This is a genomic window from Sporosarcina sp. Y1009 (assembly GCF_057669865.1).
In genome coordinates, this window is sequence record NZ_JBYHFO010000010.1 from 1 (window position 1) to 115,343 (window position 115,343).

General features: G+C 38.7%; 107 protein-coding genes, 10 tRNA genes, 1 other RNA gene and 1 pseudogene (1 of these 119 running past the window's edge). 89 read left to right on the forward strand and 30 right to left on the reverse strand.

Annotated elements, in window-relative coordinates:
- Nucleotides 1–64 precede the first annotated feature (64 nt).
- From AC25Y1_RS12700 to AC25Y1_RS12745, 10 genes and pseudogenes are all read left to right on the forward strand, one after another.
- Nucleotides 65–149: transfer RNA gene (locus tag AC25Y1_RS12700), tRNA-Tyr, on the forward strand.
- A gap of 75 nt (nucleotides 150–224) precedes the next feature.
- Nucleotides 225–295, forward strand: a tRNA-Trp gene (locus AC25Y1_RS12705).
- A gap of 28 nt (nucleotides 296–323) precedes the next feature.
- Nucleotides 324–399 (forward strand) — tRNA-His (locus AC25Y1_RS12710).
- 23 nt (nucleotides 400–422) lie between these two features.
- A tRNA-His gene (locus AC25Y1_RS12715) sits at nucleotides 423–495 on the forward strand.
- Nucleotides 496–507: 12 nt separating this feature from the next.
- Nucleotides 508–598: transfer RNA gene (locus AC25Y1_RS12720), tRNA-OTHER, on the forward strand.
- Between the two features lie 8 nt (nucleotides 599–606).
- A tRNA-Gln gene (locus tag AC25Y1_RS12725) sits at nucleotides 607–678 on the forward strand.
- Nucleotides 679–686: 8 nt separating this feature from the next.
- Nucleotides 687–761, forward strand: a tRNA-Gly gene (locus AC25Y1_RS12730).
- A gap of 10 nt (nucleotides 762–771) precedes the next feature.
- Nucleotides 772–845: transfer RNA gene (locus AC25Y1_RS12735), tRNA-Cys, on the forward strand.
- A gap of 41 nt (nucleotides 846–886) precedes the next feature.
- Nucleotides 887–967, forward strand: a tRNA-Leu gene (locus AC25Y1_RS12740).
- Nucleotides 968–1,039: 72 nt separating this feature from the next.
- Nucleotides 1,040–1,538 (forward strand): annotated as a pseudogene (locus AC25Y1_RS12745) (SRPBCC family protein).
- A gap of 193 nt (nucleotides 1,539–1,731) precedes the next feature.
- On the opposite strand, the gene AC25Y1_RS12750 reads toward AC25Y1_RS12745, so the two are convergent.
- Both AC25Y1_RS12750 and AC25Y1_RS12755 read right to left on the reverse strand, forming a co-directional pair.
- Nucleotides 1,732–2,247, reverse strand: a complete 516-nt coding sequence (locus AC25Y1_RS12750) for a hypothetical protein (protein WP_488148375.1) — start codon at nucleotides 2,245–2,247, stop codon at nucleotides 1,732–1,734.
- 22 nt (nucleotides 2,248–2,269) lie between these two features.
- The gene (locus AC25Y1_RS12755; protein WP_488148376.1) at nucleotides 2,270–2,965 is read right to left on the reverse strand and encodes a B3/B4 domain-containing protein; all 696 of its coding nucleotides are present in this window, start codon (nucleotides 2,963–2,965) and stop codon (nucleotides 2,270–2,272) included.
- 56 nt (nucleotides 2,966–3,021) lie between these two features.
- Here AC25Y1_RS12755 and queG point away from each other — a divergent pair, with 56 nt between their 5' ends.
- Together queG and trmL are read left to right on the forward strand one after the other, a co-directional pair.
- Complete coding sequence (queG, locus tag AC25Y1_RS12760; protein ID WP_488148377.1) at nucleotides 3,022–4,170, forward strand: tRNA epoxyqueuosine(34) reductase QueG; 1,149 nt, start codon at nucleotides 3,022–3,024, stop codon at nucleotides 4,168–4,170.
- A 12-nt stretch (nucleotides 4,171–4,182) separates the two neighbouring features.
- Nucleotides 4,183–4,656 (forward strand): tRNA (uridine(34)/cytosine(34)/5-carboxymethylaminomethyluridine(34)-2'-O)-methyltransferase TrmL, encoded by a 474-nt coding sequence (trmL, locus tag AC25Y1_RS12765; RefSeq protein ID WP_488148378.1) that lies wholly within the window; start codon nucleotides 4,183–4,185, stop codon nucleotides 4,654–4,656.
- Nucleotides 4,657–4,691: 35 nt separating this feature from the next.
- On the opposite strand, the gene AC25Y1_RS12770 is transcribed toward trmL, so the two are convergent.
- Nucleotides 4,692–4,844 carry a hypothetical protein gene (locus AC25Y1_RS12770; RefSeq protein WP_488148379.1) on the reverse strand — a complete coding sequence of 51 codons (153 nt, stop codon included), beginning with the start codon at nucleotides 4,842–4,844 and terminating at the stop codon, nucleotides 4,692–4,694.
- A 122-nt stretch (nucleotides 4,845–4,966) separates the two neighbouring features.
- Entirely contained in the window at nucleotides 4,967–6,268 is a 1,302-nt protein-coding gene (locus AC25Y1_RS12775; protein WP_488148380.1) for an NCS2 family permease, read from the reverse strand.
- Nucleotides 6,269–6,462: 194 nt separating this feature from the next.
- On the opposite strand from AC25Y1_RS12775, the gene AC25Y1_RS12780 reads away from it, so the two are divergent.
- Nucleotides 6,463–7,242: an aldo/keto reductase gene (locus AC25Y1_RS12780; RefSeq protein WP_488148480.1), complete on the forward strand. Its 780-nt coding sequence runs from the start codon at nucleotides 6,463–6,465 to the stop codon at nucleotides 7,240–7,242.
- A 40-nt stretch (nucleotides 7,243–7,282) separates the two neighbouring features.
- Here AC25Y1_RS12780 and AC25Y1_RS12785 read toward each other — a convergent pair whose 3' ends face one another.
- From AC25Y1_RS12785 to AC25Y1_RS12810, 6 genes are all read right to left on the reverse strand, one after another.
- Nucleotides 7,283–8,116: an RluA family pseudouridine synthase gene (locus AC25Y1_RS12785; protein WP_488148381.1), complete on the reverse strand. Its 834-nt coding sequence runs from the start codon at nucleotides 8,114–8,116 to the stop codon at nucleotides 7,283–7,285.
- A gap of 23 nt (nucleotides 8,117–8,139) precedes the next feature.
- Nucleotides 8,140–8,619: a thioredoxin family protein gene (locus AC25Y1_RS12790; RefSeq protein WP_488148382.1), complete on the reverse strand. Its 480-nt coding sequence runs from the start codon at nucleotides 8,617–8,619 to the stop codon at nucleotides 8,140–8,142.
- Nucleotide 8,620: 1 nt separating this feature from the next.
- A complete protein-coding gene (locus AC25Y1_RS12795) occupies nucleotides 8,621–9,046 on the reverse strand; it encodes a disulfide oxidoreductase (protein ID WP_488148383.1) in 426 nt (141 codons plus the stop codon).
- Between the two features lie 214 nt (nucleotides 9,047–9,260).
- Complete coding sequence (gene rsgA, locus AC25Y1_RS12800) at nucleotides 9,261–10,334, reverse strand: ribosome small subunit-dependent GTPase A (protein WP_488148384.1); 1,074 nt, start codon at nucleotides 10,332–10,334, stop codon at nucleotides 9,261–9,263.
- 206 nt (nucleotides 10,335–10,540) lie between these two features.
- Nucleotides 10,541–11,416, reverse strand: a complete 876-nt coding sequence (locus AC25Y1_RS12805; RefSeq protein WP_488148385.1) for a cation diffusion facilitator family transporter — start codon at nucleotides 11,414–11,416, stop codon at nucleotides 10,541–10,543.
- A 56-nt stretch (nucleotides 11,417–11,472) separates the two neighbouring features.
- Nucleotides 11,473–12,795 (reverse strand): hemolysin family protein, encoded by a 1,323-nt coding sequence (locus AC25Y1_RS12810; protein ID WP_488148386.1) that lies wholly within the window; start codon nucleotides 12,793–12,795, stop codon nucleotides 11,473–11,475.
- A gap of 534 nt (nucleotides 12,796–13,329) precedes the next feature.
- Between AC25Y1_RS12810 and AC25Y1_RS12815 the strand changes: the two genes are divergently transcribed.
- From AC25Y1_RS12815 to AC25Y1_RS12830, 4 genes are all read left to right on the forward strand, one after another.
- Entirely contained in the window at nucleotides 13,330–15,069 is a 1,740-nt protein-coding gene (locus tag AC25Y1_RS12815) for an ABC transporter ATP-binding protein (RefSeq protein WP_488148387.1), read from the forward strand.
- A 1-nt stretch (nucleotide 15,070) separates the two neighbouring features.
- Complete coding sequence (locus AC25Y1_RS12820) at nucleotides 15,071–16,822, forward strand: ABC transporter ATP-binding protein (protein WP_488148388.1); 1,752 nt, start codon at nucleotides 15,071–15,073, stop codon at nucleotides 16,820–16,822.
- A gap of 121 nt (nucleotides 16,823–16,943) precedes the next feature.
- A complete protein-coding gene (locus AC25Y1_RS12825; protein ID WP_488148389.1) occupies nucleotides 16,944–18,203 on the forward strand; it encodes an MFS transporter in 1,260 nt (419 codons plus the stop codon).
- Between the two features lie 42 nt (nucleotides 18,204–18,245).
- Nucleotides 18,246–18,473, forward strand: a complete 228-nt coding sequence (locus AC25Y1_RS12830; protein WP_488148390.1) for a FeoB-associated Cys-rich membrane protein — start codon at nucleotides 18,246–18,248, stop codon at nucleotides 18,471–18,473.
- A gap of 42 nt (nucleotides 18,474–18,515) precedes the next feature.
- On the opposite strand, the gene AC25Y1_RS12835 is transcribed toward AC25Y1_RS12830, so the two are convergent.
- Nucleotides 18,516–18,719, reverse strand: coding sequence for a YheE family protein (locus AC25Y1_RS12835; RefSeq protein ID WP_488148391.1), 204 nt, complete (start codon nucleotides 18,717–18,719; stop codon nucleotides 18,516–18,518).
- A 41-nt stretch (nucleotides 18,720–18,760) separates the two neighbouring features.
- Between AC25Y1_RS12835 and AC25Y1_RS12840 the strand changes: the two genes are divergently transcribed.
- The 5 genes from AC25Y1_RS12840 to AC25Y1_RS12860 all read left to right on the forward strand — a co-directional run bounded on the left by AC25Y1_RS12840 (nucleotide 18,761) and on the right by AC25Y1_RS12860 (nucleotide 23,264).
- Entirely contained in the window at nucleotides 18,761–19,180 is a 420-nt protein-coding gene (locus tag AC25Y1_RS12840) for a ferritin-like domain-containing protein (RefSeq protein ID WP_488148392.1), read from the forward strand.
- A 74-nt stretch (nucleotides 19,181–19,254) separates the two neighbouring features.
- Nucleotides 19,255–20,403, forward strand: coding sequence for a DUF445 domain-containing protein (locus AC25Y1_RS12845; protein WP_488148393.1), 1,149 nt, complete (start codon nucleotides 19,255–19,257; stop codon nucleotides 20,401–20,403).
- A gap of 12 nt (nucleotides 20,404–20,415) precedes the next feature.
- A complete protein-coding gene (locus AC25Y1_RS12850) occupies nucleotides 20,416–20,763 on the forward strand; it encodes a YlbF/YmcA family competence regulator (RefSeq protein ID WP_488148394.1) in 348 nt (115 codons plus the stop codon).
- A gap of 138 nt (nucleotides 20,764–20,901) precedes the next feature.
- Entirely contained in the window at nucleotides 20,902–22,410 is a 1,509-nt protein-coding gene (locus tag AC25Y1_RS12855; RefSeq protein ID WP_488148395.1) for a coproporphyrinogen III oxidase, read from the forward strand.
- A 71-nt stretch (nucleotides 22,411–22,481) separates the two neighbouring features.
- Nucleotides 22,482–23,264 (forward strand): enoyl-CoA hydratase, encoded by a 783-nt coding sequence (locus AC25Y1_RS12860; RefSeq protein ID WP_488148481.1) that lies wholly within the window; start codon nucleotides 22,482–22,484, stop codon nucleotides 23,262–23,264.
- A gap of 74 nt (nucleotides 23,265–23,338) precedes the next feature.
- On the opposite strand, the gene mgsA is transcribed toward AC25Y1_RS12860, so the two are convergent.
- Nucleotides 23,339–23,752, reverse strand: coding sequence for a methylglyoxal synthase (gene mgsA, locus AC25Y1_RS12865; RefSeq protein WP_488148396.1), 414 nt, complete (start codon nucleotides 23,750–23,752; stop codon nucleotides 23,339–23,341).
- Nucleotides 23,753–23,760: 8 nt separating this feature from the next.
- The gene (locus tag AC25Y1_RS12870; protein ID WP_488148397.1) at nucleotides 23,761–23,946 is read right to left on the reverse strand and encodes a YhzD family protein; all 186 of its coding nucleotides are present in this window, start codon (nucleotides 23,944–23,946) and stop codon (nucleotides 23,761–23,763) included.
- Nucleotides 23,947–24,265: 319 nt separating this feature from the next.
- Here AC25Y1_RS12870 and AC25Y1_RS12875 point away from each other — a divergent pair, with 319 nt between their 5' ends.
- From AC25Y1_RS12875 to yhaM, 5 genes are all read left to right on the forward strand, one after another.
- Complete coding sequence (locus tag AC25Y1_RS12875) at nucleotides 24,266–25,165, forward strand: ABC transporter ATP-binding protein (protein ID WP_488148398.1); 900 nt, start codon at nucleotides 24,266–24,268, stop codon at nucleotides 25,163–25,165.
- On the forward strand, nucleotides 25,158–26,414 hold the full coding sequence (locus tag AC25Y1_RS12880) for an ABC transporter permease (RefSeq protein ID WP_488148399.1): 1,257 nt from the start codon (nucleotides 25,158–25,160) through the stop codon (nucleotides 26,412–26,414). Before AC25Y1_RS12875 ends, AC25Y1_RS12880 begins: the two co-directional genes overlap by 8 nt.
- Before the next feature lie 88 nt (nucleotides 26,415–26,502).
- On the forward strand, nucleotides 26,503–27,720 hold the full coding sequence (locus tag AC25Y1_RS12885; protein WP_488148400.1) for a metallophosphoesterase family protein: 1,218 nt from the start codon (nucleotides 26,503–26,505) through the stop codon (nucleotides 27,718–27,720).
- Nucleotides 27,721–27,729: 9 nt separating this feature from the next.
- Nucleotides 27,730–30,627 carry an ATP-binding protein gene (locus tag AC25Y1_RS12890; RefSeq protein WP_488148401.1) on the forward strand — a complete coding sequence of 966 codons (2,898 nt, stop codon included), beginning with the start codon at nucleotides 27,730–27,732 and terminating at the stop codon, nucleotides 30,625–30,627.
- Nucleotides 30,611–31,549 (forward strand): 3'-5' exoribonuclease YhaM, encoded by a 939-nt coding sequence (gene yhaM, locus AC25Y1_RS12895; protein WP_488148402.1) that lies wholly within the window; start codon nucleotides 30,611–30,613, stop codon nucleotides 31,547–31,549. The genes AC25Y1_RS12890 and yhaM overlap by 17 nt, the downstream gene beginning before the upstream one ends.
- Before the next feature lie 60 nt (nucleotides 31,550–31,609).
- Here yhaM and AC25Y1_RS12900 read toward each other — a convergent pair whose 3' ends face one another.
- Complete coding sequence (locus AC25Y1_RS12900; RefSeq protein WP_488148403.1) at nucleotides 31,610–32,473, reverse strand: peptidylprolyl isomerase; 864 nt, start codon at nucleotides 32,471–32,473, stop codon at nucleotides 31,610–31,612.
- Nucleotides 32,474–32,615: 142 nt separating this feature from the next.
- Between AC25Y1_RS12900 and AC25Y1_RS12905 the strand changes: the two genes are divergently transcribed.
- Nucleotides 32,616–32,717 carry a YjcZ family sporulation protein gene (locus AC25Y1_RS12905; protein WP_488148404.1) on the forward strand — a complete coding sequence of 34 codons (102 nt, stop codon included), beginning with the start codon at nucleotides 32,616–32,618 and terminating at the stop codon, nucleotides 32,715–32,717.
- Between the two features lie 56 nt (nucleotides 32,718–32,773).
- On the opposite strand, the gene AC25Y1_RS12910 is transcribed toward AC25Y1_RS12905, so the two are convergent.
- The 5 genes from AC25Y1_RS12910 to AC25Y1_RS12930 form a co-directional block, all read right to left on the reverse strand.
- Complete coding sequence (locus AC25Y1_RS12910; protein WP_488148405.1) at nucleotides 32,774–32,959, reverse strand: hypothetical protein; 186 nt, start codon at nucleotides 32,957–32,959, stop codon at nucleotides 32,774–32,776.
- Nucleotides 32,960–33,044: 85 nt separating this feature from the next.
- Nucleotides 33,045–33,629, reverse strand: a complete 585-nt coding sequence (locus AC25Y1_RS12915) for an HTH-type transcriptional regulator Hpr (protein ID WP_488148406.1) — start codon at nucleotides 33,627–33,629, stop codon at nucleotides 33,045–33,047.
- Nucleotides 33,630–33,744: 115 nt separating this feature from the next.
- Nucleotides 33,745–34,107: a YtxH domain-containing protein gene (locus AC25Y1_RS12920; protein WP_488148407.1), complete on the reverse strand. Its 363-nt coding sequence runs from the start codon at nucleotides 34,105–34,107 to the stop codon at nucleotides 33,745–33,747.
- A 122-nt stretch (nucleotides 34,108–34,229) separates the two neighbouring features.
- Nucleotides 34,230–34,754 carry a tryptophan transporter gene (locus tag AC25Y1_RS12925; RefSeq protein WP_488148408.1) on the reverse strand — a complete coding sequence of 175 codons (525 nt, stop codon included), beginning with the start codon at nucleotides 34,752–34,754 and terminating at the stop codon, nucleotides 34,230–34,232.
- 98 nt (nucleotides 34,755–34,852) lie between these two features.
- Nucleotides 34,853–35,278, reverse strand: coding sequence for an HIT family protein (locus AC25Y1_RS12930; protein WP_488148409.1), 426 nt, complete (start codon nucleotides 35,276–35,278; stop codon nucleotides 34,853–34,855).
- A 149-nt stretch (nucleotides 35,279–35,427) separates the two neighbouring features.
- Between AC25Y1_RS12930 and AC25Y1_RS12935 the strand changes: the two genes are divergently transcribed.
- From AC25Y1_RS12935 to AC25Y1_RS13015, 17 genes are all read left to right on the forward strand, one after another.
- A complete protein-coding gene (locus AC25Y1_RS12935; protein ID WP_488148410.1) occupies nucleotides 35,428–36,177 on the forward strand; it encodes an ABC transporter ATP-binding protein in 750 nt (249 codons plus the stop codon).
- Nucleotides 36,161–37,354: an ABC transporter permease gene (locus AC25Y1_RS12940; protein ID WP_488148411.1), complete on the forward strand. Its 1,194-nt coding sequence runs from the start codon at nucleotides 36,161–36,163 to the stop codon at nucleotides 37,352–37,354. Before AC25Y1_RS12935 ends, AC25Y1_RS12940 begins: the two co-directional genes overlap by 17 nt.
- 146 nt (nucleotides 37,355–37,500) lie before the next feature.
- Nucleotides 37,501–37,737 (forward strand): IDEAL domain-containing protein, encoded by a 237-nt coding sequence (locus tag AC25Y1_RS12945; RefSeq protein ID WP_488148412.1) that lies wholly within the window; start codon nucleotides 37,501–37,503, stop codon nucleotides 37,735–37,737.
- Between the two features lie 138 nt (nucleotides 37,738–37,875).
- Nucleotides 37,876–39,858, forward strand: a complete 1,983-nt coding sequence (uvrB, locus tag AC25Y1_RS12950) for an excinuclease ABC subunit UvrB (RefSeq protein ID WP_488148413.1) — start codon at nucleotides 37,876–37,878, stop codon at nucleotides 39,856–39,858.
- Between the two features lie 6 nt (nucleotides 39,859–39,864).
- A complete protein-coding gene (uvrA, locus tag AC25Y1_RS12955) occupies nucleotides 39,865–42,738 on the forward strand; it encodes an excinuclease ABC subunit UvrA (protein WP_488148414.1) in 2,874 nt (957 codons plus the stop codon).
- A gap of 67 nt (nucleotides 42,739–42,805) precedes the next feature.
- On the forward strand, nucleotides 42,806–43,990 hold the full coding sequence (locus AC25Y1_RS12960; RefSeq protein WP_488148415.1) for a DUF4097 family beta strand repeat-containing protein: 1,185 nt from the start codon (nucleotides 42,806–42,808) through the stop codon (nucleotides 43,988–43,990).
- 149 nt (nucleotides 43,991–44,139) lie between these two features.
- Nucleotides 44,140–45,090, forward strand: a complete 951-nt coding sequence (gene hprK, locus AC25Y1_RS12965) for an HPr(Ser) kinase/phosphatase (protein WP_488148416.1) — start codon at nucleotides 44,140–44,142, stop codon at nucleotides 45,088–45,090.
- A 3-nt stretch (nucleotides 45,091–45,093) separates the two neighbouring features.
- Entirely contained in the window at nucleotides 45,094–45,900 is an 807-nt protein-coding gene (lgt, locus tag AC25Y1_RS12970; RefSeq protein ID WP_488148417.1) for a prolipoprotein diacylglyceryl transferase, read from the forward strand.
- 23 nt (nucleotides 45,901–45,923) lie between these two features.
- Complete coding sequence (ppaX, locus tag AC25Y1_RS12975) at nucleotides 45,924–46,577, forward strand: pyrophosphatase PpaX (protein ID WP_488148418.1); 654 nt, start codon at nucleotides 45,924–45,926, stop codon at nucleotides 46,575–46,577.
- Nucleotides 46,574–47,098 carry an acyltransferase gene (locus AC25Y1_RS12980; RefSeq protein WP_488148419.1) on the forward strand — a complete coding sequence of 175 codons (525 nt, stop codon included), beginning with the start codon at nucleotides 46,574–46,576 and terminating at the stop codon, nucleotides 47,096–47,098. The genes ppaX and AC25Y1_RS12980 overlap by 4 nt, the downstream gene beginning before the upstream one ends.
- Before the next feature lie 85 nt (nucleotides 47,099–47,183).
- A complete protein-coding gene (locus AC25Y1_RS12985) occupies nucleotides 47,184–48,704 on the forward strand; it encodes a tetratricopeptide repeat protein (protein ID WP_488148420.1) in 1,521 nt (506 codons plus the stop codon).
- A 77-nt stretch (nucleotides 48,705–48,781) separates the two neighbouring features.
- Complete coding sequence (trxB, locus tag AC25Y1_RS12990) at nucleotides 48,782–49,732, forward strand: thioredoxin-disulfide reductase (protein WP_488148421.1); 951 nt, start codon at nucleotides 48,782–48,784, stop codon at nucleotides 49,730–49,732.
- Nucleotides 49,733–50,003: 271 nt separating this feature from the next.
- The gene (locus AC25Y1_RS12995) at nucleotides 50,004–50,477 is read left to right on the forward strand and encodes an NUDIX hydrolase (protein ID WP_488148422.1); all 474 of its coding nucleotides are present in this window, start codon (nucleotides 50,004–50,006) and stop codon (nucleotides 50,475–50,477) included.
- Between the two features lie 7 nt (nucleotides 50,478–50,484).
- Nucleotides 50,485–51,387, forward strand: coding sequence for an RNase adapter RapZ (gene rapZ / locus AC25Y1_RS13000; RefSeq protein ID WP_488148423.1), 903 nt, complete (start codon nucleotides 50,485–50,487; stop codon nucleotides 51,385–51,387).
- Between the two features lie 4 nt (nucleotides 51,388–51,391).
- Entirely contained in the window at nucleotides 51,392–52,369 is a 978-nt protein-coding gene (locus AC25Y1_RS13005; RefSeq protein ID WP_488148424.1) for a gluconeogenesis factor YvcK family protein, read from the forward strand.
- A gap of 31 nt (nucleotides 52,370–52,400) precedes the next feature.
- Nucleotides 52,401–53,348 (forward strand): DNA-binding protein WhiA, encoded by a 948-nt coding sequence (gene whiA, locus AC25Y1_RS13010; RefSeq protein ID WP_488148425.1) that lies wholly within the window; start codon nucleotides 52,401–52,403, stop codon nucleotides 53,346–53,348.
- A 28-nt stretch (nucleotides 53,349–53,376) separates the two neighbouring features.
- Nucleotides 53,377–53,631, forward strand: a complete 255-nt coding sequence (locus AC25Y1_RS13015) for an HPr family phosphocarrier protein (protein ID WP_488148426.1) — start codon at nucleotides 53,377–53,379, stop codon at nucleotides 53,629–53,631.
- A 292-nt stretch (nucleotides 53,632–53,923) separates the two neighbouring features.
- Here AC25Y1_RS13015 and clpP read toward each other — a convergent pair whose 3' ends face one another.
- Nucleotides 53,924–54,523, reverse strand: coding sequence for an ATP-dependent Clp endopeptidase proteolytic subunit ClpP (gene clpP, locus AC25Y1_RS13020; protein ID WP_488148482.1), 600 nt, complete (start codon nucleotides 54,521–54,523; stop codon nucleotides 53,924–53,926).
- Between the two features lie 149 nt (nucleotides 54,524–54,672).
- On the opposite strand from clpP, the gene AC25Y1_RS13025 reads away from it, so the two are divergent.
- The 8 genes from AC25Y1_RS13025 (at nucleotide 54,673) to AC25Y1_RS13060 (ending at nucleotide 63,132) form a co-directional block, all read left to right on the forward strand.
- Nucleotides 54,673–54,744: transfer RNA gene (locus tag AC25Y1_RS13025), tRNA-Arg, on the forward strand.
- 371 nt (nucleotides 54,745–55,115) lie between these two features.
- A complete protein-coding gene (locus AC25Y1_RS13030) occupies nucleotides 55,116–56,051 on the forward strand; it encodes an ABC transporter permease (protein ID WP_488148427.1) in 936 nt (311 codons plus the stop codon).
- The gene (locus AC25Y1_RS13035; protein ID WP_488148483.1) at nucleotides 56,051–56,989 is read left to right on the forward strand and encodes an ABC transporter permease; all 939 of its coding nucleotides are present in this window, start codon (nucleotides 56,051–56,053) and stop codon (nucleotides 56,987–56,989) included. The genes AC25Y1_RS13030 and AC25Y1_RS13035 overlap by 1 nt, the downstream gene beginning before the upstream one ends.
- Entirely contained in the window at nucleotides 56,990–58,027 is a 1,038-nt protein-coding gene (locus AC25Y1_RS13040; protein WP_488148428.1) for an ABC transporter ATP-binding protein, read from the forward strand.
- A 61-nt stretch (nucleotides 58,028–58,088) separates the two neighbouring features.
- Nucleotides 58,089–59,756, forward strand: coding sequence for a peptide ABC transporter substrate-binding protein (locus AC25Y1_RS13045; RefSeq protein WP_488148429.1), 1,668 nt, complete (start codon nucleotides 58,089–58,091; stop codon nucleotides 59,754–59,756).
- 76 nt (nucleotides 59,757–59,832) lie between these two features.
- The gene (locus AC25Y1_RS13050) at nucleotides 59,833–60,756 is read left to right on the forward strand and encodes a C40 family peptidase (protein WP_488148430.1); all 924 of its coding nucleotides are present in this window, start codon (nucleotides 59,833–59,835) and stop codon (nucleotides 60,754–60,756) included.
- Nucleotides 60,753–61,766, forward strand: coding sequence for an ABC transporter ATP-binding protein (locus AC25Y1_RS13055; protein WP_488148431.1), 1,014 nt, complete (start codon nucleotides 60,753–60,755; stop codon nucleotides 61,764–61,766). Before AC25Y1_RS13050 ends, AC25Y1_RS13055 begins: the two co-directional genes overlap by 4 nt.
- A gap of 436 nt (nucleotides 61,767–62,202) precedes the next feature.
- Entirely contained in the window at nucleotides 62,203–63,132 is a 930-nt protein-coding gene (locus tag AC25Y1_RS13060; protein ID WP_488148432.1) for an N-acetylmuramoyl-L-alanine amidase, read from the forward strand.
- Nucleotides 63,133–63,259: 127 nt separating this feature from the next.
- Here the strand turns inward: AC25Y1_RS13060 and AC25Y1_RS13065 are convergent, their stop codons facing one another.
- The 3 genes from AC25Y1_RS13065 to AC25Y1_RS13075 form a co-directional block, all read right to left on the reverse strand.
- Entirely contained in the window at nucleotides 63,260–63,835 is a 576-nt protein-coding gene (locus AC25Y1_RS13065) for a BclA C-terminal domain-containing protein (RefSeq protein WP_488148433.1), read from the reverse strand.
- A gap of 313 nt (nucleotides 63,836–64,148) precedes the next feature.
- The gene (locus AC25Y1_RS13070) at nucleotides 64,149–64,823 is read right to left on the reverse strand and encodes an exosporium glycoprotein BclB-related protein (RefSeq protein WP_488148434.1); all 675 of its coding nucleotides are present in this window, start codon (nucleotides 64,821–64,823) and stop codon (nucleotides 64,149–64,151) included.
- Nucleotides 64,824–65,027: 204 nt separating this feature from the next.
- Entirely contained in the window at nucleotides 65,028–65,981 is a 954-nt protein-coding gene (locus AC25Y1_RS13075) for a hypothetical protein (RefSeq protein WP_488148435.1), read from the reverse strand.
- Nucleotides 65,982–66,228: 247 nt separating this feature from the next.
- On the opposite strand from AC25Y1_RS13075, the gene AC25Y1_RS13080 reads away from it, so the two are divergent.
- The 20 genes from AC25Y1_RS13080 (at nucleotide 66,229) to hepT (ending at nucleotide 83,400) form a co-directional block, all read left to right on the forward strand.
- On the forward strand, nucleotides 66,229–66,912 hold the full coding sequence (locus AC25Y1_RS13080) for a BMQ_0737 family morphogenetic spore coat protein (protein WP_488148436.1): 684 nt from the start codon (nucleotides 66,229–66,231) through the stop codon (nucleotides 66,910–66,912).
- Between the two features lie 93 nt (nucleotides 66,913–67,005).
- Entirely contained in the window at nucleotides 67,006–67,578 is a 573-nt protein-coding gene (locus tag AC25Y1_RS13085; protein ID WP_488148437.1) for a hypothetical protein, read from the forward strand.
- Nucleotides 67,571–67,870, forward strand: coding sequence for a hypothetical protein (locus tag AC25Y1_RS13090; protein WP_488148438.1), 300 nt, complete (start codon nucleotides 67,571–67,573; stop codon nucleotides 67,868–67,870). The genes AC25Y1_RS13085 and AC25Y1_RS13090 overlap by 8 nt, the downstream gene beginning before the upstream one ends.
- A gap of 37 nt (nucleotides 67,871–67,907) precedes the next feature.
- Nucleotides 67,908–68,750 (forward strand): hypothetical protein, encoded by an 843-nt coding sequence (locus AC25Y1_RS13095; protein WP_488148439.1) that lies wholly within the window; start codon nucleotides 67,908–67,910, stop codon nucleotides 68,748–68,750.
- A 226-nt stretch (nucleotides 68,751–68,976) separates the two neighbouring features.
- Nucleotides 68,977–69,552: a LemA family protein gene (locus AC25Y1_RS13100; RefSeq protein WP_488148440.1), complete on the forward strand. Its 576-nt coding sequence runs from the start codon at nucleotides 68,977–68,979 to the stop codon at nucleotides 69,550–69,552.
- Entirely contained in the window at nucleotides 69,552–70,337 is a 786-nt protein-coding gene (locus AC25Y1_RS13105) for a TPM domain-containing protein (RefSeq protein ID WP_488148441.1), read from the forward strand. The genes AC25Y1_RS13100 and AC25Y1_RS13105 overlap by 1 nt, the downstream gene beginning before the upstream one ends.
- 92 nt (nucleotides 70,338–70,429) lie before the next feature.
- A complete protein-coding gene (locus tag AC25Y1_RS13110) occupies nucleotides 70,430–70,657 on the forward strand; it encodes a glutaredoxin family protein (protein WP_488148442.1) in 228 nt (75 codons plus the stop codon).
- 151 nt (nucleotides 70,658–70,808) lie between these two features.
- Nucleotides 70,809–71,840 carry a sugar-binding transcriptional regulator gene (locus AC25Y1_RS13115; protein ID WP_488148443.1) on the forward strand — a complete coding sequence of 344 codons (1,032 nt, stop codon included), beginning with the start codon at nucleotides 70,809–70,811 and terminating at the stop codon, nucleotides 71,838–71,840.
- A gap of 45 nt (nucleotides 71,841–71,885) precedes the next feature.
- Nucleotides 71,886–72,893 (forward strand): type I glyceraldehyde-3-phosphate dehydrogenase, encoded by a 1,008-nt coding sequence (gene gap, locus AC25Y1_RS13120; RefSeq protein WP_488148444.1) that lies wholly within the window; start codon nucleotides 71,886–71,888, stop codon nucleotides 72,891–72,893.
- A gap of 101 nt (nucleotides 72,894–72,994) precedes the next feature.
- The gene (locus AC25Y1_RS13125; protein ID WP_488148445.1) at nucleotides 72,995–74,179 is read left to right on the forward strand and encodes a phosphoglycerate kinase; all 1,185 of its coding nucleotides are present in this window, start codon (nucleotides 72,995–72,997) and stop codon (nucleotides 74,177–74,179) included.
- A 14-nt stretch (nucleotides 74,180–74,193) separates the two neighbouring features.
- A complete protein-coding gene (tpiA, locus tag AC25Y1_RS13130) occupies nucleotides 74,194–74,955 on the forward strand; it encodes a triose-phosphate isomerase (RefSeq protein ID WP_488148446.1) in 762 nt (253 codons plus the stop codon).
- The gene (gene gpmI / locus AC25Y1_RS13135; RefSeq protein WP_488148447.1) at nucleotides 74,948–76,471 is read left to right on the forward strand and encodes a 2,3-bisphosphoglycerate-independent phosphoglycerate mutase; all 1,524 of its coding nucleotides are present in this window, start codon (nucleotides 74,948–74,950) and stop codon (nucleotides 76,469–76,471) included. The genes tpiA and gpmI overlap by 8 nt, the downstream gene beginning before the upstream one ends.
- A 14-nt stretch (nucleotides 76,472–76,485) precedes the next feature.
- The gene (gene eno, locus AC25Y1_RS13140; protein WP_488148448.1) at nucleotides 76,486–77,781 is read left to right on the forward strand and encodes a phosphopyruvate hydratase; all 1,296 of its coding nucleotides are present in this window, start codon (nucleotides 76,486–76,488) and stop codon (nucleotides 77,779–77,781) included.
- 141 nt (nucleotides 77,782–77,922) lie between these two features.
- Nucleotides 77,923–78,150 carry a preprotein translocase subunit SecG gene (gene secG / locus AC25Y1_RS13145; protein ID WP_488148449.1) on the forward strand — a complete coding sequence of 76 codons (228 nt, stop codon included), beginning with the start codon at nucleotides 77,923–77,925 and terminating at the stop codon, nucleotides 78,148–78,150.
- Nucleotides 78,151–78,284: 134 nt separating this feature from the next.
- On the forward strand, nucleotides 78,285–79,031 hold the full coding sequence (locus AC25Y1_RS13150) for an alpha/beta hydrolase (protein ID WP_488148450.1): 747 nt from the start codon (nucleotides 78,285–78,287) through the stop codon (nucleotides 79,029–79,031).
- A 40-nt stretch (nucleotides 79,032–79,071) separates the two neighbouring features.
- On the forward strand, nucleotides 79,072–81,399 hold the full coding sequence (gene rnr, locus AC25Y1_RS13155; RefSeq protein ID WP_488148451.1) for a ribonuclease R: 2,328 nt from the start codon (nucleotides 79,072–79,074) through the stop codon (nucleotides 81,397–81,399).
- A 49-nt stretch (nucleotides 81,400–81,448) separates the two neighbouring features.
- Nucleotides 81,449–81,916, forward strand: coding sequence for an SsrA-binding protein SmpB (smpB, locus tag AC25Y1_RS13160; protein WP_488148452.1), 468 nt, complete (start codon nucleotides 81,449–81,451; stop codon nucleotides 81,914–81,916).
- A gap of 78 nt (nucleotides 81,917–81,994) precedes the next feature.
- Nucleotides 81,995–82,353, forward strand: a transfer-messenger RNA (tmRNA) gene (ssrA, locus tag AC25Y1_RS13165).
- 236 nt (nucleotides 82,354–82,589) lie between these two features.
- Nucleotides 82,590–83,000, forward strand: coding sequence for a type VII toxin-antitoxin system MntA family adenylyltransferase antitoxin (mntA, locus tag AC25Y1_RS13170; RefSeq protein WP_488148453.1), 411 nt, complete (start codon nucleotides 82,590–82,592; stop codon nucleotides 82,998–83,000).
- Complete coding sequence (gene hepT / locus AC25Y1_RS13175) at nucleotides 82,960–83,400, forward strand: type VII toxin-antitoxin system HepT family RNase toxin (RefSeq protein ID WP_488148454.1); 441 nt, start codon at nucleotides 82,960–82,962, stop codon at nucleotides 83,398–83,400. The genes mntA and hepT overlap by 41 nt, the downstream gene beginning before the upstream one ends.
- Nucleotides 83,401–84,022: 622 nt before the next feature.
- Here hepT and AC25Y1_RS13180 read toward each other — a convergent pair.
- Nucleotides 84,023–84,748, reverse strand: coding sequence for a DUF421 domain-containing protein (locus AC25Y1_RS13180; RefSeq protein WP_488148455.1), 726 nt, complete (start codon nucleotides 84,746–84,748; stop codon nucleotides 84,023–84,025).
- 275 nt (nucleotides 84,749–85,023) lie between these two features.
- Nucleotides 85,024–85,398 carry a hypothetical protein gene (locus AC25Y1_RS13185; RefSeq protein WP_488148456.1) on the reverse strand — a complete coding sequence of 125 codons (375 nt, stop codon included), beginning with the start codon at nucleotides 85,396–85,398 and terminating at the stop codon, nucleotides 85,024–85,026.
- Between the two features lie 542 nt (nucleotides 85,399–85,940).
- On the opposite strand from AC25Y1_RS13185, the gene AC25Y1_RS13190 reads away from it, so the two are divergent.
- From AC25Y1_RS13190 to AC25Y1_RS13250, 13 genes are all read left to right on the forward strand, one after another.
- Nucleotides 85,941–87,950 carry a bifunctional metallophosphatase/5'-nucleotidase gene (locus tag AC25Y1_RS13190; RefSeq protein WP_488148457.1) on the forward strand — a complete coding sequence of 670 codons (2,010 nt, stop codon included), beginning with the start codon at nucleotides 85,941–85,943 and terminating at the stop codon, nucleotides 87,948–87,950.
- Nucleotides 87,951–88,023: 73 nt separating this feature from the next.
- Nucleotides 88,024–92,895: an endonuclease gene (locus AC25Y1_RS13195; RefSeq protein ID WP_488148458.1), complete on the forward strand. Its 4,872-nt coding sequence runs from the start codon at nucleotides 88,024–88,026 to the stop codon at nucleotides 92,893–92,895.
- A gap of 434 nt (nucleotides 92,896–93,329) precedes the next feature.
- The gene (locus AC25Y1_RS13200) at nucleotides 93,330–95,915 is read left to right on the forward strand and encodes a LuxR C-terminal-related transcriptional regulator (RefSeq protein ID WP_488148459.1); all 2,586 of its coding nucleotides are present in this window, start codon (nucleotides 93,330–93,332) and stop codon (nucleotides 95,913–95,915) included.
- 279 nt (nucleotides 95,916–96,194) lie between these two features.
- Nucleotides 96,195–96,848, forward strand: a complete 654-nt coding sequence (locus AC25Y1_RS13205; protein WP_488148460.1) for a sugar transferase — start codon at nucleotides 96,195–96,197, stop codon at nucleotides 96,846–96,848.
- A 50-nt stretch (nucleotides 96,849–96,898) separates the two neighbouring features.
- Nucleotides 96,899–98,245 (forward strand): tyrosine-protein kinase domain-containing protein, encoded by a 1,347-nt coding sequence (locus tag AC25Y1_RS13210; RefSeq protein WP_488148484.1) that lies wholly within the window; start codon nucleotides 96,899–96,901, stop codon nucleotides 98,243–98,245.
- A 21-nt stretch (nucleotides 98,246–98,266) separates the two neighbouring features.
- Nucleotides 98,267–98,872, forward strand: a complete 606-nt coding sequence (locus tag AC25Y1_RS13215) for a CpsB/CapC family capsule biosynthesis tyrosine phosphatase (RefSeq protein ID WP_488148461.1) — start codon at nucleotides 98,267–98,269, stop codon at nucleotides 98,870–98,872.
- Nucleotides 98,873–98,913: 41 nt separating this feature from the next.
- Nucleotides 98,914–100,257 (forward strand): lipopolysaccharide biosynthesis protein, encoded by a 1,344-nt coding sequence (locus tag AC25Y1_RS13220; protein ID WP_488148462.1) that lies wholly within the window; start codon nucleotides 98,914–98,916, stop codon nucleotides 100,255–100,257.
- The gene (locus AC25Y1_RS13225) at nucleotides 100,250–101,449 is read left to right on the forward strand and encodes an O-antigen ligase family protein (protein ID WP_488148463.1); all 1,200 of its coding nucleotides are present in this window, start codon (nucleotides 100,250–100,252) and stop codon (nucleotides 101,447–101,449) included. The genes AC25Y1_RS13220 and AC25Y1_RS13225 overlap by 8 nt, the downstream gene beginning before the upstream one ends.
- A complete protein-coding gene (locus AC25Y1_RS13230; RefSeq protein ID WP_488148464.1) occupies nucleotides 101,446–102,579 on the forward strand; it encodes a glycosyltransferase family 4 protein in 1,134 nt (377 codons plus the stop codon). Before AC25Y1_RS13225 ends, AC25Y1_RS13230 begins: the two co-directional genes overlap by 4 nt.
- Before the next feature lie 4 nt (nucleotides 102,580–102,583).
- Complete coding sequence (locus AC25Y1_RS13235) at nucleotides 102,584–103,513, forward strand: NAD-dependent epimerase/dehydratase family protein (RefSeq protein ID WP_488148465.1); 930 nt, start codon at nucleotides 102,584–102,586, stop codon at nucleotides 103,511–103,513.
- Between the two features lie 13 nt (nucleotides 103,514–103,526).
- On the forward strand, nucleotides 103,527–105,209 hold the full coding sequence (locus tag AC25Y1_RS13240; RefSeq protein WP_488148466.1) for a GNAT family N-acetyltransferase: 1,683 nt from the start codon (nucleotides 103,527–103,529) through the stop codon (nucleotides 105,207–105,209).
- Between the two features lie 209 nt (nucleotides 105,210–105,418).
- Nucleotides 105,419–106,000, forward strand: coding sequence for a hypothetical protein (locus AC25Y1_RS13245; RefSeq protein WP_488148467.1), 582 nt, complete (start codon nucleotides 105,419–105,421; stop codon nucleotides 105,998–106,000).
- The gene (locus AC25Y1_RS13250; RefSeq protein ID WP_488148468.1) at nucleotides 105,997–107,028 is read left to right on the forward strand and encodes a polysaccharide deacetylase family protein; all 1,032 of its coding nucleotides are present in this window, start codon (nucleotides 105,997–105,999) and stop codon (nucleotides 107,026–107,028) included. The genes AC25Y1_RS13245 and AC25Y1_RS13250 overlap by 4 nt, the downstream gene beginning before the upstream one ends.
- Nucleotides 107,029–107,050: 22 nt before the next feature.
- Here the strand turns inward: AC25Y1_RS13250 and AC25Y1_RS13255 are convergent, their stop codons facing one another.
- Nucleotides 107,051–107,626, reverse strand: coding sequence for a transporter (locus tag AC25Y1_RS13255; protein ID WP_488148469.1), 576 nt, complete (start codon nucleotides 107,624–107,626; stop codon nucleotides 107,051–107,053).
- Nucleotides 107,627–107,903: 277 nt separating this feature from the next.
- Between AC25Y1_RS13255 and AC25Y1_RS13260 the strand changes: the two genes are divergently transcribed.
- Nucleotides 107,904–108,425 carry an RNA polymerase sigma factor gene (locus tag AC25Y1_RS13260; RefSeq protein ID WP_488148470.1) on the forward strand — a complete coding sequence of 174 codons (522 nt, stop codon included), beginning with the start codon at nucleotides 107,904–107,906 and terminating at the stop codon, nucleotides 108,423–108,425.
- On the forward strand, nucleotides 108,418–109,752 hold the full coding sequence (locus AC25Y1_RS13265) for a DUF4179 domain-containing protein (protein WP_488148471.1): 1,335 nt from the start codon (nucleotides 108,418–108,420) through the stop codon (nucleotides 109,750–109,752). The genes AC25Y1_RS13260 and AC25Y1_RS13265 overlap by 8 nt, the downstream gene beginning before the upstream one ends.
- 50 nt (nucleotides 109,753–109,802) lie before the next feature.
- Here the strand turns inward: AC25Y1_RS13265 and AC25Y1_RS13270 are convergent, their stop codons facing one another.
- The 4 genes from AC25Y1_RS13270 to AC25Y1_RS13285 are packed head-to-tail and all read right to left on the reverse strand — an operon-like array spanning nucleotide 109,803 to nucleotide 113,705.
- Nucleotides 109,803–110,342: a hypothetical protein gene (locus AC25Y1_RS13270; RefSeq protein WP_488148472.1), complete on the reverse strand. Its 540-nt coding sequence runs from the start codon at nucleotides 110,340–110,342 to the stop codon at nucleotides 109,803–109,805.
- Entirely contained in the window at nucleotides 110,339–112,837 is a 2,499-nt protein-coding gene (locus AC25Y1_RS13275) for an ABC transporter permease subunit (RefSeq protein WP_488148473.1), read from the reverse strand. Before AC25Y1_RS13275 ends, AC25Y1_RS13270 begins: the two co-directional genes overlap by 4 nt.
- Nucleotides 112,834–113,577 (reverse strand): ATP-binding cassette domain-containing protein, encoded by a 744-nt coding sequence (locus AC25Y1_RS13280; protein WP_488148474.1) that lies wholly within the window; start codon nucleotides 113,575–113,577, stop codon nucleotides 112,834–112,836. Before AC25Y1_RS13280 ends, AC25Y1_RS13275 begins: the two co-directional genes overlap by 4 nt.
- A complete protein-coding gene (locus AC25Y1_RS13285; protein ID WP_488148475.1) occupies nucleotides 113,571–113,705 on the reverse strand; it encodes a hypothetical protein in 135 nt (44 codons plus the stop codon). Before AC25Y1_RS13285 ends, AC25Y1_RS13280 begins: the two co-directional genes overlap by 7 nt.
- 334 nt (nucleotides 113,706–114,039) lie before the next feature.
- On the opposite strand from AC25Y1_RS13285, the gene hutU reads away from it, so the two are divergent.
- Nucleotides 114,040–115,343, forward strand: the 5' portion of a protein-coding gene (gene hutU / locus AC25Y1_RS13290; protein ID WP_488148476.1) for a urocanate hydratase. It continues 373 nt past the right edge of the window; 1,304 of the gene's 1,677 nt are visible here — the first part of the coding sequence; its start codon is at nucleotides 114,040–114,042; its stop codon lies off the right edge, out of view.

The window sequence follows — 115,343 nt, forward strand, 5'->3', positions numbered from 1 at the left end:
ATCCTTGTGTCGGCGGTTCGATTCCGTCCTGAGCCACCATTCTTAAAATTAGTTTATTCATAGTGGTGGGGTAGCGAAGTGGCTAAACGCGGCGGACTGTAAATCCGCTCCCTCAGGGTTCGGCAGTTCGAATCTGCCCCCCACCACCAATGTTTTTTTAACACGAACTTTGTGTTAAAAATAACTTACAAACCATGCGAAGCATGGGCGAAAATCTTTATCTTAGGGGTATAGTTCAATGGTAGAATAAAGGTCTCCAACACCTTCGATGTGGGTTCGAATCCTACTACCCCTGTTATCTTTAAAACAATTCTATTATAATGGCGGCTGTGGCGAAGTGGTTAACGCATCGGATTGTGATTCCGACATTCGGGGGTTCAATTCCCCTTAGCCGCCCCATTTTTTAAAAAAATACTATTATGGCGGCTGTGGCGAAGTGGTTAACGCATCGGATTGTGATTCCGACATTCGGGGGTTCAATTCCCCTTAGCCGCCCTTTTATTTTTGGGGTATAGCCAAGCGGTAAGGCATCGGACTTTGACTCCGTCACTCGTTGGTNATTCCGACATTCGGGGGTTCAATTCCCCTTAGCCGCCCTTTTATTTTTGGGGTATAGCCAAGCGGTAAGGCATCGGACTTTGACTCCGTCACTCGTTGGTTCGAATCCAGCTACCCCAGTTAGATTTGCGGAAGTAGTTCAGCGGTAGAATACGACCTTGCCAAGGTCGGGGTCGCGGGTTCGAATCCCGTCTTCCGCTCCAACTTTACAATGGCGGCATAGCCAAGCGGTAAGGCACGGGTCTGCAACACCCTTACCACCGGTTCGATTCCGGTTGCCGCCTCCAATTTGTTTTTTATTCGACATCATAATATATAATTATTCTTCGCCCGAGTGGTGGAATGGCAGACACGTCGCACTCAAAATGCGATGCCGCGAGGCGTGCCGGTTCAAGTCCGGCCTCGGGTATTAAGAAAAAAAGACACAACTTCGGTTGTGTCTTTTTTGTTTATACAAAGTTATAAGTTGGGGGGGATAACGTTGCAATTAATTGAGCATACGGAATATATTAATGCACCTATTGAACGTTGCTTTGATCTTGCACGAGATGTAGTCATCCATACTCAAACTACAGTGAACACAAAAGAAACGGCTGTTGATGGAGTTACAATAGGTCTATTGATAACGGGGATACTGTGACGTGGGAGGCTGTCCATTTTGGAATCAGACAACGGCTGACTGCGAAAGTGACTGCAATGAACAGACCTTATATGTTTGAAGATATTATGGTCCGTGGCGCATTTCATTCCTTTCGACATGTTCATGAATTTACTGAAAAAGGTAACGGTACCTTGATGACTGATGCTTTCTATATAAGTCACCTTTTGGCCTTATTGGTATTATTGCGGATAGATTATTTTTAGAAAGATATATGAGGAAGTTTATCATAAGTCGTGCGAGGGCTCTGAAGGGAATTGCAGAAAACGAAATGCCTTTTGAAACCGATAAGCCGTCATTTTATAAACAAAACCGCTCCTAACCACCGAAGCGGAAGGAGCGATTTTCACAGTTGAGGGACCAGGTGACTCGACTAAGGATTGTCCATTGCAATTGCCTTGGTTGGTCATTGGAGATGGGTCACAAAGTAAATGGGGACTGGTAATGGGTTTGTCTTCATTTAAATTGGTGTCCCTGAACTGTGCCTTGGAAGGGAGTCTCACCATTCCAAGGGGTTAGAAGTATTTAGTATCCTCAAATTCTAGAATTATAGAATAGTTTTTAGCATTAATCAAATTCGATAATCTATGCGCATCCTTTTCAGCTTGCAAGGCCTTTATCCGGTATTCTTCAGGATTGAAAAGGGCGATGCGGTATACCGTTATACTTTCAGAATAGCCGTATTGGATTTCTTCTTTTTCAGCAGCAGATAATTCTTTGTAAAAGCGGGCTTTGGCACGTAATTGAGTAGCAAGTTCAATTGCTTCGACAATCGGTAATTTTTGTCCTTCAAATTCAATTTCATTGTCGATATTTGCACGATACATGAGACGGTCAAGGACACGGTTATCTAAACGTACCTCGTCTAGTTCAGACTCAACTGCTTCAAGTGTTCGTTGCTTTTTTTCTGGAGAGCTACCTTTTTCTACTGTTGTAAAGGCGGCACGTCTCATTTCTTCTTCGAGTTCGTGAACTCGCTTCGTTAATATGCTTTTTAGCTTAACAGCTTCAGCAAGTGAAATTTTGGTCATTGGTGATTCCCCCAGTCTTTTTCTATGCTTTTATTTCTATTGAAGATTGATTTTCGTGTAGAACATTCGTATGAACATCGCCGCCACTAATTTCTGTAAACATTTTACCTGCTGCAGTTGTTAATTCGAGCGCTTCGGTTGAATCCATTGATGGACGTAGAAAGAATACGTGAAGAGCATTAGTCGTTTCTTTTGTCACAGCAGTTCGAGCAGAATCGACATAAGGGCTACCAAAAGATCCCTCATTGTCTGACAAGACTAAAATGTTTTCTAGAGAATTAAATCGACCATTGAGTCCATCATATCCGCTGTCTTTATCCCCGACGCTCAGTGTAACGTTACCCATAATCTTGTCTGCGTCGTATATGCCAACTGGAATTTCATATTGCAATGAAAAGAAATTATTTAAATCAACCGCAGAGTGAACTGGACTTAAATAGTTCTGCTTTGCGATTCTACGCATCAGTGCCTCCGTTGAATGACGATGGCGAGTTGGATTGGCGCCGAATGATTTCCAAACTTCTCGCCATTCTTTAATTCCTGGGAAATCGGTTACTGGTTTTTCATCGAGGTCGAAGAAAAGGTATTCTTGAAATAATTGTAAGCGCCCTTTTATCATTTGAGGAGATTCTGAGACGGTAATTTTGGTATAATGGTTAAGGCCTACTTTAAAAGTGGGTAGGATTTCTAAAAGTGCAGGATCTAAATTTAACTTCAATGTCATCACCCTTTGTATAATATAATTTAATTTTACCATAGAGGAGGTGTTTTCATATGAATACACTCGAATTACAACAAGAAGTAATGAACTATGCTAAGTCAATCGGTATCGATAAAATTGGTTTTACAACAGCAGCTCCATTCCGCGAATTAAAAAATCGTTTAGTTCGTCAACAGGAGCTAGGTTATCAATCGGGTTTTGAGGAAAAAGATTTGAACAAACGAACAGAACCTGCACTTCTTTTAGATCAAGCAGAGAGCATTATTTCTATTGCGATTGCCTATCCGTCGCGGATGGAGAATTCGCCAAGAGGAAAAAAAGGTGAGAGACGCGGTATTTTTTGTCGTGCTTCCTGGGGGACTGACTACCATAGTGTCCTACGTGAGAGATTGAAGCTGCTAGAAGAGTTTATCCTGAGTAATGTCCCGACAGCTAAGCTGCGGTCGATGGTAGATACTGGCGAACTTGCTGATCGTGCTGTGGCTGAACGAGCAGGAATTGGTTGGTCTGCAAAAAATTGTTCAATTATAACGCCGGAGTTTGGTTCTTATGTTTATCTCGGGGAAATGATTACGAATATCCCATTTGCACCAGATCAGCCAATGGAGGATGAGTGCGGGGATTGTACGCTCTGTTTAGATGCTTGTCCGACAGGGGCACTAATCCAAGGTGGGCAACTCGATGCACAGCGTTGTATTGCTTTTCTTACGCAAACGAAAACACCAATTCCGGAAGAGTTCCGGGCTAAGATCGGTAATCGTGTCTATGGATGCGACACATGCCAAACTGTTTGTCCAAAGAACCGAAAAAAGCATAATTTACATCAACGAGCGTTTCACCCAGATCCGGAACTAGCGAAGCCATTATTACAACCAATCCTCCGCTTATCGAATCGTCAATTTAAAGAGCGGTTTGGACACGTATCTGGATCATGGCGCGGTAAAAATCCAATTCAACGAAATGCTGTCATTGCACTTGCTCACTTCAAAGAAGAAGCAGCAGTGCCTGAGCTAATAGAAATGTTGCAAAATGACCAACGACCGATGATGCGTGGAACGATTGCATGGGCATTAGGCGAAATTGGAACAGAGAATTCTTATGACGGTTTACGAGAAGCGCTAAAAAACGAAGAAGATCCCTCCGTACAAAAAGAATTACAAAAGGCCATTGATAAAAATATGAGTGAAAATCCACAAATTTAAGGAAGTGCTAAAATGGCAATACATGTTGCATTATTTGAACCAGCTATCCCAGCGAATACGGGAAATATAGCAAGAACTTGTGCGGGAACCGGAGCTAAGCTTCATTTAATCAAACCACTTGGATTTTCTACAGATGACAAAATGTTGAAAAGAGCGGGGCTAGACTATTGGAGTCATGTTGATATATCCTACCACGAAGGTATTTACGAGTTATTCGAAAAGTATCCAAAGGCACAATTTTACTTCATTACGAAGTTTGGTAAAACACCCTATACATCCTTCGATTTTTCGGAAACATCTGCGGATATATTCTTTGTTTTTGGTAAAGAGACCACAGGATTACCTGATGAAATCATTAAAGATAATGAAGAAAACTGTCTACGCATTCCGATGAATGATCATATTCGTGCACTAAACCTATCGAATACAGCGGCAATCTTAGTTTATGAAGCATTAAGACAACAATCTTTTCCAAATTTACAATAAAAAATGGGACCGCCTATAAGGCGAGTCCCATTTTTTTATGTTGGCTGGTGACCTTTTTTGGATTTTTCTTTTGTACCAGGCTTGTCTTCATATCCACCTGTAAGAATTGCAGTTAAAAATGCAACACACACACCCAAAACAAGAATTAGATTCATTTGTTCGCCTAACCATGTAAAAAAAGTATCCATTGAATGTACCTCCTGTTAAGTCAGTTTATTCTATTATAAGTATACCCTAAACTTGCCCAAAATGAAATGATTGGTGAAGCCTATTGTGACAAAGTGAGCAATTATTTAGTGCAAACCAAATTCTAATGCGGTAAAAACAATAATTGATAGGTGAACAATACTGCGAAAATATAAAGTAAAATGGGTATTTCTCTCCATTTACCTTTCACAATTTTCAATAGCGGATAGGAAATGAACCCTAGCGCAATTCCAGTTGCAATGCTCGATGTGAGCGGCATCGTTAGAATTATTAAAAATGCAGGGAATGCTTCGTCGAAAGAATCCCAGTCAATCTCTTTAACCACACTTATCATTAAACTACCAACAATAATTAATGCTGGCGCGGTAATTGCAGATACGCCGGATAAAGTACTCACCAATGGTCCGAAAAAGGCAGCGACCATAAATAAAATCCCAACAGTTAACGTCGTTAAGCCTGTACGACCACCTACCGCTACACCTGATGAGGATTCGACGTAAGCAGATGTAGGACTAGTTCCGAACATTGCTCCTACCGAAGTTGCAACAGAGTCAGCAAGCAAGGCATGACGTGCACGTGGTAATGTATTTCCTCTCATAAGTCCTGCTTGTTTGGCAACGCCAATCATTGTTCCTGTCGTATCAAATAGGGTTACGATTAAAAAAGCAAAAACGACACCATAAAGTCCGTGTGAAATAACATCGTTGACAGCCATAAGTGGATTCCAAACAAGAATGCCTTCTGGCAATGATGGTAGTTCCCATAGACCTTGTGTAAACTTAAGTTGCCCCGTAAATACGGCTAAAATCCCTGTTAATATCATTCCTATAAAAATTGAACCATAAATATTTAATGTCATCAGAACGACAGTCACCAAAAGACCAAACAGGGCTAGCAATACGGGTGGAGACGTAAGATCGCCCAATTGTACGAGATTTGTTTCGTGGCTGACAACAATATTTGAAAGTTTTAAGCCAATAAATGCAATGAATAATCCGATTCCTGCTGTAATTCCATGTTTCAAGTTTTCAGGAATGGACTTAATGAGTTTTTCGCGAAAAGGTGTTAAAGATAATATAACGAATAATAGCCCAGCGATAAAGACGGCAGAGAAAGCGGTCATATAATCTAGACTACCATTTGAAGCGAGTACGACTGAAGTGAAATAAGCATTCAAGCCCATCCCAGGTGCAATCGCAATTGGATAATTCGCAAATAAAGCCATCCAAAGTGTTCCAACAGCAGCGGAAATGATCGTAGCAAGAAATACTTGCTCAAATGGTACGCCTGCATCTGCAAGTATTATTGGGTTAACAATTATTATATAAGCCATCGTTAGAAAAGTTGTCATACCGGCTAAAATTTCGGTCTTTGCAGTAGTTTGTTGATTTTTCAAATCAAACATAATCATTCTCCTCTCTAAATACGAACAATCTGAAGCACGTAATCAATAGTATTCGTTTATGGACCGTTTTTCAAGTGAAAATGTAAAATGTAGTTAAAAAAACTTCTTATTTGTATAATAGAGAGGTAAGAAAAAGGGAGGGATAGCATTTGAGTGTCTATAAAGAAACTAAAATACTTGAAAATGGAATTGCAATGCCGCGACTTGGTCTAGGGGTCTACAAAATGAAAAATCCTGAAGAGACAGTTCAAGCAATTACGCACGCCTTGAAGTCTGGCTATCGAGCAGTGGATACAGCAGCTGTTTACGAAAATGAAGTAGAAACAGGAGAAGCTATTCGTAATTCAGGTATTCCTAGAGAGGAATTATTCATTACCTCTAAAGTTTGGAATACAGATCAAGGATATGATGAAACGTTGCGAGCGTTTGAAGCTTCTTTAGAAAGGCTGCAACTCGATTATTTGGACTTGTATTTAACACATTGGCCAGTGAAAGATAGCTATGTGGAAACGTACAAAGCAATTGAACGTTTATACGACGAGAAGTTAATCCGTTCAACAGGCGTATCCAATCACCATATCCATCATTTGGAAAAAGTGTTTGCTAAGGCGAATATTCGTCCAATGGTCAATCAAATCGAAGTTCATCCGAGATTAACACAAGTACCTTTAAGACAATTTTGTAAGGAAAATAATATTGCTGTTACATCCTGGTCGCCACTGGCAAGAGGCGGAGAATTATTATCCAATGAAGCGCTAGAAAGAATAGGGAGTAACTATGGGAAAACGACTGCACAAGTTATAATTAGATGGCATTTACAAAGCGATCTAATCGTCATTCCAAAATCGGTTACACCACATCGAATCGAGGAAAATATCGATATTGCAGATTTTGAATTATCCAAAGAAGAGATGGAAATAATTGATTTACTAAACTTAAATGAGCGTGTCGGATCAAATCCAGATAAATTTTAAAAGAAAAAAATGCCTAGGAGAATTGCTCTCCAGGCATTTTTTATTCAATGATTATTTGTTCTTTCGTAAATGGGTGTATAAACGATAATCCGCTTGCTGTAAGGCGGAACTCGCCATCGCGTGTTTGACTACCTCCGTATAGGCTATCACCAACTACTGGATGTCCAAGATGTGCCAGATGGACACGGATTTGGTGTGTGCGACCAGTTTCAAGTTCAGCTTCTACGATGGTTGAATCTTCTTTCCGTTCGATGACATGGAAATGGGTAATTGCCGATTGTCCTGATAGTGAAACAATGCGTTTTGCTGGGTGATGACGATCTCTTCCAATTGGAAGTTTGATTGTTCCTTTTGGCCTTTTAAGTTGACCATCTACTTCTGCTTGATATTTTCGAACGATTTCATTGCGCTCAATCATACGATCAAAAAGAGCTTTTGCAATCGGATGCTTTGCGATGAGTAATACACCAGAGGTACCTTTATCGAGTCGATGAATATGTTCCGCATAATTTCCGCCTTGTTTTGTAACATAATCCATAACAAAGTTCATCAAAGTACCAGTTTCTCCTGAGTCATCTGGGTGAACAGTCACGCCAGCAGGTTTATGAACACCAATGATATGTTCATCCTCAAAAAGAATTTGTAGTTTTTGTTCTTCTGGTAGATATGTTGAACGTGCATCAGGAACTGTTAAAGTTATTTCTGTTCCTAATGGCATTGGAGTTCGCCATTCGATTGGTTCACCATCAGTTCCAGTTACACTTTTAGCCATTCGCATTAGGTGTACAGTCTTTTTGCCGGCCTGCCATTGCTCACGCAGTAGATGTTCAACTGTCAATCGATCTTCTGTCGTAGTAAATTTAAACGAACTCATAAAACTTCATCCTTCCAACGTACTTACTCTGATTCGAATTCTTTGAAAAATGCACGGATATTCTCTTCAGGCTGTGCACCGACCATTCGGCCTATCTCTTCACCGTTTTCATAATGGACAAGTGCTGGCCAAGATTGGATATCATATTTCGTTCCTGTTCCCGCCTGATTGCCATATTCGAGCATATTGTATTGAAGTACATTTACATCGAGCTCATTTGCGATGGGCATCATGATTGGAGTCATTTGCATACAGTACTGACATTCTGGATGGAAATAATAAGCAGTGACAGATTCACCAGCTTCAATTTTTTCGAAAAGTGTTTCTGGAAGTACGATGTTATTGTAATTTTCATTACCGATTAAGTCAATCGTCGACTTTGCAAGCTTGTCAGTATCATACGGGTTATCTTTTAATTTCTCTTTGTTGGATTGGTTTGTGAGCACAACAATGAGGATGAACATAGCGACAATCACGCCACCAATTATTAATAACTTCTTCACTTTATTTCGTCTCCTTTTGCCATTTCAACATGAAAAGGCTTGTGATTAAGATCAGTAAAAATGCAATGAGTGCAAGAAATGGAATCGTTATGAAACCCAAGTAATTAACATATTGGCCAGTACATGTTATATCTCCGCATGCAGGTGCGCTATCACTAAGGAATTTTAGTTTCTGAAGTCCGTAATGATAGAGTGAAATTCCACCACCAATGAAAGAAAAGACTGCGGTTGTCAAAGCAATTTTTGCGTTTTTTTGTATAAGGCCAATGACTGCAATAAGAATAATGGGGTACATCAATATTCGTTGGTACCAGCATAGTGTACATGGTTGAAATCCTCGTACTTGAGAGTAGTATAATGATCCCAAAGTGGCGACTAAAGATACGATTGAAATAAAGACGAGACCATTTTCTAGCCGTTTTTGCATTTTAACAACTCCTACTAAATATAATTACTGCTTTGATTATAAGGCGAAAGGTGAGGCAAGTAAATCTTCTTGATTATGTTCTGCTGATTATTGAAGGGTTGTGATGAAGTTGTGTCAATAAATCGTAGTTATCTAGCTAGTTATCTATCAACCTAAAAAAGATTGTAAAAAAAGAAAAGGCGAGACACATGATTGTGATTCGCCTTTTAGTGTTTCATTTGTGGTTCTTTGATGGGTGTTTTCGCATGCTTTTTGTGACTTTTTTCCATTTTTTTCGTTCAGCTGTTTGGGCAGAGCGATCCATTTTTCTATCGAGATAGGCTAATTCTCTTTTTAGTTTTAAATAGCTTTGGTAGCGATCCTCAGCTAAACTTCCAGTTGTGAGGGCATTTTGAATCGCACAACCGGGTTCGTTATTATGTTGACAGTCATTGAATCTACATTTGCTCACCAATTCATTAATGTCTTGAAATCCTGAATCGAGGCTTTCTTGATGATCCCATAATTGAAACTCTCTCATTCCAGGTGTATCTATGAGGATACCGCCGGTTGGAATTGTGACCAGTTCTCGATGTGTTGTTGTATGGCGACCTTTGTCATCATCCGCCCGAATGTCTTGCACGGCCATCAATTCACGTCCACATATCGCATTAATGAGCGATGACTTTCCAACACCTGAAGAGCCCAAGAGTGCCGCCGTTTTATTGTTCTTTAGCAAATCGGTAAGTGCATCGGTGCCTTCACCTGTCAAATTGCTGACTGTGAAAACCTCCGTACCAGGCGCAATTATTTGTGCTTCTTCAAGATAAATAGCAGGATCTTCAGCGACATCTTTTTTTGTTAAGACGACGACGGGGGTTGCCCCGGAATCATATGCAGCAACTAAGTATCGCTCGAGTCTTCTTGCGTTGAAATCATGGTTCATCGACATGACAAGAAAGACAATGTCGACATTTACCGCGATAATTTGTTCGGTGATCGTTGTACCGGCTGTTTTTCTCGAAAAAAGGGATGTTCTTGGTAAAATCGTATGGATAATTCCACGTTCTTCCCCAGGCATTTTCTCTACAGCAACCCAATCACCAATCGCAGGATAATCCCGCCGTTCTGTCGCTGCATGTTGCATTGCCCCGGAACAAACGGATAACCATTCACCTTCAGTGGTGATAACACGATACATTTTTTTATGTTCAAGTGTGATACGTCCTGGAATATATTTTTCGTTATTTACTTTTGCAAAATTTACTTCATGGGTACTACTCCAACCATAATCCGTTAACTTATTCAATGATAATTCCTCCTGTTTTTTGCGAATAAAAACCGTGACATCCTGATTGGACACCACGGTACATTCGCGTAGAACAGAAAAATATGCTTAGGAAATAAACATTCCAGGCGAAGGTATGGGTCCAATCAGATGTTTAACAATAGGCATGAATGTATTCATACGACTTCACCTCTTTCCTGTAGATTGTTGTCAATATTAACAGACGATTAAAAATTTGTCAAATCAGGTTCAATATGAACGAGAATAACTGATAGGGGTTTATATGCGCCAATTTTTTGTTCGATTTCTTCAGTAATCCTGTGACTTTCAATGACATTTAATGATGGATTCACGGTAACGGTGAGATCGACAAACATTAAATTCCCATGCATTCGTCCTTTAAATTCCTTCAGTTCGATAACCCCATCGACGCGACGAGCTAATTCAGAAAGTATTTCTACATCTTCTTCATCAAAACCATCTGTCAGTGTGTGGACACTTGGATAAAATATTTTCCATGCTGTCCAAATGACTAAAATACCGATGATAAAAGCGGTAATTGAATCAATAATTGGAAACCCAATGACAGCACCCAAAATACCAATTGCAGTTCCCACACTGACAAGTGCATCTGAGCGATTATCGTATGCAGCAGCACGAACTGCTTCACTGCCGATTCGTTTGGAAAGTTTTAAGTTATACCTGTATACCAAATACATAACAAACGCACTTGAAATTGCAACAATTGCTGTCAGCATTGAAGGCGTTGTATTGACGGGATTTATAATGTTTTTCCCAGCGTTTAATAGAATTTGAAAACCTACAAAAGCCATTATGAAAGCTGCTACAAGTGAAGCAACTGTTTCTGCACGCATATGGCCGTATTGGTGGTCCGCATCAGGTGGCTTTTGTGCAATCTTTAAACCAACCAAAATGGCAATGGATGCGATGATGTCAGTTGTATTATTCAGACCATCCGCTTTTAATGCTTCTGAGGATCCGAAATACCCAATCACTAGTTTAATGGCGCTTAGTAAAATATATGTCCATATACTAAGCCATGCGCCTTTTTCGCCTTCTTTTAAATTGGCGTAGATTTCCATATTAAAACCGCCTTCCGAATGAAAGAGCGACTCTCATGTGGAGAGTCGCTCTGCTATCAGGATCCTGTTGAAAACTCTATGTCGTCTCCTGCTGCTTCTTCTTCGTGTTTCATTACTTCTAAATAAATTATGTGATGTCCATCCACTTCTTTAACCATAAATTCATAACCTTGTTCAATTATCTTTTCGCCTTTCATCGCTTCAAAGCGTTCAGTCATAAACCAGCCGCCAATTGTATCAATGTCTTCCTCTTCAATTGCAATGTTAAGGATGCCATTTACTTCTTCAAGAAGCAATTTTGCGTCAAATATATAATGGTTTTCACCGACGATTTGAACTTCGGGTATTTCATCTGTATCAAATTCGTCACGAATGTCTCCAACAATTTCTTCTAAAATATCTTCAATTGTGACGAGACCTGATGTGCCGCCATATTCATCCATAAGAACTGCCATATGAATGCGTTCTCTTTGAATTTTGAGGAGCAAATCGCCAATTGGAATATTTTCAATGACACTAATAATTGGCTGCATATGATTGATGACCGGCTCGTTACCTACTGTAGGGTCTTTAATATAGGCGGTTAATAAATTTTTCATATTTATAAGGCCAATAATATGGTCTTTATCCCCATCTGTTACTGGATAACGCGTGAATTGCTCTATGCTAGACATCTGGAATACTTGACTCAAAGTCAATTCTTTATCAACAGTCATCATTTCTGTTCGTGGTGCCATAATTTCTTTCGCAATACGATCATCAAATTCGAAAATCTTATTCACATATTTATATTCAGCTTGGTTAATCTCGCCGCTTTTTAAACTATCGGATAAAATCAATCGTAACTCATCTTCTGTATGAGCCACATCTGAATCTGAAATTGACTTAAATCCTAATACCTTAAGAATAGCACGAGCGGAACCGTTCATCCCTTTGATAACTGGATACATAATACGATAAAATAGTATTAACGGTTTCGCGAATAAAAGTGTGACTTCTTCTGCTTTTTGTATGGCAATCGTTTTCGGAGCTAGTTCGCCTACAACAACATGCAAAAATGTTACAAATGTAAAGGCAATGATGAAAGAAAGGATGCTTGAAACACTAGCAGAAGTATCGAAATAAACGAAAACTGGTTGCAACATTAACTTTACGGTTGGTTCTCCAAGCATACCAAGGCCGAGTGCAGTTATCGTTATTCCTAATTGACATGCGGATAAATACTCATCCAAATTGCTGACGACTCTTTTAGCACTCATAGCTTTTGGGTGACCCTCGGCAACGAGTTGGTTAATACGTGTAGTTCTAATCTTTACAATTGCAAATTCACTCGCAACAAAAAATGCGGTGAGCGCGATCAAGACAGCAAATGCTGTCAATCGTATGGGAATTTCCAAATAATTACTTTGTCCTGTACCCAGATGAGGGTTAGAACAAAGTGTACACCTCCTAATAATCTAAAATAATTTAGTTAAGTCTATGATAAATTAATTCTAGACATAATACAATTGATTATGCTTAAATCCAAGAAAGAGAGTAGCTTTGATATCATTTCCTGAATATTTTAGTTTGATAGTATATTTTATTTTCGAAAAGTATTGACATATTTGAATTGGAAGTGTTAATCTTGGTTTATTCGAGAACTTTCGAAAACCGAAATAGAAAGGGAGGTACGGACAATGAATAACTTCAATGATTTGACAAAACTAAGCTTAATAAAAATACCGTGCCTAACCGATTTCTGTTAATTTTCATGATTAATTGAGCGGAACGGCATATATGCCGTTCCTTTTTGATGAGCACACGCTTACTCTAGGAGGCGTGTGCTCTTTTTAGTTATCAAAAATTAGAAAATTCAATAATAGGAATTAGTTAGGTGTTTGAGAGAACTCAGGAAGTAGGTTGGTTTAATTATGTTTTCAGTATTATTTAAATTGAAATGGTTTTTTAAAGAAAATCGTAAGAGGTATACCATTGCACTTATTTTATTGTTGGTTACGAACGTACTTGTTATTCTTCCACCTTGGCTTATCGGTGAAGCAATCGATGCCATTTATCTGCAAACGATGACTGTTAAATTGTTAGCCGCATTTATCGGTGCGATGCTTTTAATCATGATTGTTAATTACTATTTTAGCTACATCTGGCAATATCAGCTGTTTGGTGGGGCTTATGTGATTGAACGACAACTTCGTGGAAATTTAATGGGCCATTTCTTGAAAATGACACCGACATTTTATGAGAAAAATAAAACAGGTGACTTAATGGCGAGATCAACGAACGACCTTCGTGCGATTTCAGAAACAGCAGGCTTCGGAATTATGACACTTGTCGATTCGACGGCTTATTTATTTACATTGGTATTGACAATGGGCTTTCTCGTGTCATGGCAGTTGACGTTAGCTGCTATTCTTCCCTTGCCGATATTGGCATTTATCATGCAATATCTTGGAAAGAAAATTCATGAAAGATATATTGTTGCACAAAAGTCTTTTGGTGAATTGAATGATAATGTACTTGAAGCAGTAGCGGGCGTTCGAGTGGTCCGTGCATTTGTTCAAGAACGATCAAGCGAAAAGAATTTTGCAGAGATGACGGAAGATGTCTATAAAAAGAATATGCATGTTGAGAAAATAGACGCTTTGTTTATGCCGATTTCCAAAATATTAACCGGCCTTACTTATATGATTGGGCTAGGATACGGGGCTTATTTGGTTTCAGAAGGTGTTATTACACTTGGGAAACTTGTTACGTTTAATGTTTATTTATCAATGATCGTTTGGCCGATGTTCGCAATTGGCGAATTAATAAACGTCATGCAACGCGGGAATGCTTCCCTCGACCGGGTGACCGAGACGCTTGATTACGAAGAAGATGTCAAGGATCCAGAAGTTCCGGCAATGGTTTCTAATCCGGAAGATATTGGTTTCCGAGATGTTGTCTTTACGTATCCAACATCCGGGACCGTGAACTTGGATAATATTCAGCTTCAATTAGAAAGAGGAAATACGCTCGGAATTGTTGGAAAGACTGGAAGTGGAAAAACAACATTCGTTAAGCAGTTGCTCAGAGAATATCCTGCTGGTTCCGGGGAGATTGCTTTTTCAGGCGTGAATTTACAAGCGCTGACTAAAAATCAAGTGAGGGATTGGATTGGGTATGTACCCCAAGATCACGTACTTTTTTCAAGGTCTGTTCGGGAAAACATCTTGTTTGGACGGCCAGATGCAACAGAAGAGGAGATTTCTGAAACGATACGTCTATCCTATTTTGAAAAGGATTTAGAAATGCTTCCCGATGGTTTGGACACACTCGTTGGGGAAAAGGGAATTGCTTTATCGGGTGGGCAGAAACAACGAATTTCAATTGCCCGTGCGCTCGTGAAGAATCCGGAAATATTAATATTAGATGATTCGCTTTCTGCTGTGGATGCCAAGACAGAAGCAAAAATCATTGAAAATATTCAAGCGGAACGTAAAGGAAAGACAACGATTATTACAACACATCGTTTGTCAGCAATCCAACATGCGAATTGGATTATCGTGCTTGAAGATGGACGTATTGTAGAAGAAGGCACGCATGAAGCATTATTAGAACACAATGGCTGGTACAAAGAACAATTCGACCGCCAACAAATCGGGGAGGTTGAGTAATATGGGTACTGGTAAACGATTACTGTATTACGCACTTGACTATAAAAAGTTGCTCATCGCGGGAATTGTTCTCCTTGGATTTGCGGTTGCTGCAGATTTAATGGGACCGATGATTGCGAAAGAAATTATTGATGAACATATAGCTAGCGCTGTAGACGGGGGCATTGATTTTACTCCGATAGCCAAATTATTAGCAGTCTTTTTTGGCCTTGCAGTTGTCACAGCGATATTGAGGTATTTCCAATATTTACTATTACAAAATGCGGCAAATCGTATCATCCAGAAAATACGCAATGACTTATATGAGCATATTCAAACATTACCGATTCGCTATTTTGATAACTTGCCTGCTGGGAAAGTTGTTGCACGAATCACGAATGATACAGAAGCCATTCGTAATTTATATGTCACGGTACTTTCGCAATTTGCAATAAGCGGCATGTATATTACCGGAATCTTTGTGGCGTTATTTTATTTAGATCCAAAGATGGGTGCCATTACCTTGTTCGTCTTGCCAATACTTTATATTTGGATGAAGGCTTACAGGAAGTTTGCATCGAAAGTAAACCATATCATTCGTAGCAAAGTAAGTGATATGAACGCGATGATCAATGAATCCATAAACGGGATGACGATTATTCAAGCATTTCGTCGTGAAAAACAAATGGGTGAGGAATTTGGAGAACTTAATGATGAACATTTCCGTTACCAAAATAAATTACTGAAAGTAGAAGCCGCAACGTCGTACAATTTAGTTGATGTGCTGCGCTCGCTAACATTTGTGATTTTCATTTGGTATTTCGGAGGTGCCTCATTATCTGGTGAAACTGTCATTACAGTTGGGTTGCTCTATGCCTTTGTAGATTATATAACAAGGCTTTTTAATCCGGTTACGGGTATCGTCAATCAATTTGCACAGCTAGAACATTCACTAGTTGCAGCTGAACGAGTGTTTCGCTTACTTGATCGTGAAGGAGAGCCAGTGAGTGATCATAAGGTTGCCAGATATCGTGGAAATGTTCGTTTTGAAAAAGTGTGGTTTGCTTATAATGAAGAAGAATATGTGTTGAAAGATATTTCATTCGAAGCAAAACAGGGAGAGACCGTTGCGTTAGTGGGTCATACTGGATCGGGAAAAAGCTCCATTATGAACTTACTGTTTCGTTTTTATGATGTTTCAAAAGGGACCATTACAATTGATGGGATGAACATTGGTGAGATGCCGCGGCAAACGGTTCGTGATTATATGGGGATTGTTTTACAAGATCCTTATCTATTCAGCGGTACTGTGGAATCGAATATATCACTTGGAGATTCGCGGATTACGCGTGAGAAGGTCCAGCAATCATTGGACGCGGTTGGCGGCGACCGACTCTTGAGGCATTTACCGAATGGGATTGATGAAGAAGTGGTCGAGAAGGGTAGTACACTTTCTTCGGGACAACGCCAGCTCATTTCATTTGCACGGGCGCTTGCCTTTGACCCTGCGATACTGATCTTGGATGAAGCGACTTCAAATATCGACACTGAAACGGAAGAGATTATTCAACATGCGATGGATGTTCTGAAAAAAGGAAGAACAACATTCATCATTGCGCATAGACTTTCTACAATTAAAAATGCAGACCGGATTTTAGTACTTGATCACGGGGAGATAGTTGAAAGTGGCACACATGATGAACTACTAATTTTAGGCGGCCAGTATGCACAAATGTATAAATTGCAGGCGGGGACAACGAATAGAGTTGTGTAAATCACAGGAACGAGGATCAATCATATGATTGATCCTTTTTTTTCTCAAATCTCGTTGCTATACTATTCTGGAAAGCGTATATTTAGAGTATCGAAGTATCATGCGCGAAAGTAGGAATATTATGTGGAAGTGGTTTACGGATTGGAAGAATAAAGTTTCTGGATTTAATAGAAACGTGAAATTATTCATGCTTGCGAATGTGCTCATTTCAATCGGAATGGGTGTTTTTATGGTTATGTATAATTTGTATATAAAAGAGCTTGGCATGCCGGAAACGATAAACGGTAAAGTTATATCGATGACGGCGCTGGCGTCTGCGATCATGCTGATTCCAGCAGGACTTTTAAGCGATAAATTTGGGCGGAAGTGGATGATTATTGGCGGGACGGTATTTGGTGCGATGACGTTGTTCTACCGTAGCATTACAGTTTTGGAAACGCCGATTGTTTATGCAGCCTTTTTAACAGGTATTTTTATGGCGTTCGTTCAAGTTTCTGGTGTTCCGTTTCTTGCGGAAAACACAAAACCGAAAGAGCGTGTCCATATGTTTAGTTTGCATTTCGCTTTAATGACGGTTGCAAACGTCATCGGAAGTTTATTTGGCGGTGTTTTATCAGATGTTCTTCAGATTACCTTATCTCTAGGGGCAGTGGAGTCAATCCGTTGGGCTTTACTAATCGGTGCAATTACTTTCACGATTGGACTTATCCCGCTGTTCAAATTGCAAAATAGGAATCCAGTGCCTATTGTCGTAAAGGAAGTCGTTGAGGAACATAAACCTAAAATCGACGATAGTTTAAAAAGAAACCTCATTCTTATTTTTCACTTCTCATTTGCAAGTCTGCTTATCGGACTCGGATCGGGATTAGTGATTCCATATTTGAACTTGTACTTCTCAAATCGTTTCGATGCATCCAATTCATTTATAGGTTTGGTTTTATCATTGGGCTCTGGAATGACTGCTGTTGCGATGCTTATCGGACCTGTGTTAGTGAAGAGGGTCGGGAAAGTGAAAGCATTAATTTTATTTCAAGTATTGTCGATTCCATTTTTACTATTAACAGCATATACGACATCACTCCTACTCGCTTCTATCGGGTTCTTAGTGCGTCAGGCACTGATGAATGCCGGGAATCCAATTCAAAGCGCAGTGGCGATGGAAATCGTATCGGACAAATATAAAGGACTTGCGAACTCTATCAATCAAACAGTCTTTCAGCTCGGTTGGGCAACCATGGGACCAATCGCTGCAGGACTTGTCATTTCATTCGGCTCTTATTGGGGCTATGCATATGCATTTACCATAACGGGTGTTTTGTACGTGATCTCGTCAACGTATTATTACTTTATTTTTGGGAGAAGAAAATTATCTGAGGAATGAATCAATTCAAATATCTGGTATTTAATAAAAGGGGTGCCGGGAATGAATACATTTATAATGCTACCTGTAATTATTGGCGTAGGGATTTTACTTTTAGTCACCTTTGCAATTTACAAAGCCATTCGGAATCGGAAAGAATTGGGGAATATGTATACGCCGTATGACGATATGGTACGAGGAACAACAGATGTGAATAGCAGTAAGTATCCGGCAAAGGATACGAAACACGCAATACCTTTTGAAGAAAGTCAAAAAGTAGAACGTGAATGAGAAAGGGCCAAAATAACTTTTGGTCCCTTTTTATTCATCCCTTTAATCATACACATGAAAAATCATTAATTCATGAATCATTTTCTTAATATCTTCTTCATCAGGCGGCGTTTCACCGAGCCATTTAATAGAACCATCCGGTAAATATTCACCGGTATACCTGACACTCTTAAAGAAAAAAGCGAATGTCCAACCTGGGAGTTGCGCGTTTTCAAACATTGGTTTATAGCTGAAATGTTGTAGCAATGTACTACCCCTCTCATAAGACAGCGCCGTTTCGCATAAAATTGAAAAAAGACATGCGAAAGGATGCTGACGTGTTTACTGATAAATTAAAGCAGGCCATCGAAGACGAATTTAAAGACTACCACTTTTATAAATCGATGTATAAACTGACAGATGATCCACTATGGAAAGATTTCATCAAGCATGCGTATGAAGATGAAAAAAGTCATTATGAAATGTTTCAACAACTCTATTATATGCTTACGGGAAGGTTTGTACAAAACCCGAAGAAAAGATTACCTTGTTATAATTTAAAAGAGTGTGCAAAACAAGCGCTTCTTGATGAATTAGAGTCTGTGGAAACGTATAAAGTAATGTTGTTGACGATTCCTATTCAACAAGCGTATAATCCCTTATTTATCGCCATGAACGATGAAATGGAGCATGCGATTCGATTTTCAACCATGTATAATGCATTATAACAATGCGACAAATTTTTCCGATCGCGCGACTTCTGTTATAATCAGAGCGTAACGAAACGGAAAAAGGTGAAGCGATGGATTTTATATGGACATTATTATTTATGGCATTTATCGGCGCGCTAATCGGTGGCCTTACAAACCATTTAGCCATTAAAATGCTCTTTAGACCCCACAAGGCACTGTACATTGGCTCTTGGCGACTGCCATTTACGCCAGGACTTATTCCGAAAAGACGGGATGAATTGGCGAAACAATTTGGTAAAACCGTCACGAACTATTTACTGACACCAGAAACATTTAAAAAGAAATTATTAACACCAGACATGGAAGAGAAGGCAGAGAACTTTCTTCAACAAAAATTAGAGGAACATGTTCTACATTCAGATAAAACATTGAATGATTGGCTAGAAGTTGCTGGAGCTACTGCTGTTTCAGAAAAGATTGAAGGAAAAGTTATTGAATTAGTAGACAATCAACTTCTGGTAGTTCGCACAAAACTGACAACAGGTACGGTCGAAGAGCTACTTCCAGAAAAATGGCGGTTAGAAGCGGTAGAACGGATTCCGCAAATAACGACCTATATTTTGCAACAGTCGGAGCAATATTTTGAGTCCGATGAAGGAAGAGCAATGTTTCGTAAGCTAATCGATGATTTTCTTGCATCGAAAGGGACATTCGGTAGTATGGTCAATATGCTTTTCGGAGAATCCGAATCGCTTGTTGCAAAAGTTCAGCGTGAGGCATTGAAATTTATTGGTGCCCCTGGGACATATAATCTAGTGAATACGATTATATTAAATGAATGGGATAAATTACAAAAACGCCCAGCGAATGAACTGCTTGCTGATTTTGATTGGGATGGACTCTTCGGTTCGGTCAAAGGTTATGTGAAAAAAGAATTGGCCATCGAATCCCGATTAGACAAGACATTACAAGATTATTGGCCAGATGGAGCAAATTGGACAGCTAGTCATATTACACCAACGATTATTCAATTCGCTTTTGGGCAAGTCGATCAACAATTAGAAACATCGCTTCGCAAATTAAAAATAGATGATATGGTTAAAGAGCAAGTCGATTCATTTCCTGTGGAAGTGCTGGAAGATCTTGTACTAGGCATTTCAAGACGTGAATTCAAAATGATCACAGTTCTTGGTGCGGTGCTAGGCGGCGCCATTGGAATTGTACAAGGTTTAATCGTATTTGCGACGAATCTTACTTAGGAGGAATTATAAATGACTGTAAATATTTATGATGATTTAAACAAACTGGAAGCAACCTTTAGAAAAACAACTGAGTTTTCAGAAGTTCAACAAGCGGTAGAGGTAGTTAAAGCAGATGAAGACGCGCTAGCTTTGTTCAAAAACTTCCGTAAAATCCAACTCGACCTGCAAGAAAAACAAATGGCCGGGGAAGAAGTAGAAGCCGATGAGCTTGAGTACGCGCAGAAAACAGCACAGCTCGCACAATCAAACGAAAAAATTATGGCAATGCTTGAAGCGGAAATGAAGTTAAGCGGGTTAATCGAAGAAGTTAACCGAGTGCTTATGAAACCCGTTCAAGAAGTATACGAATCAATCTAATGTAAAATCGTCAAGTCAGTTTTTATTTTTAATACTGACTTGACGGTTTTTATTTTTGTCTTTTTGCCTAAAGAATACGTGCATTCCTACATACAGGGCGATACAATTAGAACATGAAATAGAAAGTTGGGAAATAATATGCAAAAAATTAAAGTTGAAAATACATTTGCAACAGACTGGATTCGTATGTTCGCGCATCTTGCAAATCTCTTCTTTGAACAATGCGAAATTGTTACTGAGGATGCAGAAAATGCGAGTAAGGTGGATTTCGTCTTTACGGAACTTGAAGGAAATCGACTGTCCGGAACAGCGAAATTGACTTACGAAGGAAAAGAATATGTAGCAACGTATTCAGAGATTGAACTAGATGGCGATAAAAAAGACAAATCTCGTCAATTAAAGCGAATTTATTCACAAGTGTTTTTGGAAGTTCTTGAAGAGGCAACTGGAATGAAACAGTCTTGGGGAATCTTAACAGGCATCAGACCGATGAAGTTATATCACAAGTATCGTCGTGAAGGACTTAATTCTGAAGAAGCCATTGAGAAAATCATGAAAAACTACCGAGTTTCTCGTGAAAAAGGAGAATTGTTGGCGAAAATCGCAGCCATTCAACTTCGTTCAGTTCCCGATCTATATGATTTAAAAGATGAAGTCAGTATTTATATTGGAATTCCTTTTTGTCCAACAAAATGTGCTTATTGTACATTTCCGGCCTATGCAATTCGTCGAAAAAGTGGTCGCGTGGAATCATTTTTGGATGGCTTACACGAAGAAATTCGTGAAATGGGAAAATGGCTAACAGAAAAAGATATGAAGATCACAACAATCTATTTTGGCGGCGGAACACCAACATCTATCGAAGCAGAAGAGATGGATGAGCTGTACAAGACGATGTACGAATCTTTTCCGAATATGGAAACGGTGAGAGAAGTTACAGTGGAAGCAGGTCGTCCAGATACCATCACTCCGGCTAAAATAGAGGTGTTGAAAAAATGGGGAATTGATCGGATAAGTGTTAATCCACAGTCTTATACAGATGAAACGCTAAAGGCGATTGGTCGCCACCATACCGTTCAAGAAACAGTAGATAAGTTTTGGTTATCACGAAATATGGGCATGAAAAATATTAATATGGACCTCATTATTGGCTTGCCAAATGAAGGAATGGAAGAATTTGAACACTCACTTGCAGAAACGGAAAAAATGCAACCCGAGTCATTAACAATCCATACACTATCCTTCAAACGAGCATCTGAAATGTCGCAAAATCGAAATAAGTATAAAGTGGCGGACCGGAAAACTGTCGAGCGTATGATGAAGCGCGGGGAAGAATGGAACGAAAAAAATGGCTATGACCCATATTATTTATATCGTCAAAAAAATATTCTTGGGAACTTAGAAAACGTAGGTTACGCAAAACCCGGGGAAGAAAGTATTTATAATATCGTCATCATGGAAGAAGTACAAACAATTATAGGTGTTGGATGTGGGGCATCAAGTAAGTTTATCGACCGTGATACCGGGCGCATTAAACAGTTTTATAACCCGAAAGATCCGGCGGCGTATATATTGACGTACGAAGAATCAATCGAGAAAAAATTAGCGTTTCTTGAAGGGATTTTTCCCGAAACTGTCATAAAATAAAGGACTTTCAATGAAAGCGTCGAATATGTATAAATGAATGACTATTCATTTCATTGGGAGAGGTGGCAATTATTTTGTATACAACAGTAGAATTAAAAACGGAGGGGCGTCTTGCTCGACTAACTCTGAATAGACCAGCGTCGATGAACGCTATGGACGGGGTCATGATGAAAGAGCTTGCCGATGTGTTTGAATCGTTGAAAAGTGACGAGACGGTGCAAGTATTGTTAATTAATGGTGCTGGACGTGCATTTTCTGCAGGCGGGGACATCAAAGCGATGCTCGATCCGGAAAATCCAATGGAAATTAGCGATATCATGGGGGATATTTCACGTTTAGCTCAAAATCTTTACACATTGCCTCAAATCTCTATCGCAGTTGTCCACGGTGCAGCAGCTGGACTGGGGTTAAGTGTCGTCCTTGGCTGTGATTATATAATTGCAGAAGAAGAAGCCAAAATTGCGATGAATTTTATCGGCATTGGGTTAGTGCCAGACGGGGCGGGTCATTTCTTCTTGAAAGAGCGAGTCGGTGTTCCGAAAGCGAAGAACCTTATTTGGTCGGGGCAAGTGTTGAATGGCCAAGTAGCCCACAGTCAAGGTCTAATTGACGAGGTAGTTGACGAAGGGAAGGCCGCCGAGCACGGGGAAGCGATGGCGAATAAGTTACTTGCTTCACCAATTGCCGCAATGATTGCGACTAAGAAAATTTTACATGAACAAAAAACAAAAGAACTTGAACGCATTTTGGAAATGGAAAGCGAAGCGCAACAAGCGATGCGAAATACGGAAGATCACTTAGAAGGTATTCAGGCGTTCGTGGAAAAACGGAAACCGGTCTTTAAGGGGAAGTAATTACCACTTTACATTTAAACAAAAAATACCAAGCACTAACTTAATCACAAATTAAGTAGTAGCTTGGTATTTTTCTATTTGTATTTATCTACAGTTTCACGCCATGAAAAATAACCTTTTTCAACAGCACGGATTAATAATTCAGCGGTAGCAATATTTGTCGCTAATGGGATGCTGTAAACATCACAAAGACGTAGCAAAGCGCTGACATCAGGCTCATGAGGTTGAGCAGTCAGTGGGTCGCGGAAAAAGATAATTAAATCCATTTCTCCGGTAGCAATCATCGCACCGATTTGCTGGTCGCCACCTAGTGGGCCAGACATAAGTCTATTAATGGATAAATTCGTTTCAGCCATTATTCTTTTTCCAGTGGTTCCGGTAGCGTATAATTCATATTTCGTAAAAATCGGTTCATAAGCAATTGTGAAATTTACCATTTCATCTTTCTTTTCATCATGAGCAATTAAAGCGATTTTCAATTTATGCACCTCTTTTTTTATGAGTGGAACAATAGTAATTTTCCTGAAGGTGAAGCCAAACGATGTGTTGCCTCGAGTAAATCCTTACCTTCGAGAATAATCTGTCCTTTTTCTGTTGCTTCCTCATCATTAGCCGCTTCTAACGACTCGTCCATAATGACTTTCCCTTTAGCTTCATATGCAGTCAATTTATAAGTTTTCATGGAATCCCCCCATATCTCTATTATTTAGTATACTACGAAAGTTTGAAAAATGAAATTTACAAAGAAGGCTTTACATATAGTGGGAAAGTAAAGTAACCTTTATGTAAAGAGTGCTTCACCAAAGATTTATTCGATTGTCTGATTGAAGATGTATTCACACCGAAGGAGGAGAAAGTATAATACCACTGGCTTTTGGGTATTTCATATAACACTCTTTGGAATAGCATCATTAATCGCGAACAGGGAAAAATGATAAATGAAACTTCTGTTTAATAGAAACGTATAAAAGAATAGACAGTTTGGTGAAAGGGGTTATTAAATGGCATTGCATTTGGAACAGGTAACAAAAAGATTTGGTGATTTTACTGCGGTTGATAATTTAACCTTATCAGTCGGAGACGGCACGATGTACGGATTTCTTGGCGCAAATGGTGCGGGGAAAACGACAACTTTCAGAATGATTTTAGGGTTATTGAACGCAAATGAAGGTCTAATTACGTGGAATAACAAACCGATTAATTACAAAACAAGCCCTGAAATTGGCTATTTACCAGAAGAGCGCGGCTTATATCCGAAAATGAAAGTGGAGGAGCAACTGATTTTTTTAGGACAATTACGCGGGATGAACAAATCAGATGCAAAATCGGCCCTGAAAACATGGCTTGAACGTATGGAAATTCCACATTATGCAAATAAAAAAGTTGAGGAACTTTCTAAAGGGAATCAGCAAAAAATCCAAGTGATTGCGTCTTTACTCCATAGTCCGAAGTTATTAATCTTAGACGAACCATTTTCAGGATTAGACCCAGTAAACGTTGAATTATTGAAAGCAGCAATCATCGAGTTTCGTAATAGCGGTGCAACGATTGTTTTCTCGAGTCACCGGATGGACCATGTTGAGGAATTATGTGAGCAACTAAGTATTATCCATCACGGCAAGCAAATCGTTAGCGGAACGCTTCGTGAAGTAAAGCAATCGTTTGGAAAACAAAATGTCCGCATTCATTCGGATAATGATTTGTCCCAATTAGATTTGGTTTCAGGTGTCACTTCGGTCAGTAGATCGGTTGAAGGTGCGCTTTATCAAGTGGAGTCAGAACATATTGCCAACAAACTGCTAACAGCTGCATTGGAGTCGGGTCCAATTCGCCATTTCGCAATTGAAGAGCCATCGCTTCAAGACATATTTATCGAAAAGGTGGGGAAAGTTCATGCGTGAATTTCTACTCATTTTTAAACAAGCTTTTATGACAAAAGCAAAGACCAAATCATTTATTATCACAACAGCATTGATGATTGCAGGGGTATTTTTATTTGCAAATATGACGTCAATCATCAATACGGTGTCTGATATGACTGGTGGCGGTGAAGATGAACTCTATGTTGTAGATGAAAGTGGGGAACTGGTTTCATCGCTAGTGGCTAATTTAGAGGCTTCTAATAGTGGGATTGTCGTTAAAACAACAACTGACTCAGAAAAAGTCCTCACTGAAAAAGTAACCAATGAAGAAATCGACTCGTTTCTTGTAATCGGATTGGATGAAGAGAAAACAATTCAAGCCAACTATACCTCAATGAGTGCACTCGATTTTGGTCGTTCTGCGATGATTACGGATGCATTGCAGTCGATTCAGGCTGAAATTAAAGCGGAGCAATTATCGCTTTCAACAGCGCAGCTTCAAACCTTATTTGCACCGATACAGTTCGAACAACATTCTGTTTCAAAAACAACAAAGTCTGAAGAAGAGTTAAGTGAGGCACGAGGACTTGTTTATATTCTTGTCTTTCTTATTTACTTCACGGTTATTTTTTATTCAAACATGATTGCAACTGAAGTTGCTACAGAGAAGTCCTCCCGTGTTATGGAAATTCTGATATCGAGTATTTCGCCAGTTAAGCATATGTTTGCCAAAGTCTTAGGAATTGGATCTCTCGGTCTTGTCCAAATGATTCTATTAGGAATTGGTGGATTCATAGCAGTGAAAACATCAGCTTCGAATATGGTAGATGGGGTATCCTCCTTCTTCGGATTTTCAAATCTAAGCATTTCAACAATCATTTTTGCAGTCGTCTTCTTTATACTTGGCTATTTCTTATATGCTACGGTTGCGGCACTTTTAGGATCACTTGTAAGCCGGACAGAAGACGTTGGGCAAGCGATTATGCCGATTATGATTCTAGTGATATTAGCATTCATGATTGCGATGCCGGGTCTTTCTAATCCTGAACTCGGTTTTCTGAAATATGCTTCTTATGTACCGTTTTTCGCACCGCTCGTTATGTTTTTGCGTGTAGGTATGTTGGATTTACCACTATGGGAACCATTATTGTCCATTGCAATTATGCTGATCACAATTTTCGTATTGGGCGTTTTGGGTGCTCGTGTATACCGCGGCGGCGTACTCATGTATGGACCTTCACGCTCATTTAAGGATATTCGAAAGGCGATTCAACTTGGAAAAGAATAATATGCAAAAAGACTTCGGCATTTTTCGCGAAGTCTTATTTTTTATGGTAAAATAAGAACAAGTATTCGATTACGTGGGAGGGGTTATTTTGTCAGCGATTCGTTTTATTCATGCGGCTGATTTACATCTTGATAGTCCGTTTAAAGGGATGACGGGCATGCAAGCGGATCAGTTAGGAAACTTGCGTAACAGTACATTTGCGGCATTCGAGAGACTGATTGAGCATACGTTAATTTCTAAGCCAGATTTCGTTCTGATTGTAGGAGATATTTATGACGGTGAAGATCGAAGCTTGCGGGCGCAAATGAAGTTTCAAACGGGAATGGAAAGGCTAGATAAAGCCAACATCCCAGTGGTCATTTCGTATGGGAATCATGATCATTTAGACGGAAGATGGACAAGATTTGAATTGCCTTCAAATGTTCATGTGTTTACTGAAAAAGTGGAAAGAACCAAACTGAATATTCGTGGTGAAACAGTGAATATTTATGGTTTTAGTTACGCTAAGCGTCATATTCGTGAATCGATGATTGCAAATTACCCTGTTGCTGAAAGGGAGGATGGCTATCACATTGGCATGCTTCACGGCAGTTTAGCAGGCGATGAGAACCATGCAGTCTATGCACCATTTACAGTAGAAGATTTAAGACAAAAACATTATGATTATTGGGCACTTGGCCATATTCATTTACGCCAACAATTACAAATGGATCCACCAATCATTTATCCTGGTAACCTTCAAGGGCGTCACAGAAATGAGCGTGGTGAGAAAGGTTTTTACGAGGTTGATCTTATAAATAATGAGCCGATCCTTCATTTTATTCCAACATCAGAAATTGTCTTCGAGCAAATTGACATCTCATGTGCAGGTATTCGTCATGCAAATGAGTGGATTAAAATTTGTAAGGAAGCAATTGATTCTTTTAAGGAAAAACATCGATCGGCAATTATTGAACTCACGATGACTGATGTAGACCACGAAACAGCAGCTATGTTCGATCAAACACCAATTGAGGAATGGCTCGGTGTACTTCGAGAAGTAGTTGATGAGCCTGAATCCTTTATATGGGTTCAATCCATCACATTCGAGAAAAAAATAACTACAGAGGCCAGAGGGGCATTAGAGCAGTCAGTATTTAGTATGATAAACGGATGGGACCATAAGGAATGGAAAGAAATATTAAATGATGTCTATCAGCACACACGTGGTGTGAAATATTTATCCGTTTTAAGTGAAATCGATATAAAAGAAATTAAAGAAAAAGCATTGTCCATAGTGGCGACAGAAAAGATAGAAAGTAAATGAGGTGCGCACATGAAGATTGAAAAACTACGAATTTATGGGTTTGGCAAACATGAAAATGTCGTCATAGATTTTGCTTCCAAACTAAATATCGTCTACGGGTTAAATGAGGCTGGGAAAACAACGATTCAACAGTTTATTCTTCATATTTTATTTGGTTTTCCACAAAGAAATAGTGCATTATTGCGTTATGAGCCGAAATCAGGCGGGAAATACGGAGGGCAAATCCAGTTAGTCGACCAGCTTTATGGACGCTGTACCATTGAACGCATTCGCGGGAAATCATCTGGTGATGTCACTGTGCATTTTGAGGATGGAACGACAGGTGGTGAAGAAGATTTAAAAGCATTGTTAAGACATTATAATCGGTCATCTTTTGAATCAATCTTTTCCTTCTCGCTACTCCAATTACAGGCCTTTGATAAAATGGATGAAGCAGAGCTTAGTCGTACGTTGCTGGCATCAGGGACCACAGGTGTTGATACTTTAATTCAACTTGAGAAACGAATGGAAACGGATATGGGAGAGTTATTTAAAAAATCCGGTCGAATTCCGAAAATGAACGTGAAAATGAAAGAGCTTCAGGAACTAGAATTATCACTAAAAGAAGAACAAGACAAAGTAGCAGAATATGCACCCGCTATCGCGAGAATCTATGAAATTGAGAATGAGCTTTTGCAATTACGCGTTCATGAAAATGATCATCGCAAACAACTAGAACAACTGTCGCTTCAACAACAGAGATTGCCACTGCAATTGAAACACAATACACTGCAAAAACAATTAAGTGATATGAACACAACAACTTTCCCCGCAGATGGTATTAGACGTTTTGAGTCGTTAACTAGTCAGTTAGTTGAAGCGAAAATCGCTAAACGTAGAGTTGAAGAAGAACTTTCAGTGTTAACGAAGCATATGCCCCAAGACCATCAAACCGATCGCCTTTCTAAACTCGATTATTTATTGGCAAAGGAATCGGAGTGGCACAACTGGCGATCCACCATGAATGGGCTTGATGAAGAGATACGCCGATTGGAAAGTTTGAAACACCGTTTACTTGATCGTATTGGGGTCAAAGGTGACGACGGCTATCAAATGGTCATCGAAGCAGATGTTTCTCTCCGCAAGGAAGAAGAAATGTACGAAATTTTAAATGAGTTAACGACATTGAATAATGAAATAGACTTTACTGATAAGCGTTATACACAAGAAAGTCGTGAAGCGAATCAGTCAGTTCAGCAACTTGAATCTCTAGAAGAGCCGTCGAATGAGGAACGGAAACAAGCCCAAGAGTGGCCAGCAATTAGGCAGAAATTAGCAGAGGCTAAAGCATATATTTCATTTAATAAACAAACTACGAAAGATCATAGTACTCAACTTTTGCCGATTGGTTTACTCGTTGCGATTTTATTGATCGGTTACGGTATTGTCCAACAACAATGGTTTTCCATTGTTTTAGGTGTGATCATTACTGGAGTTAGTCTGTTTTTTCATTTCAATAAAGATGCCAAAGACGACTCGAAGCTTAGCGAGATGGAGAAATTTGTATCTGATTATGACCATAAAGAACAAGAAATAAAAAACCTTTTAGACCGTGTGGCGTTTTTTACACATGAAAAGCAGCGTTTAGAAGAAGTAACCCGTGCACTTATACGCAAATCTGAAACAACAAAATCTAAGTTAGATGATTTACAGATTGGAAGAAGTCAAACAGAGGCGCATTTTAATAAGTTCATAGAGGTTTACGGTTTTGATGGGGTGCCATCACCCGCAATTATTCCAGAGTTATTTCGCATGATTCGAGAGTTGCAAGAAAATGCGCGTGAAATGAAAGATGCGTTTGTACTGAAAAATTCGATGCAAACGAAACTGGATCATCACATAGAGGACATTCAAAACACCTTACAACAAGATATATCTCCGGATAATTTATATGAAAGATTACGAAATGAATATCTCCAATTAAAAGAAGTGATTAAAACAAGGGAATCTTCAATGACAAGAATCGAACAAATCAAGCCATCTTTAATCGAAATGGAAGATCGAGTTGAAGCACTTGAACTAAATCTTAGTACGTTATTGAATGAAGCAGGAGTAGAAAGTGATGAAGATTTTTATGAGACATATGATCTTCACCAAAAAACAAACCAGTTAAAAGAACAAGTTGCAGCATTAGCGTTACAACTAACAGAAGACGGCCAGGATTCTATGGTAGAACTGACAACTGAAGCTGAAATCGCTGAGAACATTAATAGTCATCAGGTGAATTTATCGAACATCGATGATAGGATACATGCGCTTTTGAACGAAAAGGCTAAACTTGTCAACAAAACAGAGCAGCTGCTTACAGATGAAACCTATAGTCAGTTGCGACAACTTTTTGAAGTGAAAAAAGCAGAGCTTGCGGAACTTGCAAAAGATTGGTCTGCCCGAAAAGCAATTCAAGAGGGGATCAATCGAACGATGATGGAGTTAAAAGAAAAGAAATTACCTGAAGTTCTTCGCCATGCAGAGCAACTATTTAAGGAGTTAACGGATGGGAAATACAAAGCACTTATTGTGCCAGAAAGCGGTGCATTCGAAGTGCTATCGGAAAACGGGATAAGATACCCGATAATAGAACTTAGCCAGGCTACGAAAGAACAAGCTTATATTTCATTGCGACTTGCCCTTGCAGCGTCAATTTTGGACAGTGCGCCGTTTCCGATTATTATGGATGATCCATTTGTTCACTTTGACGAAGAGCGACTTTCGCGTATGATGAAATTAGTGGATGATACACAAGGTCATCAATTTATTTATTTTACATGTCATGAAAAAATGAAAAAGTATTGGGTAGATGGTACAATAGTAAACGTTTCCGAAATTGGAAACGAAAAGGGGGCGTTGTTCAGTGAAACAGTTACTTGATTATAAAGTAGGCGAGACCATTGATCTTTATTTGTTGATCAAGCAATCTACTAAAGGTGTTACCACTCAAGGAAGTCCATTTATGACCTTGATATTGCAGGATAAAAGTGGAGATCTGGAAGCGAAGTTATGGGATACAACAGATGAACATATGAAACTCTATCCAGCCACTGCGATTGTTAGAGTCGGTGCAGATATTCACGAATATCGCGGAAAAAATCAATTGCGCATAAAAAGCATTCGCCCAATCAAAGAAACAGAAAATATATCAATTTCTGATCTTGTTCCTTCGGCAGCAAAAAGTAAGGAAGTTTTATTAGAAGAGTTAATGGCGTTTTTCTTTGAAATGGAAAACCCGAAAATTCAGCGGATTACGCGCCACTTATTGAAAAAACATGAAGTTGAATTTCTAACATACCCAGCCGCAACTCGAAATCATCATGATTATGTATCTGGGCTAATTGATCATGTGGTGTCCATGTTGAATTTAGGGAAATCCTTAGCTGAATTATATCCTTCGTTAAATAAAGATTTACTGTATGCGGGAATCATTTTACACGATATTGGTAAGGTGATTGAATTATCTGGGCCAGTTGGAACGCAATATACAGTTATCGGAAATATGCTTGGACATATATCAATTATGGTCAATGAAATTTCTAAGGCAGCAGATGAACTAGAAATTACTGGTGAGGAAATCATGCTCTTACAGCATATGGTTCTGTCCCATCATGGAAAAGAAGAGTGGGGAAGTCCGAAACGTCCAATGCTTAAAGAAGCCGAAATTCTTCACTATATCGATAATATCGATGCAAAAATGAATATGTTAGATCGTGCACTTAGTAAAACTATGCCAGGAGAATTTTCTGAACGAATTTTCCCATTGGATAATCGTTCATTTTATAAACCAACCTTTGAATGAAAAATGCATACTAATACAAAAGGCTATCCGAATCGAATCGGATAGCCTTTTTTCATATAATTATTTATCTGTAACTGTCCAGTTTTCAAGTACAGATTCAAACATTTTATCTTTCAAATCAACGTCAACTTTTTCAACGAGATTTGCCAGTTCAGATTCGAATTTTTGTTTCATGATTCCATTCTCAATAGCTGGTTTTAGATCTTCGTATTCTTCAGCTAATTCAACATCACGTGTTTCTGTGACCTCGATGATATGATATCCGAAACTTGTTTTAATAGGTTCACTTAGTTCGTTTTCAGGAAGACTAAAAGCAGCATCTTCAAATTCCTGTACCATTTTTCCAGGTCCGAACCATCCTAAATCGCCGCCGCTTTCTTGTGCAACAGGTTCAATTGAATATTCCTTAGCAAGTTCAGCAAAGTCTTCGCCTTCTTCTAATTTTGCAATGACTTCTTTAGCTGTTTTTTCATCATCTACTAGAATATGGCGTGCATGTATTTCTTTTTTCATTTTTTCGTATTCAGCTTTAATCTGTTCTTCAGTTACTTCATCTAATGATTCAATCAGTTTTTCATTAAGTACTTTCAATTCAATTTGTTGCTCAAAAAAGTCTTCAGTCCAGTTTTGTTGTTTAAGAAACATTTCGTAGTTCTCGCCATATGATTCTTTTTGAACATTAATAGCATCTTGTAATTCTTTATCGGAAACATTGAATTCGTTTGAGATTGCTTTTTTAAGTAATAAGTTTTCAAAAGCCTGAGCTCCAACGGATCCCTTCATTTCGTTATATAGTTCTTCTTTTGTAACGTCCCCAGCCTTGGTTGTAGCAATCACTTCGTTATCAGTAGCATTAGTATCGCTACAAGCAGAAAGTGCGAGGATAGAAGCGGTTAAAGATAGCGCAAGTATTGTTTTTCTCATACGATATTCTCCCCTAAATTTAATGTGCAACAGTTGATACTATACCATAAATTCAGACTAAAAACAAAAATACTCTGTCGGTAATTTGCCTACGAAGCTCTAAACTGTGCGCATACGATAAAGAGAGAGAGGGGGTGCTTTCGTGAGCGGATATAAACAAGGTAGTGGGTATGGTTCTGGATTCGCATTGATCGTAGTGCTGTTTATTTTATTGATAATTGTCGGTGCTGCATACTTGTATTAAGAAAAAAGAAAAGTCCAAAATTCCCGATAGGGGATTTTGGACTTTTTCTGCATTCCTCATACTGCCAATAAAACTTCTACGAAAAAAGAGAGCATTAATATTGTCACAAGAATATTAACTGTCGTGAAAATTTTCGATTGTTTTTCTTCGGGGATTTCCCTTGTGGCACAAAGTATATACGTCATTCTATTTATTTGATATAAGTAAAATAATAAAAATAGAACTGTTATTACAAGGATCAAATGAATTTCCTCCCCTTTAATCATCTACACGTAATAATAGCAGAAATCGATCGGAAATGAAACAGAACCAATCTGATCGATAAGATTATTTTGTATTTTGAACGGCTGTCAATTCGCCGCTTTCATTATCAAATGTATTTTCGATGTTCGTAATACCACGTTCAAATATTTCCATAAAGTCATCACCGTAAATGTTTTTTACGACGGACATAACTTCTAAAAACTCCGGGAATTTCCCGTATAATTGCTTAATAGGTAAAGAACCATCAAGTATTCTATGTTCAGTATTATAGTAACTTTGATTCATTTCTAGAATAAGTTTCTCGCCTTCAGCTGTTACAGAAACATAGGTGTTTCGTCGATCATCTTCTTGTTTAAAGAAATTTAAATAGCCGCGTTCTTCAAGTTTTTTTGAAAAGTTGAAAGCTGTTGAGACATGCATCACACCGAATTTCGAGATATCTGAAATAGTCGCTTCTGTTAGATGGTAAGATAACCACAAAATATGATGTTCATTGATATTCAAGTCATAAGGTTTTATCCACTCTTGCCAATCTTTTTCTACTGCTTTCCATAGAGCCTTAGACAACTGAGCGATGCGTTGGCTAAAGATCAAAGCTTCTCTTGGTGAATATTTCTCTTCCAATAGTAAGACCCCCCCTACATTCATAAATCATCCTCTTTTATTATAGCAGGAAAGCAAACGATAAAGAAGTGAGAATTGCAAAAACTTTTGAAATGAAAAAGGTTATCCTTATTTTGGATAACCAGGTTTTCATTTTTATTTATTTTTGATGTGCAGCAATTGTTTGTTCCAAGCTTTCTATCGCTTCTTGAATTGCGGATAATTCTTGTTCGAGACGTTTTCGATTTGGTTCAGTCGATTGTTGCCAATTCTCGAATGATTGTTTAATCCCTAGGGCGGCGCCAGGAACAGTTTCTTTTGCTTCTTTTGATAGTTTAGTGATTGAATTTTTTAAATGATTTACTTTTTGTTTAATATCTCCAAATGAATCCTTCAAATCAGATGATGCAGTTTTTACAGAGGTTCGGATTTCACTCCCTGATTTCGGAGTCGAGTATAGTACTGTTATCGCTGCTGCGGCAGTGCCAGTTGCAAGGCCAAGGAAAAAAGTAGATGCTTTCAAAAGTAACGCTCCCCTTTCTTTAGAAATAGTATTCCTTTTACTAGTTTAATTAAACCACGCATTCCATAGATGAGCAAACAAAAAAAGCTTTTCGCAGGATAGCGAAAAGCTTTATATGCGTATTAGTTCGTAACAGTTTTATGAAAAGATGATCTTTCCAAGACTTTTGTCACGATTGGTTTAATTAAGAAAAAAGCAACTATGTTTAATACAAAAGCAGGAAGTACTACCGTTGCATATAAGAAAGCAAATGGTAGATCTACGCCTAATATAAAAATGGCTACTGATAAAAAGATAAATCCTGATAACAGTGTACCTAGACCAACGATTACAGTCGATGCAATTAAATTAGTGGAAATCTTTTTAAACGTAATGATAACCGCATAAAAAGCAAAGCCAGTAATTAGTTTATCGGCGATATTTGGTAAGAACCCTAATGGGAATGTCGAAAATAATCCCGACAGAACGCCTGTTGCAATCGTAAGAATGAAAACACTCTTCACATCACGGAATAATAAAATCCCTATAAACATCATTGTCAACATGAAATCAGGTTTCATACCACCATTAATACCTGGAATTACTAAATACAGTGCAGCACCTACGGCAACTAACATGGCCATAAGCACAAGATTTTTCGTATTCATTTTCTCATCTCTCCTCAGCTAAGCTCAATTTTTTTCCTATCGTATCCTCATGATCGATAGCGAAAAACTTACTTTATATCATATCTTAAAACGTTAGATTAAACAAGTTTACTTATGATGTGATCAGCAAGTTCTTGAATTTTTTCCGGTGTATATGTTGTATGTTTTGGTTCCCATGTCGATAGTTGAAAGCCGTCAGTCTCGTCATATCTTGGAATGAAGTGCATGTGGTAATGAAATACGCTTTGGCCAGCAGGTGCACCATTGTTTTGCAGTAAATTCAGGCCTGCAGGACGAAACTCTTCTTTTAAAGCATTTGCAATTTTAGGCGCTACTTTGAAAAAATTAGCTGCGTCTTCTTCTGAAAAACCGTAAATGTTTTCGATATGTTTTTTAGGTATTAATAGAACATGTCCTTTTGTAGTAGGCATAATATCCATGAATGCATAGACATGTTCATCTTCATAAATTTTGGCACTAGGAACAGCGCCTTCAATGATTTGACAAAAAATACAACCAGTCATTTCAACACTCCTCTCATTATTTCAACAATTGTAGCATATTTTTAGGGGGAGACTGCGGATTATACTTAAATTATATTTCCTGTTTATGCAAAGGACAAGGTAATTTGGGCGTAAATTTGTTAAACTGTAGAAAAGAATGGGGGATGAACATGTCAATCGTTGAATTAACAAGCGTAACGGGTGGATATTCACGGAAACCTGTTTTACATGATTTGTCATTTGAGATTGGAAAAAGTGAACTTGTTGGATTAATTGGCTTAAATGGTGCTGGTAAAAGTACAACGATTAAACATATTATTGGTTTGATGAATGCGCATAGCGGTGAAATTCGAATAAATGGTGTCACTTTTAGTGAAAATCCAGATATGTATAGGAAGTCGTTTTCCTATATTCCGGAAACACCCGTCCTATATGAAGAATTGACATTAAGGGAGCATTTGGAGTTAACAGCGATGGCCTATGGACTGGACAAGGATGTGTTTGAAGCTCGTTCTGCTGCGTTACTCCGAGAGTTCATGATGGAAAAGAGACTTCGCTGGTTTCCAACTCATTTCTCAAAAGGTATGCGACAAAAAGTTATGATTATGTGTGCGTTTCTCGTCAATCCATCCCTGTATATCATTGATGAACCGTTTGTGGGTCTTGATCCGATAGGGATTAAATCTTTACTTGAACAAATGACGGAACGAAAAAATGAAGGCGCTTCTGTGCTTATGTCAACGCATATCCTCTCGACTGCTGAAAAATACTGCGATAGAATCATTCTGTTACACGAAGGTAAGTTACGGGCGCAAGGAACGATGGATGAGCTCAGAGCGATATTCGGACGACCTGACGCATCGCTAGATGACTTATACATTGCGATGACAGAGGATAATGATTATGAAAAATTTGCGTGAATTATGGGGAACTCGGTTTATGCATTATATGACAGAGTTTCAAAGATATATGAAATATGTTTTTACAGGTCATCTAGCGCTTGTTCTTGTATTTGCAATTGGTGCAGGGGGTTATACGTATAGTGAGTGGCTAAAAGAAGTGTCACCGGAATTTCCAGCTGCACTACTGACAGCAATTGTCATTGGTGTCGTGTTGACTTATTCCGCACCAGTCACCTTATTAAAGCCGGCAGATGCTGTCTATTTGTTACCCTTAGAGACTCAACTTCAGTTGTATTTTAAACAATCTCTACGTTGGTCTGGATTTTCCCAACTGCCATTACTTTTTATATTGTACATTGTGTTGTTGCCACTTTTATCGGCTACAGAGACGGGTACAAAAGCATCGTTAATATGGCTAGTATTTTTCATCGTTGTACTAAAGTGGGCTTTTGTGGAGTCGGAGTTTTATTTCAGACATGCGAAAAGTGGAGAAGGGGTTTGGCTAGACAGAATCATACGCTTCATATTGGCAGCGGTTTTTATTTATGTCTGGCTAAGCGCTTATCCATATTTAATTATTTTGGTAGCTGTTCTTATTGGAATTTACGCAACATATTGGAGAAAACAAAAAGAGGCAAGACCATTTCCTTATGAGCACTTTATCGTGCTCGAACAAAATAGAATGATGCGTTTTTATAGATTTGCAAATTATTTTACCGATGTGCCACATTTAAAGGGATCTGTAAGTCGAAGACAATGGCTTGGATTTTTGATGTTGCCGTCAAGTTTCGAAAAAAGAAGTACTCAAAAGTATTTGCTTAAGCGGACCTTTATTCGAACGGATGATATTTTTTGGTTATGGGTAAGATTGACTGGAATTACGCTTGTCGGTGCAATCTTTATTCCGTTCCCTGTTGTTGTTTATATTTTTACGGGTGCGTTATCTTTCGCTTCTGCTATTCAACTAATTTATGCACTACGTGCAGGAGAAGAGTTCCGAATGGATATGTTATTCCCCGCCGGTGATCGCTCAGCTGCAATTCGAAGTATCGTTAGAAACGTTCAGTTACTTCAAGCAGTTTTGGTTATGTTTACTGCGTTTTTTACATTTGGTTTTCAATGGACACCTTTTATACTGGGGATTATTATTTTGGTCGTATCGGAAATTACACTTCAAACAACTAAAGAAAAATAAGAGAATCACTTCTTGGACGATTATTTCGCCAAGGAGTGTTTTTTTATATAGATAAAAATTATGTGGTATATAGAAAATTCGGAAAAACCTTGCAACTCACTCTATAAATTAGGTATAATAACAAAAAGGCAACAGGGGTGAGCGTATTGGAAAAAAGGTACTCATATACTGGATTTATGAAATCTGTCGGTAGAAATCCCTCTACGGCCCAGGCGGAAAAACTTTTGAGAGAAATTTATATGGATTTATTTCTGAAGCAGCTTCACCGCGAACAGATAAAAGAACGTATCATTCAGCATATCGATCAATCTTTGGATTCACGTGATGAAAAGGCATTTATGATTTACTCAACGGAATTATTGAAAATGAATAATTGCAACTAAAATGGAGGAACGCTACAAGAATTAAATTGTAGCGTTTTTTATTTTGCAAACTAGTTAAAACGTACGTTCCCTTTTCACTCGTATAAATTTAGGATATATGATAAAATAAGAATATTCTAGCTCAGGAGGGGTTCCTCGTTGGTTCAAAAATTTAATTTACAAGCACCCTATACACCGTCTGGCGATCAGCCAGCCGCTATCAAACAGCTTATTCAAGGATTAAAAGAGAATAAACGCCATCAGACACTTCTAGGGGCTACAGGAACGGGAAAAACTTTCACGGTGTCTAATGTATTAGCAGAGGTCAACAAACCTACGCTAGTTATGGCGCATAATAAAACTTTAGCAGGTCAATTATATAGTGAATTTAAAGAGTTCTTCCCAGACAATGCGGTAGAATACTTCGTTAGTTATTATGATTATTTTCAACCAGAAGCCTATGTGGCACATACAGATACTTATATAGAAAAAGATGCGAGTATCAATGATGAAATTGATAAACTCCGTCACTCAGCGACATCAGCATTATTTGAACGAAATGACGTGATTATCGTCTCTTCAGTCTCCTGTATATACGGACTCGGTTCACCAAAAGAGTACCGGGACATGGTTGTTTCAGTCCGTGTTGGGATGGAAATTGGGCGTGATGAATTACTAAGAAAGTTTGTTGCCATACAATACATCCGAAATGATATTAGTTTTACACGCGGTACGTTTCGTGTACGTGGTGATGTTGTAGAACTATTTCCAGCCTCGCGAGATGAGCGCTGCATTCGAATTGAATTTTTCGGAGATGAAATCGATCGCATTCGAGAAGTGGATGCCTTGACTGGTGAAATTATCGGTAATCGAGAACATGTAGCTATCTTCCCAGCCTCTCACTTCGTTACGAGTGAAGAGAAGATGGTAAAAGCCATTGATAATATTGAAGTTGAACTCGAAGAACGCTTAAAATACATGAAAAGTGAAGATATGTTACTTGAAGCACAGAGACTCGAACAAAGAACGTGCTATGACCTAGAAATGATGCGTGAAATGGGCTTCTGTTCAGGAATTGAAAACTATTCTAGGCATATGACATTGCGTCCGCCTGGTGCATCTCCCTATACACTTATCGATTATTTTCCAGATGACTTTTTATTAATCGTTGATGAAAGTCATGTTACCTTGCCCCAAGTTCGTGGCATGTTTAACGGTGACCAAGCCAGAAAGAAAGTATTAGTGGATCATGGTTTTCGTCTCCCTTCAGCACTGGACAATCGTCCATTAACATTTGATGAATTTGAAGGGCGCGCAAAAAATGCGATTTACGTATCAGCAACACCTGGACCTTATGAAATCGAACATACGCCTGAAATGGTCGAACAGATTATTCGACCAACAGGGTTATTAGATCCAACGATTGATGTTCGACCGATTGATGGACAAATAGATGATCTCATTCATGAGATCAACGAGAGAGTGAAAAAGAATGAACGCGTTCTGATTACGACATTAACGAAGAAAATGTCAGAAGATCTAACGGATTACTTAAAAGAAATCGGCATAAAAGTGCAGTATATTCATTCAGAAATAAAGACACTAGAACGAATAGAGATTATTCGGGAACTAAGAGTTGGAACCTATGATGTGCTCGTTGGGATTAATTTACTTAGAGAGGGTATAGATTTACCAGAAGTATCATTGGTGACTATATTAGATGCCGACAAAGAAGGTTTTCTTCGCTCAGAAAGGGCCCTCATTCAAACAATTGGGCGTGCAGCACGAAATTCGAATGGACATGTCATTATGTATGCGGATCGGATGACCGATTCTATGACAAAGGCAATTAGTGAGACAGAACGTCGCCGTGAAATACAGAAAGAACATAATGAAAAACATGGAATTACACCCACGACAATCAAGAAAAACATTCACAAAATTATCCGCGCAACTGATGTTGCAGAGGAAAGAGAAACTTATATAGAGAAAATTACTCAAGGTAAGAAATTGACGAAGACTGAGAAAGAATCGATTCTCAAGGTACTCGAGAAAGAAATGAAAGAGGCTGCAAAAGATCTTCAATTTGAACTTGCGGCAGAACTAAGAGATGCAATTTTAGAGCTAAAGGCAGAGAGGTAGATTGCAATGAGAAACAAAGAAATCGTCATACAAGGCGCAAGAGCTCATAATCTTAAGAATATAAGTATAAATATTCCGCGCGACAAGCTTGTTGTCATTACAGGCTTGTCAGGTTCGGGAAAGTCGTCACTTGCATTTGATACGATTTATGCAGAAGGACAACGGCGGTATGTAGAATCGCTCTCATCCTATGCACGACAATTTTTAGGGCAAATGGATAAGCCGGATGTAGATGTAATCGAAGGTTTGTCCCCAGCAATTTCGATTGACCAAAAAACGACGAGCCGAAACCCGCGCTCTACAGTTGGAACAGTAACGGAAATTTATGATTACCTACGTCTCCTGTTTGCGCGAGTTGGAAAACCAATCTGTCCAATACATGGAACAGAGATTTCATCTCAGACGATACAACAAATGGTTGATCGGATATTGATACTTCCAGAAAGAACTCGTATCCAAGTCTTGGCACCGATTGTCTCAGGAAAAAAAGGGACCCATGCCAAGTTGATAGACGAAATTAGACAAGAAGGTTATGTTCGCATTCGTGTAAATGGGGAAATAATCGACTTAGACGACAATATCGAGTTGAATAAAAATAAACGTCACTCTATTGAAGTAGTTATTGACCGTATTGTGATTAAGGATGATATTGTTTCACGATTGGGAGATTCTTTGGAATCAGCCCTCCGCCTTGCGAATGGAACAGTTCTAATCGATATTATTGACGGAGAAGAATTGTTGTTTAGCGAACACCATGCGTGCCCGCTTTGTGGGTTTTCCATTGGTGAACTTGAGCCAAGAATGTTTTCCTTCAACAGTCCATTTGGCGCTTGTGGTGAATGCGATGGGTTAGGAACTAAGCTGGAAGTAGATCCAAACCTCGTCGTCCCTGATTCTTCACTATCATTAAAGGATCATGCGATTGCGCCGTGGGAACCAACTAGTTCACAATATTATCCGGAGCTTTTAAAAACAGTTGCTAAACATTTCGAGATTTCAATGACAGTACCAGTAAGCGAGTTACCTGAAGAACAATTAGAAAAGATATTATTTGGTTCGAAAAATGAAAAAATCCGTTTCCGTTATACCAATGAATTTGGTGGAACACGGGATAGTGAAATCAATTTTGAAGGGGTATTAGCGAATGTTGCCCGCAGATATAAGGACACTTCATCAGAATATACGCGCGAACAGATGGAAAAGTATATGGCGCAGAGACCTTGTCCTTCTTGTAATGGCTACCGCTTAAAAGAAGAAACGCTTGCAGTAAAGATAAACGGTGTTCATATCGGAAAGGTAACCGAATTATCGATTGAAGATGCAGACCTTTTCTTCAAGCAATTACAGCTATCTGAAAAAGATAAACAAATTGCAGCACTAATATTACGTGAAATTGCAGAGCGATTAGGATTTCTCATCAATGTTGGGCTAGATTATTTAACGTTATCCAGGGCATCAGGAACACTATCAGGTGGAGAAGCGCAACGAATACGTCTGGCAACTCAGATTGGTTCACGGTTAACTGGCGTACTCTATATTTTAGATGAACCATCAATTGGCTTACATCAGCGCGATAACGACCGTCTAATTAATACATTAAAAAACATGAGGGATATTGGAAATACACTCATCGTCGTCGAACATGATGAAGATACAATGCTTGCTGCAGATCATTTAATTGATATGGGGCCAGGTGCTGGGGCAGAAGGTGGACTAGTTGTTTCAGCTGGTACTCCAAGTGAAGTGATGAATGATTCTGGGTCGCTAACTGGAGATTATTTAAGTGGGAAAAAGTTCATTCCTTTACCACTTGAGCGTAGACAACCTGATGGTCGTAAAATAATAATTAAAGGTGCAGCACAGAATAATTTAAAAAATGTTGATGTGGATATTCCATTAGGCCAATTTATAGCCGTTACTGGTGTATCAGGTTCAGGTAAAAGTACGCTTGTAAATGAAATACTATATAAAGTTTTAGCGCAAAAACTAAATCGTTCTCGACAACAACCTGGACAATACAAATCATTAGAAGGTATAGAGGAACTTGAGAAAGTCATTGAAATTGATCAATCTCCAATCGGTCGTACACCCAGATCCAACCCAGCAACTTATACAAGTATGTTTGACGATGTGCGAGACGTATATGCTTCTACTAATGAAGCCAAGGTTCGTGGTTATAAAAAAGGGAGATTTAGTTTTAACGTAAAAGGCGGACGCTGTGAAGCATGCCGTGGAGATGGAATCATAAAAATTGAAATGCACTTTTTGCCAGATGTGTATGTGCCTTGCGAAGTTTGTCATGGTAAACGGTATAATCGTGAAACATTAGAGGTTCTCTATAAGGGGAAAAACATTGCAGATGTCCTGGCAATGACAGTAGAAGATGCACTAGTCTTTTTTGAAAACATTCCCAAAATCAGCCGTAAATTGCAAACAATTGATGATGTCGGACTAGGCTATATTAAACTCGGTCAACCTGCAACCACTTTATCAGGTGGAGAAGCGCAACGTGTGAAGCTGGCCTCAGAATTGCATAAACGATCCAACGGTAAATCCTTTTACATTCTTGACGAGCCTACAACAGGACTTCACACACATGATATTGAAAAATTACTTGTAGTTTTACAGCGACTCGTGGAATCAGGGAATACAGTGCTTGTCATCGAACATAACTTAGATGTGATCAAGACAGTTGATCATATTATCGACTTAGGACCTGAAGGTGGCGATAAAGGTGGCCAGATTATTGGAACCGGAACGCCTGAAGAAATAGCGAAAGTGAAGAAATCTTACACTGGGCACTATTTAAAAACCATATTAGCGAGAGATCGAAAACGTATGAAAGAAGTATTGCAAGTGGCAGAATCATTTGGTAAGTGAAACTTTTTCACATTCAAACCGTATATATACTATTCACCAATAGAAATCCAAATTAGGAGGCAAAAGAATGCAAAGTAAAAGAAAACGGATTTTGACAATGTTGGAAAATGGTACGATTACCACGGACGAAGCGCTTACGCTTTTGGAAAAATTGAACGGTGAACAAACAACCGGGCAAGAAACAACTGAAACAAATGAAGCAACTCAATCTTCTACCGAACCTGCTGAGGAACCTTCGCAAAGTTCTAAACAAGAGAACGAGCAACCCGGTTCATCTGAGAAAAAAGGACAATCAGGACAATCAATGGATGAATTTTTAGAAGATCTCCGTAAAGATTTCACGAATGTTGGAGACCGCTTCATGCACTTTATGCAAACTGCGGTGCAAAAAGTGAAAGAGTTTGATCTGGACTCACCATTTGGTGAATCAGTTCTATTTTCTCATACAATTACAAAGCCGATGGATAAAATTGATGAATTGCTATTTGATATCGATAATGGGAAAATAACGATTCATTTAAGTGACGAAAAAGAAGCGCGTGCAGAATTCTCGGTAAAAGCATTTAACAGTGAGTCTGAAGCGAAAGCTAAGGAAGACTTTCTGGAAAAAGTGTTGGTCGTAACAGATGACAACAAATTAAGAATTTCAAGTAAGATGAAAATGACGAAAGTTAACTTAGAGTTATACCTGCCTCAAAAGACTTATGAAAAACTAGATGTCCGTCTTATGAACGGCTCATTCGAATTAAATGATGCGGAGATTACTAAAGCACATGTGAAAACTGCGAATGGAAAAATCGAGATTTCAGGGTTGAAATACGAGACTGCCGAATTTGAGACTGCGAATGGTGAAGTCAGACTTACTGGTGTAAGTGGTGAGAAACTTTCAGCGGAAACCTTAAACGGTCGTGTATATATTGATGGGGACCTTAAAGAAGTAGAGGCGCAATCGCTCAGTGGACATGTCGTCCTAACGACAACCAATGAGGAAGCCAAAAAAATTGAAGCCAAAACAATGAGTGGTTCAGTTGAAATTTACATTCCTAATAAACCATCACTATCTGGTGAAATTGCATCTAATATGGGTAGATTAGATTTACAACTCAATGATGTAGAACGCACCGCTGAGCAAGATTTACTCTTACAAAGATCTATTCGTTTCAAAAAGGATGTCGAAGGCGATAACGAACCGCTATACATTTTTGGAGAAGCAAAAACAGGTTCAGTACTGGTTTGCTATAACGCAAAATAAGTTAGCGAAAAGAGCAATTCCAAACGATGCAACGCATCAGTTGTGGATTTGCTCTTTTTTGTTTTCAAAAAACAACTTCGCTAGCAGCAACATCCCTTAAAATTATGTTAAAGTATGAATAGGTAGATAAAATGGAAGGTGTGGTCTAGTTGGGATACGTAACTGTTCGTGATGTTCAAGATAAATTAGGATTGGAAATTTGCGCAGGTGCTGAAGGTTTGGAACGCCAAATAGATAAAAGTGATATATCAAGACCAGGGCTTGAAATGGCAGGTTTTTTCAATTTTTATCCCGCTGATCGTGTTCAACTTCTTGGGAAAACAGAATTAGCTTTCTTTGCGAGATTAGAACCTGAAAAACGTGTGGAGCGAATGGGAAAACTTTGTTCATCAGTAACGCCTGCTGTTGTCGTTGCGCATGGGGTGGATGTTCCAGTGGAGTTAATAGATGCAGCAGAGGAAGCTCAAATTCCTGTCTTTAAGACGACCACGCCGACAACTCGCTTTTCTGGCATGCTTACAAACTATCTGGAAGGTCGACTGGCTCCGATGACGACATTGCATGGTGTGCTCGTGGATGTTTACGGGATTGGGGTGCTAATCACCGGAAAAAGTGGTGTTGGTAAAAGTGAAACAGCATTAGAACTCGTGAAACGAGGTCATCGCCTTGTCGCTGATGATCTAGTTGAAATTCGTGAAGTGGCACAAAACGTATTAATTGGAAATTCACCTCCACTAATCGAACATATGCTTGAAATTCGTGGTGTAGGCATTATTGATATTATGAACTTATTTGGCGCAAGTGCTGTCAAAAGTGATAAGAGAATATTGATCGTCATCAGCCTTGAGTTATGGGATCAAGATAAAATGTATGAAAGACTTGGACTGGATGAAGAAAAAATGAAAATCATGAACTCCGAATTAACAAAACTTACTGTTCCAGTACGCCCGGGTCGGAACATATCAGTGATTATTGAAGTTGCCGCAATGGATTATCGTATGAAAAGACTCGGGATTAATGCTGCACAAGACTTTGCAAATAAATTAAGTCATGCGATTAGCCAAAACCCGAGCGAAGACATGGCAGAGGGGGAAGATTGATATATGCTTCACTTACTTGCGATTAATCCAGTTGCCTTTGAAATAGGCTCTTTATCGGTACGGTGGTACGGTATTTTAATTGCGCTCGGAATCGTTTTAGCTTTTATCGTTGTTCAGCGTGAAATGGTGAAAAGGGGAATGCATCCCGACTTTTTGACAGATTTACTTGTTTGGGCAGTCCCGATTGCAATTATTAGTGCTCGTATATACTATGTTATTTTTTCATGGGATTTCTATAAGGACAACCCCGGAAAAATCATTCAAATATGGGAGGGTGGAATCGCCATCCACGGGGCATTGATTGGGGCCTTTATCACCACTTATATATTCACGAAAATGCGCGGAATTTCATTTTGGAAAACCGTTGATATTGCTGCACCTGGCCTTTTAATTGGGCAAATTATTGGTCGATGGGGAAACTTTATGAATCAGGAAGCCTACGGTGAACCTGTTTCAGAACACTTTCTAAATACAACAATTATTCCAGACTGGATTATGGATCAAATGACGATAAATGGTGTGACACATCATCCGACATTTTTATATGAATCCATGTGGAATCTCGTTGGGCTCATTATCTTATTGCTTCTTCGAAGAGTTGCATTACTTCGAGGCGAAATGTTTTTACTTTATTTAACCTGGTATTCTTTTGGCCGTTATTTCATAGAAGGCTTGCGAACTGATAGTTTGATGGGCGGAACATTACGGACCGCACAAGTTGTTTCGGTTTTAACAATTATTATTGCAGTCATATTTTTCGTCTTAAGACGTTATGTTCGGAAAGTAGACGAGAAATATCAAGATAACTAACTGAGTGAGGGATAAACGATTATATGACAAAAAAACTAACGACTTTATTATTTGATTTCGATGGCACATTGCTAGATACAAACGAGTTGATTTTCAAAACTTTTGAGCATGTTCTTGAAAAAAACTATCCTGGGAAATACGACAGGGCCCGAATACTTCCTTTTCTGGGGCCGACTTTACAAGAAACTTTTAATATAGTCGATCCAAAAAATGCAGAGATACTGATAGAAGAATATAGAGAATGGAATTTCACAAATCATGATCGTCTGTCAATCGAGTTTGACGGAGTTTCCCAAACGATGCGGAAATTGAAAAGTGAAGGCTATAAAATGGGGATTGTCTCCACTAAGAGAAACGATATGATTTATAAAGGATTGGAACTTCTAGATGTTGATGGTGTATTTGATGTTGTCATTGGTATGGACGATGTAGAAAATGCGAAGCCTGATCCAGAACCAATCTTGCTAGCGCTGAGTCGTTTGAATGCAGACAGAGACGAAGCGATGATGGTCGGCGATAACTATCACGATATTGTGGGTGGGCAAAATGCGGGGGTACGCACAGCGGCTGTTGCATGGTCCGCGAAGGGTCAAGACTTTCTCCAAAAGTATAATCCGGACTATATGCTTCAACATATTTCTGATTTACTGAAAATTGTTGAAGGAGAAGAAAATTGAGACGGACAGAAAGATATCCAACAAACGGCGATGCCAATTCACTTTGGCATATTTATAAAACTGTCTCTTTTTTCAAAGTGGCCAAGAATTTCATCATCATCCAGGTGGCCAGATATACACCGTTTATCGCCTTCAAAAACGTTTTATATCGTATGTTTTTAAGGATGAAAATTGGTGAAAAAACATCTTTTGCACTGATGGTAATGCCAGATGTGATGTTCCCCGAAAGAATTGAAGTCGGCGACAACTCAATCATTGGATACAATACGACAATTCTTGCACACGAATATTTGATTGATGAATATCGAATTGGTGATGTTATCATTGGGAAAAATGTATTGATTGGTGCAAATTCTACGATTCTTCCAGGTGTTAAAATTGGAGACGGTGCCGTCATATCAGCTGCTACACTTGTGAATCGTGATGTACCGCCTGGCGTCTTTGCGGGTGGTAATCCAGTGAAGATCATTTATACAAAAGAACAGATGGAACAACGTCAAACATCAAAGTATAATGTGTAGAACTTGCGTAGTATGGTATAATAGGGAGAATTAGGAGAAGGGGCGTTTAATACGTTCCTTCTTAAGTGTTTTCGGGGGAATTTGATTGAACAAAAAACAAACGACTGACAATAAAAAAATAATATCATTCATTCCAGATGGTAAGTTTTATTATGAAAAAGCACTTCGGTCTTTAAATAGAGATCGTTTCGACGAAGCGCAAAAATATTTGAAAAGGGCCACTGAACTCAGTCCAGATGATCCAGAAATTCTTATGCAATACGGAGTTCTCGTTATGGAAGAAGGCCGTTTTGATGAGGCGCATGAAATTTTAATGACTGCTTATTCACTGAATCCGGATGAAACTGAGCTTATTTTTTACTTGGCAGAAATCCATGCACATCTTGGGTTGTTGCGAGATGCTAAAATGTATGCGAAAAAATATTTAGCCAAAGACGCATTGGGACCTTTTGGAGATGAATCTAGAGAAATCATTGATTTCGTCGAACAAAAGGAAAAGTATATTGATGAGGAAGAAGAAGTCGACAAAGAAGTCTATTTTCTTCAAGAAAAAGCACGGCGGCTCATGGAGACAGGGGATTTTAAAGAAGCAATAGAATTATTGGAAACAATTATCACAGATTTTCCGGAATTTTGGGCTGCTTATAATAATCTTGCGCTTGCCTACTTTTACGTCGGCAAGACGAAAAAAGCAAATGCGCTACTTCATGATATCTTGAAAAAAAACAAAGGGAATTTGCACGCATTATGTAATTTAGCTGTTTTTTATTATTATGAAAAAAAAGAAGAAGATTTGGATTCTTTGCTTGAATTATTGATGAAAATCAAGCCGTACTTAATTGAACATCGCTATAAGCTGGGGGCAACTTTTGCACTTGTCGGAAAGCATGCCGAGGCATTTAATTTACTCAGAGGCATTCAAAAGAATGGTTTCGAAGGGGATGCTGGTTTCTTTTTCTGGTTGGCACATGCTGCTTATTTTACTGGGCGTGATGAGATTGCCAAGAAAGCTTATGCAAATCTTATTGAGATAGACCCATCCAAAGAAGGCTTTGAACCGTGGAAAGATATTACAGAAGAATTTATACCGAATTCAGTTGAACAGGATCGGAACTTTTTGCTTACTAAAATTCAAAATGAATATAGAAGTGAGCGTATGTTAGGCTTTTATTTACTTGGAAAATCTGCCCATAAACAAGAAATCATCTCCCATCCATCTTATATAATTGTCGATGAACTGAGTGCAATGGAACGACTATTCCTAGCAAGTGGGCTAAATTATGAATTTATGCCTGAAACATCATTCGACCACTCATTTATGCAAGCATTGGAAACAACAGATATATTATATGCAAAGTACCAACCATTGAATCGAGAAGCTACACATCTCTTTCAAATGTGGTTTTCGTTGTGTGAAAGTGCACTTAGTCGATCTTATAAATTTCCCAATCCCAAAGCACTTGCTTCGGCGGCGGATTATATGTTCCAATCCGCACGCTATGAAGGTGTTACAAAAAAAGGCTTGGCTGAAAAATATGGGATATCAACACCGACGTTGACGAAATATGTAAATGACCTCATTGAGTTTTTACCATATTTGAACTAGTGAGCAAGGAAGTTGAAGATGCAGTTGAAATCTTATACTATTTATATGTGGTAACAGTTGTATAGGAGGAATTTAAAATGTCTACTGAAAAAATATATGATGTGATTATTATTGGTGCGGGTCCAGCTGGATTAACTGCAGCAGTTTACACATCACGTGGTAATCTATCGACACTTATGCTCGAAAGAGGAGCACCGGGTGGACAAATGGCGTCAACAGAAGATATTGAAAACTATCCTGGATTTGATCATATACTAGGTCCAGATTTATCTACAAAAATGTTCGATCATGCACGTAAATTTGGTGCGGATTATGCCTATGGTGATGTGACAGATATCGTTGATGGTGAAGAATACAAAACGATTTATGTAGGACAGAAAGAATACAAAGCATTAACCATTATTATTTCTACAGGTGCGGAATACAAAAAAATGGGTATTCCTGGTGAAGAAGAGCTAACTGGACGTGGCGTTAGTTACTGCGCGGTTTGTGATGGTGCGTTCTTCCGTCAAAAAGAAATCATTGTCGTTGGCGGCGGAGACTCTGCAGTTGAAGAGGGTGCGTATCTAACAAGGTTCGCAGACAAAGTAACTGTCATTCACAGACGCGATGAACTTCGGGCTCAGAAGATTTTACAAGACCGCGCATTTGCCAATGAAAAAATGGAGTTTATCTGGAATACAACGTTGAAAGAAGTAAATGAAGAAGATGGAAAAATCGGTTCAGTTACATTACTTTCAACTATAGATGGCTCTGAAAAAGAATTTGAAACAGACGGCATGTTCGTTTACATCGGTATGGATCCGCTAACAGCTCCTTTTGAAAAATTAGGGATTCTTGATGAAAATGGATACGTTGAAACGAATGAGATTATGGAAACAAAAATTCCAGGAATTTACGCGGCTGGAGATGTTCGTGAAAAACTTTTACGCCAAATTGTAACAGCAACTGGTGATGGAAGTGTTGCTGCACAAGCTGCACAACAATATATCGAACAACTAAAAGATAAAAAAAGTGCAAACGTGTAATCGAATTAACAAATTCTTAATGTTACTGTAACAGTACTGAAACATCAAAAGGGTACACTAATAGTGTAATATCAATTGACCCCCCTTTTGATATATATATAAGTATGTTGGTTGCCTATCGGTTTTCCGGTAGGTGACTTTTTTTGTGTCGAAAATATGATCATTTAACGATGAAGCTTAGCTTTTGTAATAAATATGCATTTCTAATGCAGTTTCCATGCTCATAGATGTATAATAGGTATAACCGTATATGTAGAGTGGGGATGTAATGATGCAAAGAATTGCTAATTTATTGGTTGTAAAAGACAATCATGTATTATTATTAAAAAAGCCACGGCGTGGATGGTATGTGGCACCAGGTGGAAAAATGGATTCCGGTGAATCAGTTTATGAAGCCGCTGTGAGAGAATTTACTGAGGAAACAGGAACAACCCCAATAGCCACTCATTTAAAAGGCATCTATACGATGATGATTCAAGATGAAGTTACTGAAACGATTATGGATGAGTGGATGCTATATACATTTGTGGCGCATGATTTAGATGGTACCCCGTTTGAAACCACAGCAGAAGGGGAACTCGGTTGGTATCCCATTGAAAGCTTACACACGCTTCCTATGGCTGAAGGAGATCGAACGAATTTATTGTTTGCAGTTTCCGAAAAAGGAATGCAATACGGAACGTTCTACTATACAGAACAATTCAAGCTGTTAAACGAAGAGATTCAAAAGTCTTTGGAGGGGTGATGTTAGAATGATGGAAAGTGAAAATACGAAACATAAACATAATAATGACGTGGAACTTGTAATTATCACGGGAATGTCTGGTGCAGGGAAAACGGTTGCGATGCAAAGTTTTGAAGATCTTGGGTTTTATTGTATTGATAATTTACCACCTGAATTGCTTGTAACTTTTCTAGATTTAATGATGAAATCAGACAAGCCAATGAGGCGAATAGCAGCTGTTATGGATACGCGCGGCGGAGACCTCTTCGATTCTTTAATTGGTGCGCTTGATGAACTGTTGAAAACAGAAGGCGTGTCTTCTAGAATATTGTTTTTAGATGCGAATGATGAATCGCTAGTTAAGCGATATAAAGAAAGTAGACGTTCACATCCGCTTTCAGAGGGCGGTTTATTGCTGGAAGGTATTCGGAAAGAAAGACTTTTACTTTCTGAACTTAGAGGGCGCGCGCGTTCAATTTATAATACCTCGAACTTGAAGCCGCGTGAGTTGAGAGAGAAAATTATTGCTGAATTTTCTTCTAGAAACGACTCCGTATTCACCTTGAACTTTATCTCATTTGGATTTAAGCACGGAATGCCGATCGACGCTGATGTTGTTTTCGATATTCGTTTTCTGCCAAATCCATTTTATATTAAGGAATTAAAACCCAAAACAGGACTTGATCGCGAAGTGTCGGAATATGTGCTGAAATGGGGAGAAACTCAGATCCTCCTCGAAAAGCTGTCAGACTTGTTTAAATTTCTTATTCCCCAATATAAAAATGAAGGAAAGTCCCAAGTCATAATCGCTTTTGGTTGCACAGGCGGACAACACCGGTCTGTGACACTTGCTGAGTATTTCGGTAAACAATTCGATGAAGAATATAAGACATTCATCACACATCGGGATATTGAAAAGAGAAAGGGCTGACAGTATGCCTGACACGGTGGAGCGCAAAAAAGTTGTTATATTCGGGGGCGGAACTGGTCTTGCGACACTTGTTCGCGGATTGAAGAAGTACCCTGTTGATATAACAGCGGTTGTAACAGTTGCAGACGATGGCGGCAGTTCTGGTAGATTGCTTGATGAATATGATATCCCGCCACCAGGGGACGTACGAAATGTCATGGCCGCATTATCAGATGTCGAGCCACTTATCGAAAAAATGTTCCAATACCGATTTGCTAGTACAGAAGATCTAAAAGGGCATTCGTTAGGGAACTTAATGATCGCAGCAATGACGAATATTACTGGAGATTTTGCACGTGCCGTTGAACAGATGAGTAATATTTTGAACATACAGGGAAGAGTACTACCGGCTGCTAATCAGCGAATTACGCTTCATGCGGAACTCGAAGACGGTACAATTGTCACAGGCGAATCTAGAATTCCAGTATATGGACGTCGTATTCGCAAAGTCTATTTGTCCCCACAAGAAGTAAAACCTTTGCCTGAAACCATTCAAGCAATTATGGATGCCGATTTGGTCGTCTTTGGGCCTGGAAGTTTATACACAAGTATATTACCAACAATACTTGTTCAGGCAATTCGCGACGCTGTAATGGTATGTTCCGCTAAAAAAGTGTATATTTGCAACCTAACCACACAAGCTGGTGAAACGTTAGAGTACTCGGCATCAGAACATGTGAAAGCACTCTATGACCATGCCGGCGCCGAATTCATAGATACGGTATTATTAAACACGGCAGATTTCACTACGCTCTTCGCTGAGGGTGAATACAAAGGTCCGCCATGGCCCGTTGAGCATGATATAGAAGCATTGAAAGAACTGGTTCCAAATGTCGTGAAAAGAGAAATTGCGACGTTAATTGACGGTCAAATTCGCCACGAATCAAAAGCAGTTGCTTCATGGCTTATTCAATATATGGAGAGTACGACCAGCAACAATTGAGATATGATTAACTTGAGAAAGGAAGGGTGTCATGTCTTTCGCATCGAGAATGAAAAAAGAACTAACGCAAATTGAAGGAGACGACTGTTGTACGCGTGCTGAGATTGCAGCATTTATCCGCATGAACGGTGCAGTATCCTTTTCAAGCAAGTCTGTCAGCTTAGATGTTCAAACTGAAAATGCTGCAATTGCAAGACGCTTATATTCTAATTTAAGAAGTCTTTACCCCTATAAAATTGAATTGCTTGTTCGGAAAAAAATGCGGTTAAAGAAAAATAATGTGTACATTTGTCGAATCCGAGAAGGTGCAAAGCCACTCCTCAAAGATTTGCTGATTTTGAAGGGGACATTTGAATTCAAAAATGAAATATCCCAAGAATTAGTGGAGAAAAAATGCTGTAAACGCGCATATCTTCGTGGTGCATTTTTAGCAGGTGGCTCGGTAAATAATCCGAAAACGTCTTCGTACCATTTAGAGATATTTTCGATTTATAAAGAACATAGTGAAGCACTTGTTGACTTAATGAATGAATTTCACTTGAATGCAAAATCAATCGAACGTAAAAATGGCTATATTGCTTACTTAAAAGAAGCTGAAAAAATATCGGATTATCTTCGGATAGTGGGTGCTCACTCTGCGCTGATGGCATTTGAAGATATACGGATTCTGCGGGATATGCGTAATAGCGTCAATCGACTTGTTAATTGTGAAACGGCTAATATGAATAAAACAATTAGCGCAGCACAGCGACAGGTTGGAAATATCGAGTATATTCAAAAGACAATTGGTTTAAATCAACTCCCAGACAGGCTTCAAGAAATTGCACACCTTAGAGTTGAAAATCAAGATATCACTTTAAAAGAGCTTGGCGAACTCGTTACTGGTGCTACTGTAAGTAAATCTGGTGTTAATCACCGGTTAAGAAAAATAGAGGAAATCGCGGACAAACTTCGTAATGGAGAAATCGGCATTACGTAAAGTCACGTTATTAAAGGAGCAGACTAAGATGATGGAAAAAGTAGTAGTAGTAAAAATTAAGCCTGGTCTTCAAGCAAGACAAGCGGCATTATTTGTACAAGAAGCAAACCGTTATACTTCGGATATCTTTTTGAAAAAAGAAGATCGTCAAGTGAATGCGAAAAGCATTATGGGCATCATGAGTTTAGCGATTGCAAGAGGAACAAAAATTACCCTTATGGCAAAGGGTAGTGATGAAGAGAAAGCGCTTACGTCTCTTGCTGAACTTGTAGAAAATGAATAATGAAACGAAAACAACCGTCCATCGTGAATCACGAGAAACGGTTTTTGTTTTGGGGATTTGTGATTTCCTTTAGATGGATAACTTCTTGTGCGAGGCGTAATCATAGGAGAGGTCTTTATTTACTGAATTAAATAGCTAAAGCGTCACTTCGGTATAGGGGAAAGATCCCGACTTGCAAGCAAACTCATTTAAGTGCAAGCAAATTAATACGCCACAATATGTGTTCGAAAATCGTGCAATAAAAAAACTAGAGCATAAGAAATGCTCTAGTTATTTTTAGCTTGCTTAAATCTTATTTTGTTTTCTTCATATCGCTACGTGTAATAATATGATCAATTAGACCGTATTCTTTTGCACGTTCAGCTGTCATGAAGTTATCGCGTTCTGTGTCAGCACCAATTACTTCGATTGGCTGTCCTGTACGTTCAGCAAGGATTGTATTGAGTTTTTCACGAAGGAATAGAATCCGTTTCGCAGCAATCTCAATCTCAGTTGCTTGCCCTTGTGCACCACCCAGTGGTTGGTGAATCATAACTTCAGCATTTGGCAACGCATATCTTTTTCCTTTTGTACCTGCGGCAAGAAGGAATGCACCCATAGATGCGGACATACCAATACAAATTGTTTGGATATCCGGTTTTATGAACTGCATTGTATCGAAAATGGCCATACCTGCTGTAATGCTTCCGCCTGGACTATTAATGTAGATTGAAATGTCTTTATCAGGATCTTCTGCCTCAAGGAATAAAAGCTGAGCAACAAGCGAGTTGGCAACGTTATCGTCAATTGCACTTCCTAGCATGATAATGCGGTCTTTCAACAAACGGGAGTAGATATCATAAGCACGTTCCCCGCGGCTCGTTTGTTCAATAACTGTAGGTATTAACATAATAATTCCTCCTTAAATTCAACTGTACTTGTATCATAACATAGTATGGTCAATGAAGGTCAAATTTAACGCTCTACAAAAAGGTCTTGCTTTTCCATCTAATTACTAGTACAATTTATAATGTTGCAGTGAAATGCAGCAATGCTTGTTTTGTCCTCGTGGTGCAATGGATAGCACGTAAGCCTCCGAAGCTTAAAATGTGGGTTCGACTCCCGCCGAGGGCATAATATAATCATTCAAAGTACGCGTAAACGTTACCCTTTAACGTTTACGCGTACTTTTTTTACATTTATTTAATAGAATATTCAAAGTATACCACGCCTTTAGTTTCATTAGCCAATCTACGATCTCTCGAAATTGGTCATTCTCCTTTAAAAGCTGTACCACTCCCGTTTTTGCCATTTATCATCCACTAAAAATCTTATTATTTTAAAAAATGAATTGTGCAATTCAAATAAGTTTGATAGTCTTGTATAAACTACCAAAATGAGTTTATTTAATTTATTCTGAAACAAAAGAATATCAAAGTGTATATAGGAATGGAGTGTTTTTAATATCAGAAGTGTTCGGGTAGTTTGGTAAGGGGGAATGGTACATGGGGAAGTACATAGTTAAGCGGTTCCTTATGATGATTGCTACAATATTCATCATTTCAACATTAACATTTTTTTTAATGCATTCACTACCGGGCTCGCCGTTTGATGAAGAACGAACGTCAAATCCAACAATTCAAGCAAATCTTGAAAGTTTTTATAAGCTTGATCAACCGATTGGTGTGCAATACGTTCACTATTTAAAATCAATTGTTACATTCGATTTTGGACCATCGATTAAAAAACCGAATGAGACGGTGAACAGCCTTCTGGCCAGGGGTTTTCCCATTTCATTTGAACTCGGAATGATCACAATCCTAGTGGCTGTTATATCAGGAATTATATTAGGGACCTTGGCAGCACTCAAGCACAATGGACTTATTGATTATTTTGCGATGGCTTTCGCCGTTGTCGGGATATCTGTTCCGAACTTTGTACTTGCAACCTTACTTATTCAACAAGTGGCCGTAAACTGGGAACTGTTGCCGACAGCAACCTGGAGCAGTCCACTTCATATGATTTTACCAACATTAGCACTCGCAACTGGGCCGACTGCTATCATTGCAAGACTGACTCGAGCTAGCATGCTAGAGGTCCTTACACAAGATTATATTAAGATGGCCCGGGCAAAAGGCTTGTCGCCATTTCGAATTGTTGTACGACATGCGCTGAGAAATGCGCTTATGCCAGTAGTCACCATCATGGGGACGATGCTGGCGGGTATTTTAACTGGTACGTTTGTTATTGAACAAATTTTTGCGATACCGGGCATGGGAAAATATTTCGTCGAAAGTATAAATAACCGAGATTATCCAGTCATTATGGGATCGACAGTCTTTTATAGTGCGTTTCTTGTCTTCATGTTATTTCTTGTCGACATCGTCTACGGCTTCCTAGATCCACGCATTAAATTGCACAAAAAGGAAGGTGAAGTGTGATGGTAAGCAAAGATCAACGAGTAACTATTCCAGATGAATGGTTTAGACCAAAAAATAAAGATACAGATAAATCAGAAGAAGTTGTGAGACCATCCCTTTCCTATTGGAAAGATGCTTGGAGACGAATCCGGAAAAACAAATTGGCGATGGGTGGGTTAGTTTTTCTTGTCTTACTTACACTTTGTGCCATTTTCGGTCCAATATTTTCGCCACATTCCGTGACTCAGCTCGATTTACCGAACCAAAACCAAGCACCTTCAAGCACGCATTGGTTTGGAACGGATGAGATGGGAAGAGATGTATTTACCCGTACATGGTATGGGGCAAGAATTTCTCTATTTGTAGGTGTTATGGCTGCATTAATTGATTTTTTCATCGGCATTATTTATGGGGGTATAAGTGGCTATAAAGGCGGCAGGACAGATACGCTAATGATGCGTGTTATTGAAGTATTGTACGGCTTGCCTCATTTACTTGTTGTTATTCTTCTTATGGTTGTAATGGGTCCGAGTTTAACGACAATTATTATTGCACTAACGATTACAGGTTGGGTCGGGATGGCACGTATTGTAAGAGGACAAGTCCTACAAATTAAAAACTATGAATTTGTTACTGCATCAAAATCATTCGGTGCTAAGACGTCTCGCATTATTCGAAAGAATTTACTGCCGAATACTATGGGTCCGATTATTGTACAAATGACATTAACTGTTCCGAGTGCGATATTTGCTGAAGCTTTTCTAAGCTTTCTAGGTCTCGGGATTCAAGCACCTTTCGCAAGTTGGGGTGTCATGGCGAATGATGCACTGCCGGTCATAACGTCTGGTTATTGGTGGCGACTATTCTTCCCGGCGTTTTTCATTTCAATGACGATGTTTGCATTTAATGTGTTAGGTGACGGAATGCAAGACGCGCTGGATCCGAAATTAAGGGGGTGAATGATTTTGACAAAACAACAAGTACTACGTAAACAGAAAGCGGTTTCAACTGAGAAAGTGCTGAGTGTTGAAGATCTGCATGTATCATTCACAACATTCGGGGGGGAAGTGCAAGCGCTACGAGGTGTCTCTTTCGATTTGTATAAAGGGGAAACCCTAGCGATTGTAGGCGAATCGGGTTGTGGTAAAAGTGTAACTGCGAATACAATCATGGGGCTGATTCCCCAACCACCTGGGAAAATTAAAAATGGGAAAGTACTGTTTAAAGGAAAAAATTTAACGAAAATGAGCAAATCGCGACTAAGAAAAGTGCAAGGCGTCGATATTTCAATGATTTTCCAAGATCCGATGACGGCGCTGAATCCTACCTTACAAATAGGCGAGCAATTGACAGAGGGTCTTCGGACGCATCAAAAGGTCAGTAAAAAAGAAGCCTATACGAAAGCAATTGAAATGTTGGATCTTGTTGGCATCCCGAATCCAACTGAACGGATGAAACAGTATCCGCATCAATTTTCTGGTGGGATGCGTCAACGAATTGTGATCGCGATTGCCTTGATTTGCGAACCTGAGTTGCTAATTGCAGATGAGCCGACGACGGCACTTGATGTCACGATTCAAGCGCAAATCCTTGATTTGTTCGAGGAAGTGCAAAAAAAGATGGGCGTATCTATTATTCTCATTACCCATGATCTTGGTGTTGTAGCGAAAATTGCGGATCGTATCGCTGTCATGTATGCTGGCAAAATTATTGAGACTGGTGATAAACGCGAAATATTTTACACACCAGAACATCCTTATACGCAAGGCTTACTCAATTCAGTGCCTAGGCTTGATTTGTTAGAAGAAGAGCTTCAACCAATTGAAGGAACACCACCCGACTTGTTCTCTCCACCAAAAGGTTGCCCATTTACTGCGAGATGTCCTTTCGCAATGGAAGTTTGTGGTGAGATTTATCCGGAAACAACAGAACTTTCACAAACGCATGTGGTGGATTGTTGGTTACAGGATGAAAGAGCGAAATTAGCTTTTTCTTAAGCAGGTATTTCGCACGAAAGTGCTTAAATAGTTTCACGACAAATAAAAGGGGGATTTATGCATGAAGAAGATCTGGACGTTTTTACTCGTTGCAATGTTGGCGTTGGTGTTAGCGGCATGTACAACAACGAAGGATGATGGAACAGAAAAAGATAAGGGGACTAATGACGACAAGGATGATGGGGTTTCTGAAGAGGTAGAGGGGGATGATGAAGAAGCCGGCGAAAAAATCCTTTACATGAATAACGGTGAAGAGCCGACCTCTTTTGATCCATCAGTTGGATTCAACGCAGTTTCATGGAGTTCACTGAATAACTTAATGGAAGGCTTAACGCGTCTATCCGAGGAACATATAGCGGTTGAGGCGACAGCAGAAAAAATCGACATTTCAGATGACGGCTTAACGTATACATTCACAATTCGTGATGGTGCGGAGTGGTCGAATGGTGATCCAGTTGTAGCGGGAGATTTCGTTTTTGCATGGCGTCATATGTTGAATCCTGAAACAGCTTCCCCGGCAGCGTTTCTGGCCTATTTCATCGAGGGAGCAGAAGCCTATAACAACGGCGAGGGTGAAGCAGAAGATGTAGCAGTCGAAGCGGAAGACGAGAAAACATTTGTTGTCACGTTAACTTCACCAAATGAAGCGTTTTTGAATATTATTACAAACCCAAGCTTCTTCCCAATCAATGAAAAAGTAGCGACTGCGGATCCAAAATGGTTTACAGAAGCTGCGACATTTGTAGGGAATGGTCCATTTAAACTAGCTTCATGGGATCATGATGTGAACTTTATATTCGAAAAGAATGAAAATTATTGGGATGCGGATCAAGTTAAACTTGATAAGGTCCATTGGGCAATGGTCAATGATACAACGACCTCTTATCAAATGTATCAAGCAAATGAGTTAGATGTTTCTGCTATTCCACCTGAGCTTGCAGAACAGCTGAAAGACGATGATGAAGCTCGATTTGATGACCAAGCTGGGCTATATTTTTATCGTTTTAACACATCAATGGAACCTTTTACAAACGCTAAAATCCGTCGAGCATTTGGAATGGCTGTCAATCAAGAGGAAATTGTAGAATTTGTAACGAAAAATGGTGAGAAACCTGCTCATGGATTTGTAACTTATGGGTTCATTGGACCCGATGGTAAAGAATTCCGTGATTCTGTCGGTAAACTAGTTGAGTTCAATCCAGATGAAGCAAAAGCGCTTCTTGAAGAAGGTATGAAAGAAGAAGGATATACGGAATTACCGAAAATCACACTGACGTATTCAACAAGTGAATCACATCAAAATATTGCTGTAACACTTCAAGGAAGTTTTAAAGATGTGCTTGATGTTGATGTAGAATTGCAAAACGTAGAAGGCGGCGTGTTCTTGTCAGAGCAGAAAGAGTTTAAATACCAAATGTCTCGTTCGTCTTTCTTGCATGACTATGCGGATCCTGTAAACGCGCTTGAGAGTTTCATCACAGATTCACCAATGAACCGTACGACTTGGTCGAATGCTGATTACGATAAACTCATTACAGACATTAAAAACGAAACAGACGAAGAAAAACGTTGGGAATTACTCAAACAAGCGGATGAGATGTTGATGACAGAAATGCCTGTTTTCCCAATCTATTATTACAACCAATCAACACTTGAAAAACCTGGTGTAACAGGAATCTTACGTCACCCAGTTGGCTACATCGATTTGAAATATGCAGATAAGAATTAAAGAAAAGTCGCGGCGTCCTTTCCGGGGCGCTGCTTTTCTGTTTAATACTGCTAGAACGTTTTGAAGGAGTGTAATGATGAAGACATGGTATTGTGCAGTTGCGGTTGCAACGGTATGGACGTCACCAGATGCTGTTCGAGAAATCGATGAACCGGGTTTAACGAATCCGGTACATTTGACAAAGTGGTTGGAAAATCTACCTTACAAGCAACGTCTAGATCTTTGCGATGGAAATCGGGTGCAGACGCAATTATTATTTGGGGAACCAGTGATGATCGAAGAAGTTAAAGGGGAATGGGCAAAAGTCATTGCAGTTTGGCAACCATCACGAAAAGATCCACGAGGGTATCCAGGCTGGGTTCCAATCGTGCAACTTAAAGAAGCACAGCCAATTGATGCAGAAGGTTTTGCCAAAGTGAAAGTAGGAAAAGCACAAATTCTAACAGCAGATGGCCAACCAGACATTGTGGTGCCGTTCAATACTGTTCTACCGTATGTTGGTGTTGAAGGTAAATATTTACGCGTTTGTACACCGAATGGATACGCATTGGTTTTAGATAGCGATGTTGACTGTGCGCCTTCTATCCATCAGTTTTCCGAAAAGTCTCCATCTGTAGCTGTAGAAAAGGGACTCGCATTTCTAGACTTACCGTATTTCTGGGGTGGAATGTCCTCCTATGGTTTTGATTGCTCTGGTTTTACTTATCATATGTTTTTCGCCTGTGGGTATAAGATTCCACGTGACGCAAGTGACCAAGCGATGGGTGGCATTGAAATCCCACTAGACCAACCAGAACTATGGAAAGAAGGGGATTTACTGTTCTTTGCAAATGACAAAGGAAAAGGGAATGTGCGTCATGTCGGATTTTATTACGGGAATGGGTTGCTTCTACATTCGCACTCGACAGGTAAATCTGTTGAGTTAATGAAGATTTCTGGCTCAAAATTAGAAAGTGACCTATCTGGGGTTCGGAGATACGGGGAGGAGGAAAAGGTATGACTGAAGAGATTTTATTGTCGGTGAAAGGCTTAAAACGCTATTTCGATGTTGGACGTGGTGAAAAACTAAAAGCGGTGGATGGCATCGATTTCGATATAAAAAAAGGCGAGACATTTGGACTTGTCGGTGAATCTGGTTGTGGAAAATCGACTGCTGGGAGAACTATTCTCGGCCTTTACAATAAAACAGCAGGCGAAGTTTTGTACGAAGGCCAAAGCGTCCATGATATGACTGATAAAGAACGCCATCGTTTTCTGAAGAAGATGCAAATGATATTCCAAGATCCATACGCATCATTAAATCCACGGTCTACGGTATATGATATTATCGCTGAACCGATGCAAATTCACGGCATGCATAAGTCGCAAGCTGAGATGCGTGCACATGTGAATGAATTACTCGAAGACGTCGGTCTGAACCGCGACCATGCGAACCGGTATCCTCATGAGTTTTCTGGTGGCCAACGTCAACGAATCGGAATCGCCCGTTCACTCGCATTGGATCCAGAATTTATCATCGCGGATGAACCAATTTCCGCACTAGATGTGTCTGTTCAGGCACAAGTTGTTAAGTTGTTACAGCGATTGCAACGTGAAAAAGGCTTGACCTATTTATTCATTGCGCATGATTTGTCGATGGTGAAATACATATCGGATCGGATAGGCGTCATGTATTTAGGCCATATGGTGGAACTAACTACCAGCGCAGAGTTGTACGACAAACCGCTCCATCCCTACACACAAGCATTACTATCTGCGATTCCAATTCCAGATCCGGATATTGAAGAATCACGTCAACGAATTCTATTGGAAGGGGAACTGCCAAGTCCGATAAATCCACCATCTGGTTGCGTATTCAGAACGCGTTGCCCGTATGCAATGGATGTTTGTGCAGAATTAAAACCGAATTGGTTAGAAAAAGGGGAAGGCCATTTTGTTGCATGTCATTTGCATGATGAACAAGTGATGTTAAGAAATGATGCCGTTCCAATTCATGAAAAGTCGTCATAAAAAATTGAGCTACTGAAAATTTCCATTGAAATTAGTTAGGCTGTTGAAAACTGTTGATTTCCGTTCCAGGCTAGGAAAGAGTTAACTTCTCTTTCGCACTTTGTTCGCGTTCCACGGGGCGGGCGGTGAGCCGATAATCCCGCTGGAGTCGCCGTCTTGCACTCCAATCAACGAGATATCTTAAAATGAAGAAAGTAAAATAATGAATGGAAGAGGAGTCAAATCGTTCAGGATCGAACGAATGGACTTCTTTTTGATTTTACTTACAATCATAAGTTTTTCTGTGGTATCAAACAAATGGGCGTTTTTTAAAACTTAGCTAATCGATCACTGTCAATAAGAGTTTTTAGTCCTACATATCTAGTAGTTAGGAAAAGTGCCGTTACCAAAAGGACAAGTTATTCATAGGTTACAGAGAAGAAATGAGGTGAAAATAATGGTGAAAATCGCAATTGATGCAGGGCATGGTTTGAATACACCAGGCAAACGAACGCCAGACGGTGAGCGTGAGTGGTCATTCAATAATAAAGTTGCGCTCGCTTGTATCGCTAAACTTAACACCTATCAAAATGTGCAAACTTTACGGTTAGATGATCCAACTGGAAAAACAGATACACCCTTGAGAGCTCGGACAGACAAAGCAAATAACTGGAATGCAGATGTGCTTGTTTCTTGTCATCACAATGCCTACTTAGGTAAATGGGGTACTCACGGAGGAGTAGAAACGATTACCCAAACGGTTTCACAAAAAGCGTCTGTAGACATCGCAAAGGAAATTCATCCGCGTGTGGTAAGTGCAATGGGATTGAGGAACAGAGGATTAAAAACTATGAATCTACACATCACGCGTGAATCTCGCATGCCTGCTGTTTTAGTCGAGGGCGGATTCATGGACTCGAGTATAGATATTATAGCTATGAGATCAGATGCAAAACTGAAAGCGCAAGGTGAAGCCATCGCAGAAGGTTTAGCTGCGTATTTCAAGTTAGTCCAGCAAACGGGTAATGTTTATAGATACGGTGATACGGGTCCTGGCGTTAAGAAGCTCCAACAGGACTTGAACAAAACCGGTGCGAGATTGATAGAGGATGGCTCATTCGGACCAGCAGTAAGAACAGCGGTACGCCAATTCCAATTGAATCATAAATTGGCTGTCGACGGAATAGCAGGGCCGATTACACTGGCCAAATTGGCAGAAGTGATAAAAAAACAAAAGCCTATACCTCCAAAGCAAGAAGATAACCTATATCGTGTCATCGTCGATGGAAAACAGGTAGGCGCATATTCAGAAACTTCAAATATAGTCAGCCAAGTAAGTAATGTATTGAAAAATAATCCAAAGGAAATTAAGATTCAAAAGGTTTAAAATAAAATACGACTTCTAATCTTGATTCATTCAAGTTAGAAGTCGACTTGTTTAGAAATATACTGGTTTTAGATGGATGAACATAAGTCATTTTGCAATCAACCTGATTCATTCAGAATATTTTTTCCTATCCTGTGGAACTTAACATCTTAATGACAATAGAAGCATTTACGTTTGTTTGTGTGCCACCCGCCAAAGTCTGAAGAGTAACTGCAGCTGCAGAAGTATGGTTTCTAAGGGTAAGAATATCTCCAGATGCAAGGGTGATTATTGCCTGACCATAGTTTGTCTGAGTACCTGCACCTGTTCCGTAGGTTGTTCCTGGAACCGGTGTGCCGTTTAAAAAGAGTGTAAATTGATTTGGTTCTAAAGCGGTTACGTAAAAAGTAACCTCGTAGTCTCCTGGATTGGTAACAAAAATTTGGGCGGTTCCGGGGGTATGTGTAATTCCAGGTGTACTTACACCAGTTGAATCAAAAATAATATCAGTCTCTAAAGGTACAACTTGAGGACCGAGGTTGTATATATACCCGTATTCGCATAATCCACAATTTGCTCCGGGAACAATGGGGGTTACTCCGGGTATCGTAGCTCTAAACGGTCCAATGGATACTCCAGGTACCGTGCATACCGTTTTGCAACAGCATTCCTGGGTGTTGCATTTACTACATTTGCGATTTGAGTAGGAGTTATAATCATTCATTTTTTTTCACCTCCATCTTTAGTATCATATTCGTGTAAAGGATGATGTGAAGGGCAATTGTGTATTTGTCTTTCTCGTATTAAAATAAAAAGTAGTTAGAGATTTGATCTCGCACAAGTTTTTGATCATCAGGGTTTAAGTAATATTCTAAATTAATGAGAATATCAAATGGTGCCATATGATCAAATGATGATATTGATAAGTTTACAGCAACATATTTGAGCGAAATTAAAAAGCCCCTATCATCGATGGAATGAAGGGGCTTAGTTCTGCTTACTATTTCTTGATTTTTTGTTTCAATGATAGCAGCCGCTTAAGAGATTACAATACCTGCGTTTGCAGAACCTGTGATTGTTAGTACAAGCGTAAGTCCTGTTGCAGTTGCTGTGAACACCATTAATAAACGGTCACCTTGTGCTACCGGTACTGGCGCTACATTTGCAGAGCCGCTTGTGATAGTGCCTAATGATAACGTTCCTGTGAGCGGCGGAGTCAGATTTACAGATGCCCCTGTAGCAGTGAAGATATTGCTATCTGCTGGCGCACGGTAAATTCGAGCATTAATCGTCGCAGTCGTGCCAAGGAGATCCAAACCAGCTAATTCTGTGAAAGTAGCTGAAATTGCTGTGATGTTACCTGCACGTGGAACCGAAAAGGCTTCGGTAGCTACGCCTGTCAAATCAATTGTAGTTCCAAGAACAGTGATACCTGGAATGGCTGTGCCAAATCCGATTAGACTTGAGGTACCGATTAATCCACCTGCAATTGTAGTCAGTACAACAGGTGTAATACCAGAAGAAAATGCAATAATCGAACCAGTGTTAGGTGTCGGGATAATACAGTCAGCGTCAATCGCTGTAAATGGACCTAGTGCAGTACAATCAACATCTCCATTAGAAGGAAACTGGAATGGCGGGCATGAACATCTTCTGCGAGAAGGTCTTCCAGAACCACCACATCCTGAACATCCGTGATTTCGAGAATACATATTATCACCTCCTTTCTAAGTTATTCTATTCAGTAACGAGCGCGACGGACGGGCTATCTACTTGCATAGGAGGGAAATATTAATATTAGACCAAGTATGTTAGTAGAAAAAAAGATGCAAAATTAAAAACAGCCTCTCCGATTATAAGTCGAAGAGGCTGTTTTATAGGGTATTAATACAGTTTGCTACGTTTATGGATTTCTTCTAATTTCTTCTCCTAAATATATTGAACATAGAGAAAGTATCTTTGTTCAATTCTTGCTGCTTCGCTTCTGGCTCTTCAATCACTGCATCGGGTACTTCAGTAATCGTTTCCGGCTCTTCAATCACTGCTTCTGGTTCTTCAGTAATTGTTTCGGGCTCTTCAATCACTGCTTCTGATTCTTCAAAAGTTGTTTCTATTGTCTTCTGAACTGGAGAAGGTTCTTCCGAACTCTCATTTGGCGTTAAATCTTGCACCTCATAAGTTTTGTCCACGATTATTTCATTATCTACCACTTCATTCACGGCTAAGGTATGAGGGTTATCCATAAATTCATTTACTTTCACTGAATTCGTCGATCTGTCATTCTTATATTCATATTGAATTGTCGTTTTCAAGCTTATGTTTCTATAGAGGCCATTATATAATTGACTTGGATGTGTGCTACTTGGTAGAAACCTTTGCTTATTAATAGGTGTTTCTTCTGTTAGGTTTTCTATTGTGTTGTTGTTTTGAGAAGGCGTTTCATCACTTGGAATTTCGTGCTTCTGAATCGCCTTTCCCATTAGACCTTGAAGTTGTTTAAAAGATGGTGGCGAATTGATTCGCTGATCAGGAGAAATTGAATCAGGAATTCTTGTCTGTACCGTTTCTTCTATAGAATGAGCACCATCGCTAAATTCATTTAGACCATCTGGTAGATCCTGATTCAATTCATTCAGCGTTCCACTTTGCATAGCCACATTTTTGATAGAATCCTCGTTCTCTTTGTTGTGCACCATTTCTCCCTCAAGTTTCGTAACTTGTTTTTGAATATCATTAAATTCGTCTTTAATGAATAGATAGTCGTCAAATGTATTTTCTGCCTGTAATGTCGTTAAAGTTTTTCTATAGTTAGCAATTCTTTGTTTCAGTTTTTCAATGTTTTGAGCGGAGTACAACTTAGAATCTTCCATTACTACTCACCCCTTCTCGTATATTCCATACTATTAATATATTTTTCAATGCGTGACACATTGTTCAGTTCTCTCGTGATGTGAGATTATCATAACAATATATTCTATGATTTCAGGGGGGAATAAAATGAAGAATATTGACTACGCTTATTAAAAATATTGAGAAGTCTATGTTAGCCTATACACAAATCCCACCACGTCATATGCTACAAATGAAAGATAAAATTTTTTGGAGGTGTATGAAAATATGCAAGGAAAAATGAAAGAACACATTCCATGTGATGATAAAGAGCTAATTTGTATAAATGTTGATAAGGTGTATGACTGGATTGTAAAAGAAAATTCGTTTGATATTTTTCCAACAACGCCATTTTCTTTTCCGGGTGTCACACCAACGACAGATTTAGCGAATGCAACTGTTACATGTGAAGTAATTCCTGCTGCAACGAATCCGATTGTCATTCAAAATCGTGAGAATCGCCCTTTTAGTATCGATGGAAAAACTGTGTATCTACAGCAGCTTAATATTCAAAAGAATTTTTTGTTAACACTATATGTTACCTTAGAAACTGGAACAGTGCTACCAAGTGTACCAGTGCCTATTTCTCGCTGTGAACAAGTCACTTTATGTGCGCCGGATGGAACAGATGTTGAAATCACGTACACGGAGTTAAACTGCTTTATTTGTTCTACTGGCACACTGATTCTCGGGGATGGTGCTCCAGGGGCTGCGCCTGTCGGTACAATTGGATTCACTGCGCTAACAATCTCTGTGTCAACTTGCCAAAGCATCCAATCGACTTTCCCAGTTACTGTAGAATTCCTAGCTGATTATTGTGAACCAAGAGCTGACTTACCAATGGCTTGCCCTGCACCAGTACGACCGCTTGACTGCTCTTTAGTGTTCCCTGATGACCATTGTCGTCATTAAAGTAGAATAATAGTTAAGCTAGACACATAACTTAAAGAGAGGGGATACCTCTCTTTATTTTTTATTTTGTGGAAAAGGAGGTAGAGAATAATTGTGACGAATCAGAACGATTTGGCAACGATGATTACGAAGCTCCGTCATGAAACAAAATCATACTTATATGAAGTGAAAATGTTAGTGGATGAACTGAATGAGTCGGATAAATTAGGTATAATTAGTTACTTTACTTATTCATTAAATATCTCCCACAGTCCTCAAGAGGAAAGTTTATGCTTGGGGTCATATCATATACGTAATATGGGACGGAAGCCGATCACAAACCCATATTTATGTATTAAAATGCCTAAAGAATCTCCCTTCTCCTTTTCTGGAAAATATGTTTATGAACATTTTAAGCCGTCATTGAAGAGTGGAGGGGGCTGGGAACGCATTAACGAACAAACAGATAAAGAGGAATACTGGCTTAGGCCCTTGACCAAAACAACGATTGAACCAAACGAAACGCTATCATTTTCAAACTTCCAGATTAAATGGTCTCCTACAGAATCTTATGCAGGAAGTATCATGGCGTTTACGTATAGTGACGAACTAAAAGATGGCGTTGGTGTCATTAACCCCATCAATCTCAATGGAAGCGTCCATGCACAGGGGGATGAAAATGAATGATATAGATGAAAAAGAAAAAGAATTATTAGGAAAGCGTGTCATCCACCAATTTATAAATAATCAGCTAAAGGATCTAAAAGAAGAAAAAGAAGAAGACAATAATAGTTTTATATTTTTGGAAAAAAGCACACTGAATCTATTGATGACCTATTTATTAATGAATTCAAGTCACAAAGCTATTGAAGAAGTAAGTGGAGATAGTGAAGCGATTTTAAAAGAAATTGAGCAGGCCATAACGGAAAACAAAAAAGAATTTGAAGAGATTATTGCTAAGCTAAAAGGTGTTCGGTAAATTAAAATATTATCCAATAAGAGTAAGGGGGGCTGTTATGAATAGTGAAAACATGAAAAATAACGATCCAATACAACTCCAACAAATGATTATTTTTTTAAAGTCAGAAGTAACGAAATATAAAAAGCAAGTTGATTTATATAAAAATCGTGATCACTATTCACTAATCGATAAACTTGAGCAGGAAAATAGACAGTTAACAAATGAAATAGACGAACTATCACAAGAGTTAGATGTACTAAAGAATGAATTCGGTAAGCAAGCGAATAATATCCGAGATCGTTTGAAACAACATGAAATTGAAAATGAAAAAAAAGATACTTTGATAGAAACGCTTCAAATGAAAAATGCTGAACTATGGATGATGAATAAGCAGTTGGTTGAAACAGTAAATAAGATCATTTATGGAATGATTACCAACCAACGTGGAAGTCGGAAACAAGATCGACAAGTTTCTGCCCTTCATAGCAAGCTAGCCGATTATCGATCGACAATCGAACAACTTGAGAAGAGACTTGTGGATTTCATTCAAGTAACGGGGAAAGATATTCATGCCAAAATAGAAAGTTTAGAAAGAAACGACCAAGAGAATAGTCAATTGGGGATAGTAAAGCATCATGTTCTGCATGCAAGACTAAAGAAAACACCAACTCTTGTGAAGCAAGTGAATTCGGATTCTTCTAATATACCGCATGAAAATCTTGAGGTTTTAGAGCGTCGACTAAACAATATGATGACACAGTCCACGGATTATGAAGAAGATTTGGAAGCGAAATTGCTGTTACTTAATGAGTTAGAACAGAAGTTAGATCAGCTTGCTTTACAAGTTAATGAAGATGAATTACCGAGTGGAGAACCAGATTTAGTAGAAAAAACCTGAATTTAACAATTGAACTTCAGTCAAATTGAATACAATATGCCTCTTTCATTTGCCGTGAAGGAGGTTTTTCTGTGCAAAATTATCGATGGCTCATGAGGACTTTACACTAATTACTTGGTGAAAATGAAACGAAACCGTCTTTCAATCGTATAGATTAGAGAGCAAACAGTTTAAGACTTGATAATAAGTGGGTAAAGTATGAACAAAATGAAAGAGGAGTGGTAGCTTGAGAAAAGTACTGATACCAATTGCAATCATCGTGGGTATACTCGTACTTCTCGGCGTGATGCTTGTTCCGAATTATAACAAGTTTGTAACGTTGGAAGAGAATGTAGACCAATCATATGCACAAGTGGAAAATCAACTACAAAGAAGAATGGACCTAATCCCGAATTTAGTTAATACTGTAAAAGGATTTGCTGAGCATGAGCAAGAGGTTATTGGAGACATCTCAGATGCACGTGCAAGACTAGCTGGTGCCCAGGGACCGGAAGAGCAAGCTGAAGCGAATAGTGAACTATCTGGTGCGCTTAGCAGATTGCTGGTCGTGGTAGAAAATTATCCTGATTTAAAAGCGAATGAGAACTTTCGTCAATTAATGGATGAACTAGCCGGGACGGAAAATAGAATTGGTGTAGCACGTCAAGATTATAATGAGACAGTTGCCACATTTAACACACGCATCAAACGGTTTCCAGGGAATTTAACAGCATCTATATTTGGATTTGATGAAAAAGAATATTTTGAAGCGGATGAAGCCGCAAAAGAAGTACCCAAAGTCGATTTTGGAGATGACGAATAGTGATTGTTAATCGCATTCGGATATTACTAGCATTTCTCTTAGTCATGACTTTTTCATCAACTGTTTATGCAGCTGATATTCCCAAACCGGTCGGACATATTTATGTGCAAGACTTTGCAAATATATTAAATGAAGCGCAAAAAAACGAATTGATCAATTATGGGACGCAACTTGATGATGCAACGGGTGCACAGCTCGTTGTGATGACAGTGGATTCCCTAGAAGGCGAGCAGATCGAAGAATACTCTGTTCGGGTTTTTCGTGAATACGGGCTTGGTCAAAAAGATGCAGATAATGGCGTTCTATTTCTAGTTGCACCGAACGATGGTGAACTGTGGATTTCGACAGGCTATGGCTTAGAAGGTGCTTTGCCTGATGGAAAGATTGGCAGAATACGCGACCAATATGCATTTCCACATATGAGAGAAGGCAATTTGGATTTAGGGATTATGAATACGTATAAAGCACTTTTTAATGAAATTGCGACAGAATATAATTGGGACGGTGAACTTCTTCCTGTTGAAGTGAGTGAAAGTTACGTAGATGATTCCGATAGTGGATTTCCTTTACCGATGATTATTTTCATCGTCATTATTGTCTTATTGATGATGAGAAGAAGAGGTGGCGGTGGAGGTAGCGGTGGTTCTGGTGGACGTAGAAGTGGACCGGTATTTTTCCCAGGCTCATTTGGCGGTGGTAGTTCAGGCGGCGGTTTCGGAGGTGGAGGTTTCCGAGGCGGCGGTGGTGGATCTACAGGCGGCGGTGGAGCAGGAGGTCGCTGGTAATTACGCAGTGAAAATTAGTGGGTATGCAGAAGGTTAAACGTGCATCACCCACTAATTTGTTTTACACTTAACGTAAAAGAGTGGTGTTAAATATGCATGTTACATTTTATGCGAAGCCGAATTGCGGTCTATGTGAGGAAGCCAAATTAATGATGCAACTTGTCCAGGAAGACTTTCCTTTTACGTGGACAGAAATCGATATCCAGACGGACGATGAACTACACGAGAAATACATGCTCATGGTGCCTGTTATTGAAAAAGATGGAGAGGTTTTATTGTCCGGAAATATAGGGTATATAGAACTTGTCGAATTATTTTAAAAAAATTACGTACTTTTTATTTGAACTATCAGTGAAAAAGAATTATACTGAAGTGAGTAAGGAAAAGTTGTTCATATTTTTTTGTTGCAGGTGGGACGTTTTTCATCTGACTGGGACGATATATGTCCTGGTGATTGGAGGTGGTAATTCTTTGGAGGTTTCAATGGAAGCCCAAAGTAAGCTCGTGCCCGAAATGATGAAAGTCATGCAAGAAAGATACCGAATGTTGAAGTTTGTTAAAATGGCTGGTCCGATTGGAAGACGTAAACTCGGTGAGCTATCCGGTTTATCGGAACGGGAAACACGTTCAATGATGGATTTTCTACGAGAACAATCTTTAATCAGTGTAGCCAAAAATGGAACAACAATTACTGCAGAAGGTAATGATGTACTTGAAGCACTCGAATTATCAATGGAAAAATGGTCTGGACGCATAAAAGCAGCGACTCGACTGACAGAACTACTTGGTGTTCGATCTGTGAAAGTTGTTGCCGGTAATAGCGACATAGACAACGCCACAAAAAACTTACTCGGTATGGCAGCAGCCAAAGAATTTGTTACAGGTCTTGGCGATGGAAAGATTGTCGCGGTAACGGGTGGGAGTACAGTTGCATCTATCCCTAATTATATAAAAAAAGCCAATCATACAGAGGACTTGTTGTTTGTAGCGGCAAGGGGTGGCGTCGGAGATGATATTGGACTGCAAGCAAACGTCATAGCTGCTTCTTTTGCGGAAGCGTACGGCGGAACTTACAATACATTTCATTATCCCGAATCACTTAGCGAAGAAGCACATATTGCATTTCGCAAAGAACCTTCCGTATTAAAAATGATTCAATTGTATGAAAAAGTAGACTGTGTATTACATGGAATTGGCGATGCACAAACGATGGCAAAACTTCGTGGTTCAGCAGACGAAGAACGGCACATACTCGAAAGAGAAGGTGCCAAAGGAGAAGCCTTCGGTTATTATTTTGATCAAACGGGTAAAGTAGTACATCGGATTCGTACTGTCGGGATTCGACAGGAACAACTACAAAGAGTCCCATTTATTATTTCAGTCGCTGGTGGCCGCAGTAAAGCCGAAGCCATTCTTTCGTATATGGCGACCGCTCCGAAGCAAACAATTCTCGTTACGGACGAAGGCGCTGCGCATGAAATGATTACCCGATTAACACGTTAACAATAGTTTTAAAATATAAAAACACATTAAATGGAGGAATTTATAATGACACTAAAATTAGCAATTAACGGATTCGGAAGAATTGGACGCGTTGTATTCCGCGAAGCATTAAAATCAGAAGAAATTGAAGTAGTAGCAATCAACGATTTAACAGATGCAAAAATGCTTGCTCACTTACTAAAATATGACTCAGTACACGGTATTTTCGACGGAGAAGTTAGCGCAGAAGGCGAATATCTCGTTGTAAATGGTAAAAAAGTTCGCGTTTATGAAGAAAGAGACCCAGCAGCACTTCCATGGGGAGAAATTGGCGTTGATGTTGTTGTTGAATCAACAGGAATCTTCACTAGCCGCGAAGCATTATCTAAACACCTTGAAGCTGGAGCGAAGAGAGTTATTCTTTCAGCACCTGCTAAAGGCGACATTACAACGCTTGTTATGGGTGTTAACCACGAGTCATACAACCCAGAATCAGACAACATCGTCTCAAACGCATCATGTACAACAAACTGTCTTGCACCACTTGTAAAAGTACTTCATGACAACTTCGGCGTAAAACGTGGCTTGATGACAACAGTTCACTCATACACAAACGACCAAAGCTTACTTGACTTGCCACACTCTGATTTCAGACGTGCGCGTGCTGCAGCTGAATCAATGATTCCAACAACTACAGGAGCTGCTTCTGCAGTAACGAAAGTAATCCCTGCACTAGAAGGAAAACTTGATGGAATGGCAGTTCGTGTACCAACACCAAACGTTTCACTTGTTGACTTTGTTGCTGAACTTTCTGAGAACGTAACTGTAGAAGAAGTAAATAACGCATTCAAAGCAGCATCTGAAAATGAATTGAAAGATATCTTAGTTTACAGTGATCTTCCACTAGTATCAAAAGATTATAACGGAAACCCATCTTCATCAACTGTAGACGGACTTTCAACAATGGTTCTTGAAGACAATATGGTAAAAGTTATTTCATGGTATGACAATGAAACAGCTTATTCAGCACGTTGTATCGATTTAGCTCTATATATGCACAGTAAAGGTCTATAATCATAGCCAGAATGAGTTAAACCCCTTATAATGGTAATGGGTAAGAGGAGCGGGGTACCCCGTTCCTTCTTTTTAATTAAACTTGGAGGTGGCCATTTTTCATGAAGTCAAAGAAGACGATTAAAGACATTGAACTTGAGGGACAACGCATTTTTTGTCGAGTAGATTTTAACGTGCCAATGGAAGATGGAAACGTAACGGATGACACAAGAATACGTGCAGCTATTCCGACAATAAAATACTTAACAGACCATGGTGCAAAAGTAATCCTAGCAAGCCATCTCGGACGACCAAAAGGTGAAGTTAATGAAGATATGCGTCTTACCGAAGCTGGAAAAACACTTGCTGCACTGATTAATAAACCAGTAAACAAACTAGATGAGTCAATTGGTGAAGCGGTAGAAAATGCTATTTCTAAGATGGAAAATGGAGACATCGTCCTTCTTGAAAATGTGCGGTTTCATGCTGGAGAAGAAAAAAATGACCCTGAATTAGCAAAAGAATTTGCAAAACTAGCGGATTTATTTGTTAACGATGCTTTTGGAGCAGCACATCGTGCACATGCTTCGACTGCTGGCATTGCAGCACATATTCCTGCTGTATCGGGCTTGTTGCTTGAAAAAGAACTAGACGTTCTTGGAAAAGCTCTTTCCAAACCAGAACGACCATTCACCGCAATTATTGGCGGTGCTAAAGTTAAAGATAAAATTGGTGTCATCGATCATTTGCTAGATATCGTGGATAACTTAATTATCGGCGGTGGTCTTTCGTATACATTCTTAAAAGCACAAGGCTATGAAATTGGAAAATCCCTTCTTGAAGAAGACAAAATGGATCTTGCACTTTCGTTTATGAAAAAAGCTGAAGAAAATGGCGTGAAGTTGTACTTGCCAATCGATGTCGTTGTTGCAGATGATTTTTCTGTAGACGCGAATACAAAAATAGTTGAATTGAATGCAATTCCAAAAGATTGGGAAGGTCTCGATATTGGACCTAAAACGACCGAGCTTTATGCAGACGTTATTGCGAACTCGAAACTGATTATTTGGAATGGTCCGATGGGCGTATTTGAACTCGAACCGTTTGAAAATGGAACGAAACGCGTAGCCGAAGCGATGGCTGAAACGAATGCGTATACAGTTATCGGCGGAGGAGATTCCGCAGCAGCTGTTGAAAAGTTTAATGTTGGAGAAAAGATGGACCATATTTCTACTGGTGGAGGTGCTTCCCTTGAATTTATGGAGGGAAAAGATCTACCAGGTGTTACAGCACTAGAAGATAACTAATCGGAGGGGATATTTTGCGAAAACGTATAATTGCAGGCAACTGGAAAATGTACAAAACGGTAGAAGAAGCAAATAACTTTGTAGAGGAAGTTAAAGGAAAGTTACCTGTTTCAGACCGTGTGGAAGCAATTGTTTGTGCACCGGCTCTTTATCTAACAAAGTTAAAAGATTTGGCAGAAGGTTCTTCACTCACAATTGGCGCACAGACGATGCACTTTGAAAAAGAAGGCGCATTTACTGGGGAGACAAGTCCCGCGATGCTACGAAGCGTTGGTGTGAATTACGTAATTCTTGGTCACTCTGAACGCCGAGAGTATTATAACGAAACAGATCAGTCGGTAAACCAGAAAGTACTTGCTGCATTCGAATATGGCTTAACACCAATAGTATGTGTTGGTGAAACGCTAGAAGAGCGTGAGAGCAATACAACTGTTGAAAAAGTAGCTCACCAAGTAAAAGAGGCTTTCAATTCAGTTGGTGAAACCGAAGCGGCTAAAGCTGTTATTGCTTATGAGCCAATTTGGGCGATTGGTACTGGAAAAACAGCGACTGCAGATGATGCAAACGAGGTTTGTGAAGCGATTCGTAATACGGTGAATGAACTTTATGGCGAAAAAGTAGCAGATGCAATCCGCATTCAATACGGAGGCAGTGTTAAACCGGAAAATATTGATGAACTTCTTTCTAAAGAACATATTGACGGCGCGCTTGTTGGCGGTGCAAGTTTAGAAGCCGATTCATTCATTAAACTGATTGAGGCGGGCGCAAATGAGTAAGAGTCCAGTTGCATTAATTATTTTAGACGGGTTTGGACTTCGTGATGAAAGTTATGGAAATGCGGTTGCGCAAGCAGCTAAACCAAATTTCGATAAGCTTTGGAACGAATATCCACATTCGACTTTGACGGCATCTGGTGAAGCAGTCGGATTGCCTGATGGCCAGATGGGAAATTCAGAAGTCGGCCATCTTAATATCGGCGCGGGTCGAATCGTCTATCAAAATCTAACACGCATCAATAAAGCGATTCGTGAAGGTGACTTTTTTGAACAACAAGCTCTATTAGATGCAGTTAAGCATGCATTAGAAAATAACTCAAAACTTCATATTATGGGGTTGTTATCAGACGGCGGCGTGCATAGTCACTTTGAACACTTATTTGCGCTTCTTCAACTCGCAAAAATGAATGGTTTAACAGAGGTCTATGTTCATGGATTTTTAGATGGACGCGATGTTAGTCCACAATCGTCTCTGGATTATATAGAGCAGACTGAAGCGAAGATGAAAGAAATCGGTGTGGGTAAATTTGCAACGATTTCTGGTCGTTATTATGCTATGGACCGCGATAAGCGATGGGAACGTGTTGAAAAAACGTATCGCACTCTGGTAGATGGTAAAGGCAAAGTTGCCGCGACACCATCTGCAGGGATACTTGCTTCCTATGAGAATGATATTCACGATGAATTCATTGAGCCATTTTATATTGAAGAGTTAGGTAAGCCAATAGCCACGATAGAAGACGGTGACGCCGTCATCTCATTTAATTTTAGGCCAGATCGTGCGATTCAGTTAGTTCGTGCATTTACGGATCCTCATTTTAATGAATTTGTTACGGGTAGAACGTATACGAATGTCAAATTTGTTTCGTTTACGCATTATAGTGATGAAGTAGTTGCAGATGTGGTGTTTGAAAGTGACAATCTAGTGGATACACTAGGTGAAGTGATTGCAAAAAACGGGCTAACGCAACTACGAATTGCGGAAACCGAAAAGTATCCTCATGTTACATTTTTCATGAGTGGCGGTAAAGAAGATAAATTTGTTGGTGAAGAGAGAATGCTAATTGCTTCACCAAAGGTAGCTACTTATGACTTACAACCAGAGATGAGTGCATACGAACTGACGGATTCATTAGTCGCTGCAATTGAACAAGATCAATTTGACGCGATTATACTAAACTTTGCTAATCCTGATATGGTAGGACATAGTGGAATGCTCGAACCGACGATTAAAGCAATCGAAACGGTCGATCATTGTTTAGGAAGAATCATTCATGCACTACAAGCAAAGGGTGGAACAGCCATTGTAACAGCAGACCACGGGAATGCGGATGAAGTCTATACTGAAGACGGATCTCCTATGACTGCCCATACAACGAGCCCTGTGCCTGTCATTATTACGAAACACGGAATTGACCTGCGAGAAGGTGGCATTCTTGCTGACCTAGCACCGTCAATGCTGAAGCTACTTGATGTTAAACAACCGGAAAAAATGACCGGAACACCATTATTCTAAAAGGGGAGATTATTATGCCATTAATCACACACATTCAAGCAAGAGAAGTTCTTGATTCTAGAGGAAATCCAACAGTCGAAGTTGAGGTTTTAACAGCAAGCGGTGCTTTTGGACGCGCAATTGTTCCATCAGGTGCATCAACAGGTGAATACGAAGCTGTTGAACTACGTGACGGAGACGCAGCTCGTTATCTAGGTAAAGGTGTGCTAAAAGCAGTTGAGCATGTCAATGAAGAAATCGCAGACGAAATTGAAGAAACATATTCAGTACTCGATCAAGCGACAATTGATAAAGCACTAATCGAACTTGACGGTACGCCGAATAAAGGAAAACTGGGTGCAAATGCAATCCTAGGCGTTTCAATGGCAGTAGCACATGCTGCAGCTGACTACTTAGATATGCCGTTATACCAATACCTTGGCGGCGTTAACGCGAAACAACTACCAGTTCCAATGATGAACATTTTAAATGGTGGAGAACACGCTGATAACAACGTTGATATTCAAGAATTCATGATTATGCCAGTTGGGGCAGAATCATTCCGTGAAGCAGTTCGTATTGGTGCAGAAGTATTCCACAGCCTACGTTCAGTTTTACAAGAAAAAGGCTTAAACACTGCAGTTGGTGATGAAGGTGGATTCGCACCAAACCTAGCTTCAAGTGAAGAAGCTATTGAAACAATCATCACGGCAATTGAAAAAGCAGGCTATAAAGCTGGTGAAGAAGTTCTTCTTGCAATGGATGTTGCAGCTTCTGAGTTTTATAACAAAGAAGACGGCACATATGTCCTTAAAGGTGAAGGTGTTGTAAGAACATCTGCTGAAATGGTTGATTGGTATGAAGGGCTTGTTGAGAAATATCCAATCATCTCCATCGAAGACGGATTTGACGAAGACGACTGGGATGGTTTCAAACTTCTAACTGAAAGAATCGGTGACCGCGTTCAACTTGTTGGAGACGATTTATTCGTTACAAACACTGAGAAGCTAGCACGTGGAATCGCAGAAGGAAACAGTAACTCTATCCTGATTAAAGTGAACCAAATTGGTACACTAACAGAAACATTTGATGCAATTGAAATGGCGAAACGTGCAGGCTATACTGCAGTTATCTCTCACCGCTCAGGCGAAACGGAAGATACAACAATTGCGGACTTAGCAGTTGCGACTAACGCAGGTCAAATCAAAACAGGTGCACCATCACGTACCGACCGTGTTGCGAAATATAACCAATTGATGCGTATCGAAGATCAACTAGACGAAACAGCTGAATACTACGGCATCAAAACATTCTACAACTTGAAAAAATAATCCAAAAAACTCACTTCGGTGAGTTTTTTATCGAATTTGCACGTATATTATCTGGCAAATTCGAAAAAAAGGTTGTAACAATTGCTTCTATTTGGTAAAATAGTACTTGTTGTGAAGTTCTATACAGGAGGTGGAAACAAAATGCATGCTTTGCTGATGACGCTGCTTTTAATCGTAGCATTGGCTTTAATTGTAGTCGTATTATTACAATCCGGATCAAGTGCAGGTCTTTCAGGAGCCATCTCTGGTGGGGCTGAACAGCTATTCGGAAAACAAAAAGCCCGTGGACTTGATTTAGTCCTACAACGTGTAACTATCGTTTTAGTGATTTTGTTTTTCGTACTGTCTATCTTAGTGGTTAAGTTTTAACAAAACGCAAAATTGTAGCCTTCATGAGTGGAAAGTAGTTAGAAACTTTGAGGCGCATCGTTTTTATTTTAATAAATGTTAACGCCTGACATTCCAAATTAGAATGGTCAGGCATTTTTTTTGGAGGTATAAAGATGAGAATTGCACAACCAAAACCGTTCTTTTTTGAACAAGGTAAGCGCGCAGTATTATTATTACATGGTTTTACAGGAACTTCTGCAGATGTTCGAATGCTCGGTAGGTTTCTGGAGAAAAAAGGCTATACATCACTAGCACCACATTATAGAGGACACGGCGTTCCACCAGAAGAATTAATCGAAACTGGACCCGAACAGTGGTGGGAAGATGCACTAAATGGGTATAATCAATTGGTAGATGCTGGGTACACCGAAATTGCTGTTGCAGGATTGTCACTTGGGGGCGTATTTTCTCTAAAATTAGGGTATAACAAGCCTTTAAAGGGTATTGTAACGATGTGTGCACCAATGACCATGCGCACGACAGATATTATGTTTCAAGGCGTCCTTGAATATGCTGCGGAATATAAGAAGTATGAAGGGAAAGACCCGGACGTGATTGAGCGTGAAGTCGCTGCGTTACGTGAGAAAACGATGCCTTCACTACCTGAACTACGGGAACTAATTGAGCGTGTGAGTAAAAACGTTGAACAAATTTATGCACCGATGTTTGTAACGCAAGGAACGTTGGATACGGTGATTAACCCTGATTCGGCAACTTATATTTATGAACAGACAGAGTCGGTCGAAAAACAGATAAAATGGTATGAAAAATCAGGACATGTCATTACACTTGGTCCAGAGAAAGAGCAACTTCATGAAGACATATACGAATTCCTTGAATCTCTGGATTGGAACGTGTGAAATCGACTAGAAATGGTCATGCTTTAGAGAAAAAGGAGGGATGCAATTGGATAATTATGAACAAGAACTAAGACAAAGAATATTGTCGCTCATGAAAGAAGAATCGTACAAACCGCTTACCGTACAGGAAATTCAAGAAATGCTTGGATTTGAACAAGCGGCAGAATTTAAAGAGTTGGTGAAAATGCTTGTCCAACTTGAACAAAGTGGTCATTTAATACGATCAAGAACAAATCGATACGGCGTCCCAGAAAAAATGAATCATGTTCGCGGAAAATTTATTGGGCATGCTAAAGGTTTTGGTTTTGTCGCACCAGAAGCAGAAGGCATGGATGATATATTCATTCCACCTCACGAAGTAAACGGCGCCATGAATGGCGATATCGTTCTTGTACGTGTTTCAGGAGATAGCTCCGGCGATCGACGTGAAGGAATCATTACGCGCATTGCAGAAAGAAAAACGACTCAAATTGTGGGAACCTATCAAGACAATAAAGGCTTTGGATTTGTTGTACCAGACGATAAAAAATTGCCAATGGATTTATTTATCGCAAAAGGAAATTCACTAGATGCAGTTGAGGGTCATAAAGTAATTGCCGAAATCACAGAGTGGCCAGAAGATTCAAAGTCCGCAACAGGCATGATTACGCAAATTCTGGGACATCGAAATGATCCGGGTGTCGATATTTTATCAATTATTTATAAGCATGGGATTACAATTGATTTCCCTGAAGAAGTATTAAACCAAGCTAACAAATTATCCGACACAGTCAGAGAAGAAGATATGCATAATCGCCGTGATTTACGTGAAGACATGGCAATTACGATTGACGGTGCAGATGCAAAAGATCTAGATGATGCAATTTCAGTTGTGAAAAATGAAGATGGAACATACACATTGTCTGTTCACATTTCCGACGTCAGTTATTATGTCACGGAAAATTCGCCTATGGATGATGAAGCTTTTGACCGGGGGACTAGTGTTTATTTAACCGACCGTGTTATCCCAATGTTGCCGCATAAGCTGTCAAACGGAATTTGTTCGTTAAATCCAGGTGTCGACCGACTCACACTTTCATGTGTCATGAAAATTGATCGAAATGGTAAAGTGGTTGACCATGAAATATTTGAAAGTGTTATTAACTCGAAAGAGCGAATGACGTATACGGATGTTTATAAAATCATCGAAGAAAAAGATGAGGAATTAGTGGGGAAATATGCGCCAATCGTTCCAATGCTGAATGACATGGCGGATCTTGCACAAATATTGAAAGCTAAACGGATTGACCGCGGAGCGATTGATTTTGATTTTAAAGAATCAAAGATTTTAGTGGATGAAGAAGGTTGGCCAAAAGACGTCATTATTGTCGAGCGTACAGTTTCTGAAAAGTTAATTGAGGAATTTATGCTGGCGGCAAACGAAACAATTGCCGAACACTTTCACTGGCTACAAGTACCATTTATTTACCGAATTCATGAAAATCCTAAAGCTGAAAAACTACAAAAGTTCTTTGAGTTTTTAACGAATTTCGGCGTAGTGGTTAAAGGTACCGGAAATGACGTACATCCAAAAGCGTTACAAGAAATTATTGAATCCATCCAAGATATGCCGGAGGAAACAGTTATCTCAACGATGCTTTTACGATCAATGCAACAAGCGAAGTATTTTGAAGAAAGTATCGGCCATTTCGGCTTATCAACTGAATTTTACACACACTTCACAGCGCCTATTCGCAGATACCCTGACTTGATCGTTCATCGACTAATTAGAACGTATTTAATCGAAAAAGATGTTTCTCCAAAAACAATTGAACATTGGAATTCAGTGTTAACAGAAATTGCCGAGCACACATCTGAACGCGAGCGTCGTGCAGTAGATGCAGAACGAGACACAGAGTCATTGAAACAAGCTCAATTTATGTTGGATAAAATCGGCGAAGAATTTGAAGGTGTCATTTCTTCTGTAACAAACTTTGGCTTATTCGTTGAACTGGAGAATACCATTGAAGGCCTAGTCCACGTTTCGTATATGACCGATGATTACTACCGTTTTGATGATCGTCAAATGATGATGATCGGCGAACATACTGGAAAGCAATTTAGAATTGGTGCTGAAGTTACCGTTCGAGTTGTTGCTGTGAAACCAGAAGAGTCCGCAATAGACTTTGAACTAGTTGGGATGAAGGAATCATTTCATCGTACACGCCGGGAAACGCCAAAGGTCATCCATGCGAAAAAGGGACAAGGTTCAAACAAACCTGGTAATTCAAATGGGAATAGAAAAGCCCAATCGACGACAAATAACAAGAAAAAGTATTATGAAGGCGTTGCTAAAAAATCAAAGAGGCAACCAAGAAAAAGAAAATGATGCCGGAGTGACCAATACTGTCCCTGGCACATAAGAGGGGGAAGTAACGATGGCTAAAGGAAAAGGCGGTATTTTGGCCAGAAACAGAAGAGCCAATTTTGATTATGCGATTGAAGATACGATTGAAGCCGGTGTCGTACTTAATGGAACAGAAATCAAATCAATCCGTGCAGGAAAAGTCCAATTAAGAGAAGCTTTCGTCCAAATTCGTAATAATGAGGCGTGGATTGTGAATATGCACATCAGTCCTTACGATCAAGGAAATCGATTTAATCATGATCCAGTACGAACGCGAAAGCTTCTCCTTCACAGGAAACAAATTAATCAGTTAATCGGAAAAACGCAGCAACAAGGTTATACCATTGTACCGATTCAAATCCACTTAAAAAATGGCTTTGCAAAGGTCCTGGTAGGCGTTGGTAAAGGGAAGAAGCATTACGACAGACGAGAAGACCTGAAACAAAAAGAAGCGAAGCGGGATGTGGCCCGTGCGTTAAAAGAGAGTCAGCAGTATTGATTTTCGCTTCAAAATAAGGTATACTAGTAAATGTATTAGTAGTTCAGAAACCTTAACCGGTTATCCTGACCTCCTTTCGGGGACGTTACGGATTCGACAGGGGTGGTCTGAGCTTGAGTTGCGCGTCGGAGGGCTCGGCTCCGTCAGAAACGGCACTTATAATAACAGGCAAAACAAACAACAACCTAGCATTCGCAGCGTAAGCTGACTGAATCTGCCTTGTAGTCTCATCGCCCATGTGCGGTTATAAGGCTCAACTTAAGTGGGATACGACGTCTACTCTCTCCTGAGGTAGCCGGAAGAGATTCGCAGGATAGCGCACAGGCCGCCTAGTTTGCCGGCAAAATGATGTGCGAAACCAAATTGGCAAACTACACGCGTAGATGCTCGAGTATATGAGCCTCTGGACGCGGGTTCGACTCCCGCCGTCTCCATAGTAATATGGCTGATAAATGTAGTCGTATCAACAGTTTAAAAAGATAGGGATATTGAACGGGAGCTGGACTCTTGGGCAATATCCCTATTTTTAAGTTATAGGAAAGATAAAATGATTATTAATAAAAGTTTTGCTCGTTCATCTAAGAATACTAAGCATGTATGATTGTTTAAATGAATGCGAAAGTGTGGTACCTTTTACACCGAGTACATAATCCAACTAGGGATGGTGATATGTATGCTATCAAATGAAATAAAAGGACAACTTATTGGAAAAATAAAAGAAGAAATCAACCCTGCTTTTATCATTCTTTTCGGTTCATTTGTAAAAGGAACTGTTCATGCGGAAAGCGATCTTGATATTGCCTATTTTAGCAACAAGCAGCTATCATCTTACGAACGTTTTATAATTGCAGGTGAGCTCGCTTTAATTGCTGGACGAGAAGTAGATTTAGTTGATATTAAACAAATTGATACGGTATTTACGATGCAAATTTTTGAACAAGGCATTCCAATTTATATGCGAGATGAAAATGAGTTTATTCGCCAAAAAATGCGTGCATATAGCATGTATGCTACGTTAAATGAGCAGCGTGCGCCAATCATTGATGCGATTAAAGAAAGAGGGAGTGTTTTTGGAAGTGAATGATATCATTTTAAATAAAATTACAACCATTGAGCGCTGTATAAATCGTATTCATGAAGTATATGAAGGCAACCCTGAAAATCTAACAGACTTCACGAAACAAGACAGTATCATATTGAACATTCAACGTGCTTGTGAAGCAAGCATCGATTTAGCGATGCATATTGTAAGTGAACGTAAACTTGGCGTTCCAAAAGCAAGCCGCGAAGCTTTCAAAATATTACAAGATGCTGACATCATTGAAGAAGGCTTAGCGAAAACCTTAGTAAATATGGTTGGATTTCGTAATATTGCAGTTCATGACTATCAGGCATTAGAACTAGATATTTTAGAAGCAATTTTAGCAAATCATATTAATGATTTTAAAGATTTTACAAAGGTGATTTTACAGTTTGAAAAATAGGAAGTGCAGGGTTCTCACTATACGAGGGCGATTCCATGTTTGTAACAGTAGATTCTTGTGTAATCACTTTTTCCATTAAAGTTGTGTTTTTTATAATATCTCGTAATGAGTAAAGTTGATTTCAGTAAATTCCTTTATATAATATAAAAAGATAGAATTCACCATCTGAGTTAAAGTGAAAGTACCTACACCATCAATCAGTACACTACTAAAGGTAAAAGGTATACTTCAGTAAAATAAGTTACATTATATTTGCCCAAAGAAAAGACTCATAAAGTGGGGGCTAAAAGACATGTCCCAACTTTACGAGTCGCGATACTTAAAAGGTTGAACCGCCGTATACCGAACGGTACGTACTGGTGATGTAAGAGGTCGGCTAATCAGTTAATGATTAGCCTCCTACTCGATTGGTGTATTGGATAGGTAGTAAGTCTTGTTTTGCGGATATAAGTATGAAACTGTCGGATATCCGATGACATATCATATTATATTTGGAGGACTTGGCCGAAGATCCCAAGGTAAGAAATGTTCAACTAAATTAGATAGCTTTTGGAGATAACCATAGTTAAATATCGTTCGTGTTATTCGCTGTATAAGTACGTTCGTTCACTATAATGCGCCATTAGTGTTTGATCGGCGGAATCGCTAAGTTCTTTTCATTTATTAAAGATACATGCAGTTCAAGATTGCGATTAATAGAGGCGAAAAAGACATCTTTTAAATCATGAATTCCTTGCTTGTATAATTCTTGTTTTAGCCATGCATCATTTAAATTAACGTCATTTAACACGTCAGAGTATATGGTTCCTTCTATGATAACAGGAAAGGAAATCGTAGATGTTGGTTTTTTGATATTCATATCTTCTAGTGTCACCGGATTCTTTTGTGGCTTTTTTAATACACTTAATGCCCCGTTTGCTTCAATTATTGCTGTTTCTACTTCGTGAATATCAAATATATTTTTTTCCCTAAGCATGACAAGGATATTATCAATAGAATAACGAATCTTCTTCAAATTTTTATAGATAAGTTTTCCATCTTGAACAACAACGGTTGGTTCAAATGTTAGTAATTTACCTATTTTACGATTAGATAATTTCCAGCTTGTGACAATCCTTTGGAAAATTCCAATCGCAATGATTGCAACCGCAGTTGGTAAATGTTTAATATTCGGATCAGCAATATCTGCACCAACGAGTGAACCTAATATGAGGACGATTAAAAAGTCAAATATAGGCAATTCTCCAATGGCGCGTTTTCCCATAAAGAGGGTAGTAAAAATTAGCAATGGAATAATCGTTACTATTCTTCCGATGATAAGGAGCATATCCTTCAAAAATTCCACCATCTTGACACCACTTTCCTATTTCTTTTAGTTGCGAAAAATAATTATTATTCTTGTCACTCTTCCCAATTCAGCTATTGAATATAACTAAACTTACCTTTTTTTGACAAAGTCATAAAAATAATGCCTAGTACAAAAATGACTTCATCCAAGGATGAAGTCATTTTTGGATCGTAGATATTAAGTTTTGTTTTGCGGATAAAAATATGAAACTGTCGGATATACGTCTGATTCGTAAGGATAAATCATGATTTTACACGAATAAATGTATTCGCCTACTATGGTAGCGCCGACTTGTCTTTAGGTGTTCTTTTTAGTCTCAATGGATCATCGAAAGGTCTAATCGCATAAATATTTGCGCCGAGGCCGCTCATCCCTGGGCGGATATAATGAACACGATCGATAATGCCAAGCATCACAAGTTTTCGAATAACGCGTCGAACCGTTACGCTAGATTTTCCAATTGAAACGGCAATTGTGTCGTGTTTTAATTGGGCTGCCCCAAATTTCACAGAATGGCGACGAATAACGTCAAGTACATCACGGTCTGTATTGTTAATCGCCTTCCAATGTTCTAGTTTATGCTCAGAAGCTGCCTTATTTAAGTCAATTGTGTTTGTGAAATATGCATATTCTGCCAAGTAATTTGTCATGATGATTCCCCCTTTAAACCTTATATAGGTGGGATTTGATGAAAAGTGGACAGAGTGATGAAACTATATCGATTGATTATGATTCACTCTATTTTTATCTTAATTTTCGAATGTATTGTTTTATTATTGTAAATCGGATAGGTGGTTAGTCCTGTTTATGTGTATAAATACAAAACTATCAAATATAGGTGAGAGTTGGACGGACATAAACTGGGCCTATGCAGATATATCTTTGTTTCCTATGGATAAAGTACGAAATGATACGTAGATAGAAGGTATCAGTCTCCATGTCCTAGTTTCCTGATTTAATCTAGATTTCTTGTATCTTGCTCCTACTTACTTCAAAAGCCATAGTGCGAAAGTTATACACTCTTCTGATGATTGTAAAGATGGCTAATTGACAAGCAATTAAGTGGTATTTATACTTAACTTGACTGAAGAGAACTAGAACTAGAATAGTAAGTCTAACTCATGGGAGGGGAGCTTTCCGTAATTTGTTAAGTTGGGAAAAAATTCTAACATTAAAGGGGAGTGCTTACTGAATGCGTACAAATAAATGGAGAAAAAGTTCAAATCTATTTTTGACAGCAATTTTAGGGGTTAGTTTATTAGTAACTGGCGTGACGCCAACAGCCGTAGCCACGGTGACTTCATCAGCAGAAACGGAATTCGAAAAAGTATATGATCTAAAGAACTATAAAACTGGAAAATTGATGATACACGAATCTAGCGTTTCGATTACACTCGATTCAACGTCAAAAATAAAGAATGGTGTTGTATTCACCGGCACTTATGCAACGTTTTATGGCGATGGATTCAAAGATACTTCCGTTACAATTAAACCCAAAAAAGCAGGGACGATTGTTGATTTTAATGGGATTGAAATGTCTAAAGTGATTATTGAAGGAAATAAAGTTTCTGAAATTAGGGGAGCTGGAAACGTTCAACAAATCGATTATGTAAAGGGTGCGAACCCAGATGCGATAAAGTTTCCGTTTGATCTCTCTATTATGCATACGAATGATACACATGGAAATTTAAATAATATAGCCAAACGTGTGACAGCGGTGAAGGAAGTACGGGCGGAAAAACCAAACGCGCTTCTTCTTGATGCGGGCGATGTCATGTCGGGAACATTGTATTTCAACGAATTTCAGGGAATGGCAGACTTACAATTTATGAACTTAATGGGTTATGATGCGATGACTTTTGGTAATCATGAATTTGATTTGGGTTCAACACAAGCGGGGCATCAAGCATTAGCGGACTTTATTAAGGCAGCCCAATTCCCATTTGTCAGTGCTAATGCTGATTTTTCAAATGATGATAAATTTACGGGCCTATTCAGTGATTTAATTTCAAGTGAACCAGAAGAAGGAAAAATCTATAATGGAATCATTAAGGAAATTAATGGAGAAAAGGTGGGTATCTTTGGACTGACAACACCTGAAACAGTCGATCTTTCAAGTCCTGGTGCAATCACTTTTGGCGATTATATTGAAGAAGCTGAAAGAGCAGTAGCTGCATTTGAAAGCCTAGGCGTCGACAAAATTATTGCTTTAACGCATCTTGGTTATGATGATAATCCAGCAGTTGATAATGACTTGATTTTAGCAGCAACAGTTGATGGAATTGATGTGATTGTTGGCGGACATAGCCATACACAATTAAATGAACCAGTTGTCGTTGACCAAGATGTGGCTGGTGCCACGAAAGATCCAACGCTCATTGTCCAAGCCTATCAATACAATGAATTTTTAGGAACAGTAGATGTTGAGTTTGATCAAGAGGGTGTCATCACTGACTTTAAGGGAGAGTTAATCCCAGTTAGTGAAAAAGTTGCAGATCCAGAGGCTACTGAAATGCTAAAACCATACTTGGATCGAGTAGAAGAAGTTTCACAAACTGAAATCGGCGCTACAGCGGAAAGTGCATTAGAAAATCCGAGAACGAGCGGTGATAATACACAACCAAGTGTACGTAAAAATGAAACACCATTAGGTAACTTAATAACAGACGGTATGTTAACAAAAGCGAAAACGTATAATACAAATGTTGTTATGGCATTACAAAATGGTGGTGGAATAAGGGCGGCAATTGATGCTGGTCCAATTACAGTTGGGGAAGTAATTACAGTCCTTCCGTTTGGCAACACGTTAGCAACGATGGATTTGACCGGAGCTGAATTAAAAGAAGCATTTGAAATTAGTTTCCGAGAATACCCACGCGAAAATGGCGGTTTCTTGCATGTATCAGGTGCAAAAGTATCATTTGATTCAGGAAAACCCGCTGGTGAGCGTGTTGTTTCCGTTGCCTATAAAAATGTGGATGGGACCTACACAGAAATTAATCATCATGAGACTTATACTATAGCGACAAATGCATTTACCGCCAAAGGAGGAGACGGCTATACAGTTTTTGCACGCGCATATGAGGCAGGTCGTGTAACGGATTTAGGTCTTAGTGATTGGGAAAACTTTGCTGAACATCTAAGTAGTTTAGGTAATGTTAATCCATTAGTTGAAGGTCGAATTATCGACGTAGCAGAATAAGGCGATAAGGGGACAGGCAGAGCTCTGTCCCTTTTATTTAAAAAAAGAACCCTAAAAAAGGAGATCTGACTTCATGCATAATAAAAATTGGAAAAAAAGGCTAAGTTCCATTCTCGTCATTGCGTTAGTACTGAATTTACTACTACCAGCATTACCGGCGGTCGTGAGTGCTGAGACAAACAAACCGAGCGATTTAATTATTTCTGAATATATCGAAGGAAGTAGCTTTAACAAGGCAATCGAGATTTATAACGGCACAGGTCAGGCAATTGACTTGAGCAATTATACATTGGAGCTTTATGCAAACGGTTCAACTTCTACAACCGCAAAATTAATACTAGAAAGCTCACTCGCTGATGGCGCGACTTTTGTCATCCATCATAATCAAGCAAATGATGAAATTAAAAGCAAAGGGAATCTAGCAAACTCGAGCGTTATTAATTTTAATGGCGATGATGCCTTAGTTCTTAGAAAATCCAACCAAGTGATTGATTCGATTGGACAAGTTGGCACTAGGGTTGAAAATTTAAAAGATGTCACCTTAGTAAGAAAGAGCAATATCACAACTGGGGATACGATTATTGATAATGTATTTGATCCAGCGGTTGAATGGATTACATTTCCAATTAACGATGCTTCCAATCTAGGAACTCACAATATGGATGGCGTCATACCTGGAGATCCTGAGCCAGAAGAAATCATCACGATTGCAGATGCACGTGCACAGGCAACTGGCGTTGTGAAAGTAAAAGGAATTGTTACAGCGAAACTAAAAAATACAATTCATTTTCAGGATGAAACAGCAGCAATCGCAATCTATCCAAGCTCACTTAATGTGCAGCTCGGCGATGAAATTACCGTAACAGGCACTTTAGCCGCACACAACGGCCTTTTACAATTAATAGATGTGAGTCTTGAAGGGGATGCGAATCCAGTAGGGGTTCCAGAACCAACAATATTAACAGGCGCACAGCTTAATGAAGAAAATGAATCGAAGCTAGCAACCGTAAGTGGCGTAACGCTTACAGCGGTTCAAGAGGGTAACGGCTGGGCGAATTACACAGCTACCGATGGAACTGAATTTCTAGTACGAGATGAAACGGCAACACTCGACCTTTCTTCCGGCACAACCTATGATTCTATCACAGGAATTGTTCAGGAATTTAACGGTGCCTTTCAAATAATTCCTAGAAACCAAGCGGATATCGTTGCCGATGCATCAGCTGTCCGGGCTGTAACAGCAACACCGGCGTCAGGTACGATTCCAGCTGGAACAGAAGTAACTCTTTCTACCGTAACTAGCGACGCAACGATTTATTATACGACGAATGGTGATGATCCATCGGAATCTAGTCAGGAATACAGCGAACCAATTGTCGTTGATCAAGATATGGTCATCAAAGCAATTGCAGTTAAAGATGGTCTAAAAGCTAGTCATATGACCGAATTTACCTACACTGTTTTCGACCAAGAAGCAGGTATGCAAATTCATCATATTCAAGGAGAATCGCATGAATCTCCACTAACAGGCACCTTTGTTAACGACATCCAAGGTGTTGTGACATACATGTACAAAATCGGTAGCGGAAACTATTTCCACTTCCAAACACCGGATCATCTAGCGGATGACAATGAGAACACGTCTGAAGGGCTGGTCGTTTATACAGGAAACCAGAAAGCAAATGTGAGTATAGGTGATTTAGTCAGCGTATCAGGTACTGTTGACGAGTTTCATATCGACGGCTACAACGATACAAAACAAGATACGGATTTATCTGTTACACAAATTAATGCAAGAGATGATCGTGGTGGGATCGTTGAAACGGTGAAAAGCAATGTTGCACTCCCAGCACCAATCCTTATTAATGAGGATAACCTTCCATCTGAAGTGATTGATAATGATAGCTTTGAACAATTTGATCCAGAAGAAGATGCAATTGATTTTTGGGAAAGTTTAGAGGGCATGCTTGTCGAAGTTGGTACAGTTAAAGCTGTTTCTCCACAAGAACATGGTGATTTAATAACCGTGCTTGAATCTAGAGAAACAAATACGCTTCACGGCGGTGTCAAATTAACAGAGGAAACGGCAAACCCTGACCGAATCCAGTTCAAATTATATGATAATAACCAAGCAAGAGATTTTGAAGTAGCAACAGGTGATATTTTTGAAGGCCCAATCACAGGTGTTGTAAATTATGGCTTCCAAAACTATAAAATTTATGCTGATTTAGAAGATATGCAAGCTAAATTCGTCAAAGGTGAGGCAACACCAGAAACAACAACAATTGTCAAAGAAGAGGATAAGCTAACGATTGCTTCTTATAACTTGGAGAATTTTTCGAATAACACCAAGTCAACATCAGACGATAAAGCAAGAAAATTAGCACGCGCATTTGCGCAGGACATGCAAAATCCTGATATCATTGGCGTGACTGAAGTTCAAGATAATAATGGACAAGATGCAGGAGATTCACGGGCCAATGAAAGCTATGAACGTTTGATTCAGGCAATTGTTGATGCTGGTGGGGTAAGGTATGAATATGCCAATATTGATCCGGTAAATAATGCGGACGGCGGGGCGCCAAATGCGAATATCCGTGTTGGTTTCCTATACAATCCAGACCGTGTCAGCTTGACGGAAGGTATACCCGAAGGTGATGCAACAACGGCAGTTGGCTATGATGATGGGAAATTAACGCATAATCCGGGTCGAATTGATCCAAATAATGCAGCATTTACGAGCAGCCGTAAACCGTTAGCAGCCCAATTTGATTTCCAAGGTGAAAGTGTGATTGTTATCGTAAACCACTGGAATTCAAAATCTGGTGATACACCATTATTTGGTTCTACACAACCACCTATTTATGGTAGCGAAGTACAACGTAAGCAAATTGCAACAGTGGTGTCTGATTTTATAGCAGATATTAAAACGGCAAATCCGAATAGTAATATTGTTTCAGTTGGTGATTTCAATGATTTTCAGTTCACTGAAGCACTGAAAATTCATGAAGGCGACCATATGACTAACATGATTAACAAAGTCGAAGAGCAAGATCGTTACACCTATCTATTCCAAGGAAATTCACAAGTGCTCGATCACATTCTAGTGTCGAATAATTTAGTGAAAGAAACGGAAATTGATATTCTTCATATTAATGCAGATTTTACTGATATGGCTGGACGTGCAAGTGATCACGACCCAGTGATGGTTAAAGTGGGCTTAAATAGCGAGGGAACTGAGGAACCAGGGAATCCGGAGGAACCGACGCCAATTATCCCAGAAAAAATATACGATTTTACAAACATCGAAACAAAAGAACTGATTCTGCACGATCAGAGCGTCTCCATTAAGCTTGATGCAAATTCGAAGATTAAAAAAGGAATTACGGTTACTGGCGAATATGCCGAATTCCATGGTGATGGGTTCAAGAAAACAGACATAACCATCAACCCTAAAAAAGCTGGAGCAATTATTGATTTCAAAGGGACAGAAATATCAAAAGTAACAATTGAAGGTAAAAACGTCGCTGAGCTAAGAGGCGTAGAAAATATTAAAGACATTAAATATAAGAAAGGCGCAGATCCTGACAAAATAGTGATTACGGATTCGAATGGTCAGCCAATTGGTTCTGTTATTATACCGGAGAAAACAGTGGATTACGGGGACCTGAAAACAGGTAAATTAAATATTCATGATAAATCTATTGCTGTCACGCTTGGTGCAAAAGCAAATGTGAAAAATGGCGTGGTATTTACAGGCGAGTATGCGGAGTTTTATGGAGATGGTTTCAAGAATAACACGTTAACCATCAAACCCAAAAAGGCTGGTGCCATCATTGATTTCAAAGGGACTGAAATGTCGAAGGTCACCATTGAAGGCAAAAATGTAGCCGAGCTAAGAGGAACAGAAAATGTTCAAAGTTTCGACTATAAGAAAGGTGCCGATCCGGACAAGATTAAATTTCCAAGTAAACCGGAAAATCAAGCGCCAGTATTAACGAAGTCTTTTGCAAATCAACAGGTAATTGAAGGAGAAACAATAGAATTAAAGCTATCAGATTACTTTTCCGATCCGGACGAGGATGTGCTAACATTTTCATCAACAAAAGGAATAGTTAATCAAGAGACTACAAAACTTACCCTTCAACTTGAGGTAGGTAGCCACATTGTTGCGGTTACAGCAACTGATGGAACAGCGAGTATTACTGAGACATTTGGTGTAACGGTTGAGGAAGCTGAAGTCGAAGTTCCGGAAGATGATTATTATGCAGATGCAATCGGTAAAGAGGGTGCTGCATTAAAAGCAGCCTTGCATGAGATTATTGATGATCATCATCAGCTAGCCTACAATGAAGTGTGGGATGCCTTGAAAATAACAGATGAGGATCCAAACAATCAGGATAACGTCATTCTCCTTTATTCAGGAGATTCACGTTCGAAAAATCGAAATGGTGGCATGGTTGGCGACTGGAATCGTGAGCATACTTGGGCAAAATCGCATGGGAATTTTGGGACTAGTAAAGGCCCAGGCACCGATATTCACCATCTCCGTCCGACCGATGTCCAGGTCAATAGCTCAAGAGGAAATCTTGATTTTGACTATGGGGGAACTGCCAACGTGAAAAATTGTGCAGAATGTAAGCGTGACGGCGATTCTTGGGAGCCACCTAATGATGTTAAAGGTGACGTAGCAAGAATGCTGTTTTACATGGCTGTCCGCTATGAAGCGGGCGACAAGGTTGACTTAGAGTTAAATGATCGAGTCAACAATGGCAGCATTCCATATCATGGAAAGCTATCTGTTTTACTTGAATGGCATGAACAGGACCCTGTCAGTGAATGGGAAATGAATCGTAACGAAAAAATCGAGGAAATCCAAGGCAATCGCAATCCATTTATCGATCATCCAGATTGGGCATATGATATTTGGGACGAGGGCGCTTAAGGGGTATGCAGGTAAGAAACAACAGCCATTAATGAATAATTTAATATGAAAACGACTTCATTCTTGGAATGAAGTCGTTTTTATATTGAAGGAAATGAATTAACATAGGCAGTAAGTCATGTTTTACGGATATACGTGAAAACACGCGGAAATATGTATGAAAGGTGCGGATATAAGTCGAAAACACACTGATATATTTAGAGAACATACTGATAAAATGCGAATTACCGCAGATAAAGTAGTGAACCTGTTTACTAAAATAGTTGCATCTTCTTTATTAATTATTTTATTAACTACATAATACTTTAGCATCATTGACTAATACAATAATTTAGTATAATAATAAGTGTAAGGACTATTGTCACTATTCAAAGAATGCAAACCCAAAAACATTCCTATTAAAAGAATTTTAGCTACAAGAGGGAGGGAGTATTATGACACAGTTAGATTTAAAGAAGCCAAAACTGTTTATTCCCGAAACGATTACCGGAATACTACACAGAGAGCGGCTCATGAAATTACTAGAGTCTGATAGCAATCGGAAATTATCCGTTGTCTGTGCGCCAGCCGGATATGGAAAAACGACACTTCTTAGTCAATGGTCACAGCGATTCATTGGCCAAACTGCATGGATTTCACTAGATCAAACTGACAATGACCCGGTCCGTTTTTGGGGAAAAGTAGCGATAGCTATCAGTCGCGCGCTGCAAACAGATTTATATGAACGACTTCTTCCACTATTATCCACACAACCACGACTTCCTGTTAAACTATTTGTCGACTTAATCAGTACTGAAATTGGCAGCAGTAACTTAAAAGTTCAACTAATCCTCGACGATTATCAAGTCATTACCCATTCGATCATTCATCGCTCGATTGCAAGATTGATTGAACATCGTCAGAAAAATTTCCGGACGATTATCGCAAGTAAAAGTCAGTTACCATTGCCACTGATTAGATGGAAAGCAGATTCTATTATTCAAGAAATAACAATTGAGCACCTCAAGTTTACGTATAAAGAAACAGTTCAATATTTGAGGATGAATTCTAACTCTATTTTAGGCTTAAATACGGTCCATGAAATTTTCAAGAAAACAGAAGGACGGCCATTGACTATCAAATTAGTCACGAAAGTATCTGAAAAAAAGAGGTTTGAAAAAATTATATGTGATGGGAATAATCCATATGTATCAGATTATTTATTTCACGAATTAATTACCGGTCTATCCAGTAAAGAGAAGAACTTTTTATTGAGAACATCTGTATTGAAAGTACTTGAGCCTGAAATCTGCATGGCGCTCACTGAAGATCTGGATGCGGCTACTATTCTATCCTCGATTGAAAAAAGAGGGGATTTTATTTCTAAAATAGATGAGGAAAAACTTGTTTTTCAGTATCATCTTAGATTTCAAGATTTCTTAATCCAAGAATTGCGTCAACGTTATACCGATGCGGAAATAACAAATTTGTATTTAATAGCTGCGGAAAAACTGTATAAACAAGGTGACTTTTTGGAAGCAATTGAAATGGCTTTGAGAGGAAATCTGTTTGACGAAGCATTGAAATGGATAGAAATTCATGCCATTGATGTTCTTAAACTGGGATATACTGACACATTTAAAGGCTGGATTGAAATATTACTTAAAAATCAGCAAGAACTAAGTATTGGAACGATACTATTATTTGCCTTCGCCCATGCGATGTTACAAGATTTTGGACGTGCTCTACTCATCATTGAACAATTGGAAAATCGGCATGAAATAGATTTGTGGATGGATAACGAAGAATACAAAAATGAGGTCGTAGATTTTCTGAGAATTAAGGCCAACACTTTGCTAGTTGGTCAAAATAATATTAACACCTCCATGCGTTTACTGTTAAAACTAATCGAACGGGGTACAAATGATTCTAAAATCAATGAAATACCGATCCGTTACAATATGTTGAACCTGTCTCTTTTGCATACAAAAATCGGTGCGAAAGGAAAGCTTTACTCCGAAGAAATAGAAAAGGTTTTCGTGAAAAACTTTCAGGCAACAGACTATAAAAAACTCCTTGTGTCGGGCTATTATTTTGGTGTGCACGCTGAAAAGTTAGTAGAATTTAATCGAATCGATGAGGCCTTTTTTGTAATTAGAGAAGCTATAAAAATCGGACGAAGTTTTTGTGATCCCGGTATAGTAGTTCCGATGTTTGTGTTAAAGTGTCGAATTGAAATTACTAAACAAGACTATCAAGAGGCGTTACGCTATTTGGAAAAAGCAAAATCTTATGCACTTAGCCAAGAAGAACCTCACTGGGTAGAGTTAGTACACGTAATGGAAGCAATGATCTATATTCAACAAGATAAAGTTGCGAAAGCAGAAGGAAAACTCTCCGTAGCAGTAACAAATGAATACATTGGAGGTATTGGAAACGAAACATGGTGGTTTGTCTATGTTCGATTACTGATTAAAAAGAAAGACTATGAACTTGGATTAGAAAAAGTCAAACAACTAAAATTCCATGCATATGAAGAAGAACAAATTGCTTTACTAATAGAGGCTTCGCTATTAGAAGCGATACTCCATAAATTGACGGGAGATAATAGGCAAGCGCTTGATCTGCTAAATGAGGCCCTGAAATACGGGCAACGTTATGGCTATATAGGGATATTTCTAAATGAAAGCGAAATCTATCCCTTAATGAAAATGTATATCAAACTCCGAAGAGAGCGACAGATTCCCACTTGGAGTACAATTTCATTGGATTATGTTGAAAAAATACTGAGCATTTTCACAGAAAAGCAGTCAACATTAGGATTGAGCGAAGAAAAGAAGAACCCGCTTCATGGGCTTACACCCCGGGAGCTGGAAGTCTTGAAACTATTAACAACCGGCTTATCTAACCGCAAAATAGCTGACGAATTGTTCTTGTCGCCCGGAACAGTTCGCATCTATTTATCTAATATCTATGCAAAATTACAAGTGAAATCGAGAACACAAGCCGTAATTATTGCCAATGGTAATAAAATAAACTGAATACGTTGAAATCACTGACATTCGTCAATAGTAACCACCGTTAATATTCTATATGATAAATCTACTAAAGTTGATCATATGAATTTAGGTTGAGTTACTTTTGACGAGTTTTTTTGTTCACCCAAAAGATGCATCTGTTATAAACAAACTAATATCTTCATAGACTAATGTATACGTGCATTTAAGATTGGAGAAGATAATCTCATATAGATAGTTTGTACGAACTTTTGCCATCTTCGAATATTGTATGTAGATGAGAATATTCATTTGGAGGCTATCATGGATAAAATACACTACGCAAGGGATAAACATCAATCGCATGCAAGTTTATACATTTTCTGCAAAAGAATAATTGATATCGTTGTAAGTATTATCTTACTACTTTGTCTAAGTCCTTTTCTGTTGTTATTTTCGATTGGTATTCTCATTTTTTCAGGAAGGCCTATTTTTTTCAAACAAACTAGGACAGGTATATCTAATAAGCCGTTTACAATATGGAAGTTTAGAACAATGAAAAAATATCCGAAATCTGAGAAGGCACATAATTATCAGTGGTCAGAAGGGGTACCAAATGATTTTTTGTTTAAAACTCCACAGCAACAAAAGATCACGAGAATTGGGAAAATCTATCGAAAGTGCAGTATTGATGAATTACCTCAGTTATTAAATGTTTTACGGGGTGACATGAGTTTAATTGGGCCACGACCAGAAATTCCTGAAATTACGCAATTATATAGTCGATACCAAGCTCAGAGATTAAAAGTAAGGCCGGGAATGACAGGCTATGCTCAAATAAATGGCCGTTCCGTTATTAATCATGGCATGAAGATTGAATATGATCATTACTATATTGATAATCAATCACTTGGGCTAGACTTCAGAATATTTATTAAGACCATTGGACTGGTTATTCGGGGGAAAGGGGCCTGTTGAATAATGAGGGAAATAATTGAGAAAGTTGAGAAAATCAAATGAAAAAAGAGATGGGTATAAAAGAACTAGTAAACTTAATGTTGAAAAAAAGAAGCTTGATTATCTCCATTATTTTCATCTTTACTTTATCCGGAAGTGTTGTCAGTTTCATATTACCGTCAACTTACGAAGCAAAAATAGACTTGTTAGTAAATTATACGTTGAAAACTGAAAAAGCTGTCGCTCTTCAATCTAGCGATATTGAAATGAGTTTGCGCCTTATTGAAACCTATAAGTATATGTTAAAAAGTGATAGGATGCTAACCGAAGTAAATTTACAGTTAGATGAACAATATTCGAAATCGGAGTTAATGAAATATATTTCAATTGAATCAAGTAATAACTCCCAAATAATAACTATAGTTGCGCGAGAAAAAACTAGAGAAAAAGCAGCTGTATTAGTAAACACGTATGCAGCAACATTTCAAAAAGAAATAAAAAACCTTATGAGTCTAGAAAATATTACAATACTAAATAATGTTTCCCCGAATACGGGAATAAAAGAAATTACATTCCCTTTTTATATGTTAAGTGTTATCTCATTTATTATTGGAGCTATTGTTGCAACAATGACAATTGTAATTCACGAGTTTTATTCACCTAAGTTAAATACAAGCATTAAAACTGAAAATGTACTGAGCATTCCTAATTTGGGTATTATACCGTTTGTTAAAGTTAAGAGATCCATTAAGAAAAAATATAACCAGTGGGATAAAAAACTTATTTCGATGATGGAATCACCACCCACTTTGACCGAAGACTTTAGAAGAATAAGGGCAAATGTACAATATCAAATGTCTCAAAGAAATATAAAAACAATTTTGGTAACAAGTTCTGTTCACGGGGATGGGAAGTCCTTTGTGAGTGGGAACCTAGCAATTATTATGGCTATGGATGGAAAGAAAACGGTATTTGTAGATGCGAATCTAAGAAAGCCGATTGGGAGACTAGTTTTTAATCTACCAAGTCGAAATGGGCTCACATCACATGTCTCTGGAAAATTCAAATTGAATGAAATTATTCAAAAGACAGAGACGGAAAATTTATCTTTCATAAGCTCTGGTCCTATGCCTCCGAATCCGACTGAAGTATTATCTTCACCAAAAATGAAAGTTTTAATTAATGAATTGAAGAGTCAATTTGAAGTAATCATCATTGACACCCCGTCACTTAATGTCGCAGATACAATCAGTCTTTCGATGGTTGTAGACGGTTGTATATATGTTATTGATGCTGAGAGCACAAAAGAGGAACAAGCAAGTAAAAGCCTTGGGCAATTGCAAAAAGTTGAAGCACCAATTTTAGGAACAATATTAAATAGAAGCTATTCTGAAGAAAAAAAGGTTGCATTTGAATAGGGTTGGAAAGGACGTGTAACGATGGTTATTGAAGTATCTAGGAAACTTTTACAAGGTATTGACACTCAAGTAGAAGATGAAGAGCATCAAATTTTTAGGGGAATGGAAATTTGGCATTTTAATATGTTGGTAAGTGCGATTGAATCTAACTTAATTCCGCTTGCAGGCAGTGAAAAATACATGCTAATTAAACTACCTATTAAACTACCTAATGAGAGAGTACCGAAAGTTACTTTATCTATATTATACCGCTTGCAACTGTTAGGCTACATCCCGGTAATTGTTGGCGTGGAGACAAGTTTAAATTCTAGAAGTAGTCTGGGAACGATACAAACACTTGTCATTAAGGGGGCCCTTATACAGGTTAAAGCATCTAGCGTGATAGGTAATCGTGGAAAAGCAATCCAAAAATATACGATGAAGTTATGTAAGAATAAATTAGTTCATTTTGTAGACTTAGATACTTATCTTACCAATAAAAAACGATCTCCTAAAAAAAATGTATATAAATATTTACAAAAAAAGATTTCAATTGAATATGTTCAGTTTTTACAAGCGAATGAAAAACATGTTAGTAACGGTACAGATTTTCATGTTCCTATTCCAACGGTTCGTAAGTTGAAATAGCCACGGATCATAATTATTGGATAAGGCGGAGGGCTGTTCATATGATTCAAATTATGCGCTGGAAAAATCAGGTTTTCAACAATCACTTCATACGAAGTCTTTCCGTATTAATGGCTGGAACAGCATTTGCAAATGTACTGATTGTCGCGACGATACCGATTTTAACAAGGCTATACACTCCTGAAGAATTTGGGGAGTTGTCCGTTTTTCTATCAATTCTATTTACTGTCCAAATTATTGCTTCTATGCGATATGAAACAGCAATCCCTTTACCTAAAAAAAGTGTGGACGCTTTTCATTTATTAGTCCTTTCAACATTTATTATTATTCTAATGAGTATCTCAGCATTTTTTTTCATTACATTTTTTCCAGTCGCTCAGGTTTTTGAAATGCCAGGGTTAAGTAAATATATTTGGCTATTATCGCTAAGCTTGCTCGGTATGGGTTTGTACCAAGCACTAAATTTATGGGCTATTCGAACAGAAGAGTACACTGCAATGTCTAAATCAAAAGTGATGATGAACGGCAGTACGGTATTTTCACAAATATTATTAGGTTTATTTCATATCGGGCTGATTGGTTTGCTAATCGGTGAAGTTCTTGGAAGATTTTCAGGTACAATAACCTATTTGAAGACAATTAAAAAAAATGAATTGCGCTTTGAAAGATTTAGCTTTAAAAAAGTAATTACTGTAATGCAAAGATATAAGTGGTTTCCAATTGTTTCAAGTTGGTCTGCAATTCTGGGTAGTCTTGGAAATCAATTGCCGGTATTTTTTTTAGCAGCTGCATTTGATGCTAAAACGGTGGGTCTGTTTTTTTTGGCTCAAAAAATATTAACGATACCCGAGGGGTTACTTGGTTTTTCGGCTTCTCAAGTATATTTATCACAATCGGCTCAACAATCTCGAATGTCCTATGAAAAGTTTAAGAAGTTTTTCTGGGATATTGTAAAAAAAATGGTTTTAATGGGGGTTGCTATTGTTGGTTTAGTTGTTCTCATCGCCCCGCCTCTAATTCATATTGTCTTTGGAGATAGTTGGGCGCAATCAGGAACGTATATACAAATTCTTGCAGTATTGTTTCTTATGAAAATTATCGTTAATCCTATTACAGCAAATTTTTATGTATTCGAAGCGTTGAAAATTCAAATGTTAAGCGAATGTATAAGGTTTGTATTAATCGGTTTATCGATATTTCTTGCAGTTCGCTATATTGAAAGTCCTACGTTATCGATTCTCTGTATAAGTATCATCAGTTCATTCGGGTATCTAATCCATGGATTCTTTTCCTGGTATGTAATGAAAAGAAGTTATGAGTTACCGATAAAAAATAAGGAGATGATATATGCAGATGAAACGTACAAGGGGGTAAACAATGCTTGATAATCAACATAAATGGATGCATATCTACTTATTTCTCACGATGTGTATAAGTTCATTTGTACTGATTGAGCCTTCTCCTTACGATTTATTCTTGATTGTTCTAATATTCATCTGCTTCATTTATGGATTTTATACAGTTAATAATGAAATTGTTTTTCCATTTATTGTTATTTCCTTATTTCTTATCAGTAATCTTATTTCACTTTTTTTTGTAAGAGAGCCATTTACTGCAATCCGCTATAGTGGGATAACTTTTTATTTGGCTCTTTCCTGGGTTTGTTTTGTTAGCTTAGGGCATTACTTTAAACTGTCTCTTCTTCAAATAATATCAAAAGGGTATTTGATATCTGCTGCTCTAGCTGTTTTGATTGGAATCGCAGCATATTTTAATATAATTCCGATGAGTGACGACTTCCTAATGTTTGGAAGAGTTAAATCGACATTCAAAGATCCAAATGTATTTGGTCCATTCCTGGTTATGCCAGCACTTTTCGCAATTAGCTTAGTAGAACTAGATGGACTAAAAGTTCGAGGTAAAGTTCTAAGCTTTTCTTGCTTTTTATTGTTGGTGTCGGGAATTATTCTTAGTTTTTCCCGTGCAGCATGGGGGAATTTTGCTCTAGCCTTTTTTCTTTACGTCATTATTGTTAAAAGGGAGTTCTTAATAAAAAGAATAAAAACGATTATAGTAATCATGATTATCGCTTTGCCCTGTTTTATTTATTTCATCCAAACACCGATTGTTGAGGATTTATTTTCTTCCCGGTTGATGATTAAAAATTATGATAGTGATCGCTTTGATACGCAAAAAGAAGCAATTGAAACGGGGTTTAAAAATCCGTTTGGTATTGGACCGGGTCATTCAGAGTTAGTATTCCAATACGCACCACATAGTTTATATGCAAGGTTGTTTACAGAGAATGGTTTAATTGGAATTTTGTCATTTACCCTTTTTTTTATTTATAGTACGTGGAAAGCATTTATTAGTTATTGGAAATCGAAGGGTGAGTATAGTGTTCTTTTCATAGCCATATTCGCTTCACTTTGTGGCCTCGCATTCAATAGCTTTTTCATAGACACATTACATTGGCGACATTTGTGGATTATTTTAGCCCTTGCATATTTTCCCGTCTTCAAGGATGAAATACAAACTGATGAAATCATTGCGTCAGGATCAAGGAGGCCGCTATGAAAATTGTCCAATTAATTACCAGCATGGATACAATCGGTGGAGCCCAGATACATGTAAGAGACATTTCTATTGGAATGAGCAGATTAGGCCATTCAGTTGTGCTCGTCTCTGGTGAAGGTGAAAACATTCATTCAACTATAGAAAAAGAAGGAATTTCACATTATAGGATTCAGCATTTAGTTAGAAAGTTGAATATTATTACTGATTTTAAGGCATTTATAGAATTAAGAAAAGTAACGAAAAAGATTGCCCCTGATTTAATTGCTGCACATTCTTCAAAAGCAGGAGTAATTGGAAGGCTAGTTGGGTGGTCACTTGGTATCCCGACTGTATTTACCGCACATGGATGGTCTTTCACTGAAGGTGTGCCTAAAAGGAAACGAGCTGTATATATAGTTATTGAAAAAGTAGCAGGGCTATTTTCGGATGGAGTCATTACAGTTTCTGATTATGATAATTTGTTGGCCAGAAAAAACAAAATTGTGTCTGGACAAAAACTCCATACGATTCATAACGGCGTACATGATAGTAAACTTTCAGATGTTGTTAAAAAAACGGAGGACGTTCCGACTATAATCATGGTCGCAAGGTTTGCGAAACCTAAAAAGCAACTTGATTTGTTAAAGGCTTTGCAAAAAATTCAATCAATAAAATGGAATATTCGTTTTGTAGGTGACGGACCTTTATTAAAGAATTCAGTGGATTATGTTGAAGAACATGGTTTATCAGAAAGAGTAGAGTTTCTTGGAAATCGAAATGATGTAACAGAGTTATTGCTACAATCCGACTTGTTTATTCTCCTATCTGATTGGGAGGGTTTACCGTTAAGCATTTTAGAAGCGATGAGAAGTGGTTTACCAATCATTGCTTCTGATGTAGGAGGAGTAAAAGAAGTTGTACAAGACTCCATTAATGGTTATTTAATTCCTAAAAATGCAGAAAGTGAACTAATCCAAAAAGTGAAGCATTTGTTAGCCAATCCGAAAACTTGTTTGGGGATGGGGAAAGAAAGTCGAAGGAATTTTGAAACGAACTTTACTTTTAACAAAATGCTTGATGAAACAGACACTTATTATATAAAGATAATTGAAAATAAACGGGCTAAATTACCGATTCCAAGGAGGGCATAATAAAATGAAGGTCTTAATAAGCGGTGGAGCTGGATTTATAGGTTCTCATGTCACGGAAGAATTACTAAATCATCATTACGATGTCGTTTCAGTTGACAATTTGGCGACGGGATCACCGTCCAATGTACCTGATAATGTAAAGTTTTATCAATATGATTTGAATGATCCTGAAATGGAATATGTCTTTGAAATGGAAAAACCGGATATTGTTATTCATTTAGCAGCACAAGCCTCTGTTACCGCGTCGATGCGAGATCCGTATTTAGATTTTTATACTAATACCGCGGGAACCTTAAGATTATTGCTATTATCAAAAAAGTATCAAGTGAAAAAGTTTTTATTTGCTTCAACAGCAGCTGTATATGGGGAACCTTTATACTATCCAATTGACGAAAAGCATAAAACGAATCCCCAATCATACTATGCACAATCCAAATTTTCGGCGGAGAATTATATTGCGCTTTATGACGCGCTAAACGGTTTGGACAGCTGTATTTTAAGATTTTCCAATGTCTATGGTCCGAGACAAAATCCCGATGGAGAAGCTGGAGTTATTTCGATATTTATTAATAAGTTACTACATGAAGAAACAGTTTTTATATATGATGGAAGCCAGACTAGAGACTTTGTTTATGTGAAAGATGTTGCGAGTGCTTGTCGGCATGCCATAGCAAGTGGAAAAAAGGGGATTTATAATGTTAGTTCTGGAACTGAAACAACGATTAATGATTTATATAATCTTTTAGCAAATGAGTTTGATAGTCACTTAACACCGTTGTATCAACCGCTAAGGCAGGGAGAAATTGAAAGAAGTGTTTTAGATAATAATAAAGCGAGGTTTGAACTTGATTGGAATGTAGAACACTCGCTTTTGGAAGGCTTGAAAGAAACTGTTAAGTATTACATGAAAGAGGCAGCTGTTTATAGGTATTAAATGGATTATGAAAATGGAGGTTGACATGGAGTTACTCACAATATCGTCGAGAGAGCAGCTTGAACAGTATAGAGATGATTGGTCATTCATATTGGAGGAAAATCAAAATACAAATCCATTTATAGAATTCGATTGGATAAATGAATGGTGGAGACATTTAGGTAGAGATAAGCAAGTTGAAATCATCGGCATACGTAAAGTGGGAAAAATCATCGCTTTTTTCCCCTTTTTATATGAAAAAGGTTTGCTCGGATACAAGTGCTATTTTATGTCGTTCGGTCAAGCAAATTATATGGACGTTGTCGCTTATGACGATGTGTTGGATGACTCACTAAAGTTTGTATTAGATGACATCATTCGAGAAAAAAAGAATGTCGTTTTCTATTTACATGGGCTTTTGGAGAGTAGCAATACACCTAAAAGTTTGGAAAAGTATTTGCGAAATGGCAATTCAAAGTTTTCCGTTCATCGCGTTATCACTCCATATATTGATTTGAAAAAAATTAAGTTAGAAGAATATATGGAGAAAAGAAGAAGGCTGCATCGGCTTGATCGAAGAGAAAAACGGTTACATGAAAATGGGAAAGTGGAGTTTTTACGTAGTGATCCAGAGGAAATGGATTACATGTTCAAGCTTCATGACAAACGCTGGGAAAAAAAGCGGGATACAAGTGGATTTACGAATGAAAAAGAAAAAGAGTTTTACCGTAGCCTTGCAAAGATTACTAGTGGTGCTTTTAAAACTCAAATAGATTCCTTGTATATTAACGATACGATGATTGCATTTAATTATGGTTTTAATTGTCGTGGAAGATATTTAGGATATGTCTTGGGATATGATGATGATTTTGAAACGTTTAGTCCAGGGAGAATCCTTGAAAAAGAAAAGATTTTGCAATGCAAAAACGGAAATGAACGCGTGTTTGATTTAAGCATAGGTTATGAGACTTATAAATTCGAATGGAATACACATCTAGATTATACGAGAAGAATGATATTTTCATCAAATACAATAGCCGCAAAAGCTATGCGATATATTGCGACTTCGAAGGAATCATTTGTCGAGAAAATTAAAGAAAATCATAAATTTGTTTTATTTATACGAAATACGATTGGGAAATTACTTTTCATAATTAAAAACATGTTTAAATCGGAGTCCAATGATGCGCGTGCAGAGGTTAGGGAATTTTTCAAACGTGTCCGAAAATACTTTTATGAAAAAGAACGATATATCGTTTATAAAATGGAAAAGAAAAATGTTCCGGATATACCAGATTCCCAGGAGTTCATCGAGTTGACGATAAATGATGCGATGGAATGTCCAGAAATTGTTAGCATTCATATGAAAGATATTTGCAGGAAAATGTATGGTGGCTATAAAGGTTATTACCCAAAAGGTCAGTTAGCCTATGAAAATATATTTTGGACAAATGATAAAGTACTCCGGATTGACAGGATTTCTTATCTTGAACAATTTAAAAAGAGTTCGGTTTACTTTAAAAATTGGAATGAGGGAAACCTGTCTTCAGTTTGTTCATCTGTAAAGAAAAACAGTAAGGCACGAACTGTGTACGTCGCAGTTGAAGATGGTTCCAAGAATGAGAAAGCTTTATTGGAGAATATAGGGTTTTCTGTAAGCAAACAAGTGTTGAAAAGGACGTATTTCGGTTTTGGTAAATACCATATTACAGAATAAAGGAAGGTGGTCATTTTATCATTACAATCGAGAGGGAAATTGCAAAAGTAAAAATAAATAACTATTATTTTGCAAAAACGAATTCGAGTTACGATTCCAATTCCAATGTTCATGTAAAAGCATTCTCGCATTCATTCGTACCAAGACAATCCCTGCGAACACTAGAAACCCTGCAAATTAATTTAAAAAATAAAGAAAATGAATTATTAATGGATATGCATAAAACAACTCGAAGACAAATAAGGCGTGCGGAAGAACAAAATTTAACACATATTGTACTGGAAAATCCAACAGACCAGGAACTTTTAATGTTTCAAAAGTTTTATAATTTTTTTGCCAAAAATAAAAAAACACATGCTTGTAATTCATTTCATATGAAATCAATGAAACTTCTGCGCGATAAAAATGCGCTTATTTTAACTTATATGCAAAACGAAAAACAGGATATATACTGTTACCGTGTTTATATTAGGGATGGCACATTTGCAATGAATTTATATTCGGTTTCTCATTTTCGAATGGCAGACCATGCAGAGGATAAAAAAATATTAAGTCAAGCGAATCGATATCTCGTTTGGAAATGTATTTTATGGTTTAAAGCAAAAGAATACACGCGTTATGACATGGGTGGTTTAACAGACGATGAAAACATTCGAAGATTTAAACTTGGTTTTGGTGGGGAGATTGTCTCTGTCTATTCAGGTTACGAAGCAAATTCGATCATCGGAGAACTCGTTTTAAAACTTCGAAACTGGAAAATGGCTTTAGCAACTGCCAGGGAAATCCAATGAGGAAAAACGGAACCTTCATCATCTCACTTGATTTCGAACTAAACTGGGGCGTCCATGATGTTTTCACACTTGAACAATATGAGGAAAATTTACTAGGTACACGCGAAGCAGTTGATAAGATGCTCGAACTGTTTGAAAAGTTTGGAATCCGTGCCACATGGGCGACGGTGGGGATGCTTTTTTTCGAGAATAAAAAAGAACTCATGAACAATTTGCCGTCGAAACTCCCAAGTTATACAAATATGGAGTTTTCCCCCTATGGCAAACTTGGAGATATTGGAGAGAATGAAGAACAAGATCCCTTCCACTATGGGCAATCATTACTTAAAAAGATTAGCAGTTACGAGGGACAAGAAATCTCGACCCATACGTTTTCCCATTTTTATTGTTTGGAAGAGGGGCAAACAGTAGAACAATTTGAAGCTGATTTAGTAGCTTCTTTAAAAGTAAATACCGCATTTGGTCAACCGGCAAGATCGATTGTGTTTCCGAGAAATCAACTCAATAAAGCCTATCTTCCTATATGCAAAAAACATGGGATTGAAAGTTTCAGAGGAAATGAAAAAAGTTGGATTTATAAGGAAAGTAAGTTTCATAAGGAAAACCCTTTAAAAAGGGTGCTGCGTTTAGTCGATTGTTATGTGAATATTACCGGACCTAATACGTATCCGCTTAAAAAAGTAGAGAAAGAACCACTAGTAAATTTAGCATCAAGTCGTTTTTTAAGACCCTATGTTTCGAAAATTAGTGGCCTTGAAAAATTACGAATGCGGCGCATTAAAAAAAGTCTTATACATGCGGCGAAAAACGGAGAAGTCTACCATCTTTGGTGGCATCCACATAATTTCGGCAAAGATATAGAAGAGAATATGCAATTCTTGATGGAAATTTTAACATTAGTTATAAAATTGAATAAGGAATATGGTTTTGAAAGCCTTACGATGGGAGAAGCGACAACAATAGCTTTGCAATTGAATGATGAGAAAGCATATGAAAAAGTAAAGCCCCAGTCACATTATGAAATGTAACTGGGGTAGTTTTCTATTATATTTAAAAACAGCTAAATCTATCTATATTGTCCAAGTCAATTCCCGTGTATTCCCATCTTCTTTGTCTGCTGCGCCATCTCCAGCCAGAGACTGATCTTCGACCGACAAAATCTGGGTAAAACCAAAATCCTTGCCTTCTTGAAAGCCAGACGTAAGTGAAACGGTATAAGCAACCTCTAATTGCACCCGGATCTACCGCGAATAGTTGCGTACTAGGATAAGTTGGCGTTGTACTAGGTGGTGCTGATCTTGGAGGCTGGGAACCTTGTTGCTGTCCTGGTGGAAATCCAGGTCCCCCTTGCCCCGGTGGAAATCCAGGTCTTCCTTGGCCCGGCGGGAATCCAGGTCCTCCTTGCCCCGGTGGAAATCCGGGTCTTCCTTGCCCTGGTGGGAATCCAGGCATACCGTATCCTTGTGAAAATCCTTGTCCCTGGGGATAGCCAGGCATTCCATACCCACCTTGCCCCATCGAATATCCGGGTCCTGTAGGTCCGAACCTTTCTTGACCATCATATCCATCAGGTAATCGTGGAAACCACTGTTCTGCATCAAATTCTTCTGATCCTCTGTTTACCATTGAAATTCTCTCCTTCCAGGCGATTCCCCTTAGTGTATGCGACCATAATAGGCAACGATTGGACTTTTATCCCGCATTAACGGGCAGTAAGCCTTCCACCTCAAGAGTTAAGTAAAACTATAAGGGAAGGTGGAAGTCTAACTGCCCGTAAAAGCCCGATTGGTTCAACTAACAATCCGTGGGCTGAAGCCCCCACAGATCGAAGTTTCACTTTACTATTTTAAAACTTTTTCAGAATTCAACTGTCTAATGTATATGAGGGGATGGAGGTGGAGTCTTGACTGACATAGAATTGGCGAAGAAAGCAATTAAAGGAAATGATGAATCCTTTCTTAAATTGATGTTCGCCCATAGAGAAGTGCTATTCAAAACTGCACTCGCGTATTTGAAAAATGAAAAAGAAGCACTTGAGGCCATACAAGAAGTAACATTTCGTGCTTATGAAAAATTACATACAGTGAGGAATCCCGAATACACAAAAACTTGGCTTGTACGGATCATGATGAATTATTGTCGGGATGTCTTACAAAAACAAAAACGTTTAGTGTTTGATGAAGAGGTCATATTGCAGCATGGTATTAGTGAAGATTACACTTATCTTGAAATTGAAGAGGCCATGAAATTATTATCCGAAGAACAACGTGAACTTATTTATATGCGCTATCTCAATGAGATTAAAATTAAAGACATTGCAGAAATGACAGACATACCAGAAAGTACAGTGAAAACAAGACTTTATAAAACGTTAGGAATACTAAAATCCTATTTTGAGGAGAAAGGAGGAATCCGCCGTGTTTAGAAAAGAAGAAACTAAATTGGGAAAATGGAAGGCTGAAATTGAGGATGTAAAAGTTACGGATGATTTATTGGAAGATGCGATTCAACAAGGATTTCATCGTGCGAAAGAAACTCATCCCGTGAGACGAAAGCGTCCATATGTGAAACGTGGGATATGGGCAATTGTGGTTGCTGCCATTCTTTTCTTAACACTAGTAACCTCTATCCGCGTTTCACCAGTAATGGCAAATGCAGTAGCTTCGATACCAGGAATGGAAAGGTTTGTCGATTTTATTCGCGATGACAAAGGGCTGGCTAGTGCGATTGAAAATGAATACTATCAAGAACTTAATATTTCAACTGAAAAAGAGGGTGTAACGCTTACGCTTGATGGTGTCTTGGCAGACGAGCAAGAAATGGTCATATTTTATACAATAAAAGGAGCCGAAAAAAATGAACGATTTGAATTAGGCATTCCTGATATAACTGATAGACAGGGAACAGATATCATGATGTTCGGGGGAGCAGATTATGGCTCAGATTTTGATGTAAAAGGTTCCGAGCAAACTGCAAAGGTCAATATCCGATTTAATGAAGAGATGGCTATGAACGAATTTGAATTTATTTTTAATGCAACAGCAAAATCTAATCAAAGATCAATTGATTTTAATATTCCATTTGAAGTGGATAAAGTGAAAATGCCGACGACGCGTTATCCGTTGAATGAAACAGTTTTAATTGAAGGCCAAAAAATCATCATAAACGAAATTGAAATTTCTCCATTAAAAGTAGCGATCCATGTCGGTGTGGATCCAGCGAATACAAAGGAGATTTTTGGTTTTGAGGATTTACGATTCGTCGATGAAAAAGGGGAGACCTGGACTTCAATAAATAATGGTATTACGAGGACGGGTGCAAGAGACGATGAAGTGAATATCTATTATTTACAAAGCAATTATTTTGAAGAGCCGAAAGAACTTTATCTGCAATTCAATAAGCTGATGGCAATGGACAAAGATGAAGCTTTTCTCTTAATTGATAGGGATAATGCAAAGATTTTACAGCAACCATCAGATAAACGATTTAGTAATTTAACCGTAAATGGGGAATTTATCAACATAGATTTACGCAGTGCTAAAGGATATCATCATGATCCTTTTTCTGAGATTATCGATGCGAGTGGAAAAGAAATCCATAGTATTTCCGGGACATTCTCGCCAAAGGAAGACGAGGGAATAATTTCATTAGGGATCAGGTTACCCGATACGGATTTTGAAAGTCCACTCAAATTTCCGTTTGCAGCTTATCCTTCCTATATAGAAGGAAATGCGAAAATTAAAATTAAATAACAAAAAGTTCCACGGTGAAAAATCGGCCGTGGAACTTTTGAAGATGAAAATTATTCAATCGTAATATCTTCAGCTTTTAATCGATTAATAATGCTTTCCCTTAGACCTCTGTTCCTTTCAGGGAGTGTCAATTCGTTGCCATCCATAAAGTGGAATTCAAATTTCGAGTACCCTTCGTTTTCATCTACTTGATGATAAAAGACTTGGTCGATGTCGCTCCAGGCATAGGTATGTTTTTCTGTCTTGAACATCTCCCGATATGAGATTGAATTCGATTCGAGTGATGTGTAATTTAGTGAAGCGATATAAAATGTTAGAGCGCTTAACAGTAGACAGGCTATGCTAATGAAAACTGAAAACTTTCTGCCTGCCAGTAAAAATAATGCCAATGGTGATAATGTTAAAAAGAGAAATCCAACGGCGTATACTCCGTAGGTTTTTCCAGCTACGATCATATGCCAGCTCTCGGGTGTATGATATAAAGTATTTGCGACAGATGTCGGCAAGACTAAAATAAATATAGGCGATAGAACCGCAATACAAATCGCAATGGCCATAAAAATATGCTTCATCTCATAATTTTTCATCATTTCGCACCTCTATTCTTCAAATTTAAAAAGAAATATCCAATTAGGAAAAGGATTAGCGTCGCGCCTAGGAGCACTAGGTACCCCGACAGTGTGGTAATGCTCGGATTATTTACCAGAGCAGAAACCTGACCGTTCGTAATTTTACTAATATCAAAATAAGTGAAGGGTGATAAATGTGCTTGGTCGGTTAATAACTCTCGGCTCCCCGCATAGCCAATGACACTGATTAAAATCGTTGTCGTAAAGACACCAAACGTGCTTTTAAAAAACAAGGACAGAAAAATCGATAGACTGATGACAAACAATAAAACACAAAGGAATAAACCAATACTCTCCATCAAATAATTCCCCAGTGTTATAAATTGCCCAGCCCCCTCAATCGTCCGGATGCCGTCGTACTCAAAATTAATCGCTTCCACAAATCGCCGGCTGTCATAACGTAAAATCGGATAATCCCAATCGCCAAAACGATTAAAGACTGTTGCGATAAGAACGACGAAAGAAAAGAGCCCCACACTACTTACTAATGCGGTTGTCGATGCATATATGCCTTTTCCAAGAAAGATTTTCTTTTCAGCAACTGGCTGAGTCTTTAAAAGCTGTAGTGTCTTCTTTTTACCTTTTTCATTCGCGAAGCCTGTGCCTAATAAAAACAGGAATAAAATTAGTGGGATGAAATAGAAATACTTATCAAAATAGACATATAGGGAATACAATCCGCTATTGTCTATTCTAATGTTTTCATCTGTCCTTGTCTTTTGTAGGTCTTCAAAATTCTGCCAGTTATCATGGATGGTTAGTAAATACTCGCCTGAAAAAACAGGTTGAATATCTCTATCTTTCAGCCACTTTTTTTCGGCGACGCTTACGTCATAGGTGAAATTACTGATTGGATCACCTTGCCCACCCGATGAAAAAGCACCAACACTTCTTTCAATTTCTCTATAGGACTCACCTTGCAAAATATAATGGATTTGATAGTCATAAAAGGGCGCCCAATCTTGACTTTCAAGAGCTAAAATGGCGGCTTTGTTTTTCTCTAGCGTTTCTCGCCCATATTCGAGCAATTTCTCATTAATATCTTTGCTAAATTCATCACCCGACGCTATCATTCGTTCTAAGTCAGGAATCATGACTTCTTCGTCAAACACTTTTCTTTCATGAAGTGTATCCACATAAACAGTCTCTCTTGAATCAGTTAGTTCTGTAATCGCAAAATACCCAAGTATGACAGTAAGAATTAGAATGACAAAAGATTGCTTTATTACCCCGTTTCGTCGTGCTTTTCTCCACTCAAACATGATTATATTCCATAATGGCCGAGGCTGTTTCGTTATTCCTCTCTTAAATGGCTTCTTCAATTCCGCGGAACCAAATAGAGACAATTCCTTTTCCGGTAGGAATACCGCTAAACCCACGAATACGAAACCCCACAGAATTGCTGCCATTGGATACAGAAAATCGGTTTGCCCAGGCAGTTCTGTCAGTATTTGCGAGAAATGAAAATAATAGAATGGATTAAAAGCAGTTTGCAATGCTGTAAATAAATCTGCAGCAAAGAATCCGATCAAAATAATAAAACCCGCAATGATCAATGCACTAAATGAGTTTTTCAACCATGTGCTAATTAAGAAGATAAGACCGAAAGCGATAATACTTGCGCAAATAAATAACACGAATCCTCGTAGTAAATAATGAGAGGTTGAAATAATCGTAAAGGAATCACCCGTCATTAAAATTTGTGGGTACTGAAGATTTATTGAATAGCCACTGAAAATCAATGGAATTACCAATCCAATGACCACAACCATCACCAGAAGTGCAAGAACCGCCACGAGTGCTGTTGCATATTTCGCTGCAATCAATTTCCACTTTTTGATTGGCTGTGTTTTCAATGTTGACCATGAATGTTGTTCTTTTTCAACCGTGATTGTGTTTCCAAAAAATAATAAGAGAATCAGAATACCAACTACGCCTAGAAGAAACCCTGTACTTTCTTTTAAAATTAGGGCCGGTGAAACCGGGTGTGCTTCATCTTCGTATGAAAGATTATTTACTAATAACCATTCATTTTTAGCAATTGCTCTTTCTTTTTCCATTCCTTGTAATTCCTCAAATTGACCTCCAGCATTTTCAAACGCCTGCAAGTTTGTTAAAAAGTCGTTTTCAAGCTGCGGAATTTCATGCCAATTTTCATTGTAAATAGCACTCTTCCATTGGAAAAATGCTGTGGCCATTGCATTGGTGGATTCATATTGTTGTTCTTGTAGTTTATCCAGCATATTTTCCCTGCTTAATGCATTAAGCTTTGCATATAAAACATCTGTCTCCCCTATATATTCTTGAATGTTTGCTAGGGCCCGCTCATCCATCTCAGGCTGTTGAAAATGATTTTGCAAATAAATTCCGCCTATAGCGAGAATTACAATAGCGAACAACAATAAAAACTTCTTCTGGCGCCACAACTTCCTCATTTCAAATTTAAATAGCTTCATGGTGATTCACCTTGTTTACCGAAAATCTTTCTGTACCGATCCTCTGATCCTTGCATCTTTTTCTCGATATCAAGAAGTGTGATTTTTTGATGCTCCAATACTAGTAGGGCAGCATTTAGATTATTAATTTGTAAATTATTACCTACAACCTCAACTGATATATTTTCCTGAATCAACGCACTTTTCGCTTTCCCAACATCATCGACAACAAGCTCATAGTGAATTTGTTCATATTCGGAAATATCTTCTTTAATCAAATTACCGTCTTTCAGAAATAAAATCTTAGAAGTCACCCGGTCAATTTCACCTAGATTATGTGAAGATAAAAGAATCGTCGTCCCGCTTTCGTACAACGAGAGTAGCAGTTCACGCACACGAATCGCACTCGTCGGATCGAGCCCATTCAACGGTTCGTCTAAAATTAATAATTTCGGGTCGTTTACAATGGCCATCGTGAGCAAAAGATGTTGTTTCATTCCAAGCGAATAATTTTGTATCTTCTTATTCAAATAGCCCGCCATTCCAACTCTTTCAGCTGTTTTAATAATTTGTTCCTTCGAAATCCCTTGTACATCCCCGATAAATTGAAGATGGTCATAACCGGTTAAGTAATCATAGAGCACCGAATTATCTTGCATATAGCTAATTTCCCGAAATATATTCGGGTCTTTGTTGGTTTTACCCAGAATCGTCACTTCGCCGCTATTAGCCGACAATAGATTCGTAATGATATTTAACAATGTGGATTTCCCTGAACCATTGGGCCAATTAATGCGATGATTTGCGGTTCTATTATTTCAAACGAAATGCCTTTTAAGACTTTTTCTTTTCCGTACGACTTATGTACATCTTTGACAGATAGAATCATTTCTCGATATCCCCCTTATAAGTCTATTGTTCACTCAAATAATGAATGAAAGATATACTACTTATCGATAATATCTAACTATTAAATATTGTAGCACAATTAATTGAGGGAAAGGTGTTGGATTTCCATTTTTTTGAAAAGTCTTTTTTTGCGTTGGCAATTTGAAGTCTAGAGTTTCTGACTCACAAGAAAATCAACATCAAAAAATCTTCTAAAACGCTTTACCACGCTGATACAGCACACTGTTAGCAGAGACTAAACTTTCGCAATAATCATTTAAAGTGCACTTTCCTCATGTAAGATAGAGATAGAAACTTAGTAGGGGGAATTCAAAATGGGGAAAGCATCTGAAAAAGTGATTAGGTATCGGGGAACCAAATTGAATACGAAGGGGTGGCAACAAGAAGCGGCACTTCGCATGTTGATGAATAATTTAGACGAAGAAGTAGCAGAGCATCCGGATGAGCTTGTTGTTTACGGGGGAATTGGAAAAGCGGCACGAAACTGGGAGTCGTTTGATGCCATTGTTAGTTCACTGAAAGAACTCGAAAATGATGAAACTTTACTTGTGCAATCTGGAAAACCGGTTGCGATATTCAAGTCTCATACTGACGCACCGAAGGTATTGATTGCAAACTCGAATCTCGTTCCTGCGTATGCGAATTGGGAAACATTTCACGAGCTCGATAAAAAAGGTTTAATGATGTACGGCCAAATGACTGCGGGAAGCTGGATCTATATTGGTTCCCAGGGGATTGTTCAAGGTACTTATGAAACATTTGCTGAACTCGCGAAACAACATTTCGGTGAGTCACTGAAAGGAACGATTACATTAACAGCAGGTCTCGGAGGTATGGGGGCGGCACAACCGCTTGCTGTTACGATGGCGGGCGGTGTTTGTATTGGCATAGAAGTTGATGAAACAAGAATCGACCGTCGTATCGAAACGCGTTACACAGACGTGAAGACTGATTCATTAGATGAAGCAATTCGTTTAGCGGAAGAAGCGAAAGCAAAAGGGGAAGCGTTGTCGATTGGCCTTTTAGGGAACGCATCAGATGTGTTACCTGAAATGATTGCGCGCGGATTCATACCTGATGTACTCACAGATCAGACATCCGCCCATGACCCGTTAAATGGCTATATTCCGTCTAGCATGTCCCTTGAAGCAGCAGCAAAACTACGCGGGGAAAATCCTGAAGAATATGTTAAGAAATCAAAAGCTTCAATGGCAAGCCATGTTGAATCGATGCTGGCAATGATGGATCTTGGCGCTATTACATTTGATTATGGCAATAACATCCGCCAAGTCGCAAAAGATGAAGGTGTCGAACGTGCATTCGACTTCCCAGGATTCGTTCCTGCATATATTCGTCCGCAGTTTTGTGAAGGTAAAGGACCGTTTCGCTGGGTGGCATTATCGGGTGATCCAGAAGACATTTACAAAACAGACGAAGTCATTTTACGTGAGTTCAGCGACAATAAACATCTTTGCAACTGGATTCGCATGGCACAGGAGAAAATCGAGTTCCAAGGACTACCTTCGAGAATTTGTTGGCTCGGTTACGGGGAACGTGCCCGTTTCGGAAAAATTATTAACGACATGGTCGCATCTGGCGAATTAAAAGCACCGATTGT

Coding starts and splice junctions, on each gene's coding strand:
- AC25Y1_RS13210 (WP_488148484.1), top strand. CDS start 96,899: ATGGGTATAAAAGAACTAGTAAACTTAATGTTGAAAAAAAGAAGCTTG.
- AC25Y1_RS12775 (WP_488148380.1), bottom strand. CDS start 6,268: ATGTTTGATTTGAAAAATCAACAAACTACTGCAAAGACCGAAATTTTA.
- AC25Y1_RS13190 (WP_488148457.1), top strand. CDS start 85,941: ATGCGTACAAATAAATGGAGAAAAAGTTCAAATCTATTTTTGACAGCA.
- AC25Y1_RS13035 (WP_488148483.1), top strand. CDS start 56,051: ATGGTAAGCAAAGATCAACGAGTAACTATTCCAGATGAATGGTTTAGA.
- AC25Y1_RS13015 (WP_488148426.1), top strand. CDS start 53,377: ATGATGGAAAAAGTAGTAGTAGTAAAAATTAAGCCTGGTCTTCAAGCA.
- AC25Y1_RS12820 (WP_488148388.1), top strand. CDS start 15,071: ATGGGTACTGGTAAACGATTACTGTATTACGCACTTGACTATAAAAAG.
- AC25Y1_RS12845 (WP_488148393.1), top strand. CDS start 19,255: ATGGATTTTATATGGACATTATTATTTATGGCATTTATCGGCGCGCTA.
- AC25Y1_RS13275 (WP_488148473.1), bottom strand. CDS start 112,837: ATGAAGCTATTTAAATTTGAAATGAGGAAGTTGTGGCGCCAGAAGAAG.
- AC25Y1_RS13195 (WP_488148458.1), top strand. CDS start 88,024: ATGCATAATAAAAATTGGAAAAAAAGGCTAAGTTCCATTCTCGTCATT.
- AC25Y1_RS13245 (WP_488148467.1), top strand. CDS start 105,419: ATGGATATGCATAAAACAACTCGAAGACAAATAAGGCGTGCGGAAGAA.
- smpB (WP_488148452.1), top strand. CDS start 81,449: ATGGCTAAAGGAAAAGGCGGTATTTTGGCCAGAAACAGAAGAGCCAAT.
- AC25Y1_RS12815 (WP_488148387.1), top strand. CDS start 13,330: ATGTTTTCAGTATTATTTAAATTGAAATGGTTTTTTAAAGAAAATCGT.
- lgt (WP_488148417.1), top strand. CDS start 45,094: ATGCTTCACTTACTTGCGATTAATCCAGTTGCCTTTGAAATAGGCTCT.
- AC25Y1_RS12940 (WP_488148411.1), top strand. CDS start 36,161: ATGAAAAATTTGCGTGAATTATGGGGAACTCGGTTTATGCATTATATG.
- AC25Y1_RS12785 (WP_488148381.1), bottom strand. CDS start 8,116: ATGAGTTCGTTTAAATTTACTACGACAGAAGATCGATTGACAGTTGAA.
- AC25Y1_RS13240 (WP_488148466.1), top strand. CDS start 103,527: ATGGAGGTTGACATGGAGTTACTCACAATATCGTCGAGAGAGCAGCTT.
- AC25Y1_RS13005 (WP_488148424.1), top strand. CDS start 51,392: ATGCCTGACACGGTGGAGCGCAAAAAAGTTGTTATATTCGGGGGCGGA.
- AC25Y1_RS13185 (WP_488148456.1), bottom strand. CDS start 85,398: ATGACAAATTACTTGGCAGAATATGCATATTTCACAAACACAATTGAC.
- AC25Y1_RS13200 (WP_488148459.1), top strand. CDS start 93,330: ATGACACAGTTAGATTTAAAGAAGCCAAAACTGTTTATTCCCGAAACG.
- AC25Y1_RS13235 (WP_488148465.1), top strand. CDS start 102,584: ATGAAGGTCTTAATAAGCGGTGGAGCTGGATTTATAGGTTCTCATGTC.
- AC25Y1_RS12890 (WP_488148401.1), top strand. CDS start 27,730: ATGAAGATTGAAAAACTACGAATTTATGGGTTTGGCAAACATGAAAAT.
- mntA (WP_488148453.1), top strand. CDS start 82,590: ATGCTATCAAATGAAATAAAAGGACAACTTATTGGAAAAATAAAAGAA.
- AC25Y1_RS12770 (WP_488148379.1), bottom strand. CDS start 4,844: ATGGATACTTTTTTTACATGGTTAGGCGAACAAATGAATCTAATTCTT.
- AC25Y1_RS13065 (WP_488148433.1), bottom strand. CDS start 63,835: ATGAATGATTATAACTCCTACTCAAATCGCAAATGTAGTAAATGCAAC.
- AC25Y1_RS12855 (WP_488148395.1), top strand. CDS start 20,902: ATGCAAAAAATTAAAGTTGAAAATACATTTGCAACAGACTGGATTCGT.
- trxB (WP_488148421.1), top strand. CDS start 48,782: ATGTCTACTGAAAAAATATATGATGTGATTATTATTGGTGCGGGTCCA.
- secG (WP_488148449.1), top strand. CDS start 77,923: ATGCATGCTTTGCTGATGACGCTGCTTTTAATCGTAGCATTGGCTTTA.
- AC25Y1_RS13270 (WP_488148472.1), bottom strand. CDS start 110,342: ATGATGAAAAATTATGAGATGAAGCATATTTTTATGGCCATTGCGATT.
- AC25Y1_RS12995 (WP_488148422.1), top strand. CDS start 50,004: ATGCAAAGAATTGCTAATTTATTGGTTGTAAAAGACAATCATGTATTA.
- AC25Y1_RS12875 (WP_488148398.1), top strand. CDS start 24,266: ATGGCATTGCATTTGGAACAGGTAACAAAAAGATTTGGTGATTTTACT.
- AC25Y1_RS13045 (WP_488148429.1), top strand. CDS start 58,089: ATGAAGAAGATCTGGACGTTTTTACTCGTTGCAATGTTGGCGTTGGTG.
- AC25Y1_RS13030 (WP_488148427.1), top strand. CDS start 55,116: ATGGGGAAGTACATAGTTAAGCGGTTCCTTATGATGATTGCTACAATA.
- AC25Y1_RS12870 (WP_488148397.1), bottom strand. CDS start 23,946: ATGAAAACTTATAAATTGACTGCATATGAAGCTAAAGGGAAAGTCATT.
- gpmI (WP_488148447.1), top strand. CDS start 74,948: ATGAGTAAGAGTCCAGTTGCATTAATTATTTTAGACGGGTTTGGACTT.
- AC25Y1_RS13225 (WP_488148463.1), top strand. CDS start 100,250: ATGCTTGATAATCAACATAAATGGATGCATATCTACTTATTTCTCACG.
- eno (WP_488148448.1), top strand. CDS start 76,486: ATGCCATTAATCACACACATTCAAGCAAGAGAAGTTCTTGATTCTAGA.
- AC25Y1_RS13070 (WP_488148434.1), bottom strand. CDS start 64,823: ATGTATTCTCGAAATCACGGATGTTCAGGATGTGGTGGTTCTGGAAGA.
- AC25Y1_RS12900 (WP_488148403.1), bottom strand. CDS start 32,473: ATGAGAAAAACAATACTTGCGCTATCTTTAACCGCTTCTATCCTCGCA.
- AC25Y1_RS12960 (WP_488148415.1), top strand. CDS start 42,806: ATGCAAAGTAAAAGAAAACGGATTTTGACAATGTTGGAAAATGGTACG.
- rapZ (WP_488148423.1), top strand. CDS start 50,485: ATGATGGAAAGTGAAAATACGAAACATAAACATAATAATGACGTGGAA.
- AC25Y1_RS13050 (WP_488148430.1), top strand. CDS start 59,833: ATGAAGACATGGTATTGTGCAGTTGCGGTTGCAACGGTATGGACGTCA.
- AC25Y1_RS12915 (WP_488148406.1), bottom strand. CDS start 33,629: ATGAATGTAGGGGGGGTCTTACTATTGGAAGAGAAATATTCACCAAGA.
- AC25Y1_RS13255 (WP_488148469.1), bottom strand. CDS start 107,626: ATGGTAAACAGAGGATCAGAAGAATTTGATGCAGAACAGTGGTTTCCA.
- AC25Y1_RS13250 (WP_488148468.1), top strand. CDS start 105,997: ATGAGGAAAAACGGAACCTTCATCATCTCACTTGATTTCGAACTAAAC.
- AC25Y1_RS13075 (WP_488148435.1), bottom strand. CDS start 65,981: ATGGAAGATTCTAAGTTGTACTCCGCTCAAAACATTGAAAAACTGAAA.
- AC25Y1_RS13150 (WP_488148450.1), top strand. CDS start 78,285: ATGAGAATTGCACAACCAAAACCGTTCTTTTTTGAACAAGGTAAGCGC.
- AC25Y1_RS12830 (WP_488148390.1), top strand. CDS start 18,246: ATGAATACATTTATAATGCTACCTGTAATTATTGGCGTAGGGATTTTA.
- uvrA (WP_488148414.1), top strand. CDS start 39,865: ATGAGAAACAAAGAAATCGTCATACAAGGCGCAAGAGCTCATAATCTT.
- ppaX (WP_488148418.1), top strand. CDS start 45,924: ATGACAAAAAAACTAACGACTTTATTATTTGATTTCGATGGCACATTG.
- AC25Y1_RS13220 (WP_488148462.1), top strand. CDS start 98,914: ATGATTCAAATTATGCGCTGGAAAAATCAGGTTTTCAACAATCACTTC.
- AC25Y1_RS13285 (WP_488148475.1), bottom strand. CDS start 113,705: ATGATTCTATCTGTCAAAGATGTACATAAGTCGTACGGAAAAGAAAAA.
- queG (WP_488148377.1), top strand. CDS start 3,022: ATGAATACACTCGAATTACAACAAGAAGTAATGAACTATGCTAAGTCA.
- AC25Y1_RS13060 (WP_488148432.1), top strand. CDS start 62,203: ATGGTGAAAATCGCAATTGATGCAGGGCATGGTTTGAATACACCAGGC.
- gap (WP_488148444.1), top strand. CDS start 71,886: ATGACACTAAAATTAGCAATTAACGGATTCGGAAGAATTGGACGCGTT.
- AC25Y1_RS12925 (WP_488148408.1), bottom strand. CDS start 34,754: ATGAATACGAAAAATCTTGTGCTTATGGCCATGTTAGTTGCCGTAGGT.
- AC25Y1_RS12805 (WP_488148385.1), bottom strand. CDS start 11,416: ATGGAAATCTACGCCAATTTAAAAGAAGGCGAAAAAGGCGCATGGCTT.
- hepT (WP_488148454.1), top strand. CDS start 82,960: ATGCGATTAAAGAAAGAGGGAGTGTTTTTGGAAGTGAATGATATCATT.
- AC25Y1_RS13125 (WP_488148445.1), top strand. CDS start 72,995: ATGAAGTCAAAGAAGACGATTAAAGACATTGAACTTGAGGGACAACGC.
- AC25Y1_RS13205 (WP_488148460.1), top strand. CDS start 96,195: ATGGATAAAATACACTACGCAAGGGATAAACATCAATCGCATGCAAGT.
- AC25Y1_RS12930 (WP_488148409.1), bottom strand. CDS start 35,278: ATGACTGGTTGTATTTTTTGTCAAATCATTGAAGGCGCTGTTCCTAGT.
- AC25Y1_RS12850 (WP_488148394.1), top strand. CDS start 20,416: ATGACTGTAAATATTTATGATGATTTAAACAAACTGGAAGCAACCTTT.
- AC25Y1_RS12795 (WP_488148383.1), bottom strand. CDS start 9,046: ATGCAAAAACGGCTAGAAAATGGTCTCGTCTTTATTTCAATCGTATCT.
- AC25Y1_RS13055 (WP_488148431.1), top strand. CDS start 60,753: ATGACTGAAGAGATTTTATTGTCGGTGAAAGGCTTAAAACGCTATTTC.
- AC25Y1_RS12750 (WP_488148375.1), bottom strand. CDS start 2,247: ATGACCAAAATTTCACTTGCTGAAGCTGTTAAGCTAAAAAGCATATTA.
- AC25Y1_RS13090 (WP_488148438.1), top strand. CDS start 67,571: ATGAATGATATAGATGAAAAAGAAAAAGAATTATTAGGAAAGCGTGTC.
- AC25Y1_RS13230 (WP_488148464.1), top strand. CDS start 101,446: ATGAAAATTGTCCAATTAATTACCAGCATGGATACAATCGGTGGAGCC.
- whiA (WP_488148425.1), top strand. CDS start 52,401: ATGTCTTTCGCATCGAGAATGAAAAAAGAACTAACGCAAATTGAAGGA.
- AC25Y1_RS13215 (WP_488148461.1), top strand. CDS start 98,267: ATGGTTATTGAAGTATCTAGGAAACTTTTACAAGGTATTGACACTCAA.
- rnr (WP_488148451.1), top strand. CDS start 79,072: ATGCAATTGGATAATTATGAACAAGAACTAAGACAAAGAATATTGTCG.
- AC25Y1_RS13180 (WP_488148455.1), bottom strand. CDS start 84,748: ATGGTGGAATTTTTGAAGGATATGCTCCTTATCATCGGAAGAATAGTA.
- trmL (WP_488148378.1), top strand. CDS start 4,183: ATGGCAATACATGTTGCATTATTTGAACCAGCTATCCCAGCGAATACG.
- AC25Y1_RS12825 (WP_488148389.1), top strand. CDS start 16,944: ATGTGGAAGTGGTTTACGGATTGGAAGAATAAAGTTTCTGGATTTAAT.
- AC25Y1_RS13040 (WP_488148428.1), top strand. CDS start 56,990: ATGATTTTGACAAAACAACAAGTACTACGTAAACAGAAAGCGGTTTCA.
- AC25Y1_RS12780 (WP_488148480.1), top strand. CDS start 6,463: ATGCCGCGACTTGGTCTAGGGGTCTACAAAATGAAAAATCCTGAAGAG.
- AC25Y1_RS13080 (WP_488148436.1), top strand. CDS start 66,229: ATGCAAGGAAAAATGAAAGAACACATTCCATGTGATGATAAAGAGCTA.
- AC25Y1_RS12880 (WP_488148399.1), top strand. CDS start 25,158: ATGCGTGAATTTCTACTCATTTTTAAACAAGCTTTTATGACAAAAGCA.
- AC25Y1_RS13095 (WP_488148439.1), top strand. CDS start 67,908: ATGAATAGTGAAAACATGAAAAATAACGATCCAATACAACTCCAACAA.
- AC25Y1_RS13110 (WP_488148442.1), top strand. CDS start 70,430: ATGCATGTTACATTTTATGCGAAGCCGAATTGCGGTCTATGTGAGGAA.
- AC25Y1_RS12935 (WP_488148410.1), top strand. CDS start 35,428: ATGTCAATCGTTGAATTAACAAGCGTAACGGGTGGATATTCACGGAAA.